Consider the following 112430-nt stretch of genomic DNA (forward strand, 5'->3'; position numbering starts at 1 on the left):
CTGCCCGGCGACGTGGCGAACAAGTCCACCGTCAAGCCGACCGGACACGGCGTCGTCGACTGTGTTCCGCCGACCGTGGTGCCCCCGGAGTCGCAGGTGGCCCAACTGGCGGACTCGCTGAACTCGGCGGAACGGGTGATGCTGTTCTGCGGTGCGGGCGCGCGCGGGGCGCACAAGGAGGTCATGGACCTCGCGGGTGCGCTCAACGCCCCGGTCGGTCACGCGCTGCGCGGCAAGGAGTGGATTCAGTACGAGAACCCGTACGACGTGGGCATGAGCGGCCTGCTCGGGTACGGCGCCTGTCACGAGGCGATGCACTCGGCGGACCGCGTGGTGCTGCTCGGCACGGACTTTCCGTACAACGACTTCCTGCCGCAACAGAACACGGTCCAGGTCGACATCGATCCGACGCACCTCGGACGCCGGTCGGTGCTGGATCTGGCGGTGCAGGGCGACGTCGGCGAGACGATTCGGGCGGTACTGCCGCGCGTGCGGCAGAAGTCCGATCGTTCTTACCTGGACCGGATGCTGCGGGAACACGCGGGCAAGCTCGAACAGGTCGTCGAGGCCTACACGAGCAACGTCGAAAAGCACGTGCCGATCCACCCGGAGTACGTGGCCGACGCCGTCGACGACCTCACCGCCGACGACGCGGTGTTCACGGTGGACACTGGGATGTGCAACGTGTGGGCCGCCCGGTACATCACGCCGAACGGGCGACGGCGCATCCTCGGCTCGTACGTGCACGGATCGATGGCCAATGCGTTGCCGCAAGCGATCGGAGCGCAGTTCGCCGAGCCCGACCGGCAGGTCGTCGCCCTGTGCGGGGACGGCGGGTTGTCGATGTTGCTGGGGGAGATCCTCACGGTCCGGGCGCGACGACTGCCGGTGAAGATGATCGTGTTCAACAACTCGTCGCTGGGGATGGTCAAGCTGGAAATGCTCGTCGACGGGATTCCGTCGTTCGGCACCGATCACGTCGGCGTGAACTTCGCTGCCATCGCGGATGCGGCCGGCATCGATTCCGTCCGGGTGGAACGCCCTGCCGACGTGCGCGAGAACGTGCGCGAGATGCTACGCCGCCCGGGTCCGGCGCTGATCGACGTCGTGACCGACCCGGACGCCCTGTCCATGCCGCCACGGATCACCGGCGAACAGGTGGCGGGATTCGCACTCGCGGTGAGCCGGACCGTGCTCTCCGGCGGGGTCGGCAAGATGGTGCAGCTGGCGCGGAGCAACCTGCGCAACATCCCCCGGTGACCCGCGAGCCGAACCCGTACAACCTGGTACTCAAGAGGACCCCAACGCCGCGCGGCGCGAACTGGGGCGAAAGTTCCGGATCACCAACCCAGTTCCACGATGCCGTCTCAGAGCCTGTCTTTGATCTTGGTTAGGGGGTGGGGGCCCGCGTTTGTGGGCGGGTCAGTCGTCGGCTCATCATAGTGATCATGGCCCAGTTGATGAAGGCCTCGGAGTGTTCGGGGAGGCGTTCGTAGTCGCGGGTGTTGCGGCGGGCTTGGCTGATCCAGGCGAAGGTTCGTTCGACGACCCATCGGCGGTGCAGGGGCACGAACCCGGTTTGTTCGGCGAGTTTTTTCACGATCTCGACGGTGATGCCCAGGGTTGTTTTCGCCCAGGTCAGCAGGGTTCCGGTGTAGCCGCCGTCGGCCCAGATGTGGCGCACCCTGTGGTGGGCGCGGTGCAGCAGCGACAGCAGAGGGCGCCCGGCGGGCCGGTCCTGCAAGTTGGCGGCGGTGACCATGACGACCAGCAGCAGTCCCATGGTGTCCACGGCGATGTGGCGTTTGCGGCCGTTGACCTTCTTGCCGGCGTCGTAGCCGCGGGTGGAGTCACCGACTGTTTCGGCGGCGCGCACCGATTGCGCGTCGATGGCGGCTGCGGTGGGCCGCGGGCGCCGGCCGGCCTGCTGGCGGACCTGTTCACGCAGCGCATCACGCATTATTTCCACCGTGCCGTTCTCGCGCCAGCGAGCGAAAAAGCCGTACACGGTCTTGCAGGGCGGAAAGTCCACGGGAAGCGCGCGCCATTTCACTCCGTTGTCGGTGACGTAGCGGATCGCGTCGACGATGTCGCGGCGGTGGTGCTTCTCCGGACGCCCCCCGGCCGGGCTGGCACACGCCGCCGTGGGCAGCAGTGGTTCGATCACTGCCCACTCGGCGTCCGTCATGTCCGACGGGTAGCGGCGAATGCGGGCCGATGCGCTGGACGAAGGCGTCGTGGGGTACAAACTGAGTCGGGCCTCTGCTGTTAGTGATCATGACTGGCATCACGATCACTAGCAGAGGCCCTTCACATGCCCACCACCGGGATCCAAGACAGCCTCTCAGAGTGCGCGCACGCGGTGCCTGCGTCGACTGATGCTGTGCCGTGGACCGTCCTGTGCGCGCGGTGTCGTGCGCCGCACTCCTCGTGCGTATCCGCCGCGCCACCACATCAGGATGGCGGTGCCGAACAGCGCGGCCCAGACCAGCATCGACAGTGCGAGCAGCCAGTACACCCCGGAAGACCCCCTCGGTCCACTGTGCCCGTTCCGCGTGTCCTCCCCGGCGCGGAACGAGTGGATCAGTGCGTGCCGCTCCAGCATGATTCCGTCCGACGTGCAGATCCAGATGTCGTCCGGGTGACACGGTGGTGACGCACCGTGTCAACAGGGGACACTGATGACCATGACAGTGAGCCCCACCGTGCGACGCAGGCGGCTGGCTGCCGAGCTGCGTCGCCTGCGCGCCTCGGCCGAGGTCACCCAACAGCAGGCCGCCGCGCACCTCGGCTGCACCCAGGCGAAGATCGGCCGGTTCGAGACCGCGAAGCGGTCGCCCTCGGTCGGTGACGTCGCCGCGTTGCTGGAGTTCTACGAAGTCCCGTGCGACCAGCACGAGCACCTGATCACCCTCGCGCGGGACGCGCGCAAGCGTGGCTGGTGGCATCCCTACAGCGATGTGCTCCCCGAGTGGTACGAGACGTACGTCGGCCTGGAGTCGGAAGCGTCCACAATTCACACGTACGAGTCCGAGGCCATTCCCGGCCTGATGCAGACCGAGGAGTACGCGTTCGCCCTGACGAAGGCGACTCTCATTCGCGCGGAGGAATCCGAGATCGCCCGGAGAGTCGAATTGCGAATGCAGCGCCAGCTTCGGGTGGCCGGATCGGATCCGGCGGAACTGTGGGCGGTCGTCGGCGAGGTGGCGTTGCGCCGTCGTGTCGGCGGCCCCGGTGTGCTGCGCAGACAACTCGATCACGTGCTCAAACTGGCCGAGTTGCCGCACGTGACCTTGCAGGTGATGCCCTTGGACGGCGGTGCCCATCCGGCCCAGGCGGGGCCGTTCGTCATCCTGCGCTACTCCGATCACGCGGATCCGGGCGTGGTCTATCTGGAGACGCACGTCGGTGGGTTGTACCTCGAAAGAGAGATCGAGCTGCTCAACTACAAGCGAATGATGGACCACTTGCGTGCTCATGCGCTAAACCCGGAGGGGTCGGCTCAGCTCATCCACCGACGAAGAGGAGAACTGTAAATGGAATGCATCACGGACTGGCGCACGAGCACCCGCACCCAGGGGCAGGGCCAGTGCGTCGAGGTCGGGTTCGGTCCGGACCGCATCGCGGTGCGGGACACCAAGAACCGGACGGGCGGACACCTGTGTGTGACCGCCGCGCGGTGGGAGTCGTTCGTTTCCGGCGTGAAGCTCGGAAACTTCGACTCCTGAACCCGCGAGGTGTGGCTCCGCCCGCACGGGGCGGGCCACACCTCCCGCGAACGCCCGTGGTGCGAGCGTCAGCCGTCCCGTTCGAGGAACGGGGTGAGCAGGTTCGGCACCGCTTCCTCCGCGACCGTGAGCCCGTCGGTCGCGGCGACGTCCCGCACCGCGTACGCCCCGCTGCCTGCGGCCGTCGTCGCCGAGATCGTCACGAGCCCGGCAGGACGCTGAAAGATCGTCTGTTCGACCCGCCACCCGATGATGCCGTCGCGTTCCAGCGCGACAGTCCGCCGCACGCCGACTCCCGAGCGGGCGAGAAGGTGCCGGGCAAGCAGTTCGTGGCCGAGGTTCCAGTAGGACTCCAGCCCGAACGCCCATGCGATCAGCAGTGCGGCGATCGCCAGCGCCCACGCCAACGGAATCAGCCAGCCGGTGACCGTCGCCGCGAGGACGAGCGCGGTGCCGACCAGGACACCCACGGCCGTGGCACGAAACAGCCTGCGGCGCAGCGCGGCAAAGGGATGGCGGACGAGTGTCCGCGACGGAACGGGAGGGTCGGTTCCCAGCGCGACTCCGGAGACGCGGCGCACCTCCTCGCGTGGTGCAGGAGGCATCAGGGCTGCCCGGTCGGGCTGTCTGTTCCCGGACTGCTGGTCGGAGAGGCCGGTGGCGACGGCGTTGAGTCGCGCGCCGCCGACCCATCGCAGCAGCATCGGTTCGACGAGTTCGACGCCCCGCAGTCGACGCTCCTCCAGTGACAGGGACCGGACGGTCAACAGCCCACGCCGGACCCGCAGCATGCTGTCCTGTTCGCGGGTGAGTGTGAACCCCCACCACATCTCCAGCGACAGCAGCACGGCGCCGAGGGCACCGACGAGCAGTGCGCCCAGCACACCGGCGGTGACGCTGATCCACACCGGCAGGGACACCACGTCGCCGAGCACCGCGTCGTCGAGTCCGAGATTCATGATCACGTCGGCGAACGAGCCGATCGCGGAGGCGATCGCACCCCAGACGACGGCGGCCAGAGAGACGGTCAGGGCGCCGTAGCCGAACCAGGCGGGCCGGATGGAGGACAGCGTCTCCGCGGCGGGTACCGAGGCTGTGTGCGACTCCGCTGCGGTGTCCGCTGTGGACGGAGTGCGCAGCAACTCGTGGCGCAGTGCCTCCGCGCGAGGGGTGGTGACGGCGTCGAGTTTGATCTCGCTGTCGCCCGCCTGTTGTCCGGTGCCGATCTTCACCACCGACAGACCGAAGACGCGGTGCACCGGATTGGCCGTGAGGTCGACGCTGCGGATGCGATCGCGCGGGATGGACTTGTGGCTGCGGGACAGCCGACCGGCGCGCAGTTCGAACCGGTGCCCGGTGATGCGATAGCGGGTGAAGTGCCAGCTCACCCACGAGGTGATGCAAACACCGAGAACGATCAGCAGCCAGCCTCCGGCGGTGACGAGCACCGCCATGCGTTCGGCGCCGCTGAGCGCCATGATCGCGAGCGGCGGAATCGCGAGCAGCGCCACCAGTGACGACACCGCGACGACACTCTTCGGATCCAGCCGCGTCCAGCCCTCGCCCTCCGGTAGCACCGTCTCGCCGGACGTGCCCGGCACGGTGGCTTCGGGCGGTGCGGCAGGCTCGCCTACCGAGCCGGGACGGGGATCGTTCACGTCGCATCACCCTTCGTCGCCTGCGTCACGGCGGTGAGCCGTTCGACGACGTCGGCGGCGAGGTCGCGGTCGAGGCCCTCGATCGTGATCGGACCGGCGGCGGACGCTGTCGTGACGGTGACGCTGGACAGTCGTAGCAACTGCTGCAGCGGACCACGGGAGCTGTCGACCGTCTGGATCCGCGACATCGGCGCCACCCGCCACTCCTGGTTCAACCAGCCGGACGAGGTGTAGACGGCGTCGTCGGTGGTTTCCCACCGGTGCACCCGGAACCGCCACTGCGGCATGACGACGACGTGGGCCACTCCGAGGACGGCGACGACGCCGAACGCGAGCAGCACCCATGTTCGAAGCGACGGCACGAAGTACGCGGCCACCCCGAGCGCGAGAAGCAACGGCGCGACGAGCAATGCGGCCCGCAGCGTCCACCACAGGATCGCCCGCCGATCGACTCGGTGCCGCGGAGGCCGTAAGCGCACCCGGGAGCCCGACGAGGGTATTGCTGAACTGGACACGGTCGCCTCTCTTCTCCGGGTGACTCGCCTCATTCTTCCAGCATGATCTCGCCGGGCAGGCCGGCGTGCTCGAAAACGGGACGTCGACGGTCACTCGGTCGAGCCGAACGGCGTCGGAAACACGCCACGGCCGGAGTCGGACCGGCGCCGTGGATGGTTCCGTGACCTGCGCGAACCGGATATTCACCACGCGTGCTCCGGGAAAACGGCAAAGCCTGGTTCTTTGGTCCGGTTCCGCCGGGGATTATCGTCCGAGGCCAGATTGCCGCAGCCGGTGGCAACTTGTGCACAGCTCGGGAACTCCCCCGGCCGGAATCAGGAAAGCTAGGAGAACAATCATGGCGCTTCGCGGCCTGACCCGCTTCATCGGCATTTCCGCCGTCGCCCTGTCGTCGTTCGCTGCGGTCGGGCTCGCCGAGGCGGCCCCCACGCAGTCGAACGACGACGTGAACCCCTACATCGTTGGTGGCGAAGAGGCCAACATCGAGGACCACCCGTTCACCGTCGCGCTGACCCAGAGCGGTCAGCAGTTCTGCGGTGGCACCATCGCCGCCCCGAACAAGATCGTGACGGCGGCGCACTGCGTCGAGGGCTCCGACCCGAGCAGCATCGAGGTCGTCAGCGGCCGGACCCTGATGAGCGGCTCCGACGGAACCGTCTCCCAGGTCACCGACATCTGGGTGCACCCGGAGTACACCGACGCGTCGGGCTCCGGCTACGACGCCGCGGTGCTCACCTTGGAGGCCGACGTCCAGGAGGCTCCGGCGGAGCTGGCCACCCCCGACGACCCGGCGTACCAGCCGGGCACCACCTCCACCGTGCTCGGCTGGGGCACCACCAGCTCGGGCGGTGAGCAGTCCGACCACCTGCTCAAGGTCGACGTCCCGGTCGTGGGCAACCCGGAATGCAACGAGGCGTACGGGGGCAGCATCAACGAGACGATGACCTGCGCGGGAGTCCCGGAGGGCGGCAAGGACGCCTGCCAGGGCGACTCCGGTGGTCCGCTCGTCGTCGACAACAAGCTGATCGGCATCGTCTCGTGGGGTCAGGGTTGCGCCGAGGCGGGCTACCCGGGCGTGTACGGCAACGTCGGGCACATGCACGAAGAGATCGCAGCCCAGGTCAACGCCTGATTAATGGGTGTGGGTTGAGCTGCGTGGGTGGTCGGGTAGCGGAACCTCAGCGCCCTCCTCGCTGCGGGATCGGTTTCTTGAGTAGCGACCTACGCGGCGAAACCGCTGTCCTCGCGAGGAGGGCGCTGAGAACCCGCCGGTGGTCCGGCTGCGTAGGCTGCAAGAACCCGCGGGTGGTCGGGCTGCGTACGTGGTGATCGCTCAGCGGCTGCGCCGCTGACACGACACGAGGACAGCTCGTTCTGCGAAAAGTCCCGCGTGGGTTGAGTTGATGGTTTCTTCGGGGCGGGGCGTCCGGGTGCGGGCGCCCCGCTTTCGTGTCTCCGGTGATCCGCGACACGAGGGGAACTCCGGACTCGCTGCGGTAGTTTGCGGGCATGTCCACTTCACACTCGACGACGCCCTCCGACGCTCTCGAGCAGCTGCTCACCGGCAACGCCCGTTTCGTCCGGGGCGAGCGTTCCTATCCGCATCAGGACACCGACCGCCGCGCTTCGCTGGCGTCCGGCCAGTCCCCGTTCGCGGTGGTGTTCGGCTGCTCGGACTCGCGGCTGGCCGCCGAGATGCTCTTCGATCAGGGACTCGGTGATCTGTTCGTGGTGCGCACCGCCGGACACGTCGCCGGCGCTGAGGTGACGGGCAGCATCGAGTACGGCGCGCAGGTGCTCGGGGCGCCGCTGGTGGTCGTGCTCGGCCACGACTCGTGCGGCGCGGTGACCGCGGCCAAGGGCGTCTGCGACGGCGGCGCGGCCCCGGGCGGTCACGTCCGCGACGTCGTGGAACGGGTGACGCCGAGCGTGTTGGCCGCGAAGTCCGCGGGTCTCGACACCGTCGACGACATCGTCGACGAGCACATCAAGCACACCGTCGACTTCCTGGTGGAGCGCTCCGGTGCGCTCGCCGAAGCCGTGGAGAACGGGACGTGCGCGGTGGTCGGGCTCTCGTACCGGCTCGCCGAGGGGTCGGTGCGGATGGTCGCGGCGCGCGGTCGGGTGCCGGCTCCGGCGGCCTGACTGTCGCGTTCCCCGGGTGCCGGGTGCGCAATCGGCGTAACGTCGGGCGCCCCGGCATCCGATGTTGCTGAGTGAACGACATACCCTGCGGAGGCCGAACGCGTGCGGCACAGTAGTGGGAAGTCCGACTTTCAGCGAGGAAGGCGCAGCGCAGTGACCGGAGCATCGAGCCGTTCCCATGGCGACGACTGCGCGTCGATGCTGGCGAGGTACGGAGAGCTCGCGGCGGAACTGGAGGACGAGACCGACCCGGCGAGATGCCGCGCACTCCGCCAGCGTCTGGCCGAGCTCGACACCGCCATCGACGCCGTGCTGCAACGCGCCACTCACCCGAGTCTGTGAACCGCCTGTTCACCAAACTCAGCCTCAGGCGAACAGTCCGGCGACGGCGAGCACGAGCCCGAGCGGCGCGGCGACGAGGACGCCGATCCTGAGCATGTTGTGCCGTTGAGAGCGGTGCGAGCGCAGTTCGTCCTCGGAACGGGTCGAGATGATGTAATGCCCGCCGTCGTCCGGTCGTCCCACGACGAGCGGGCCGAACTTGTCGTGCACCTCGCCGAGGATGTAGAGCTGCTTGCCCGGCCGGATGGCCCATTCCTCGTACTTGTAGCCGATGGTGTTGTTCGAGTCGAACATCGCGGGCAGCTGGATTCCGAACGCGCTCTGGCTCTGCTTCTGGTACGGCTCGAACCGGTCGACGACCTTGTCCGGCTGGTCCGGCTGCGTTCCGGTGGGGTCGACGCCGATGAGCGTGCCCTCCTGGTCGCGCAACGCGTAACCGTCGCCGGACGTGTGGCTCGCGACGGTCTCGCTGGATCGGTGGGTGCGCCTGCGGCCGTCACGGTATTCGGTGCGCTCGTACTGCCGGACGACCTTGTACTCGTACCAGACGCATTCGGTTTTGCTGAGTTCCGAGGTCAACGGCCCGTGCGGGTTGGGGTGCGCGGCGCCGACGACTTCGCACTGCTTGCGGAAGCCGCCCTGGTTGCCGATCTCGTCGGAGGCCGCGCGCAGCGTTTCGAGCTGGGGGACGGGCAGCGTCTCGGCCCCGATCATCGCGTGCAGTTCGCTGCGCGTGTGTCGCATGAAGTAGAACCCGGCTCCTGCTGCGAGGAGCAGCACGAGCCCGGCGATGCTGATGCCCAAGACGCCTCCAACTCAGGGCGGACCGATGCTCCGAGCCTATGCGACCGGGTTCACCCGGTGGGGCGAGATCGTCGGAAGAGACCGTGCGGGGTGCTCTGTGTGGTCGGTCCGTGGCGAACCTCAGCTCGCGGCTGACTGGGAACCGGCCATTGGCGCCTTCGCCCTGCTCGGAGGCGCCAACGGCTCGGGCGGACCGGATCAGCCCTGCGGTTGGAGCGCGCTCCGCAACCTTTCGACGTCGATCTTCTTCATGCCGAGCATCGCGTTCATGGCGCGTCGCGCGGCGGCGGGGTCGGGGTCGCTGAGTGCCTCGGTGAGTTGCTTCGGGATGATCTGCCAGCGCAGGCCGTACTTGTCCCGCAGCCAGCCGCACTCGATCTCCTGGCCTCCGTCGCCGACGAGTGTCGACCAGTACCGGTCGACCTCCGCTTGGTCCTCGCACTCGACGTACAGCGAAACCGACTCGTTGAAGTGGAAGTCCTGCGCTCCGCCGTTGAGCGCGATGAACTGCTGCCCGAACAGCTCGAAGGTCACGATCACGACGTCGTCCGCGTCCGGTTCGGGGCCGGGGAAACGGTTCGTCTCGACGATCCGCCCGTCCCCGAACGTCGCGATGTAGTACGCGGCGGCTTCCTCGGCCTGGTCGTCGAACCACAGATAGGTGGTGATCTTCTGCATGGCGAGCCTCCTCACGATGCGCCGTCGACGGCGCTACGAACAAGACTCGCCCCACCCGGAGAACTCATCGGGCCGGCGATCCCGGCCGTACGTACGACAGGGGTTCCGCTGCCGGTCACTGTCAATCCGGGTCCAGGCGCGATGGAGTACGGGGCACGTCCCGCAGGTCGCCGGGCGGCCACGCGCTCTGACCAGGCCCGTCGCGCTGCATCATCTGCTGGCGACAGCCGTTTGCTGGGTCCAGCACTCCAGTACCACCGGTACCACCGGATCGATTACGCGTGGTCGAAGTGCGCGCGGGCGCGTTCGACGGCGGGCAGCGTGCTGGTGGTCCAGCGCAGGAGCGCGTCGATGAGGTCTTGCAACGACTGTCCGAGCGGAGTGATGCGGTACTCAACGGCGACCGGCCGCGTGCTGGTCACGCAGCGTTCGACCATTCCGTTGCGCTCCAGGCGCCGCAGCGCCGCCGTGAGCGACTTCTGCGTCACGACCGGGATCGCGCGCCGCAGTTCGTTGAAGCGCAGCGGCTCCTCCTCGCACAGTGCGGCGAGGACGTGCAGGGACCACTTGTCGAGCACCTGGTCGAGCAGTTCGCGGTGTTGCTCGGTCAGGTGAAGGTAGTCCGGGAGTGCGGGGGTGGTTTCGGTCATGACACCTAGTCTCGTTGAAGTGCCTTCCGGGTACCAGGTAGATGTTGGATACCAACTTCGACAGGGAGGTTCGATGCTCACCGAAGCCGACCGAGTCCTGCTAGACCGTCCGCTGTTCGGCCTGCTCACCGTCACACCGGCCGCGGGGCGCATGCCGGCCCCGCGGCCAGTCTGGTTCGAAGCCACGACCCAGGGGGATTTGCAACTGTTCACCCTCACTACCAGCCCCCGAATGCGCCGTCTGCAGGCCCAACCGCAACCGCGCGCATCGTTCGTGGTGGTGAAGCCACCAGGCGAACCAGAGGGATGGCTCTCGGTCGAGGCTGACGTGACCGTTCACCACGACGGCGCGCAAGAACTCGCTTTTCGGCTCACGGAGCGCTACTGGGATTCGACTCAGACCGAGCAGCGCGCCTCCGCCAGGGCGATGTGGGAAGTCGAGGATCTACGTCGACTCGTCCTACACCCCTCCCGGGTCACCCGCGGACCAACCTGACGGACCATGCCGCATCGCTGTGTGACGATCATTCTGGAACGTGACGTAATAGGACACCGGCGTGAGAGCTATCCGCAGCGGAACCCTCACTGAGACGGCACCAACAGCCGTATACGGGACCCGGCGAGTGATTCGCCGAGCGCGACGTGGAAGTGGCACCGTCGGTCTCGGTTCCTGGACGGTCACTTCGTTCGCAGGTGGGGAGTTCGCGCACGTCGGTGTTGCCGTGGTGAGCGAAGCTCAGTTCTGGCGCTCGTTGTTCTGTCCGGGTGGCTTGTCGGTGAAGGTGGGCAGCGGCAGGTGGCGTCGTAGGACCCAGTTCGTCTGTACCTCGTGGTTGGCCAACGAGTGGCAGAGGCCGTTGTAGACCAGGTCCCACAGGGCCGGGTTGCCTTGTAGGTCGTAAATCGAGCACGCGACCACGCGGCCGTCGTTGTCGGCGAGTCGCACGATGAACCCTGCGGGAACGCTCAGGTATTTGACCTTGGCGAGCTTGTACGTGTTGACCCAGCCGCGTCGAGTTTGCAGCCATTCGGCTCCGGCGGCGAGGTAGTCCCGCCGCGTGCTGCGATACAGCAGTGCGAGACCGGCGAGAACGAAAAGATCGAGATACCAGTAGGTGACAAAGTCGAAACCGCCGGTGGCCAGCGCCGTCCCCAGAAAGATGACCACAGCCGAGATCCCGGTGGCGACCAGTGCGACGTGCGGGGAAGTGTAGTGGCACTCCAGCAGTGGTCCTTGCCCTGCGGGCGGCTCCGGATCCCTGCCGGGGCGGTGTGGGGTGTACTCGTACATTTCGGGTTTGGAGCCCGGCGCGTGCGGTGGGCGCGGCTCCCCAGTATGGCGGTCCGGTCTCGGGGGGAGAACGTCGGTGTACATGATCTTGGTCCCGATTAGAAGACGTCGCGGAAGAAATCGCCGACGGCGGTGTTCTCGACGACCCAGCCAACGCCGACCCGAGGCTGCGGTTCCGGCCCCGAGTACCGCCACCTTCCTGCGCAAGGTCGAGGTAGAAGCTCCACGACAAGCCATGATCACTCGTCATGTCGCCTGGCGCACGAGGTCGATCACGTCGAAGTCGGCGGGTAACTCGCGCACATCGGCGTCGCCTTCGTCGAGGAAGTCAGTTGCGATTCTCGTCGTCCTGGCCGGGCGGTTTGTCGGTGAACGTGGGCAACGGCAGGTGGCGTCGTAGGACCCAGTTCGTCTGTACTTCGTGGTTGGCCATCGAGTGGCAGAGGCCGTTGTAGACCAGGTCCCATAGTGCCGGGTTGCCTTGGAGTTCGTGGATAGAGCAGGAAACCGTGCGGCCATGGGCATCGGTGAGGCGTACGTGGAACCCGCCCGGAGTGCTCAGGTATTTCACCCTGGTGAGTTCGTAGGTGCGCACCCAGTTTCGGCGACTTTGCAACCACTCGGAACCGGCGGCGAGGTAGTCCCGACGGGAACTCCAGTACAGCCCCCCGACGACCCCGGCGAAGATGGCGTAGTTCCACCAATACTGGACCCATGCGAAGCCGGTGATCAGAGTGATGCCCACGACCAGGATCGCTGCGATGATCCCGGCCACGACGAGGTTGTCCTTGTTGGTGCCGTAGTGGCACTCCAGGATGGGGCCTTCACCGGATGGAGGTTCGGGGTCACTGCCGGGGCGGTGTGGGGTGTACTCGTACGTCTGCGGCTTGGAGCCCGGCGCGTGCGGTGGGCGCGGCTCCCCGGTGTGGGGGTCCGGTTTCGGGGGCAGCACATCGAGGTTCATCGGTTCGTGGCCCAACCTCTAGAAGACATCGCGGAAGAAGTCGCCGACACCGGTATTCTCGACGACCCAGCCAACTCCGGCCGACGCTACGGTCCCGACTGCCACCGCACCGAGCACGGCCCACCCTCCGGAGCCGATCAATGCGATGGCTCCTGCCGTGGCGGCAGCGCCTACGGCGTAGTTAGTCGCCGTGCTCAGAATGGTATTACTCGCGTCTGCGCCACCGGCGATGGCAGTTGTTGCGCTCGCTGCGCTGAGGGCCCCTCCCACGTAGGGGACCTTTTTCAAGACACGGTTTGCGTTCTTGGCCAGGACACCGTTGCTGCTGGCTAGCGCCTTGTCACCCGGATATCTCGTGAGCTTGTCAAAGACTTGCTTGCCCCGTCTCGTTTCGTTGAGGTGGCCCAGCTTCGACGAGTTGCTGGCGGCGCGAGTGGTGGCAACATTGCCGCGGGCGGTGTGGCGCAGTGCGTCCACACGGGCCTGCGCCCGCTTCGCCGGAGTATTGGCGGGGTTGTCGGCGATCTCTTTCAGGGCGCTCGCCGTCTGGGTATGGGCGTTGGCCTTGTCACGGAACATGACAGCAGCACCGTGCAAACTGCCCACCGCGCTGGCGACGGTGGCAGCGGCTGTCCACCCGCCGGTACTGGTCAGATATTCGAGAGGCGAGGTGAAGCCATCCGTGGCTGCCGTCAGCTGCTCGTGGGCTTCGTTCTCTTTGCGGCGCGCGTCGGCGACCGTCGTGGAAGCCTCTTCGTAGGCGCGTACCAACTCTTGGTGCTGCCCGACCGCCGCGGTGTGGGCGGCCATGTCCTCGGAGTGCTGACGAGATTCCGCCGCCGGAACCCTGCCCTGGGGTGCCTGAGGAGCGGCTCCTGGTCCCGGCCCGGGTGGCTGGATGTGGGTGGCCGTGACCGCCAATCCAGCACGTCCAGCGACTCCACGAGCCTGATTCATCCAGGAGTTGACCGTGTCAATCTGGTCGGCGAACTTTGTCAGAGCCTTACCGGCCTTCCGGGCGATCTGTTCCAGCTCGTCGGCGCTCTTGCCGTTGCTGGACAGCTCCGTCCGGAAGTTCTCGGCGGCCTGACCCCCCCCAGCATGCTTCCGACGTGGAGCGTGCCTTGCTGATGCTGGTGGAGGTGTTCCCGACGCCGTTCGCGAGATCGTCCAACCACTTGCTGGTGTCCCGGCAGGACGCGACGTCACCGAAGACCTGCGTGTCCAGTGGCTTCATTCTCGTTCAATCTCCCCATGTGCCCGAACCGACCGTTCGTTCTCGTCGCCGCGCTATTGCTGTGTCTTGCCCAGATCGGACGCTGCGCCCTGATCGGTGTTGGCGTAGGTCGTCCGGCTGTCGGAGACGTCATCGGCTGATTGACTCGTGCCCTGAGCCAACCCGGCCGCCGCTTGTGTCAGTCCCGCCAACACCTGCGCCACGTTGGCCGACGAGCGCCCGGCGTCCGGCGCTCCCGTCGCTGATGCGGCGGGGCCCTCCAGTGCGCTCGCACCATCCCGCAGCGTGCCTGCCACGTTCTCCATCGCGGCGCGATCCGCGTCGATGCCCGTCATGCGGTCTCCTCCTCCGAACCGTGTCGCATCTCGTGGGGCAGTTCGATGTCCCACAAGATGGTGTCCGCGCCGGATTGACGCTGTAGGTCGCTGATCCGTTCCCGTGGTGTCGAAATCCACGGCTGTTGCTCACCGCAGCCGCCCACCAGTAGCTCTAGCGACGAGTACGCCAACAACGCCAACCCGCCCGCCTCGGTCGGTCGCAGCTCCAGCTCGATCTCGCTGGCCCCGGGCTGCAACCGCTGCGACGGCACGTAGACGTCGCTGGGCGTTTCGTCGTTTTCGTACCCGATGAACTCGCTGCCCAACACAGCAGGAGCCACATAATTGGCGCCCGCGTTCGGGTCTTGTGACGACACCCCGTACACGCTCCCTCTCGCAGCATCACGCGATCTCTGATCGAAAAACATCCTATCGAACCAGGCGGAACAGAAACCCGTGTTTCTACTCATTCCAACTCTGGACGGCGGCGGAGCTGGTCGTGACCCAGGAGTGGCACGGGCACACGGTGCGGATACAAGATGATCACCGTTGTTGCCACGTCTTCGGCACGACGGGCTCTGCGCTCCGCTTTCGCCGCACGGGAGAAAGACGATCTTCGCTGGTGAGGCCGGCGAGACTCGAACTCGCACTGGCTAGGACCTAAACCTAGTGCCTCTGCCAATTGGGCTACGGCCCCTCGATGCCTCAGGGTAGCGGGTGCGTGACGGCTCACCGCGAGCGGCTGTGTGGCGACACGGCGCACGCCGGTGCGACGCGGCGGCGCGAGTGATCTACCGTGTGAGCAGCCAGGTGAACATGAGGAGGACGCGTGGCTCGTGATCCCGACGCCATCGAGCGCGACATCGAGAAGGCCCGAGACGCGCTCGCCGTCACGCTGGACGAGTTGAGCGTGAAGGCACATCCCAAACGGTTCGTCGACGCGGGCAAGGCCGGCGTCGAGGAGAAGCTCAACGACCCGAAGGTGCGCTATGCACTCATCGGGGTGGGTGCGCTGGTCACGCTCGTCGTGGTCCGCAAGATCTTCAGCTGAGGACGGACTGCTGCCGCTGCCGGGCTCACCGCAGCAGCGGCAGCAGTGCCTCGTCCAGCAGCCGCTGCACGAACGTCTCGTCCAGCGGCTCACCGGTCAGCATCAGCCGATAGATCAGCGTCGCCCCGGCCAGTTCGGCGACCATGTCGGTCGGCGCGTCGCCGTGGATCTCGCCGCGCGCGCTCGCCCGGTTCAGGATGCGCTGCAGCATGTCGCGCCGCGGCAGCAGGAACGACTGCCGGAACGCCGCCGCCAGCTCGGGCTCGTGCGGAAGTTCCCCGACGAGCGCCTGCGCCGCCTTGCCCGCCGGTCCCGTCAGGAACGCCGAGAAGCCCGACAGCAACGCGCGCAGGTCCGTTTCGAGTGAACCGGAGTCCGGTTCCGGGATGCTGCGCTGCACCATCTGGTTGCAAGTGTCAATGACGAGGTCGAGTTTCGACTCCCACCGCCGGTAGATCGTCGCCTTGCCCGCGCGGGCACGCGCCGCGACGGCGTCCATCGTGAACGCCCGGTAGCCGACTTCCGCCATCACCTCGAGCGCGGCGTTGCGCAGCGCCTCGTCCCGACTGGCGTCACGTGGGCGGCCTCGGCCCGACGACGAGCCGGACAGGACGGACTCGTCGGGGCCGCTGATCGCACCCTGCACAGCCGTCATCCTCTCGGCGTGGCGGGAGGGCAGTTCCGTCTCCACTGTGCTCGACGGGCGCGCGTCACTGGCCCGCGGGCGTGTGGGTGGCCGCGACCTCCGCCGCCTCACGCGTGGCCTCGTCGGACAGGCCGTGCCGTGCCTGCAGGTACGCGGTGCTGAAAGCGAAGCCGTCGCCGTCGAGCAGGTGGATCACCACCCGTCCCGCCCTGCTGGGTGCGATCTGCTCGATGAGCTGGTCGGCCTGGTCCCGGGCCGCGATGAGTCCGGGCGCGCGCGCCGTTTCGGTGTTCGAGCCCGAGGTCACCGTGACGGCCCAGTCGTCGCCGTCCGGGACGTAGTTGGCAGTGATGTGTTCGTTGGCCATCGGTCCTCCGCGTCGAGAATGCTCCTGATCGTGTGACGTCGCACATCCGCGCGACACCGCCGGGACGCCCCTCGGGCGCGCGGCGTGCGGGGCGCGGCACCTCACGCGTGACGAAACGACCCTACGACGTGTCCGATTCGAGGTCTCCGGGGTGGTCCACGTCCCAGCCTGCCGCGACGTCGTCGCAGGCCACAAGCGCGACATGCCGCGTTCGTAGGTAATCGCGCGCACCGGAGTCGCCGGTGGCGACCTCGCGGATCCCGGGCCAATGGTCCCGTCCCAGCAGTACCGGGTGCCCGCGCACTCCACCGTAGGACGCCGCGACGAGGGCGTCGGGAGCCGCATACGCCGCGACGCGGCGCACCGCCGCTTCGGTGACGCCCGGCATGTCGACCGGCAGCACCAGCGCCGCGTCGATCTCGTCGGTAGCCCACTCCAGGCCCGTCCGGAGCGAGGAGCCCATGCCGCCTGCCCACTCCGGGTTCTCGACGACGTTCCCAGCGTCGAGGTGCGCCCGGTCGCGGACCTCCGCAGCGGAGGCACCGAGCACGACCAGCACCCGGTCGCAGCCTGCCGCCAGGACCCGGCTCGCGCGGTCGACGAGGAGCTCGCCGTCGAGTTCGGCGAGTGCCTTCGGCATGCCGAACCGACGACCGGCTCCTGCGGCCAACACCACACCCAGCACGTGCACTCAGAACTCCTCGTCCGAACGGTTTGCTCTGTGGGTCGGGTCGCGGAACCTCAGCGCCCGCCTCGCTGCGGGATCGGTTTCTCGAGTGGCCCCCTAGGACGCGACGACAGTTCGTCCGGCAAGGACCGCTCAGTACTCCACCCGATCGTGGTGATCTCGCCATGCCTCGAACGGCGCATTCCGCTGGGGCGAGTCGAGTCTGCGCAGCGGTACCGGCCACTCCGAAGCAGGGTGGAGCAGCTCGTGGAAGGTCAGGTCGTCGAACCCGGCTTCGGCGGCGTCGTGCCGGTCCGCCGCGTACAGCACTCCGTCCACCCGCGCCCACAGCGACGCCGCGAGGCACATCGGGCACGGCTCGCACGAACTCACCAGGACGCAGCCCTGCAGACTGAACGTGTCCAAGGCTCGGCACGCGTCCCGGATCGCCAGCACCTCGGCGTGTGCGGTCGGGTCGAGACCCCGGGTCACGCTGTTGCCGCCGCTGCCGACGACCGCGCCGTCCCGGACGACGAGTGCCCCGAACGGTCCACCGCCCTCGGCGACGTTGGCCACGGCGAGATCAAGGGCCTGTTCGACGTGGGCCGCCGCGTTCATGAACTCGCTCACTGCTGCTCCTCGCCGTCGAGTCCGAGCAGGCGCGTCGGAGTGACCGGAATGTGGGTGAGTTCGCGGCCGGTCGCCGCCCGGACGGCGGCCACCACGGCCGGTGTCGCGGTGATCGTCGGCGGCTCACCGACGCCCCGCACACCGTAGGGCGCGTTCGGGTCGGCCTCCTCCAGCACCTCGATCCGCATCGGCGGCACGTCGAGCACGGTCGGGATGAGGTAGTCGGTGAACGAGCCGTTCACGATCCGGCCGTCGGAAACCGAGACCTCCTCCATCAGCGCGAGCCCGAGCCCCTGCGTGGCTCCGCCCTGGATCTGGCCGAGTACAGCGTCCGGGTGCATCGCACGCCCGACGTCCTGCACACAGTCGAGCGCGACGACTTTCACGAGGCCGAGTTCGGTGTCGACGTCCACGACGGCTCGATGCGCCGAGAACGCGTGCTGGACGTGCACGCGGTCGCTCGCCCCTTCGTCGTCCATCGGGAACGTGGGCCGATGGTGGAACTCGCGCTTCTCCTCGACCGCGGTGTCCAGAACCTCGGCGAGGTCGGCGAGCACCTCGCCGTCGAGTGAGACCGCGCCGTCGGTCAGCGTCAGAGCGTCTACGGCGACGGCGTGTTCGTCGGCGACTCGATGCAGCACGACTTCCCGAACGGCCACGCAAGCGGCGTGCACGGCGCCGCCGGTGACGTAGGTCTGCCGGGAGGCCGAGCTGGATCCGGCCGGGCCGACGCTGGTGTCGTTCGGATGCACGTTGACGCGGCGCACGCCGAGCTCGGTGCGCGCGATCTGCTGCTGCACGGTCACGATTCCCTGTCCGACCTCGGCAGCGGCGGTGTGCACGGTGGCGAGCGGCTCCCCGCCGACGAGTTCGAGGCGCACCCGCGCGGTGGAGAAGTCGTCGGCACCTTCGGAGTAACAGACGTTCTTGATCGTCACCCCGTATCCGACGCCGCGGGCGATCCCTTCGCCGTGGGTCGTGTTCGACACGCCACCGGGCAGGTCCCGCACGTCTGCGCCGGAAGGGAGACTCGGTGGCAGCGGCATGCCGCGCAGCCGATCGAGCAGCTTCGGGACGGCAACGGGGGAGTCCACGACCTGACCGGTCGGCAACCGGTCGCCTTCGGTGAGGACGTTGCGCAGCCGTAGCTCGACCGGGTCCATCCCGAGCGCCTCGGCGAGTCTGTCCATCTGGGACTCATAGGCGAAAGTCGGCTGCACGGCGCCCAAACCGCGCATCGCTCCGCAGGGTGGATTGTTCGTGTACACGCCCCACGCGTCGAGTTCCACGTTCGGGACCACGTACGGGCCGGTCCCCAGCGCGGTCCCGTTGCTCACCACGACCGGAGTCTTGGACGCGTACGCGCCGCCGTCGAAGTACAGCTGCGCCTTGATGTAGACGAGCTCACCGTCCCGGGTCGCACCGTGCTCGTAGCGCATGCGGGCGGGATGCCGGTGCACGTGACCGACGAACGACTCCTCCCTCCCGTGGACCATCTTCACGGGCCGCCCGGTGCGCAGCGCCAGCAAGCAACAGTGCACCTGGATCGACAGATCCTCGCGCCCGCCGAACGCGCCACCCACTCCGGACATCGTCAGCCGCACCTTGTCCTCGGCGAGCCCCAGCGCGCGAGCAGTCTGCTCCAGGTCCGAATGCAGGTCCTGCGTCGCGAGGTAGAGGTCCACGCCGCCGTCCTCGGCAGGCACCGCGAGTCCCGCCTCGGGCCCGAGGAAGGCCTGGTCCTGCATCCCGATCGTGTACGTGGCGGACACCACGACCTCGGCGCGAGGATCGGGGTCGCCGGAACGGATCCGCTGGTGGCGCACGACGTTGCCGTTCTCGTGCAAGGCGGGCAGCGACTTGTCGTGCGCAGCACGGATCGGGTCGAGCACCGGTTCCAGCGGTTCGTAGTCCACCACGACGCGTTCGGCGGCCAAGCGCGCGGCTTCGGGTGAGTCCGCGGACACGATCGCCACCGGTTCGCCGACGTAGCGCACCACGTCGACCGCGAGCACCGGCTGATCGCGCACCTTCACCCCGTAGGCGTTCTCGCCGGGCACGTCCTCGTGAGTGAGCACGGCGAACACCCCGGCCGTCGCGAGCGCCGGTCCGACGTCGACGCCGCGAATCCGCGCGTACGGGTGCGGGCTGCGTACCGTCGCACCCCACAGCATGTCCTCGGCGACCAGATCCGAGGCGAACGCGAACTCGCCGCTGGTCTTGAGCGTCGCGTCCGGGCGCGCCGGTGACTCGCCGACACCGCCCGTGACCCTGCTGGCGTGCTCCGTGCTCGTCATGACCGGGCCTCCTCAGCGGCCGAGCGCACGGCGTCGAGGATCTTCTCGTATCCGGTGCAACGGCACAGGTTCCCGGCCAAGGCTTCACGGATCTCCGGGTCTGCCGGGGCGGGATTGCGGCGCAGCAAGCCGTGGACGGCGACGACGAGACCCGGTGTGCAGAACCCGCATTGCACCGCGCCCTCATCCGCGAACGCACGGTGCACGGCGGGGTCGTCGACGCCTTCGACAGTTTGTACCTCGCGTCCCTGCACCTGGCCTGCCGCGACCAGACACGAGCACACGGCGGCGCCGTCCAGCAGCACCGTGCACGAGCCGCACTCGCCCTGTTCGCACGCGTTCTTCGACCCCAGAAGGCCCCAGCGTTCGCGCAGCAGCGTGAGCAGGCTCTCGCACTCCCACACGCCGTCGGCGTCGCGTTCGCGGCCGTTGACCGTCGCCGTCACCCTCATCGCGCCACTCCTTCCGCGCACGCCCAGGCGAGCGTTCGGCGTGCGAGGACCGCGAGTGCGTGGCGCCGGTAACGCGCCGAACCGCGGACGTCGTCGATCGGTGCGGTGGCCTCGGCGACCAGTTCACCGAACCGCCGCACCACCGAGTCGGCGAGCGGGGTCGGCGACTCCCACCAGCCGTCCAGTTCGGAGGCCAGGAACGCCTCTGCCTCCGGCGCGGTCAGCGGCGCCGGTCCCGCCGACCCGATCCCGGTGCCGACCCGCCCCGGCGACAGCGACAGGGCGAAAGAGCACACCGCGATCACCATCGCGTTCCGCGGGCCCACCTTCGAGAACTGTTGCGGTCCCGTCGCTTCCGGAACGTGGATCGCGGTGATCAGCTCGTCGACTGCCAGCACCGACTGTTTGGGCCCCGTGCAGAACTCCGCGGCGCGCACGCGACGAGCTCCGCGTACCGAGGACAGTTCGACCGACGCGTCCGAGGCCACCAGCGGCGGGAACGAGTCGCCGGCGGGGGAGGCGGAACCGAGGTTGCCTGCGATCGTGCCCCGGTTGCGGATCTGCGGTGAGCCCACTGTTCGCGATGCCGTCGCCAGTCCTGGCAACCGGTCCGCCAGTTCGGTGATCACCCGCGCGTAGCTCACGCCCGCGCCGAGACGCACGACTCCGGAATCCGCCGACCACTCGTCGCACTCCGCGATTCCGGTCAGGTCGAGCAACGCGGGCGGGCGGGCACGTCCGAAGTTCACCTCGACCATCACGTCGGTGCCGCCCGCGATCGGTACGGCCTCCGGGTGCTGCGCCTTTGCCTCCAATGCTTCACGCAACGTCGCAGGGCGCAGGAACTCCGTTCCCACCACGGGGGCCGGTGCAGTGGACTCCATCGCGTCCCTTCCGTTCCGTCGCCGGGCTCGTGTGGTCATTACACGCCGGTGCGTGCGCCTTGGCCACCCACGATCAGTCCACACTTCGAGGTTGCGCGGATCGAGGGTTGCGGTCCGGCACCCTGCGCCAACAGGTTGCGGTTCCGCCACGCAACCACCAACGCAGAGCAACCCGCGCACCCTTCTCAGGGCGACTACTCGGTGTCAGTGGTCACAGTCGGTTCCACTGTCCGGGGGATCTCCGGGAAGCGGTTCGAAATCCACTTCGTTGAACGGTACGGTGCTTGGTCGGCACTGAAGCAGGACACAGCCGCTGCGGGCCCCTAGCGGATCGCGCAGCCGCGGCGGAGAACGGAGGTATCGGGATTGACCGACCAGTCCGCCACCACCGGTGTGACGGACCGCCCCCACGGGACCGGGGTCGCGGGAACCACCGCGTCGACCACCGGCCCGATCGGCAGTACCGATACCCCGATCCTCGATCATCTCGACCGCCGTGCTCCTTCCAGCCCGTGCCTGGTCCTCGATCTCGCCGTCGTGCGCCGTCGGCACGAACAGCTCCGTTCGGCCCTCCCCGACGCGCGAATCTGCTACGCCGTCAAGGCGAACCCGATGCCCGAGGTCGTCGCTGAACTCGTCCGGCTCGGCGCCTCCTTCGACGTGGCGAGCACCGGGGAGATCGACCTCTGCCTGCGGCAGGGAGCCGCTGCCGAGAACCTCTCCTACGGCAACACGATCAAGAAGCGCGCGGACATCGCGTACGCGCACGAGTGCGGTGTGCGACTGTTCGCCACCGACTCCGAGCCCGACCTCGACGCCATCGCCGACTCCGCTCCGGGCGCTTCGGTGTTCTGTCGTGTGCACGTCGACAACACCGGCTCCCGGACACCCTTCGGACGGAAGTTCGGGTGCCGCCCCGACCACGCCGCGCGGCTGCTGACCCGCGCCCGCGAACTCGGACTCGACGCGTACGGCGTGTCCTTCCACATCGGATCGCAGCAACTCGAACCGGACGCCTGGGAGCACGGACTCGCTGCGGTGCGCGACGTCTTCGAACAGGTCGCCGGGCTCGACGTCCGGATGGTCAACATCGGCGGCGGACTGCCCGCCGCGCACACCGACGACGCGCCGGAACTGGCCGACTACGCGGCCCGCATCGAGTCGTCCCTCGACGACCACTTCGGCTCCGCCCGGCCGGAACTGCTCATCGAACCCGGCCGGTACCTCGTCGGTGACGCCGGGGTGGTGCGCAGCGAGGTCGTGCTGGCCACCGAGGACCGCGAGCCCGATCGCCGGTGGATCTACCTGGACGTCGGCCGGTATCGTGGACTGGCCGAGACCGAGGGCGAAGCCATCGGTTACCGGATCCGCACCAGCCGCGACGGCGACCCGGTGGGACCGGCGGTACTCGCCGGGCCGACGTGCGACGGCGACGACGTGCTCTACCAGCACACGCTCTACGACATGCCCATCACGCTGCGTGCAGGCGACCACGTCGACCTGCTCAGCGCGGGCGCCTACACCGCTAGCTATTCGTCGGTGTGTTTCAACGGATTCCCGCCCCTGGCCACGCACTGTTTCGACAGTGAGCGCCGGGAGCGACCCTGACCGCGCCCGGCGCGTCCGGGCGCGGTATCGAACCAGCAATCTGTGCAACGTTGGGAGGTCGAGAGATGTCGATCGACACCGGGACCCTGAACACGGTCGGACTGTTTACCGGACACCACGTCCTCGCCGAGCTCGAAGGCATCGCACCGGCCTTGCTCGACGACGAACAGTTCCTCCGGAACACCCTCGACAGCGCGTTGACGCGTTCACAGGCCACGGTCTGTGACGTCATCGCCAAACGCTTCGAACCGCAGGGCGTCACGGTGCTCGCTCTGCTCTCCGAGTCGCACGCCTCCATGCACACCTACCCGGAGGACGGCTCGATCTTCATCGACGTGTTCACGTGCGGTCACGTGGCGCAACCCGAACAGGCGGTCGAGCTCATCGCCGAGGCGCTGCGTCCCACGACGGTGAACACTCAGACGATCCGACGCGGTCGCGAGGCCGAGCCCGAGTTCGCGACCTGAGACCCCACCGCGCGGTGGCACCGGAGGAGGAACGGCGTTGAGTGACGCACAGCGATGGATCCACGAGCCGCTGGGGCCGGACATGCAGCGGTTGTGGCGTCTCGACGAAGTCATCTGGGAAGGCGACACCCCGTACCAGCACGTCGTGATCGGGCGTACCGGTCAGGGCGTGTCCCTGTTCTGCGACGACGACAGACAGAGCACGGAGCAGTCCCAGCTGGTCTACCACGAGGCGCTGATGGTGCCCGGTTTCCTGCTCGCGGAGAAGCTCGAGCGCGTGCTCGTCATCGGGTCCAGTGAGGGCGTCGCAAGCCGGATGGCGGTCGAAGCCGGGGCGAGTCAGGTCGACCACGTCGACATCGACGAGGCGTGCGTGAAAGCGTGTGCCGAGCACCTGCCGTACGGCTACGGTCTCGACGACCTTCCCGCCTTGGAGAAGGGTGAAGGGCCGATCCGGCTGCACTACGCCGACGGACTGTCCTTTTTGGAAGGTGCGCCACCGGAGGGCTACGACCTGGTCGTGGTCGACCCGCCGGACGAACGCGCCGACGACGCTGAGGGCGAACAGCACAACCAGCTCTATGGCACGGCTTTCGTGCAGAAGTGCCACGACGTGCTCGCGCCGGGCGGCGTCGTGGCCTTCCAGGCAGGCTGTCCGACGGTGTGGCGCAACGAGACGCTCATCCGCTCGTACAACCGCTTCAACGCGGTGTTCGAGACGGTGCTGTACTTCGGTTCGGACGAGCACGAGTGGGCGTACCTGTTCGGGCGCGGCGAGCCCGTCGACGACCCGACGAACGTGCTGCTGGACTCGTATCCGAACCTGTCCTACACGCCGCAGACGATCGACGACGCGACGCTCATCGGGTCGACGGTGCCGCCCTACTCACTCCGCCACCAGGACTGAAGTACGAAGAGAACTCCTATCAGACGGCCTTGTTCGGTGAGGTCGCCTTGCGGAACCTGGGCGGCTGGCAGGCGTGAGCCTTTTTAGTTGCTATAACCACTAAAAAGGCTCACGCCGTCGTAGTCGATGCGGTGGCACAGGGCCGGCATCTCGCCCGCCGCCAACGCCGGCATCACCTGGGGAAGGTCCTCGAACGCGCTGTGGCCCGTCACGATCGCGTCGAACGCCGGATCGGTGAGCAGCCGTAGCGCCAACCGCATCCGGTCGGCGATGCTCCGGTGCGTGCTGCGGGCCGGTGACACCGTGCCGACCTGGCTGCTGCGGATCGTCACCCTGCGGGAGTGGAACGCTTCGCCCAACGGCAGCGCAGGCCGACGATCGCCGAACCAGCTCATCTCGATCACGGTGCCGTCGGTGCGCACCAATTCCAGTGAACGCCGCAGGCCCTCGTCGGTGCCGCTGGCATGGACGACGAGGTCGCACTCGGGCAGCGCTCCCGCCGGTTCCGTGAACTCCACGTCCAACGCCTCGGCGACCCAGGCGCGGGACGGCACCGTGTCCACGAGCTGCAGCCGCGTTCCGGGAATCCCCGCCAGAAGCCGGGCTACACAACAGCCGACCATGCCCGCACCGACCACAGCGATGCGGTCGCCGACCAGGGGAGCTGCATCCCACGCCGCGTTCACCGCCGTCTCCACGGCACCGGCCAGCACCGCGCGCGCGGGCGGCACCGAGTCGGGCACAACGGTGACCGCCGTCGCCGGAACGACGAACCGAGTCTGATGTGGATGCAAACAGAACACCGTTCGTCCCACCAGGTTGGCGGGGCCGTGCTCGACCACACCCACCGCGAGGTAGCCGTACTTCACCGGAGCCGGGAAGTCGCCCTCCTGGAACGGTGCGCGCATCGCGTCCCGCTGGCTTTCCGGCACCTCGCCACGGAAGACCAAGGCTTCGGTACCGCGACTGACTCCTGAGTGGACCGTGCGGACGAGAACGTCGTCCGCTCCCGGCTCGTCGAGCTCGACCGTTCGGATCTCACCCTGACCGGGCTCGGTGAGCCAGAACGCGCGTGCGGTGCGCACCCTCGACGCCTCCCGAAGTCTGCGAACTCGTTGTCGACCAGCAGAATGGTAATGGTGCGCGCCGAGCCTGCGGAGGAACCGTATGACCCGTGAGCCGGTCACCGACCGCCGTAGCGGACGAGCGGATGGCCCCACGGCCGAGGTCGTAGGCGTGGTCTCGTCGGTCCTGCTACTCGCCGTCGTCGCCGGAACCGTGGGCTTGAGCCTGCTCGGCTGGGCAGCAGGTTCGGGGTGCGCCGTGCTGCTCGGTGTGCTGCTGCTGCGCGGCAGGCAGGGTGCCGCGCTGGGCCCGGCGGGACAGGTCACGCTCACCCGAGCGGTACTCGGGTGCGTGGTCACCGCGCTCGTCACCGACCGCACGGACGCGACCGTGCTGCTCGTCGTCGTGGCGTCGCTCGCACTCGTGCTCGACGCTGCCGACGGCTGGGTCGCGCGCCGCACGGCGACGACGAGCCGGTGGGGAGCGCGTTTCGACATGGAGGTCGATGCGTTCCTGCTGCTCGTCCTCAGCGCCCACCTGGTCTCGTCGCTGGGCTGGTGGGTACTGGCGATCGGGGCACTGCGGTACGTCTTCGTCGCCGCTGCGCGGCTGCTGCCCTGGTTGAACGCACCGCTGCCGCCGAGTGTGTGGCGGCGGCCGATCGCCGCGCTACAAGGGATCGTCCTGGTCGCGGCGATCGCGTTGCCCGGGCCCGTCGCTGGCGCTGCCGTTGCTGTCGCGCTGGCACTGCTGTGTTGGTCGTTCGGACGTGACGTCTACAGTCTCGCGCGGCAGGCCTGAGAGAGCTCCTTGCTGCGGGATCGAGTTCTTGAGTAGTCGTCCTACGCTGCGAAATCGCGGCCTCGCGAGGAGTGCGCTGAGAGTCCGCCGGTGGTCCGCTGCGTAGGCGGTGGAGAGAACTGCCGGCCCGCCGTCTGGCCACAGTCGTGAGTCCATCGGCGGTTCAAGCAGTGATTGACTCACGGGGTGTGGGTGCGGTCCCCTGGGGTCGTGACCGTGAACCAGACCGAACGCTCCCCTCGGGCACGTCTGCTCGACGCAGCCGAAGAGCTCCTGCTGCGTTCAGGGTGTGACGCCGTGTCCGTGCGCGCGATCAACGCCGAAGCGGGGATGAATCCCGCAGCCGTGCACTACCACTTCGGGTCCAAGGACGCCCTGATCGCGGCGCTGCTGGAAGCCCGCTTGACCCCGCTGTGGCAGGACGAACTGGCCGAGCTCGCGGCACGCCGTGACGCCGGTCGTCCCCCGGCGACCGCGGAACTCGTCGACGTCGTTCTCGGTCCGCTGCGACGACTCGTCGAGCACCCACGTGGTCGCTTGCACCTGCATCTGCTCGCGCGACTGGTGCTCGGCAGGCGTGACGTCGGCTGGACGTCCCGGTGGTTCCGGATCGAGCCGTGGGTCGACCTCCTGTGCTCGGCGCGGCCCGGGCTCACCGAGTCCCAGGCGCGGGAGCGACTGATGCTCGCCTTCGACCTGACGTTGCACGTCGTCGGCACCCCGGCTGCGGACACACCACGTGAGAATCCGACCGGACTCGAAGCGCTGCGGACGTTCGTCGCAGCAGGACTGGAGGCCGCGCCATGACCGCTCCCGACGTGTTCGGCGCTGCCCGGCTCGGTCCCGTCGCGATGCCCAATCGGATCATCAAAGCGGCGACGTTCGAGGGACGGACCCCCGAGGCGCTCGTGACCGACGAGCTCGTCGAGTTCCACCGGCGGCACGCTGCGGGCGGCGTCGGGATGACCACCGTCGCCTACTGCGCGGTCGCTCCCGAGGGCCGCACGGATCGACACCAGATCTGGATGCGACCGGAGGCGGTTCCCGGCCTGCGCCGCTTGACCGAGGCCGTGCACGCGGAGGGCGCGGCCGTCAGCGCCCAGATCGGCCACGCGGGACCAGTCGCCAACGGTGCGTCCAACCGCGCACCCGCGATCGCCCCGTCGGGGTTGTTCAGCCCACTGAGCATGCAGCGGGTCCTCGCCGCAACCGCCGACGACATCACGCGCGTCGTTCGAGCCCACGCCGAGGCGGCGCGGCTGGCGGCCGATTCCGGATTCGACGCCGTGGAGATCCACTTCGGACACAACTACCTGGCGAGTTCCTTTCTCAGCCCGCTGCTCAACCGGCGCCGCGACGGCTACGGCGGCTCACTGCAGAACCGCGCCCGGTTTCCCCGCGAGATCGCCAGGGCCGTGCGCGACGAAGTCGGCGACCGGATCGCGATCACCGCGAAACTGAACACGGACGACGGTGTCCCCGGTGGCTTCTGGCTCGACGAGAGCCTCACGGTCGCTTCCTGGCTCGAGAGCGACGGGAGTCTGGACGCGTTGACGCTCACCGCGGGGAGTTCTCTGCTCAACCCCATGTATCTGTTCACCGGCGACGTCCCGGTCCGCGAATTCGCGGGCGTGCAACCGAAACCGGTCGGCGCGGTGCTTCGCGTCGTGGGGCGGGGCTTTCTGCGTAGCTACCCGTACCGGGATGCATACCTGCTGGACCGGGCCCGTCAGTTCCGGGAACGCGTGAGGATGCCGTTGGTATTACTGGGTGGCATCACCTCGACCGAGACGATGGAACTCGCGATGGCGGAGGGTTTCTCGTTCGTGGCGATGGCGCGGGCGCTGCTGCGGGAGCCCGACCTGCCGCGACGGCTGCGCTCCTCCCGCTCCGCCCGGTCGCTGTGCATCCACTGCAACAAGTGCATGCCGACGATCTACCGACGGACCGAATGTGTACTCGCGAGGACGACATGACCCGCGACCGAGAAGGACAGGAGTCCACATGGGACTGATACTGGTCACGGGTTCTGCGTCCGGCATCGGCGCCGCGACGTGCCAATCGCTGCGCGCCGAGGGACACCAGCCGATCGGACTGGACCTGCGGGACGCCGACGTCGAGGCCGACCTGAGCATGCCGGAGGGACGGCAGCTCGCCGTGGACGGCGTACTACGACGCTGTTCCGGCACTCTCGACGGACTCGTGCTCTGCGCCGGTCTCGGCCCGCACGTGGACGTACCCGAGCGGATCGTGTCGGTCAACTACTTCGGCACGACGGCACTGCTCGACGGCCTGTTCCCGGCACTGTGCAACGGCGTGAGGCCTGCGGCGGTCGTCGTCTCCTCGCTCGCGTCCACGATGGTGTCCTGGGAGGACAATCCGTTCGCGACCGCGGTCGACGCCGACGACGAAGAGGCGGCGTCAACGGTGGTAGGCGAACTCGGCGACCTCAAGGGACATCTCGCCTACGCCGGCGCGAAGAACGCCCTCACCGTCGCAGTGCGCAGACGAGTCGCCGAGTGGGGAGCTGCCGGGGTCCGGCTCAACACGGTGGCACCCGGCTCGGTCGGCACACCGTTGCTGGAGGCGGGATTGCGGGACGAGCGCTACGGCGACGCGATCCGGGATCTCGTCGCTCCGATCCCTCGTTGGGCCGCGGCGAGCGAGGTGGCCGCGGGCATCACGTTCTTGCTCGGGCCGAACGCCGCCTACGTGCACGGCGCCCAGATTCCCATCGACGGCGGCGTCGACGCCCTCCTGCGCCCCACCCGCTTCTGAACCGGCGCGAACGGCACTCTCGCCCCGTCGGTTGAGGCGACAGTGCCGTTCACACCAACGGATTCACGACGACACCGCCCGAAGGTACGGGTGGAGTCCGGTGGTGTCGTCCGGTCCCTGCTCGGACGACCCCGGCCACGGCTCGAACCACTGTTCGAACGCCAGGCCACGTGAGCGCAGTGCCTCCTGCGCCTGCCGCATCGGTTCCGTCAGCGTGTCGTCGGACGGCGGGAAGACGACGTCGACCTCGAACAGATCCTCGTGCGGCACACCGGTTCGGGCTGCCGCGTCGAACGTCGTGAACACGCGCCCGCTCCGTTCCCAGTCCATCAACTCGGCGGCCTCGAGCAATACGCGAGCCTCGTTGACCACGAGCCGCAACGCCAGCGCCTCCGCCACCGTGCTCGGCGGATGCCAACCCCGGTTCGCAAGGCGTTGCGCCACCGACGCCGACGAGAGCAACAGGGCTCGCGTGAACAGGGCGTCGTACCGTTCTTCGTAGCACGGCGGCAGTTCTTCGAGTACGAGGAGACCGACGGCGTCCTTGACGGTCGCGTTGTTCACCGACAGCGCGAGTTCGTCGTAGAAGAGTTCGTCGGTGACCACCCGTACCGCGTGCACGACCGCTCCTGCCGCGACCAGTCGATCCTCGTGCGCCACCTCACCCGAAGGATCGGAGAAGACCTCGGACGAGAACGCGGCCAGTTGTGGAGCGAGCGCCACGAGGCGCTCCCGCCAGAGTGTCGTGTCGAGCGCGGGTTCCTCGGAGCCGTGCTCGGTGTCCCCGCCGAGTGCCTCCTCGATCGCGGCGTGCAGCGCGGCCTCTTCGACGTCGTCCGAGTCGCGACCGGAGAAGCTCTGGTTGAACTCGTCCTCGGTGATCCGCACCTCGGAGCGCGACACCGTCCAGCCGACGAGCAGTTCCGTCTCCCCGAGCAACTCGTCGAGGACCGTCGCCGCACCTTGCTCGGCCGAATTCAACGAGGGGGCGTCCAACGCGAGCACGACCGTGGTGCCCCGCTCGCGTGCGGTGATCCGGTAGTCGAGGACGTCGATGTCGTCACCGTCGTTCGCGACCCCTTCGACCTGCGACAGCTGACGATCGAGCAGCGCCACGACACCTTCCTGCTGCAACCCGTCCAGGTCCGTCGCCTCGACCGGCGGTTCGAGACCTGCCGTCACCACGTAGTCCACGGTTGGCCCTCTCTACGGATGCAGCGGATGATACGTCTCGCGGGCACGCCGTCCCAGCCTCGATGCACCCAGGACGGCCGGCCGGAGCACTGTGAGGGCGACGACGGTCGCCGGGTGTGTGGGGACCCACGCGGAGCGGTCGGTCAGTGGGCCTTGTCGTAGGCCTCGACGATCTCGGCCGGAATACGCCCGCGGTCCGAAACCTGGGTCCCCTGCTCGCGTGCCCACTCCCGGATCGCCTGATTGCGTTCGCGGTCTGCGGTGTTCTGCGCGGCCTGGGACTTGGCGTTCTTGCGACGGCCACCGGTTTGTTTCCGCCCGCCGGCCTTGCGGGCGTTCGCCACGTAGGACGCCAGTGCCTCGTGCAGTGCGTCGGCGTTCTCGTCCGAAAGGTCGATCGTGTAGTCGACTCCGTCCAAACCGAACTCGACGTGCTTGCTCGCCTCGGACCCGTCGATGTCATCCACCAGATGAACGGTGACCTTCTGCGCCACTGGTTAACCCCTCGCTGCGATTTGTACTCGTACGCGCACGTGCCACGCCGGTGACACGGCCCGGCGGACGATAAACGATTGTGCCGAGAATATGCCAACTCGTTCGGGCGAACGGTTCCGGGGCTGCCGTGGTTCTGCCACGTCCGCGTTTGTCCGCCCCGTTGCTTGCCGGTATCCGCGACGACTCGAACCCGCACGTCGTCGCGGGTGCGTCCCATCGTGACGTAGTCGGTCCGATGTCGGTTTCCCGCGCGGGGCAGCTTTGTTCTATCGTTGTCCACGAGGCGGCGAGCCGGAAGGGTAGAGTCGAAGTGGACCCGGGTCGGTGCGTCCGGCCTGCAAGTGTCGCGGTTCGAGGCGGGGCACGTTCCCGAGACAGGTGATCATGGCCGAGCGGATTCAGGTGGAACTCGTCGACGACATCGACGGTTCACCAGCGCAGCAGAGCATCACTTTCGCGCTGGACGGCGTGACGTACGAGATCGATCTCAACGATCGGCACGCACAGCAGCTGCGGGCCGTCTTCGGTCGATACATTCCGCGGGCCCGTACCGCGACGGCCGAGAACTCGGACGAAACCGAGAAGTCCGAACAGAAGAGTTCCCGGCAGCAACGCGAGGATCAGCGGAACCGTCGTGCGAACCGTCAACTCACCGAACAGATTCGCGGCGCCGCGCGCCGGACGCGCGAACGTCTGAATCACCGCGACGACGACGAACAGCCGACGTCGGCCGCTGCGGCCGAACCGCAGGGCGCACAGCCGGTCCCGGACCCGGATCGACTTCCGAGCGAGCCTGTCCAAGAACCGGCACCCGTGGAGCGCGTCGCAGCGGTGTCCCTCCCGCAGTTCTCCGCCGCGGACTGACGTCCGGCCGGAGCGCGCACACCTTTTCACCGAACTACGCCGACCGCGGCTCGCCGGAGTGCGCACCGCCGCCGCGGCGTCCTGGCACGCACTCCGGCGAGCCGGGAGGTCAGTCCTCGGCGCGGCGACGCCGTCCGCCGGTGCGGGGCGTCGCTTTCCGGGTTTCCGATCCGCTCTCGCTGTCGGACTCGCCTGCGAGCGAGGACGCGAACTCGGGTGGAGCGCTGGGCGCCCAGTTGTCGTCCTCCGGGTCGATCAGCGTGTGCTGCAGCTCCGTGTAGATGGGTGTGGAGTCCACTGTTACCCCCGTTCTCCTCGTCGGCTCGGCAGACTACCTGCCCGGGTGCCCGTACTCGGCCCCATGCTTTCGATGATCCCCCGAAGGAGAGGTCGTCGGTCGAGAGTTCGTGTGCCCGCAGCCAAGCGGGTGTCTCGACCCCCGATGATGCGGCGGATTCGGCGACAACGCCAAGATCGTCCGATGACCTGCGAAGATGCTAAACGCGGGGATGGGTGTTGGGTGGGTGTTGGGGTTGGTGTAACTTATTCATCGCCAGCACGGAACGGGCCGGGTTCGGACCGGGTGCTGGGGATCGTGAAGGTGGCACGGTTGTGGTGCTGCAGTAGCGGTCCGTGTTTCCTTGCCTCGCAGTGTGGCTGCCGATGTGTCGGTGGTTGTGGCGCGGGTGGGGTTTGATAATAGTTGTATGTGGTTCCCCGATGTGGTTCGTCGGGTGAGGTTCCGGCCCGATCGGGTCGGGTGGCCCCCCGGTGAGTCGCTGAGATCCGTGTGGGTTAGGGTGGAGCCAGAACGGAACGCGGAAGTGTTCCGGACGCGATAACGATGACGCTTGCTTGGTGGCCTTGTTGTGGGGTTGCTGGGTTGTGCGTGTGTTCTTTGAGATCTCAACAGTGTGCCGATGTTTTGTGGTTGGTGGTTTGGCTGCCTGGCCTGCGTTGTGTGGGTTGGGTGGTTTTGTTTTTGTGCCAACTGTTTTTGTTGGTCAGGTTTTGAATGATCCTTGTTGGAGAGTTTGATCCTGGCTCAGGACGAACGCTGGCGGCGTGCTTAACACATGCAAGTCGAACGCTGAAGCCCTTTCGGGGGTGGATGAGTGGCGAACGGGTGAGTAACACGTGGGTAATCTGCCCTGTACTTCGGGATAAGCCTTGGAAACGGGGTCTAATACCGGATAGGACCTGTCCTCGCATGGGGGTGGGTGGAAAGTTCCGGCGGTATGGGATGAGCCCGCGGCCTATCAGCTTGTTGGTGGGGTAGTGGCCTACCAAGGCGACGACGGGTAGCCGGCCTGAGAGGGTGACCGGTCACACTGGGACTGAGACACGGCCCAGACTCCTACGGGAGGCAGCAGTGGGGAATCTTGCGCAATGGGCGAAAGCCTGACGCAGCAACGCCGCGTGGGGGATGACGGCCTTCGGGTTGTAAACCTCTTTCGACATCGACGAAGGGGCCCTGTTGTGGGGTTTTGACGGTAGGTGTAGAAGAAGCACCGGCTAACTACGTGCCAGCAGCCGCGGTAATACGTAGGGTGCGAGCGTTGTCCGGATTTATTGGGCGTAAAGAGCTCGTAGGCGGTTTGTCGCGTCGGCCGTGAAAACCTGCCGCTTAACGGTGGGCGTGCGGTCGATACGGGCAGACTTGAGTTCGGTAGGGGAGACTGGAATTCCTGGTGTAGCGGTGAAATGCGCAGATATCAGGAGGAACACCGGTGGCGAAGGCGGGTCTCTGGGCCGATACTGACGCTGAGGAGCGAAAGCGTGGGGAGCGAACAGGATTAGATACCCTGGTAGTCCACGCCGTAAACGTTGGGCGCTAGGTGTGGGGACTGTTTCCACGGTTTCCGTGCCGTAGCTAACGCATTAAGCGCCCCGCCTGGGGAGTACGGCCGCAAGGCTAAAACTCAAAGGAATTGACGGGGGCCCGCACAAGCGGCGGAGCATGTGGATTAATTCGATGCAACGCGAAGAACCTTACCTGGGTTTGACATGCACCAGATTGCCGTGGAGACATGGTTTCCCTTGTGGTTGGTGTACAGGTGGTGCATGGCTGTCGTCAGCTCGTGTCGTGAGATGTTGGGTTAAGTCCCGCAACGAGCGCAACCCTTATCCCGTGTTGCCAGCACATGATGGTGGGGACTCGCGGGAGACTGCCGGGGTCAACTCGGAGGAAGGTGGGGATGACGTCAAGTCATCATGCCCCTTATGTCCAGGGCTTCACACATGCTACAATGGCCGGTACAATGGGTGGCGATACTGTGAGGTGGAGCGAATCCCATAAAGCTGGTCTCAGTTCGGATCGGGGTCTGCAACTCGACCTCGTGAAGTCGGAGTCGCTAGTAATCGCAGATCAGCAGTGCTGCGGTGAATACGTTCCCGGGCCTTGTACACACCGCCCGTCACGTCACGAAAGTCGGTAACACCCGAAGCTCATGGCCCAACCGGTTGTCCGGGGGGAGTGGTCGAAGGTGGGACCGGCGATTGGGACGAAGTCGTAACAAGGTAGCCGTACCGGAAGGTGCGGCTGGATCACCTCCTTTCTAAGGAGCAAACATCGTGTCCATGTCTGGTGTGGTTGCGTGCGTGTTGCGTGTGTGGCTGTGCTGGGTGTGGGGTGTGCCTGCTGTGCATGGGCGGATGTTCCGTGTGGTGGGTGTGCTCGAAGAGTTGTGGAAACGCTAATCACTGGTCGGCTGGTTCTGCTCGTGTTGTGGGTGGGGTTGGTCGTGATGTCGGTGCACTGTTGGGTTTTGAGGGAACACACGGGTGTGTGTTGTCTGGTTGTTGTTTGAGAACTGTATAGTGGATGCGAGCATCTTGTTTTTGTCTTGTGTTTCTGGTTTGTGTGTAAGTTGTATTGGGCACACGGTGGATGCCTAGGTACCAGGGGCCGATGAAGGACGTGGGAGGCTGCGATATGCCTCGGGGAGTTGTCAACCGAGCTGTGATCCGAGGATGTCCGAATGGGGAAACCCAGCCCGAGTGATGTCGGGTTACCTGCATCTGAATGTATAGGGTGTGGGGGGTATACGCGGGGAAGTGAAACATCTTAGTACCCGTAGGAAGAGAAAACAATTGTGATTCCGTGAGTAGTGGCGAGCGAAAGCGGAGGTTGGCTAAACCGTGCATGTGGGAGACCCGGCAGGGGTTGCGTGTGCGGGGTTGTGGGGCGTTGTTGGAGGGGTCTGCCGGCCCTTCAGCGTGGCTGCGTGGGTTAGTTGAACAGGTTGGGATGCCTGGCCGGAGTGGGTGAGAGTCCCGTAGGCGAAAATCTGCGTGGTGTGTGTGATGGCGTGCCCGAGTAGCAGTGTTTCCGTGGAGGGCGCTGTGAATCTGGCGGGACCACCCGTTAAGCCTGAATACTGCCTGGTGACCGATAGTGGAGAGTACCGTGAGGGAATGGTGAAAAGTACCCCGGGAGGGGAGTGAAAGAGTTCCTGAAACCGTGTGCCTGCAATCCGTCAGAGCTGTGGCTGCCCCTGTTGGGGTGGTGGTGATGGCGTGCCTTTTGAAGAATGAGCCTGCGAGTTGCTGCTGCGTGGCGAGGTTAACCCGGGTGGGGTAGCCGGAGCGAAAGCGAGTCTGAAGAGGGCGTTGGAGTCGCGTGGTGCAGACCCGAAGCGGAGTGATCTACCCATGGCCAGGGTGAAGCGCGGGTAAGACCGTGTGGAGGCCCGAACCCACCAGGGTTGAAAACCTGGGGGATGAGCTGTGGGTAGGGGTGAAAGGCCAATCAAACTTCGTGATAGCTGGTTCTCCCCGAAATGCATTTAGGTGCAGCGTTGCGTGGTGCCCGGGTGGGGTAGAGCACTGGTTGGTTGATGGGCCTTTACGGGTTACTGACGTCAGCCAAACTCCGAATACGCCTGTGGTGGAGCGTGGCAGTGAGACGGCGGGGGAAAAGCTTCGTCGTCGAGAGGGAAACAGCCCAGAACACCGGCTAAGGCCCCGAAGTGTGTGCTTAGTGGGAAAGGATGTGGGATCGCAGAGACAACCAGGAGGTTGGCTTAGAAGCAGCCATCCTTGAAAGAGTGCGTAATAGCTCACTGGTCAAGTGGTCCTGCGCCGACAATGTAGCGGGGCTGAAGTACACCGCCGAAGCCGTGTCGCTCACACTGTGTGTGGGTGGGTAGGGGAGCGTCCTGTATCCGGTGAAGCATCTCTGTGAGGGGGTGTGGAGGGTGTGGGAGTGAGAATGCAGGCATGAGTAGCGAGAGCAGAGTGAGAATCTCTGCCGCCGGATGACCAAGGGTTCCTGGGGCAGGTTCGTCCGCCCAGGGTGAGTCGGGGCCTAAGGCGAGGCCGACAGGCGTAGTCGATGGAGAACGGGTTGATATTCCCGTACCCGTGTGCACGCGCCCATGGCGAGTCCCGTGAGACTAACCACCCGCTGCTGACGGGGGTCTTCGGATCCTGGTTGGTGGTGCGTGGGACCTGAGTGGGTAGTAGTCAAGTGATGGGGTGACGCAGGAGGGTAGCCCTGCCGGTGAGTGGTAGTACCGGTGTAAGCCTGTAGCCCGTTGTCCAGGGAAATCCGGGCAGCGTGTGGGTGAGAGGTGAGGCGTAGCCGTGGTGGTGAAGTGGGTGATCCCGTGCTGTCGAGAAAAGCCTCTAGCGATGTGTGTGCACGGCCCGTACCCGAAACCGACACAGGTGGTCAGGTAGAGAATACCGAGGCGGTCGGGTGAACTGTGGTTAAGGAACTCGGCAAAATGCCCCCGTAACTTCGGGAGAAGGGGGGCCATGTCTGGTGATCCACCGTGCGTGGGGAGCTGGGTGTGGCCGCAGAGACCAGGGAGAAGCGACTGTTTACTAAAAACACAGGTCCGTGCGAAGTCGTAAGACGAGGTATACGGACTGACGCCTGCCCGGTGCTGGAACGTTAAGAGGACCCGTTAACCATCTTTGGGTGGTGAAGCGGAGAATTTAAGCGCCAGTAAACGGCGGTGGTAACTATAACCATCCTAAGGTAGCGAAATTCCTTGTCGGGTAAGTTCCGACCTGCACGAATGGCGTAACGACTTCTCCGCTGTCTCGACCACAGGCCCGGTGAAATTGCAATACGAGTAAAGATGCTCGTTTCGCGCGGCAGGACGGAAAGACCCCGGGACCTTTACTATAGCTTGGTATTGGTGTTTGGTTCGGCTTGTGTAGGATAGGTGGGAGACTGTGAAGCGTTCACGCTAGTGGGTGTGGAGTCGTTGTTGAAATACCACTCTGGTCGTTCCGGGCATCTCAACCTCGGGCCCTGATCGGGTTCAGGGACAGTGCCTGGTGGGTAGTTTAACTGGGGCGGTTGCCTCCTAAAGGGTAACGGAGGCGCCCAAAGGTTCCCTCAGCCTGGTTGGCAATCAGGTGTTGAGTGTAAGTGTATAAGGGAGCTTGACTGTGAGACTGACGGGTCGAGCAGGTGCGAAAGCAGGGACTAGTGATCCGGCACTGGCTGGTGGAAGCGGTGTCGCTCAACGGATAAAAGGTACCCCGGGGATAACAGGCTGATCTTCCCCAAGAGTCCATATCGACGGGATGGTTTGGCACCTCGATGTCGGCTCGTCGCATCCTGGGGCTGGAGTTGGTCCCAAGGGTTGGGCTGTTCGCCCATTAAAGCGGCACGCGAGCTGGGTTTAGAACGTCGTGAGACAGTTCGGTCCCTATCCGCCGCGCGCGTAGGAGACTTGCGGAAGGCTGTCCCTAGTACGAGAGGACCGGGACGGACGGACCTCTGGTGTGCCAGTTGTCCCGCCAGGGGCACGGCTGGTTGGCTACGTTCGGAAGGGATAACCGCTGAAAGCATCTAAGCGGGAAGCCCGTTCCCAGATGAGGTCTCCCACCCCGTTGTGGGTTAAGGCCCCCACCAGATCAGTGGGTTGATAGGCCCGACATGGACACCCAGTAATGGGCGGAGTGGACGGGTACTAATAGGCCGAGGACTTACCACAACCACACCACAAACACACGCGACAACCACGCGATCTTGCATCCACTATACGGTATCTGAAACAACAACCACCCCCACCACACACACGTGTGGGCCCGGGGGCTCGGCACAGTTGAATACGCACAACACATCAAGACTTCCACCCCCCCACCCGTGTGGGGTTGCCGGGGGTGGTGTTGAGTGTGTCGGTGGCGATAGCGGAGCGGGAAACGCCCGGACCCATCCCGAACCCGGAAGCTAAGCCCTCCAGCGCCGATGGTACTGCACCCGACAGGGTGTGGGAGAGTAGGACACCGCCGACATTCCACCCACACGGAGGGGCTGGCCACCACGGCCAGCCCCTCCGTTTTTTGTGCACAGGATGCCTTTCGACGTTCGCCGGAGGGCGCCACTGCTCGTCGATGACGGGAAGACTACAGTCCCGAAGATGAGCGCGAACGTGCACCAGCAGGCCGGCCGGAAGCCCCGCAGTTATGAGGTCACCGACGGGATCGAACGAACCGCGGCTCGGGGCATGCTCCGCGCGGTGGGCATGCAGGACGACGACTTCACGAAGCCGCAGATCGGCGTGGCGTCGTCGTGGAACGAGATCACCCCGTGCAATCTTTCCCTGCAACGCCTGGCGCAGGCGAGCAAGGAGGGCGTCCACGGGTCGGGTGGTTTCCCGATGGAGTTCGGCACGATCTCGGTCTCCGACGGCATTTCCATGGGGCACGTCGGCATGCACTACTCACTGGTGTCGCGCGAGATCATCGCGGACTCCGTGGAGACGGTGATGGAGGCCGAGCGGCTGGACGGCTCGGTGTTGCTCGCCGGGTGCGACAAGAGCTTGCCGGGCATGTTGATGGCGGCGGCGCGGCTCGACCTCGCCTCGGTGTTCGTCTACGCGGGCTCGATCCTGCCCGGTCGCGTCGACGACCGCGAGGTCACGATCATCGACGCGTTCGAGGCGGTCGGGGCGTGTGCCCGCGGCCTCATGAGCGAGGAGGAGGTCGGCCGCATCGAGCGGGCGATCTGCCCCGGTGAGGGGGCGTGCGGCGGGATGTACACCGCGAACACCATGGCGTGCGCGGCGGAGGCGTTGGGCATGTCGGTGCCGGGGTCGGCGAGCCCGCCGTCGGTGGACCGTCGTCGCGACTCCGGCGCCCGCCAGGCGGGTCGTGCGGTGGTGGAGATGATCGGCAAGGGCCTCACCGCACGCGACGTCATGACGCGTGAGGCGTTCGAGAACGCGATCGCGGTGACGATGGCGTTCGGTGGCTCGACGAACGCGGTGCTGCATCTGCTGGCGATCGCCCGTGAGGCCGAGGTCGAGTTGACGTTGGAGGACTTCAGCCGGGTCGGCGACCGCGTTCCGCATCTGGCGGACGTCAAGCCGTTCGGCAGGCACGTGATGCCGACGGTGGACCGGATCGGCGGGGTTCCGGTGGTGATGAAGGCGCTGCTCGACGCCGGCCTGGTGCACGGAGACTGCATGACGGTCACCGGCAAGACCGTCGCCGAAAATCTGGCCGAACTGGATCCGCCGGACCTCGACGGTGAGGTGGTGCGCACGCTGGCGAACCCGCTGCACCCGACCGGTGGTTTGACGATCCTGCGTGGCTCGCTCGCACCGGAGGGTGCGGTGGTGAAGAGCGCAGGGTTCGACACGGACGAGTTCGACGGAACGGCGCGCGTGTTCGACGGAGAGCAGGACGCGATGGCCGCGGTCGAGGACGGCTCGTTGCAGGCGGGAGACGTCGTGGTGATCCGCTACGAGGGTCCCCGTGGGGGTCCCGGGATGCGGGAGATGCTGGCGGTGACCGGTGCGATCAAGGGCGCGGGGCTCGGCAAGGACGTGCTGCTGCTGACCGACGGTCGCTTCTCGGGCGGCACGACCGGATTGTGCATCGGCCACGTCGCCCCGGAGGCCCCGGACGCCGGGCCGATCGCGTTCGTCCGGGACGGCGACCGGATTCGGCTGGACCTGCGGTCCCGAACCCTGGATCTCGTCGTGGACGACGCGGAACTGCAGCGCCGCAAGGAGAACTGGGAGCCGAACCCGGCGAGGTTCACGCGGGGCGTGCTCGGCAAGTACGCGAAGCTGGTCGGGTCGGCGGCCGAAGGTGCCGTGGTGGGCTGACCCCGGCCGCCGAGCTCCCGTCGGGATCAGGCGGGCACGTCCATCGTGAGCACCGGGTTCGTCGTCGGTTGCGGTGACCCGCCGGTGGGTTCGACGGTGACGCCCATGGCCTGGGTCTCGGCGGGCAGCTGCGCGATGAGCGGGTCGAGGCTTCCGGACGGGTCCTGCTGGAGCAGCCCGGCGGACTCGTACCCGTACTCGCCGATGAACCACAGCTGGTAGACGCTGCCCTCTGGCGGTGGGGTGACCTCGTTGCCCAGGAACATCGCCTTGCCGATGCCGTCGGACAGGACGGTGGTGGCACGCAGGCCGCCTTCGCTGGCGGTGAGAGTCTCTGCGTCCGGCGCTTCCATGATCTCGGTCATAGTCGCGCCACGCTCACGCACGTCCTGCATCTGCTGCTCGGCCACGGTGCGCTGCTGGTGGCTGTCGTAGGCGATGGCACCGAACACGCCGGCGAGGGCGACGCCGAGCACGGCTGCGGCGACGGCGAGGCGCGTGCCCCAGGCGGCGCGCGTCGGGATTCGGGTGACCGTGGCTTCCGGCCGCGGTTCTTCGCGTTCCGTGGGCGGGGCCTGCCGGGTGGTGGCGACCTCGGAGAGGACACGGGATTTGAGGGATTCGGGCGGAGTGGTGGCCGCGGTGGCGCCGAGGCGCGCGGCGGTCGCCTGTAGCTCGCTGATCTCTTCGGCGCATTCCGGGCAGTCGGACATGTGGCGCTCGAATTCGCGGCGTTCCTCGGGCGAGAGCGCGTCCACAGCGTAGGCGCCGGTCAACAGGGCCGGATCGGATGTCATGACGCAACCCCCATGCAGTCGCGGAGTCGGATGAGGCCGTCGCGGAGCCGGGTCTTGACGGTCGACGGCGGCGCCTCCAGCAGGCCGGCGGCTTCTCGGTAGGTGTAACCGCGGTAGTACGTGAGCATCACGGATTCCCGTTGGAGTTCGGTGAGGGTGCCGATGCAGCGTCGAACCTGCTGCTGTTCCCACTTGGAGGCGACGGATTCGGCGACTTCGTCGAAGGGGCGTCCTTCGGCGCGGGAGCCGACTCTGGCCTCGCGTTCGGTGGCGGCTTGAGCGGACCGGACGCGGTCGACGGCCCGTCGATGGCCGAGGGTGAGAACCCAGGTCAGGACGGTGCCGCGTTCGGGGCGGTACTGGGTGGCGGTGCGCCAGACTTCGACCAGGACTTCCTGCGTGACTTCCTCGGACTGGGCGGCGTCGCGGACGATGCGCTGGACGAGCCCGAACAATGAGCCTGCGATGTGGTCGTAGAGCTGTTCGAAGGCCCGTTCGTCACCTTTCGCGACCTCGGCAACGAGTTGTTGGGCGGTGGGCGCCTCGGATTCGGCACTGCCGAGCCAGGCGCCACCGCGCTGATCGGGTGTGCTGGGTTCGCCCATGGCGCCTCCTCGTCGTCGTCTCCGTCAGTGTGCGGCGTGTTCGCGGTTCTTGCGGAACCCGAACTGCCACACGTCGAGGTAGCGGGAGCGGAACCCCGCCTCGCTGTAGGCGAGGTAGAACTCCCACATCCGCCGGAACCGTTCGCTGAACTCGAGTGCGGCGACGTCGTCCCAGCGGTGCACGAACGTCTCGCGCCAGCGTTCGAGCGTGTCGGCGTAGCTGAGCCCGAACGCGTGCCGGTCGGTGATCTCGAGCGTGGTGTGGTCGCGGGCGGCGTGTTCGACCGATTCGACGGACGGGAGTTCGCCGCCGGGGAAGATGTACTCGTGGATCCACGTGTGGGATCGGCGGGTGGCCAGCATCCGGTCGTGCGGCATCGTGATGGCCTGCAGTCCGACGCGGCCGCCGGGGGCGGTGAGCCGGTCGAGGGTGGCGAAGTACGTCGGCCAGTACTCGGAGCCGACGGCTTCGATCATCTCGACGCTGACGACGGCGTCGTACTGGCCTTCGGCGTCGCGGTAGTCCTCGAGCCGGACGTCGACGCGGTCGCCGTGGCCTGCCGCGGCGATGCGTTCGCGGGCGAGCTGTTGTTGCTCGGAGGAGAGGGTGAGGCTGGTGACCTGCGCTCCGCGGTCGGCGGCGCGCAGTGCGAGCCCTCCCCATCCGGTGCCGATCTCCAGCACCCTGGTTCCGGTTCGGACCCCGGCGAGGTCGAGGATCTGGTCGATCTTGCGTTCCTGGGCGGTACGCAGGTCCTCGGCGCTGTCCCGGAAGAGCGCCGAGGAGTAGGTCATGGTCTCGTCCAGGAACGTGCCGAACACGTCGTTGGACAGGTCGTAGTGCCGGGAGATGTTCTGGCGGGCGTTCGGCGCGGTGTTCTGTGCGGTGCCGGGTTTGGGGGCGTCGACCCAGCGGCGGAACGCCTGCAGCGGGGTGGGCACGAGGGTGGCCATGCGTTCGGCGAACGGGGTCAGCAGGTCGGCGAGACGAGGGCTGTTCCAGTCACCGGCCATGTAGGACTCGCCGAAGCCGATCTTGGCGTCCGCGCCGAGCCGGTGGAAGAACGCGCTCGGGCGCAGGATGTCCATCAGGGGCGCGTCCGGGCCGCCCGCGCCGAGGGTGACGCCGCCGGGAAGCGTGATCCGGACGGGCAGGTGCCGCACGGCGTGACGGAACAGCCGTCGCGCGATGTAGGCGCGCAGCGGCGAGTTCGGGGCGGCACCGAGGGCGTCCCAGGGCGGGGTGGCCTGGGAATCGGCGGGGGCGAGGTGGGTCGGCGCGGCGGTCAACGGACCTCCTCCTGATGTGTGTGCGGGGTACGGGGAGTGATCGGGATCCGTCGCAGCACCATGCCGATGCCGTGCGCGCGGATGAGGGCGGAGACGCGGTGCGGGACGAGCGGGTGCCGCAGCGTCGCGCGGAGGAGCTCTCGTCGGGTCGCTGGGCGACGGTCTCCGGTGAGCACGGCGGTCAGCAAGGGGTGATCGTGTTCATCGTGCAGCGCGACGCGCACGTGCAGGCGGTCGCCGGGCTCGTCGAAACGCATCCGGTAGCGGCCGTGGTTCGGCAGGAACGGGGAGACGTAGAACCGCTTGTCGGTCTCGGCGAGGCCGTTCTCGTCGGGGTGCAGCAGGTAACAGTGCCGTTCCCGGTAGGTGTTGTGCACCTCGGCGACGACACAGGCGAGATCGCCGTCGGGGTGGTGGCACCAGTACACGGTGATCGGGTTGAACACGTGCCCGAGCACGCGGGCGTGGGCGAGCATGAGCACGCGTCCGCCGCGCAGGTCGACTCCCTGGGTGGCCAGCCACCGGTCGAGGTTCTGCCGGATGCCGCGGTGCGGTGAACCGAGGTGGTCGCGGGCGTCGAAGCGGGCCAGCGGCCGCAACCACCAGGGTTGGCGGGGTAGGTCGTCGAGGTCGACGAGCCACGTGTGCAGCCGATGCCGGAACTGCGTGCGGACGTCGTCGTCGAAGGCGTTGCCGTGCCGGGTGTGCCGCACGGTCACCTCGTAGAGCGCCGGCGCGACGTCCTTCGCGGAACGGGGGTGGGTGGTTTCCGCGGTGACCTTCACATCACCACCCCACTCCGAACGCCTCGGCGGCACGGACTCCCGACGCGCAGCCGTCCTCGTGGAATCCCCACCCGTGGTAGGCGCCGGCGAACTGGATGCGGTCGTCGCCGAGTTCGGGCAGCTTGCGTTGCGCGGCAACGGATTCCGGCGTGTAGAGGGGATGCCGGTACCGCATCCGCGCGAGCACCGTGTCCGGGTCGACGCGGTCGGTCGCGTTGAGCGTCACCACGTGATCCCGGGGCTCGTCGAGCCGCATCAGGCGGTTCATGTCGTAGCTGACGAGTACCCGGCCGGTGTCGGCGGCGCAGCTCGTCTTGAGGTGATTCCAGGAGGCGCGCGCCCCGCGCGCGGCAGGCAGCGGCGCGGTGTCGGTGTGCAGCCAGGTCTCGTTCTCCGAGTAGCGGAACGCGCCGAGCACTTTCTCCTCGGCGGGTGTCGGATCCTCCAGCAGCGCCAGCGCCTGATCGGCGTGGCAGGCGAGGACGACGCGGTCCGCCAGCCGCACGGTGTCGGACTCGTCGCGGATCTCGACCCCGTCGGCGGTGCGGCGCACGGAACGTACCGGAACGCCGCTGTGCACGGCGGTGAGCCCGTCCGCGACGCGGCGCACGTACTCGCGCGAGCCGCCCACGACCGTCCGCCATGTCGGAGAGCCGCTGACCGACAACATCCCGTGATGGCGCAGGAACTCGAAGAGGTAGCGCGCCGGGTACCGTTTGCTGCTGTCCCGGTCCGACGACCACACGGCCGAGACCAGCGGCAGCGCGAAGTGGTCGACGAAGTAGTCGCTGTACCGACCGGCTCGGAGGAACTCCTCGAGCGTCCCCTCCGCCCCGGTGGCTTCGTCGGTGTCCAGCAGTGCGTTGGCCTGACGATGGAAGCGCACGACCTGTCGCAGCATCGACAGGTAGCGCGGATTCGCGGCGTTGCGCTTCTGCGCGAACAGTCCGCCGAGACGCTTGGCCCCCGCGTACTCCAGCCCGCAGCCCTCGCAGCGGACACTCATCGACATTTCAGTGTCCTGTGTGGACACGCCTAGCTCGTCGAACAGTGTCAGCAGGTTCGGATAGGTCCGTTCGTTGTGGACGATGAACCCGCTGTCGACGGCGACGGTGCGGCCGTCGGTGGTGGCGACGTCGTGGGTGTGCGCGTGGCCGCCGAGCCGGTCCTCCGCCTCGAACAAGGTCACCTCGTCGCGCGCTTGCAACAGGTGCGCCACGGTGAGGCCGGAGACTCCGGCGCCGACGACGGCGACCCGTCCCGGTGCGTCGCTCATCGCTCGACTCCTGCCGGTTCGGGGTCGTCGGTGTCCGGCGCGGAGGTCGCACGGACGAACCGGCGCATGTGGCCCTCCCATTCGGCCCGTTTGCGCAGCATCGAATGGCCCACGCCCGGAATCACGACGTAGCGCACGTCGTGCCCCGCGGCGGTGGCCCGGCGCGCGTACGACTGGGAGGCGCGCTGCGAGGTCATCCGGTCCCGATCGCCGTGCACCATCAGGACAGGGCGGTCGGCGAGCTGCTCGAACGGCTCGCCGCTCTCGATCCACGGTGCGAGTGCGCACACCGCCGTCACCTGGGGGTCACCGGCGAGCCGGAGCGCCGCGCGGCCCCCCATCGAATGACCGACCAGCACCACGCGGGCGTGCGGGTGAACGCATCCGATCTCCGACATCGCCCAGCGAGCGTCCTGCACCGCGTCCATGGCGGGTCCGTTCCAGCCGCGGATGCGGTTGCGCAGCAGCCACACGGCGGTACCGGACTCCGACGCGGCCCGGTGCGCGATCCTGGCGAACGGAAGCATCCGCAGGTAGGCGAGCTGTCGAGGGCGGACCCGCTGGTGGCTGTGGGCCTTCCCTCCGTGCAACACGAGCACGACCGTGTGCGGAGTGTTCGTGGCGGCCGGGAACACCCGCAGATTCGGCGTTCCGGGTCGATCGGTGCGCATACCAGGTATTCGGAGCGTGCACTTGAATCGCTTGGTGATGTGAGCCGCCACACGAACCTCCGTTCTCGCCAATCTACCCACCACATGGTGTCGAATGACGAACACCGACACTGAGTGTCTCAGGGAGTGATCGTGAGCGTCTCGCAGGACCGAAGCAGTACCACCGGCCAGCCTGCCACGGCCCAGCGTGGCCGTTCCGGGGCAGCGGCACGACTCGAAGCACTGGTCGCGGAGTTGTTCGGGGTCGAGTTGCCGGTCGGGGTCACCGCCTGGGATGGCAGCACGGCCGGCCCCGAGGGTACTCCGCGCGTGGTGCTGCGCCGTCGGCGAGCGCTGCGTCACGTCGTGTGGACTCCCGGGGAACTCGGACTGGCCCGGGCGTACGTTTCCGTCGATCTCGACGTCGAAGGCGACCTCACGGAGGCACTGCGCCGGTGCTGGGCGCTCGCGCGCCGGCTGCGGGGCTCGCTGCGGTTCGGGCCCGGTCAATGGCGCCGGATCCTCGCCACCGCCGTCCGGCTCGGCGCGATCGGACCACGGCCCGCGCCACCCGAAGCGGAGGCGCGGCTGTCCGGCTCCTTGCACAGCCGCAGGCGGGACCGCTCGGCGATCTCGCACCACTACGACGCGGGCAACGACCTCTACGAGCTGCTGCTCGATCCGCGGATGGCGTACTCGTGCGCGTACTTCGGCTCCGAAGAGACCGGCCTCGACCGGGCGCAGGAGGACAAGCTCGACCTCATCTGCCGCAAGCTCGGTCTCGTCGAGGGGCAGCGGATGCTCGACGTCGGCTGCGGCTGGGGTTCGCTCATCCTCTTCGCCGCCGAGCGCTACCGGGTACGGGTCACCGGGGTCACTCTCTCGGGACAGCAGGCCGCGTTCATCCGTGAGCGGGTCGCACAGCGCGGGCTCGCCGACTTCGTCGAGGTGCGGCACCAGGACTACCGCGAAGTCGACGACGCGCCGTTCGACGTCGTCGCCTCCGTCGAGATGGGCGAACACGTCGGGGAGAAGAACTACGCGGAGTACGCCGCGAAGCTGTTCTCACTCCTGAAGCCGCAGGGGCGGCTCGTGCTCCAGCAGATGTCGCGCGGTGCGACGGCACCTGGCGGCGGAGCGTTCATCGAGCACTACGTCGCGCCCGACATGAGCATGGTCTCGATCGGCCGAACGCTGGACCACTTGGAGCGGGCGGGTTTCGAGGTGCGCGACGTGGAGATGATGCGCGAGCACTACGTGCACACGGTTCGGCCGTGGGCGCGCACGCTGGAAGAACGCTGGGACGAAGCCGTCGGGATCGTCGGTGCGGAGGAAGCGCGCGTGTGGCGCCTGTACTTGGCTGGCGGGGCACTCGCGTTCGAGGAGAACAGGATGGGTGTCAACCAAATCATGTCCGTGCGCCCCACCTCCGAAGGTGTCAGCGGGCTTCCGCTGACCTCACGGCGCGCGTTGCTCGACCACCGTCCGGAGCGGTGACGTGGGTGTCGTCGGCCTGGTCGTCGCAGCACTGGTGACCGCGTGGGCGGTCGTGACGGTCACCTTCCTCGTGGCCAGGGTGCGGCGACGCTACGACACCATCGACGCCGCTTGGGGCGCCGGGTTCGCCGTGATCGCCGCGGTCACCCTGCTGTTGTCCGGGCCGGTCTCGGCGCTGTCGCTGACCGCGGTCGTGCTGACCGTCGTGTGGGGCGGGCGGCTGGCGGGGCACGTCCTGCGACGCTCCCTGTCCGGCCCCGAGGACGCGCGCTACGCGGAGATGGCGGCGAAAGCCTCGGGTGATCCGGGACCGCGCATGTACTTCCGCGTGTACCTGACCCAGGCCGCCGTCATGTGGTTCGTCTCGTTGCCGGTCGTGTTCGCCGCCGGAGCCAGCGGATTCGAGCCCGCTGTCAGCGACGGGTGGGCGAATCCGTGGCTGTGGGCGGGCACGGCGCTGTGGGTGGTCGGGTTCGGTTTCGAAACGGTCGGCGACGAACAGCTTCGGCGGTTCAAGGCCGACCCGGCCAACGCGGGCAAGGTGCTCGACACCGGTCTCTGGCGCTACACACGCCACCCGAACTACTTCGGTGACGCCTGCGTGTGGTGGGGGCTGTACCTGCTGGCGTGCTCGACGGTGCTCGGGCCGGTGACCTTCCTGTCGCCGGTGCTCATGACGTGGCTGCTCGCGGCCGGGTCGGGCAAGCCGATCCTCGAACGGGGGCTGCGGCAACGGCGCCCCGACTACGCCGCCTACGTCGACCGCACCAGCGGCTTCCTTCCCTGGCCGCCGAAGCGAGCGTGACGAGGGGAGACGAATCCGCCCGCTGCGGGCGAATCCGTCTCCCGTGTGTCACCACTCCAACGAACCACCGGACTGGTACTCGGTGACACGAGTCTCGAAGAAGTTCTTCTCCTTCTTAAGATCCATCGCCTCGGACATCCACGGGAACGGGTTCTCCGTCGGCGCGAACACCGGGTCGAGGCCGAGCTGGGCGCACCGGCGGTTGGTGACGAAGTGCATGTACTGCTCGCACAGCTCGGCGTTCAACCCGAGGATGCCGCGCGGCATCGTGTCCCGCCCGTAGGCGACCTCCAGCTCGCACGCGTCGGCGAGCATCCGCCGAATCTCCGACTGGAAGCGGTCGGTCCACAGGTGCGGGTTCTCGATCTTGATCTGGTTGATGCAGTCGATGCCGAAGTTCAGGTGGATCGACTCGTCGCGCAGGATGTACTGGTACTGCTCGGCGATGCCGACCATCTTGTTGCGGCGCCCGAGCGAGAGGATCTGCGCGAAGCCGGTGTAGAACCACATGCCTTCGAACACCACGTAGAAAGCCACGAGATCCCGAAGGAACGCCTGGTCGGCTTCCGGAGTGCCGGTGCGGAAGTCCGGATCCTCCAGGCTCTGCGTGTAGTTCAGCGCCCACGCGTCCTTGTCCGCGATCGACGGGATCTCGCGGTACATGTTGAACAGTTCGCCCTCGTCGAGGCCGAGGCTCTCGCAGACGTACTGGAAAGTGTGCGTGTGCACGGCTTCCTCGAACGCCTGACGCAGCAGGTACTGACGGCATTCGGGGTTGGTGATGTGCCGGTAGACGGCGAGCACCACGTTGTTGGCGACGAGCGACTCGGCGGTCGCGAAGAAGCCGAGGTTGCGTTTGAGCATGGTGCGTTCGTCGGCGGTGAGCCCGTCGCGGGACTTCCACAGTGCGATGTCGGCCTGCATCGACACCTCGGTGGGCATCCAGTGGTTGTTGCAGCCGGCGAGATACTTGTCCCACGCCCAGCCGTACTTCAGCGGCAGGAGCTGGTTGACGTCGGCCCGGCTGTTGATCATGGCCTTCTCGGCGACGTCGATCCGTCCCGCGTTGCGGTCGATGTCACCGAGCCCGGTTCCGCTCGTCGCCGATTCCACAGAAGTCATTCGCTCTCTCTCCGAATCGCATGATGAGGCGAACGGCACTCTCGCCTCGTGTGGTGGGGTGAAAGTGCCGTTCGCGCGAACGCGTGTGTGAGGCGAACGGCACTTTCGCCTCGTGTGGTGGGGTGAAAGTGCCGTTCGCGCGGTTACTGGCAGGCTTCGCAGTCCGGCTCGTCGACCGAGCACGCCGCGGGCTCGGGTGAGGGCGACGGGGACGACGTGACAGCGGCCGCGGTGACGGCGTTCAGCTTGCCGTCCGTGCCTGGCAGCGTGCTCTTCTCGACGTGCGTCGCACTGGTCGAGCGTAGGTAGTACGTCGTCTTCAACCCTCGTCGCCACGCGAGCCGGTACAGCTCGTCGAGAATCCGCCCGCTGGGGCGCGAGACGTAGAGGTTCAGCGATTGCGCCTGGTCGAGCCACTTCTGCCGCCGTGCCGCCGCCTCGACGAGCCAGTGCGGCTCGACCTCGAACGCCGTGCGGTAGAGCTCCTTGAGGTCGTCGGGCACCCGTTCGACGGGGCCGAGGCTGCCGTCGTAGTACTTGAGGTCGGCGACCATCGCCTCGTCCCAGAGTCCGATGCGCTTCAGGTCGGCGACGAGGTGTGCGTTGGCGACGGTGAAATCGCCGGACATGTTCGACTTGACGTAGAGGTTGCGGTAGATCGGCTCGATCGACTGACCAACGCCGCAGATGTTGGAGATCGTCGCGGTCGGCGCGATCGCCATCACGTTCGAGTTGCGCATCCCGTCGGCGCGCACCGTGGTCCGCAACGCATCCCAGTCCAGTGTGGACGTCGCATTCCAGTCCTCGCCGCCGCGTGCCTCGCGGAGAAGGCCGAGCGAATCGAGCGGCAGGATTCCGCGGCTCCACAGCGAACCTTCGAAGGATTCGTAGCGTCCCCGCTGAACGGCGAGTGCGCTGGAGGCGGCGATGGCGTAGTAACTGAAGTGCTCGGTACTGCGGTCGGCGAACTCGACGGCTTCCGGCGAACCGGTCGGGATCCGCTGCGCGAACAGCGCGTCCTGCACCCCCATGATTCCCAGGCCAATCGGCCGGTGCCGCAGATTGGACCGCCGTGCCTCGGGAATCGTGTAGAAGTTGATGTCGATCACGTTGTCGAGCATCCGCACCGCTGTGGTGACGGTCCGCTCCAGGCGGTGGGTGTCGAGCCCGTCGGCGGTGACGTGCTGCGCGAGGTTCACCGACCCGAGGTTGCAGACGGCGACCTCGTCGGCGCTCGTGTTCAGCGTGATCTCGGTGCACAGGTTGGACGAGTGCACGACCCCCGCGTGCTGTTGTGGCGAGCGCAGGTTGCACGGGTCCTTGAACGTGATCCACGGGTGGCCGGTCTCGAACAGCATCGTGATCATGCGACGCCACAGGTCGACCGCTGCGACCGTGCGGTGCACCGCGAGCTCGCCGCGTTCGGCCGCCGCCTCATACTCGCGGTAGCGCTCGGCGAACGCCGCGCCGTAGAGGTCGTGCAGGTCCGGGGTCTCGTCGGGGGAGAACAGGGTCCAGGTGCCGTCTTGCTCCACCCGACGGAGGAACTCGTCCGGAACCCAGTTCGCAGTGTTCATGTCGTGGGTGCGGCGGCGCTCGTCACCGGTGTTCTTGCGCAGGTCGAGGAATTCCTCGATGTCGATGTGCCACGTCTCGAGGTAGGCACACACCGCGCCTTTACGCTTGCCGCCTTGATTCACCGCGACGGCGGTGTCGTTGGCGATCTTGAGGAACGGCACGACGCCTTGCGACTGACCGTTGGTGCCCTGGATGTGGGCGCCGATGCCGCGTACCGGGGTCCAGTCGTTGCCGAGTCCACCCGCGTACTTCGAGAGCAGCGCGTTGTTGCCGACGGAATGGAAAATCCCGTGCAGGTCGTCATCCACAGTGGTCAGAAAGCAGGACGACAGCTGCGGACGGGTGGTGCCCGCGTTGAACAAGGTGGGTGTGGAGCACATGAAGTCGAACGAGGTCAGCAACTCGTAGAACTCGATCGCACGCGCCTCGCGGTCGTCCTCGTGCAACGCGAGCCCCATCGCGACGCGCATCAGGAACGCCTGCGGTAGCTCGTAGCGCACTCCGTGGTCGTGCAGCAGATACCGGTCGTAGAGCGTTTGCAGGCCGAGGAAGTCGAATGCCAGGTCCCGGTCCGCTCGGAGTGCGTGGCCGAGCCGGTCGAGGTCGAACGACGCGAGTTCCGGGGTGAGCTGGCCGAGTGCGACACCGTGGCGAACGTAGGCGGTGAAGTACTCGGGGTAGCGCCCGCGCATCTCGTCCTGGTCGGCCTCACGGGAACCGTCCGCGAGGTGGCTGAGCGCCTCACGGCGCAGCGAGTCCAAGAGCAACCGCGCGGCGACCAGGGAGTAGTTCGGTTCGGACTCGACCAGGGTCCGGGCGGACAGCGTGAGCGCCTCGGCGAGTTCACGGCTGCTCATGCCGTCGTAGAGTCCGCGCCGGGCTTCCCGCAGTACCGCTTTCGGAGCGACGTCGTCCAGGTCGCCACACGCCTGTTCGACCACTGTGGACACTCGATGCCAGTCGAGCGGCGTTTCGGCGCCGTTGAGGTCAACCACGTGGACCTGTGGTTCTTCCGCTCCGGGTTTCGAGGTTTCCCGTGCGGCTGCGCGTTCTTCCCGGTACAGCACGTAGGCGCGGGCGACGCGGTGGTGCTCGCCCCGCATCAGGGCGAGCTCGACCTGGTCCTGGATCTGTTCGACGTGCACGAGCGGTTCGGTCCCGGCGTGGCGGAACAGCGCCGTGGTGACCTGCGCGGTGAGCTCGGCGACGAGGTCGTGGATCCGGGAGGATCCGGCCGAGCCGGAGCCCTCCACGGCCAGGAACGCCTGGGTGAGCGCGACGCCGATCTTCGTCGCGTCGAACGGGACCGGTGTCGAGTCCCGGCGCAGCACACGGGCGTGCTCGACAACAGTGGGCGGCGGTGTGGTGGCCAGCTCGGTCACGACGCTCTCTCCTCGCGAGTCGACGGTGATCCGGGCGAGGGTGGGCCGCGACGAGCCGCGCGTCTCTGCGCGAGCAGTTTCGCGGCGACCCTCCCTCGGGGTCCCGGACGGCGCGTCCGGTCGGGCGCGCGCCGATGGCAGGTCTTCGGACTCACGGGCGTCCTACTGATCGTGGCTTCCCGGGCCGGAGCCCAGTGCCGATCCCGTCCTGCGTGGGCAGGCCGGGCACGACTGTCGTTCCCGTTCACCGCTGCGGGGCAGTCCCGGATTCGCACCGGGTTCCCTGTTGTCCCGCCGAGCTACGCCCGGCGAACCATCGATGATCACCACACTACATCTAGGGCGTACCTGTGTCCGTGAGGGCCAGATATCGGGGTGGGTCGAGCCGCCTCAATGGCTGGTGAGCACTCCGGTCGCGGCCACGACCAGCGTGGCGACTCCGGTGTCGATCGTCGGATGCGGAACCGGCGCGAACAACGGTGAATGGTTCGACGGCAGGTCGCTGTCCAACGTCCCCGCTTCGGCCGAAGCGGCGAACCGGTCCGCGTCGGTGCCGCCGACGAACCAGTAGGCGGAGGGGATACCCGCCGCCGAAGCGAACACCCCGAAGTCCTCGCTCCCGGTCACCAACGGGGCTGCGAACACCCGCTGGGCACCGAAATGCTCGCGGAACCGTGCGGTCGCTGCCTCGGTCGTGGACTCGTCGTTGACGGTGGCGGGAAACGTGCCTTCCGCGGTGATTTCCGGTTTCCGGTCCGCCCCGGCAGCGGTGGCCTCGGCGTGCACGATCCTGTGCACGGCGTCGAGAACTCGCCGCCGCACCGTTTCGTCGAACGACCGCACGTCGATGCTGAGCTCGGCCTCGGCCGGAATGATGTTGCTCTTCGTCCCGGCATGCAGCGAACCGACGGTCAGTACGGCCGAGTCCGTGGCGGCGACTTCGCGGGAGACGATGGTCTGCAGGCGTAGCACGGTCGAGGATGCCATCACGACAGGGTCCACAGTGGTCTCCGGGCGCGAACCGTGGCCGCCGTGTCCGAACATTCGCACGCGCAGTGTGTCCGAAGCGGACATGATCAGGCCGCTGCGGGTGAACACCTCGCCTGCGGGCATCGGTCCGACGTGCTGACCGAAGGCGACGTCGGGTGTGCCGAAACGTTCGAAGAGCCCGTCGGCGATCATGCCGGCGGCTCCGTCGCCCAGCTCCTCGGCCGGTTGCAGAACGAACTGCACCGTGCCGCGCCACCGGCCCCGGGAAGCCGCGAGCGCGCGGGCGGCGCCGATCAGCCACGTCACGTGCATGTCGTGTCCACATGCGTGTGCGACCGGAACTTCGTTGCCGCCGGGATCGGTGCCGGTGGCCGTGCTCGCATACTCCAATCCGGTCTGCTCGTGCACGGGCAGCGCGTCCATGTCGGCTCGGAGCAGCACGGTCGGTCCCGCGCCGTTGCGCATCACCCCGACCACTCCTGTCCGGCCCACCCCGGTCGTGACCTCGCATCCCGCCGCGCGCAGGGCTTCCGCGCCGACACGAGCGGTGCGGTGCTCGGCGAAGGACAGCTCGGGGTTCCGGTGTAGATCGACGTAGATCGCTTCGAGTTCGGCGGCAGAGTCGGACACGGACAGCGCACGCGATTCCCCGAGATCGGTCATGGGCGCATTCTCCCGTAGCGGCTGGGCACCCGCAGATGCCGCCGCCGCCTCACGTCTCGCGGAAAGTCGGTTGCTGCGGGAGGGCGTACTGCGAAGAATCGCACCTATGGGGTTTGTGGAGGCGGCGGCGCTGGCCTACCGGCTCGGCGACGGCCGCGAGCTGTTCGAGGACGTGTCGTTCCGGGTGAGTGCGGGCGACGTCGCGGCCCTCGTCGGCGACAACGGTGCGGGAAAGACCACGCTGCTGCGGATGCTCTCCGGCGAGCTGCCCGCCGCCTCGGGCGCCGTGAACGTGCAGGGTGGGCTCGCGGTCATGCCGCAGTTCATCGGCTCCGTCCGCACCGAGACCAGCGTCCGCGACCTGCTGCTGACCGTCGCGCCGTCCGCGCTGCAGCGCGCCGCGAACGAACTCGACGCGGTGGAACTGCGGTTGATGGACACCGACGACGAAGCGACTCAATTCCGCTACGCCGAGGCACTGACCGCCTACGCCGAAACCGGTGGCTACGACGCGGAGGTCGTCTGGGACGCGGTCACGGTGGCCGCGCTCGGCATTTCCTTCGACCGCGCGAAGTTCCGCGACGTCCGCACGCTCTCCGGTGGTGAGCAGAAGCGGCTGGTGCTGGAAGCGCTGCTGCGGGGACGTGAGCAGGTGCTGTTGCTCGACGAACCGGACAACTATCTCGACGTGCCGGGTAAACGGTGGCTCGAGCAACGGCTTGCCGAGTGCGGCAAGGCCGTGCTGCTCGTCAGCCACGATCGGGAGCTGCTCGCGGCGGCCGCCACGCACATCGTCTCCCTCGAAGGGCACACGGCGTGGGTCCACGGTGGAGGGTTCGGCACGTGGCACGAGGCGCGGGCGGCCCGCACAGAACGCATGGCCGAGCTGCGGCGCCGCTGGGAGGACAAGCACGAGCAGCTCAAGGAACTCGTCCGGTCGTTGCAGCGCGCCGCGACGATCAGTGACGAGATGGCTTCCCGGTACCGAGCCGCGCAGACGCGGCTGCGGAAGTTCGAGGAGGCGGGGCAACCGCCGTTGCCGCCGAAGGAACAGGTGTTGCGACCGCGTTTGCTCGGTAGCCGCACCGGCAAGCGTGCGATCACGTGCGAGAGCGTGGAGTTGACGGGATTGATGCACCCGTTCGACCTGGAGGTGTTCTTCGGGGACCGGGTGTGTGCGCTGGGCTCCAACGGTTCCGGCAAGAGCCATTTTCTGCGACTGCTCGACGATCCCGAGTCGGTACGCCACACCGGTTCCTGCCGACTCGGCGCACGCGTGAAGCCGGGCCTGTTCGCCCAGACACACGAGCATCCGGAGTGGCTCGGGCGCTCACCCGTGCAGATCCTCGGGCGAGGAGAAGGCGATCGCGACGGCGTGGACCGCGGTTCCGCGATGGGCGCGCTGAGCCGCTACGGGCTGGCCGCGTCCGGTGACCAGCCGTTCGAGACGCTCTCCGGCGGGCAGCAGGCTCGGTTCCAGGTGCTGCTCTTGGAACTCGCCGGGGCGAGCCTACTGCTGCTCGACGAGCCGACCGACAACCTCGACCTCGTCTCGGCGGAAGCTTTGCAGCAGGCGTTGACGGAGTTCACCGGCACCGTCGTCGCGGTCACCCACGACCGGTGGTTCGCGCGGTCGTTCGACCGCTTCCTGGTGTTCCGCGCGGACGGTGCGGTCACGGAGGAGCCCGAACCGGTCTGGGACGAAGGCCGCGTCCAGCGGACGCGATAGCCCTCGACCCAGCGAGCGCCCCGTGGCAAATTCGCGCGAATTTGCCGCCTCGCCATCCACAGGGAGTGGAGTTATCCACAGGGCTCAGGTGGGGCCGCGTTGGGTGGATGGGGGACCTGTTCCGCGGACGTGTGCCGTGCAGCTACCCGGATGAGCACCTACGACGCCGCGATCCTCGCGTGGCACCACGGTCAGGGCCACGAGCAACCAGACCCACCGCGAGCACCACCCGGCCTTCGAGGGGTGGCAAATTCGCGCGAATTTGCCACCCCGCTGTCCACAGGGAGTGGAGTTATCCACAGGGACATGGCGTTCGGTGCGGGGTGAGGCTGGGGGTCAGTTGAGGGCCTTCGGTGTGGGTGTCTCGACGGCGATGCGGCCTTCGCGGCGCAACACGGACAGGGCCATGAGCAGCTGGGGCCAGTGCTCGACGTCGCCGAGGTCGAGCCCGGTGAGCGACTCGACGCGACGAAGTCGTTTGAGGACCGTGTTGCGGTGGCAGTACAGCAGTTTCGCCGCCCGCAGGGTCGAGCCGAGGGACGTGAGCCACACGGACGTGGTGCCGAGTAGTTCGTCGCGCTCGGCGGCCGGGAGTGCGAGCACCGGGCCCAGCGTCACCGACACCATCCGATCCGCCAGTTCCGGCGAGTTGAGCAGCAGCGCGTCGGGCAGGCAGTCGTCGAGGGCGACCGCCCCCGGCACATCGGCGGGCAGCGTCGCCATCGCCAGGCGTGCCATCCGGTGTCCGGCCGCGACGTCGCCGAGGTTCGTCAGCGACGGCGACACCCCGACTCGCCCGCCGGTGCGCCGACGCAGCATCGCCGCGACCTCGGCCGGGGTGGCGTGCTCGGCGGTGAGGATGCCGACCTGGCAGCCGGTGCGCAGCCGCCACGCGCCGCTCACGCCGTGGTCGGCGAGGAAGCCGTTCAGCCGGTTCGGCGAGAGCGGCTGCGCACTCGACGTTTCCGCGGTGACGACCACGAACGGCCGGTTGCCCTCGAGCCGCAACAGTTGCTCGGCCTCGACCCGGACGGTCTCGGCACGGCCGTCGATGAGCGCGTCGAGGACCGCCATCAGACGCAGGTCCGTGCTGCCCCGCAGTTCCTGCTCGTGGGTCTGGTAACTGCGCGCCATCTCGGCGGCGTACGACTCGGTGACGCGGAAGACCTCGGAGGCCGACCGAACGAGCTCACGGAGCTGCTCGGAGTCGGCGGCGCCGGTGCGTTCGGCGAGGTCGGACCACAGCACGTGTCCGCCGACCTGCCAAGCGTGCAGGACCCAGTCCAGCGGGCAGTGTTGACGCGCACGACGAACGCCCGTGCTGCGAGCGGCTTGCCGCAGGTCGGAAGCCGTGGGCCCGGCACCGTGCAGCGTGGTGAGGATGCTGCTGATGTTGTCCCGGCAGGATCGCCACAGGTCGTCCTTGGTGACCGGTCCGTCCCGATCGTAGGGCTCGCCCCACACCTGGTCCACGAGTTCGTCGGCGAGGCTCGGCAACCTGGTCAGCGAAGTGCGGGCCAGGGACGCGAGCATCCGGTGCTCGTCCCCCGCACGCTCGGTGTCGACGGCCAACGGCTTCGCTCCTTCGCGACGCCCCCAGGCGGATGCGCAGCCTATCCGCCGATGCCGACCTGCGTCGACCACTCGTCTCAGCTCGACTGCTCCGAACGGGTGTGTGATCGGGACAACATGCACATCAACCGGATCCGAGGTGTGGGCGTTTTGGCCTCGATCTTGTCGCTCGTGCTGCTGAGGATGGATGCCTCAGACCCCGACCGGCCGCTCGTCGAGAGGACACCAGGTGCAACAACGTCCCTCACCCCAGGAAGACACCGCCCACGCGCCTCGGCAGATGGGGCGGCGCCGGTTCATGGGCTACTTGCTCGCCGCGCCGACCGTCGCGGCCGCCGCGCAACTCGGGCTCGCCGAGGGCACTCCGGCGTCGGCGGCGGTACCGGAGCCTTCCGACATCTACGACCTCAACGACCTGCTCACGCAGGCCGCGTTGCCCACGTCGAACCTCATCACCGTGCAGGTCCATTCGGACGGAACCGCCTCGTTCGAGATGCCTCGGGTGGAAAGCGGGCAGGGTGTCACCACCATGGCCGCGATGATCATCGCCGAGGAACTCGACCTGCCGGTGGACAAGGTGCGCGTCACGCTCGCCGACGCCCGGCCCGAACTGCTGTTCAACCAGTTCACCGCCGGCTCCAACACCGCGATCTCGATCTTCACCCCGATTCGCGTGGCCGCGTCCATCGCCAAGGGACGGCTGCTGGAGGCGGCCTCTGCTCAGCTCGGCGACGCGGCAGGCACGTTGACCGGCAAGCTCGGCGTGGTCACGTCCGCGACCGGCACCCAGATCCCGTACGGCGAGCTGGCGGAGAAGGCCGCCAGTGACGTCACCAAGCAGGTCGAGGCGGCGCTGAAGCCGGAGTCCGAGTTCGGCGTCATCGGCAAGCCGCACAACCGCATCGACGCGCTCGAGGCTGTGACCGGTCGCAAGAAGTACGCGATGGATCTCGACGTCGAGGGCGCGAAACCGACCATGGTGTGCCGCCCGCCGACGATCAAGGGCACGCCCGACTCGGTGGCGAACCTCGAACAGGTGCGGAACATGCCCGGCGTGACCCACGTCGAGCCGATCGCCACCGGCGTTGCGGTCCGTGCCGAGACGTTCGGGCAGTGCATCGACGCAGTCAACGCGCTCGACGTCTCCTGGAACGGGGGCACCGTCGACGGGGAGTCCGACGAGACGATCCTGGAGAAGGTCCGCGCCGCCGAGATCCCGCTCGCGGTCCCCGACGTGGACCCGCTCGCCGAGACGATCGACAGCGGCTTCACGTTCCACTTCCGCAACAACGCCGCGTTGGAGCCGAACACCGCCGTCGCCGACGTGCGCCAGGACAGCGCCGAGATCTGGTCCTGCTTGCAATCGCCGATCCTGTGTCAGGAGGAGGTCGCCAAGCAGCTCGGGATGTCGGTGAGCGCCGTGACCGTGCACGTCCAACAAGGCGGCGGTGCGTTCGGGCGGCGCATGTTCAACGACGTCGTCCTCGAAGCCGCGGAGATCTCCCAGAAGATCGGCGAACCGGTGAAGCTCATGTGGCACCGGACCGACGAATGCCGCCAGGGCCGCACGCATCCGCCGTGCACCTCCCGGATCCGGGCGAGCATGCTCGGCGACAAGGTGCTCAGTTTCGAGCAGCGGCACACCAGCGTGGCCACCGACTACACGATGGGATTCGGCGAGGCGATCACGTCCCAATCGGCGAAGTTGCCGCCGCTGGGGATCGGGAACGAGGCAGGGTTCTCCATCCCGGTCTTCGAGCTGACCGTCAACGTGCCGTACACGTTCGGTGCGACGACGCAGCTGCTCAACGAGATCATGGAGTACGACACGTTCCCGACGGGCAGCAACCGCAACCTGTTCAACCCCGACGTGCGGACCGCGCAGGAACTCGTCGTCGACCAGATCGCGGCGAAGATGGGCAAGGACCCGTTCGAGTTCCGCACGGAATACATCGACGACGAGCGGTTGCTCGCGGTGCTGGAGAAGGTCGGCGAGGTCGGTGAGTGGGGCCGCGAGATGGCTCCGAACACCGCGCAGGGTGTGGCCGTGCACAAGGAGTACAAGGGAGCGATCGCCACGCTCGTCGAGATCGACTGCACGCCGGAGACGGTGAACCGCCAGATCCGCAACGCCGTCACCGGTCCTCGGGTGACGAAGGTCGTCACGGCCGTCGACACCGGGCTGACCGTCAACCCGCGCGGGCTCGAAGCCCAGATGCAGGGCGGTATCTCCGACGGCATCGCCCAGGCGCTGACGTCGAGCCTGCACCTGAAGGACGGGGTGTTCCTGGAAGGCAGTTGGGACGACTACTTCTACACGCGGCAGTGGAACACGCCGCAGGACATCCAGGTCATCGTCATGCCACCGACGACCGGGAAACCCGGTGGCGCGGGCGAGTTCGGTGTTCCGGCGTCCATGGCGGCGGTCGCCTGCGCGTACGCCCGCGCGACCGGGACCGTGCCGACGAGCTTCCCGATCAACCACGACGCGCTGAGTTTCGAGCCGAAACCGACCGTGCCGCCGCTGCCGCAGTCGCCGACCAACGGCCTCGACTTCGTCTACTGAGGAGCGTATCTCCATGCCTCAACACACTTTCCGTCTCAACGGAGAATCGGTCACTGTGGACATCGAGGACGACGTGCGGCTGCTGTGGGTGCTGCGCGAGGTGCTCGGGGTGAACGGACCGAAGTACGGCTGCGGCATCAACGTCTGCAAGGCGTGCACGAGCCACATCAACGGCAAGGCGTTCAACCCCTGCTCGGTGCCCGTCGGTGAGATCCAGGAGTCCGACGAGGTCACCACGATCGAGGGTCTGCCCGCGACGGTCGGCGCGGACCTGCATCCGATGCAGGAGGCATGGTTGGACTTCGACGTGGCCCAGTGCGGCTACTGCCAGCCTGGCCAGATCATGGCCGCCGTCGCCACCGTCCGGAAGGCCCAGGACGAGGGCCGCGAGATCACCGACGAGGACCTCGACACGATCCGCAACATCTGCCGCTGCGGCACGTACCCGCGCATCCGCCAGGCCATCAGGGACGGTGCGCAGAAGATGTGACAGCGCGTGAGCCTTTGTGGTGGTTATAGGCACCAAAAAGGCTCACGCTACGCACCCAGCCCCCTGCCCCTGCTGCACACCCAGACCCCCGCCCCCCGCTACACACCCAGCCCCCTGCCCCTGCTGCACACCCAGACCTCCGCCCCCGCTACGCACCCAGTCCATCTGCGCGTGCTGCACACCCAGACCTCCGCCCCCGCTACGCACCCAGCCCCCCTGCCCCTGCTGCACACCCAGACCCCCGCCCCCCGCTACGCACCCAGCCCACCTGCGCCTGATGCGCGGATCACACCGTCTCGCTGGGCGGTAACGACGCCTGGTCGCCGACGCTCGCGGTCGTGTCGCCTCGGAAGGTTGATGCACGATGGGCGAGCGGGGCGAGTGCGTGCCCGTGTGCCGAGCGGAGGGAGTGCCGTGGCGGGCGACCGACCGGCGCGATCGGCATGGCTGGTGTGGGGCGTCGCGGTCGCCGTGTACGTCGCCGCGGTCTTCCACCGGGGCAGTCTCGGAGTCGCCGGGCCGCAGGCTCTCGAACGTTTCGGCGTCGGCCCCGCCGCGCTGAGCGCCTTCACCGTCCTGCAGGTCGGTATCTACGCGAGCATGCAGATTCCCGCCGGGCTGCTCGTGGATCGCTTCGGCGCTCGCCGCATCCTGGTGATGTCCGTCCTGCTGCTCGGGCTGGGGCAGACGTTGTTCGCGGTGACCACCGCCTATCCGCTGGCTTTGGTGGCACGCGCCGTGCTCGGTCTCGGGGACGGCCTCACGTGGGTGACGATCCTGCGACTGGTGGCATTGCGGTTCACCACGAGGCAGTACGCGCTCGTCGCCACGGTCTCGGCCGCGCTCGGCGGGCTCGGCGGTGTGGCGGCGACGTTCCCGCTCGCCGCCGTGCTCGTCAGCATCGGGTGGACCGGTGCGTACGCACTCCTCGGCGGCCTTACCCTCGCGTACGCGGTGGTCGTCGGTCTCGCGGTGCACGAGCCCGGAACGCATCAGGATTCCCGGGTACGAAGCGGCGCCAGCATGTTCCACAACGTGGGCACGGCGTGGCGCGTGCCGGGTACGAGACTCGCGTTCTGGGCCCACTTCTCCACGATGTTCGTGAGCGTGGCGCTGGCGCTGCTGTGGGGTTTCCCGTACCTCGTCGAGGGGTTGGGCGTGGCGCCGGGGCTTGCGGGGGTCGTGCTCAGCACGCTGATCCTCGGACAGGTCGTCGGTGGGCCGATCGTCGGCACGGTGATCAGCCGGTTCCCGATCGCGCGGATGCCGATCGTGTTCGGCTACCTGGTGGCGGCCCTCGCGGCGTGGTCCGTGCTGCTCGGGTGGCCCGGCGTACCGCCGCTGGCGTACGCCGTCACGGCTTTCGCGATCTTCTCGCTCGGGGGTCCGATCTCCGCGATCGCCTTCGCGATCGCCCGCGACTACAACCCGATCCACCAGGTCGGGGTCGCCTCGGGCGTCGCGAACACCGGCGGGCACTCGGCGACCGCGCTCTCGGCGCTGGCGGTGGGTCTGCTGTTACAGCTGACCTCGACTCTGCCCGCCGCTGAGTCCTATCGGATCGCGATGCTCGTGTTCGTCGCCATGTTGCTCTTCGGCGGATTCCGCACGCTCGTGTGGTGGCGCCGGGTGCGTCGTGAGGTGTTCGCCGCGCAGGACCGGGGCGAGCAGGTGCCGGTGGTCCTGCGCAGGCGAACCGTTCGCGAGTCCGGGTAGGCGCTCAGTTCGCGGGAGCCATCTCACCCATTTCGCCGAATCCGGTCTGCTCCGGGTCTTGGATGTTGATGATCTGCGGCGTCGTCGCGAGATACTGCGGGATCCACGACATCGCTTTGCCGAAGTGGTCCGAGTTCACGTGCTGCTCGCCGGCCTCGGGGGAGGCGAACCCCTCCACCAGCACGTACTGGTTCGCGTCGTCGACGCTGCGGGACCAGTCGAAGAACAGGTTGCCCGGCTCGGAGCGGGTGGCCTGGGTAAACTCGTCGACCAGGCTGATCCACCGGTCGCTGTGCTCGGGCTTGATCGTGAACTTGACGACGATGAGGATCATGCGTGTTCCCTTCTGTGGCGGGCTCCGACACCCGCATTCTCGTGGCCGCCGCATCTCGTGTCTCGCCGAGGGGTTTCAGACAGGGGGCAGCGGCCGCGCAGCGCGGTACAGTGCCGGGACAAGATCGTGTGGACGAGGGGTGGTTGTGGTGGACAAGTCCGATCTGGACAAGCCGAGTCCGGCGCGGATGTACGACTACTACCTGGGCGGGGCGACGAACTTCGCCGTCGACCGGGAGGCCGCCGAACGCGCGTTGGAAGCGATGCCGTTCACCAGGGTCGGGGCGCGGACGAACCGGGCTTGGCTGGGCCGGGCCGTGCGGTATCTGGCCGGGCAGGGGATCCGGCAGTTCCTCGACCTGGGGTCGGGGTGTCCGACGGTCGGCAACGTGCACCAGGTCGCGCAGGAGGCCGCTGACGGGTGCCGAGTGCTCTACGTGGACAACGACGATGTCGCCGTCGCGCACGCCGAACGCATCCTCGACAGTGAACTCGGGGCGGATCGCGGCTCGGCCGCCGTGTGTTTCGACATGCGCGAGGTCGACGAAGTGTTGCGTGCGGCCTCGCTGTCTCTCGACCTCAGCCTGCCGGTCGCGGTGCTCGCGTCGGCGGTGCTGCATTTCGTCCCGGACGAGGACGACCCGGCGGGGATTCTCGCGAAGTATTGTGCGCCGCTGGTGCCGGGCAGTTTCCTGGCGATCTCGCACATGAGCCCCATCGGACGACCCACCGACGAGATGAGCGGCTTCACACAGGCCTACGAGAAGGCGAGCCTGCCGCTGAGCCTGCGGGATCACGACGAGGTGGCCGAGTTGCTCGTCGGCTACGACCTGGTCGAACCGGGACTCGTGCGAGTGCCCCTGTGGTGCCCGGACTCGCCTACCGAACCGGCGGACGCGGAGTTCCCCGGCTTCGCCGCACTGGCCCGCATCCACGGCTGAGTCGCCGCGATGGAGTCCGAGGCCCGCTCCGTTGTGAGACTGGCGTGAACGGACTCGGAAAAGGGCGCGATGATCGGTGAGAACGAACCGTCGCACCCGCTCGAGGCGGAGTACCGGGCGCGCGACGCGTTGCTGCGAGCATGCTGTGGACCAGCTTGTGCAGCTCCGCTGGGGTGGTCCGGTGCGATCCGGCGGCGGTCGAAGTGTTTACGCCTTGCGGTACACCAGCGCCCGCATCAGGGCATCCACCGGACCGCTGCGACCCGTACGGTCCATCCACGCTGCGAGGGCCAGTGTGAGCAGCCACGAACCGAGTCCCACCGCGAGCGCTCCGAGGCTGTCGACGTGCGCGCCGACTCCGAGCAGATCGGGGTGCAGCACGACGGCGACCGTCACGGAGTTGAGCAGGTAAAAGGTCAACGACCGTTGTCCGACCGCGGCGACCGCACGGGTGAGCGCACCGCGGTGTCGGTCCAGCCGTAAAGCGAGCAGCGCGAAGCCCGCCGCGTACCCCGCACCGCCCAAGACTCCGGTGAGTACTTGCAGGGACAGCAGGAGGCCGGTCGGCACGACCGCGAGCTGCACCGCCCCGATCCCGATCAGGGCCGCGGGAACCGCTCCCAGCACGGAGATCGCCACACCGCCCACGGCGATCCGGCCCAGCAGCCCGCGGTGCGCGGCCGGGTCGTCGAGCAGACCGTGGCGGCCCGCGAGGAAGCCGATGACCACCAGCAGGAGCAACGGGTAGGCCACCGCCAGAACCAACGGAAGAAACGGCAGGGCGGCCAGTCTCCCGAGCCAGTCCGTGAGCGTGGTGTAGCCCGCCGGTTCGGCGGCGACTCCTTCGCCGAACGCGGTCGCGGCAGCGGTACCGAGCATGGCGATGCTGCAGGTGAGCGCATACAGAATCGTCAGCAGCACGATCGTGCGCTTGAGCGTGCGGTCCGGCCGGAACAGCAACCATCCGATCACGAGCCCGGCCAGTCCGTACGAGGTGAGGATCTCTCCCTGATACACCAGGAAGGCGTGCACGGCGCCGAACAGCAGCAACAGCAGACTGCGACGGCGCAGCAGACGGCGCATCTCAGGCTCGTCGGTGCCCGCCCTGCGCTGCCGGGCGATCATCCACGACATGCCGTAGCCGAACAAGATCGCGAACATCGGAAAGGCACGGTTGTCCAGCAGGAGAACCGTCAGAAATCGGGCCACGGTGTCCGGTGGTGCCTGCTCCGGTGTCGGGGTGCCGAAGACGATGCCGGAATACACCCCGGAGTAGGCCATCGCGATGAGCAGCAGCATGACGCCGCGAGCCAGGTCGGGGGCGAGCTTGCGCTGCGCCGCAGGTGTGGCTCCGCGCGGCCGGTCCTGCGCCATGGCGTTCATGCTTCGTTCCTTCCTCCAGTTTACCGCGTGAGCCTTTTCGGTGGTCATGGCAACCAAAAAGACTCACGCCCGTGCTACGCCGGGCGGCATTGGTCGAAGGGTGTCCACAGGGGACGCAGCGCATCCGGGTGTGCGTCGGCGTCCAGGATCTCGCGGTGGCGTCAGGGTGCGAGACTTCGAATTCCTCAAGCTGTGCGCCAGGTGTAGAGGTCGCGTAGCAGGGCGATCTCGGCGCCGTGGTGGAGGACCTCGCGGTGAATGTGGAGCACGAGCGCCGCAGTCGACCAGTCCGCGAACGGTCCTTCCGCCGGGCCGCACGGCTCGACCAGCCCGTCTTGCCCGAGTCCGGCGACACCGGCCATCCAGCGGGCGTAACCGGCGTCGAGCTGGTCGAGTGCCTCGGCGGCCGTGGGCGCGTAGGTGTGGCTCTGGTGGTCCATCGCCGGGCCGTCGAAGTGCGCGGCGTTCCGCGCGCCGAACACGCCTGCGACCAGGTGCCCGAGGCGCCAGGCGATGGTCGTCACCGGTGCGGGTGACGGTTCGGGGATCGCGAAATCGATCGTGTGAGTGCCGGCCCCGACAGCGATCGGGGCGGTGCTCTCCCCACGCGGGCGGACGTTCCAGCAGCCGGGTACCGGCTCCCAGAAGTACTCCGCGTCGGTCAGTCCGGTCAGACGCGGACGGAATTGGTTGGCCCAGTGCCACTCGAGCTGGCTGCGCAACTCCTCGTTCCAATCGAGGCGTGCATTCGTCGTCGTGTCCATGACCGCAGACTGTAGACGCAGATGCGGACCGAGTAGGTCCGCGATTTCTGCCATGCTGGTCTTCGTGGTCGAGCACCTCGCGGTGCTCGACATCCCGTTCACCCCGTTGCACCCACCGCAGCTCGCCGAGCGCTGCGCCGAACTGGCCGACCGCCTCGGGCGTGCGGCGGCGCGGACGGAAGCGTGGCGGGTCCACGATGCGGAACGACCAGCCTCATCGGACACATCGTTGGTCGATCGAACGGATGTTGCCGCTGTCCCTGTGTGTGGGGGCGATGAGTTTTCGAGTCGCCGTCGGTCTATCCGAGAATCGACACGAGGAGGATCCATGACCAGTAATCCCACTGACTCGCAGGCCGCGCCGACGCTCGTCACCCTGCCCGAGGTGACGACAGCCGTTGTGCGCGGGTCACTGCCGGTGAGCGACTTGCCCGGCTTCTTCGACAGCGCGTTCGGCACGCTGGTGGAGACGGTCTCCGCGCAGCAGATCGGCATCGTAGGCGCGGCGTTCGCCCTGCACCACCGGCCGCCCACGGACACGGCGGATCTGGAGGTCGGATTCCCCACCGATCGCGCCGTCCGTCCCGAGGACGGCGTCGTGTCCAGTGGATTGCCCGCCGGCCGCGTTGCTCGGATGGTGCACGCGGGTGCCTACGACGGCCTCCCCGGCGCGTGGCACCGGCTCCAGACCTGGATCGAAGAGCAGGGTCTGACGCCGACCGCGCCCGTGTGGGAGGTCTATGTGACCGAACCGCGGCCGGACATGGATCCTCGCGACCTGCGAACCGAGCTGCACTGGCCGCTCGCGGACTGACCACCACACGGTTGCGCGGACCAGGTCGCGTCGTGGGCGCTGAGGTTGTGCCTCAGCGCCCACCTGCCAGATCCGGGCGAGTTCGTCAGCCGGTGATCGCGGCGAGGATTCCGGTCGCGGCCGCGACGACGAGGCCGGTCCACAGGACGATAGCGACCGCCTGCCAGAGAAGAACCCAGCCTTTGCCGACACCCGCGGCGACGAGCGTGGCGGCAGTGAGTTGGGTGGGGAGCGCGATGGGCGCGAGGAGGCTCGCTCCTGGCACTCCGAACCGGACGACCCAACCGCGGACTCGCTGCCGACGCTTCGCGGTCTTCGGGGGGTCGTCGTCCCTCTCGTCGGTGATCACCGGGGTGGTCGAGTCCGCCGCTTCGACGGACGGACGGTGTGCGGCGGCTCGGACGCGCGAGCTCAGCAGTATGACGAGCACCACGCTGGCGAGGTTGCCCGTGACACCCGCCAGCCCAGCGACGAGGGGGTTGAGACCTGCGATGACGCCGAAGGCCGCCGACCCCTCTCCCTCGATGTAGGGGACGGTGCCCGCTGCGGCCACGAGTATCGGCTGCAGGAGGTCGGGCACGCCCGCGACGAAATCGTGGAATCCCTCGTACGGAGTGGACATAGGAGGCTCGTTTCCTGGAGGAAGTCGTTGCTTGACGGTGGCGAGGGCGCCGTCTCGCCTGGCGGGTGTTCCCTCGGTTCCCACGGAGGTAGTGCGGTTCGAGTACTAGTACGCTGTGCCATAGCGCTCAACGAGAGGCTAGCACACTGTGCTAGCACAGTGTGCTATCAAACCTGATCAAGCACGACACCGATGGGGAGTAGCTATGGCCGCAACGCGTGAACGGATCATCCACGCCGCGAGCGAGGTCCTCACGGAGGAACCGAACGCGCTTCCCAGCGTGCGCACGGTCGCCTCTCGCGCCGGTGTCGGAGCGAGCACGTTGCGCTATTACTTCCCGACCCAGCGCGAGCTTCTCGACGCGGTGCTCCAGCAGACCTTCGCGCAACGATTTCCCGACGGCGGCATCCGCGACGTGGCGGTCCCCGCGGCGGTCCGTCTCCGCAATTGCCTCGAGGGACTGCTGGCCCCCGTCGGGCGCGGTGAGCAGGCGCGCGAGGTGATGCGCGGCATCATGCGCACCTTCCTCGATCCGGCGCACGGGCAGGACGCGGCAGCAGCGATGGCGCGGATCAACGAGGCCGCCGGAGCGCGTGTCGTGTCGTGGCTCGAGGTTCTCGAAGAGCAGGGTGAGCTGCCACACGGTGACAATCGCCGAAGGGCGAACGTCCTGCTCACGGTGATCGACGGACTCTCGCTCGGACGGTCACTGCACGGCGGAGAACTCACGCCGGAGCAGGAATCCGCAGTGCTCGACGACATAGTCGGGGCCGTGCTCGGTGGGCAGCCGCAGGCCCAGGCCGGGAGCAGCGCGAGTGCTCACGTGTGTCCAGACGGTGGGCGTAGCTAACTGGTCCACGTTGGCAAGCGGGCCGAAATGCGCAAGATCGGCGACGTGGTGATCCGCAGCCTACGCTGTCCTCGATGACCTGCTGGTACAGCCTGGACGTCCGGAAGGCTGACAGGTTGGGAATTCAGGTGTGTCGGGAATGCTTCGCGCAGCATCGTTCGCTCAACAACCGTAGACGCGCTCTGGAGGGATGGCAGCCATGTCCTACATCAGGCAGTTCGACCACGTCGGATTCACAGTCGCGGACCTCGACTCGGTGATGGCATTTTTCGTCGGACTGGGGCTCGAGGTCGAGGGACGCACATTCGTGGAGGGCGAATTCATCGACACGGTCATCGGCATCCCGGACTCGAAGTCGGAGATCGTCATGTTGCGCCCGCCCGGCGGAGGAACCGGGATCGAGCTCGCGAGCTTCGTCAGGCCCGACCACGAGCCCGGGTCGCCCACCGCGATGGCCACCGAGCTGGGGATGCGCAACGTGTGTTTCGAGGTCGGTGACCTTCAGTCGGCCGTCGACGGCCTGGTTGCGGACGGGTACGGGCTGGTCGGGGGTATCGGCCAGTACGAGAACACCTGGCGCATGGCCCACGTGCGCGGACCGGAGGGAATCGTCGTCTCGCTGACCGAGCGGATCGCCTGACCGCGGGTCAGGCCACCGCCGCGTCCAGGGCACCGTGGCTGTCGCACATCGGTGGAGGGCTGCGCGCGGTTCGCTCACACGATCGCCGATCAGTCGGGTTCGCGCCCTTTACTGACCAGGGTGTCTACAGGGGACGGACGGTGCTCGATGGAGCCACGGCCGACGCACTCGACACGTGGATACGGAGTTCGGGACGAGTGTGGAGGAGAGCGCCCCGAAGAAAGAAAACCCCAGGCCGTCGACCTGGGGTGATGTGCGCCAACAGGGACTCGAACCCCGAACCCACTGATTAAGAGTCAGTTGCTCTACCACTTGAGCTATTGGCGCTAACCTGTCCTCCAGGGATTCCGATGGCCGGTCCACATAGCCCTGTTCCAGTTTCGGGGTGTTTCCCGGGGTCTCCCTGGCGACGTGCGAAACGTTAGCACAGCGTCCGCGGCGGCCCTGTCGGCGGGGTCGCTTCCGAGGAACGAGCTGCTGGGGAAGACAGTTGCACCGGGCAACCTCAGCGGTGTGTCGCACGTCTACGGGAGAACAGGTGTCAACGGCTCACAGTTCGTGTACATCTGGATTTATGCACACTCGGTCGGGGCCTTACTGCGCTCCGTGCCGGAGCATGGCGGATCGACGGGAAACGGACTGTGGCGCGATGAAGGTGCTGCGTAACTCTTCCAGGCGGGGTCGGACTACTCGTTGGTCCGCGCTCTGGCTGGTGGCGGGTGTGATGCTGGTCGCCGGGTGTGGCGGCGGGCCCACAGGAGAGGGCGCGGGCCCTGAGGCGCCGCCGCCCCGGGTGGAGTTCAGTCAGCCGGACGGGGCGCAGGGTGTCCCCCCGACAGCGCCCGTCAACGCCACGGTCTCCAACGGCACGATCACCGAGGCCGTGATGGTCAACGACGACGGAAAGCAGGTCGACGGGGCGATCGCCGAGGACGGACTCAGCTGGACTGCCGGCGAACCTCTGGGCTACGGCAAGGAGTACACGCTGACCGTCACCGCCGACGGCGGGAACGGTCCGGTGACCCAGCAGCGTGCGTTCACGACGGTGCAGCCCGACGCGCAGACTTACGTGTCGATGAACCCGCTCGACGGTCAGACCGTCGGGGTCGGTCAGCCGTTGGCGTTCTACTTCAGCGCCGACGCGCCCGCTCCGGACAAGGCGAAGGCCGAGGAGGCCATCAAGATCCACACCGAGCCGGCGGTGGACGGCGAGTTCTACTGGTTCGACGACCGCGAGGTGCACTGGCGCCCCCGCGAGTTCTGGCAGCCCGGTACGGAGATCACGATCAACGCGCAGGTCTACGGCAAGGACCTCGGTAACGGCGTGTGGGGCCAGGAGGACCGCTCGGCGACGGTCACGATCGGCGACTCGGTGATCCTGCGTGCCGACGGCGCGAGCCACCAGATGAGTGTCGAGGTCAACGGGCAGGTGCAGCGCACCATCCCGGTGTCGCTGGGCAAGCCGGAGTTCCCGTCGAACAACGGGACACACGTCGTCACCGAGCATCACGCGACCAAGCTGATGGACTCGTCCACCTACGGTCTGCCCGTCGAGCAGGGCGGATACATGACCGAGGTGGACTGGGCCGTGCGGATCTCGAACGGCGGGGAGTTCCTGCACGCCGCGCCGTGGTCCGTGGCCGACCAGGGGCGCCGCAACGTCAGCCACGGGTGCATCAACATGAGCGACGCCGATGCCAAGTGGGTCTACGATTTGCTCAAGAAGGGCGACGTCGTCGAGATCACGAACTCGGGCGGTCCGGACCTGAGGTCGTGGGACGGGTTCGGTGACTGGCAGGTCCCGTGGGAGGAATGGGTGCAGGGCAACCGGTAAGCGGAGAGCGTGATGGTTCCGTCGTGGAACCTCACCTCGAGGCCGGCTGCGGGATGGTCGACATCGAGTAGCGCCCACGCCACGTCGACGCTGTCCTCGCCGGCCACACGGTAAGAACCCGCGGGTGGTTGGTCCGCGTAAGCAGCGGAAACACTGTCGGCGCACCCTCTCGACGCCTCACTCGCGCGCGGCCTCTGACCCGGACACTCGGCACGACGAAGGGCTCACCCCAACCAGGGTGAGCCCCTTTGCGCTCCGAGCGCTCGACCTGACGTATACCCCTAGGGGGTATACAGTCGAGTCATGGACACAGGACACGAGCACGAGGGCACGACGTCGCCATCCGACGCCGAGGCCCACTCGGGCAACGGCGGGACGGGTCACGACCACTCGGAGCATGGTGGGCACGGCGACCACGTGGCGCAGTTTCGGCGGCTGTTCTGGATCATGCTGGTGCTCGCCGTGCCGGTGGTGGCGTTCAACGACATGTTCGCCATGCTCGTCGGGTACGGCCTGCCCGACGCGGCGTGGGTGTCGTGGGTGTCTCCGGTGCTCGGCACCGTCATCTACCTGTGGGGTGGTCGTCCGTTCCTGAGCGGCGGGCTCGGCGAGATCCGGTCGCGTCAGCCGGGCATGATGCTGCTGATCGGGCTGGCCATCACCGTCGCCTTCGTGTCCTCGTGGGCGGCGAGCCTGGGGCTCGTGGACCGTCAGCTGAACTTCTGGTGGGAACTCGCGCTCCTGGTCGTCATCATGCTGCTCGGTCACTGGATCGAGATGCGCTCCCTGGCGCGCACCACCTCCGCGCTGGACTCGCTGGCGGCGCTGCTGCCCGACGAGGCCGAGCGGATCGAAGGCGACGAGGTCGTCACCGTCGCGCCCACCGAGCTGGCACTCGGCGACCTCGTGCTCGTCCGCCCCGGAGCCTCGGTGCCCGCCGACGGCCGGATCGTGGACGGGTCGGCGCACCTGGACGAGTCAATGGTCACCGGCGAGTCGCGTCCGGTCCGGCGCGAGATCGGCGAGCAGGTCGTCGCAGGCACGGTCGCAACCGACTCCGCCCTGCGGGTGGAGGTCACCGCGACCGGTGAGCAGACCGCGCTGGCCGGAATCCAGCGTCTCGTCACCGACGCGCAGAACTCGTCGTCCCGCGCCCAGCGACTCGCCGACACCGCCGCGGCGTGGCTGTTCTGGTTCGCGCTGAGCGCGGCGCTGATCACCGCCGTGGTCTGGAGCCTGCTGCAAGCACCCGACTCCGCGGTGGTGCGCACCATCACCGTGCTGGTGATCGCCTGCCCGCACGCTCTGGGGCTGGCGATCCCGCTCGTCGTCTCCATCGCCACCGAACGTGCGGCCCGGGGTGGTGTGCTCGTCAAGGACCGGCTCGCGCTGGAGAGCATGCGCACCGTGGAGACCGTGCTGTTCGACAAGACCGGCACCCTGACGAGGGGTGAACCCGGCGTCACCAAGGTGGAGCCGGTCGCCGGGCGCACGGCCGACGAGGTGCTGGCGTTGGCCGCCGCCGCCGAGGCCGACAGCGAACACCCGTTGGCCACGGCGATCGTCGCGGCGGCGCGGGACCTCTCCGTCTCGCGGGCCGACGACTTCACGTCCTCGCCGGCGGTAGGCGTCAGTGCCACCGTCGACGGCGTCCGGGTCCGCGTCGGTGGCCCGTACCTGCTCGAGGAACACGGCCTCGACGAACTGCCGGTCGCCCAGCCGTGGCGTGCCGAGGGCGCGATCATCCTGCACGTGCTCGCCGACGGTGAGGTCATCGGGGCGCTGCGGCTCGCCGACGAGGTCCGCCCCGAGTCCCACGAAGCGGTCGAGGCACTGCACACTCTCGGTATCCAGGTGGTGATGATCACCGGCGACGCCCGTGCCGTCGCCGACTCGGTCGCCGGCGAGCTCGGGATCGATCGTGTCTTCGCCGGGGTCCGGCCCGAGGACAAGTCCGCGAAGGTCGCCGACCTGCAAGCCGAGGGACACAAGGTCGCGATGGTCGGCGACGGCGTCAACGACGCCCCTGCGCTCGCCCGCGCCGATGTCGGCGTGGCGATCGGGGCGGGCACCGACGTGGCCGTCTCCTCGGCAGGGGTCATCCTCGCCGGTTCCGACCCCCGCTCGATCCTGTCGGTGATCGAGTTGTCCCGTGCGGGCTACGGCAAGATGAAGCAGAACCTGTGGTGGGCCGCCGGGTACAACCTCGTGTCGGTGCCGCTGGCCGCCGGCGTCCTGGCCGGTGTCGGGTTCGTGCTCCCGATGTCGGTCGGGGCGATCCTCATGTCGGCCTCGACCGTCGTCGTCGCCCTCAACGCCCAGCTGCTCCGGCGTCTCGACCTCACGCCCGAGGCGAGCACGCGGGCCGTCCTCGGCAGGGCATGACCAGAACCACAGCGGAAAGAGCAGGGCCCCGAACCGAAGTTCGGGGCCCTGCTCTTCTGGGGTGAGTGACGGGATTCGAACCCGCGACTTCCTGGACCACAACCAGGTGCTCTACCTACTGAGCTACACCCACCACGGTCCGAGTCGGCCTCGTTCGAGGTGACCCGGAGCGACGCTCATTATCCTAGCGTGCGGCGTCCAGCGCGTTGACACCGGTCCTGACGTGGGCGAACCGCCAGGTCACGAACTCTGGAGCGGAGTGCCGTCCGGCGCGAGGCCGTCCGCGGCGAGCAGTTCGGTCGCCACGGCGCGTGCCTGCTCACTCGTCGGGCCGGGGTCGGCCACGAACGCGGTGCGGCGGTAGTAGGCGAGCTCGCGGATCGACTCGCGAATGTCGGCCAGCGCGCGGTGCGCCAGCCCCTTCTCCGGCTGGCCGTAGTAGACCCGGGGGAACCAGCGGCGGCACAGCTCCTTGATCGACGACACGTCGACCATCCGGTAGTGCAGGTACCCGTCCAGCGTCGGCATGTCGCGGCTGATGAAGCCTCGGTCGGTGGCGATGGAGTTGCCCGCCAACGGAGCGGAGCGGCCCTCCGGGACGTGCTGCTTGACGTAGTCGAGGACCTGCTGCTCGGCCTCGGCCAGCGTCACCGTCGAGGTCCGCACCTCGTCGGTGAGGCCGGAGTTCTCGTGCATCGTGCGCACCACCTCCGGCATCCCCTCCAACGCCGCCTCGTCGGCGTGGATCACGATGTCCACACCGTCACCGAGCACGTTGAGGTCCGCGTCGGTCACCAACGCGGCGATCTCGACCAGAGCGTCCTTGCCCAGGTCGAGGCCGGTCATTTCGCAGTCGATCCACACCAGACGGTCGTTCACCCGCGCGAGCCTAACGCCGCCCCCGCCGGGGCCGCGCGGGGTGGGTGACGCTCCTCATCCGTCACGGTCCGCGGTGTCCGGCAGCTGCTCACGGAGCAGCCGGGTCACGACCTTGCCGGTCTCGTTGCGCGGCAACTCGTCGACGAACACGACCTCCCGCGGTACGGCGAACCGGGCCACCCTGCTGCGCAGCCGCTCCCGTGCCTGCGCCGTGTCGAGCCGCTGGCCGTCCCGGAGCACCACGAACGCGGCGAGGCGTTGCCCGAACTCCTCGTCCGGCACGCCGGTGGTCGCCGCGTCGCGCACCTCGGGAAACGCGAGCAAGGCGTCGGTCACCTGCTGGGGATGCACGTTCTCGCCACCGGAGACGATCGTGTCGTCGGCCCGTCCGGTCACCGACAACCGGCCCGCCCGGTCGAGGTGCCCGAGGTCGCCGGTGGCCATCAGCTCACCCACGACCGTGCCTCGGCCGCCACGGGTGTAGCCGGGAAAGAGCATCTCGTTGCCGACGAAGATCCGGCCGTTCGTGCCGGTCTTCACCGGCCGGTCCCGGTCGTCGAGGATCCGCAGCGAGGTGTGGTGCGGGGCTCGCCCCGCCGTGCCGGGCGCCTCCTTGAGGTCGTGCGGAGTCGCGATGCTCGCCCAGGACACCTCGGTGGTGCCGTAGACGTTGTAGAGCACCGGGCCCCACGCACGACGGACGCGGGTGGCCAAGTCCGGCGGCAGCGCCGAACCGCTGGATGCCACGACCCGGAGTGTTCCCAGGTCGTAGGGCACTCGCACCGACTCGGGCAGGTCGAGCATCCGTTGCAGCATCGCGGGGACGACGAACATCGAGGTGCAGCGGTGCCGCTGCGCGGCCGCGAGTGTCTGCTGCGGGTCGAACTTCCGGCGCAGCACGAGCGTGGCGCCGAGGACGCCCCCGAGCAAGAGAGCCGCCAGCCCCCAGGTGTGGAACAGCGGGGCGGGCACCAGGATGCGTTCCCCGGCGCGCAACGGAACCCGCGCGAGGACCACGGCGGCCGCGTGGAGATCGCGGTTGGCCGGGCGGCGGGCCCCTTTCGGCGGGCCGCTGGTGCCCGAGGTGAGGACGACGATCTGTGCGTCACGTTCGGGCGGGCGCAGCGGGGTGCGACTGGAGCTGCCGATGAGGTGTTCCAACGTGGTGCGCCGCGTCGTCCCTTCGGTTCGGGCGAGCACGATCCGAGTGCCGTCCGGGACGGCCGCGAGGTAGTCGCCGAACGCCTCGTCGGCCACGAGCAGATCCACGTCGTGGTCGGCGAGCACGCCGCGTACCTGGTCGGGAGTCAGGCCGGTGTTCACCAGCACCACGTCGGCGCCGATCTTCGAGCACGCCACGACCGTCTCGACGAACCCGTGGTGGTTGCGACAGAGCACGCCGACGCGCGTACGGGAGTCGACTCCGTGCCCGGCGAGCCCGTTCGCGAGCTGTGTCGTCCGCGCGTGGACCTCGGCGTAGCTGAGCGCGCCGCGCTCGTCGATCACGGCCGGACGGTCCGGATGCCGCACCGCGCCGATCGCGAACGCCGCAGGGGGAGAAACCCCCCACTGCGCGCGGATCCGGGCGATGCGCAGCAGTTTGTCCGGGCGGAGCAGGCGCAGCGCGCCGCGCCGGGCGAGCACGAGTGCGGTGAATGCCCCGGGCAGCACACGATCGGCGAGGTCGGTCAGGCGCTCGAGGACGGGCACGGCTCACCTCTCGACGGCATCGACGTCTCGATCCTGCACCGGTCCCGCCCGGTTCGGGAAGCCGTACGCGTCAGGAGTCACTTTCGGCCGACGTCACCGCGGCCTCGCGCAACGCGGCCCGTAACCGCCCGACCTCCATCGGGGACAGCACCGCCGTCTCGCCGGGTGGCACGACCACGACGATGCTGCCGTCGTCCACCGACACCGTGACCTCGCGGCGTTTGCCCGTGAGGTCACGACACTGCACCTGCCAAGCGTTCCCGGTCACGACGGTTCGTCCTCCCGACACATGCTCGCGACAGCCGACGAACTCGATCATGGCCGAGACCGGGGCGCGCGGTCATGCCGGGTCCGTTTTCGTGGCTTCGCGACCGCGACAACGGCGTGCCGAGGGGTCTGCTCTCCGCCTACCCAGACCGGCCACGGAGCCACCAAGGCAGATCAATCCGGCAACCATCTGCGGGGGATGACCTGTCGTCGTGTCGTGTCAGCCGCGGAGCCGTTGATCAACCACGTACGCAGGCGGACCATCGGCGGGTTCTCAGCGTCCTCTTCGAAAGGACAGCGGTTTCGTTGCGTAGGTGGCTACTCGAGAAAGCGATCCCGCAGCGAGGAGGGCGCTGAGGCTCCGCTACGGAACCACCGACCAACACCCTCTGACAGCAGTTCTCGGGACGAGGTGGGTCAGGCGGCGCGGACGCGCAGCCCGACGGGCTCGGTGGCCACGGTGAGCGCACCCTCGAAGTCGGCGATCGGCAGCTCGTCGCGGATGAACCGGTGCGGGGTGCCCGCGGTGCTGATGCCGATCTCGGTGGCCGCGAAGGTCTCCTCGACCCCGACGCCGTTGAGGTGCACGTCGAGCGATCCCTCGTGCAGCGTGACCTCGACCCGGCCGCCCTCGATCGTGACGGTTTCGCCGTTCCGCGTGACCTCGAGCTTGCCGTCGGTGGTTTCGGCGAGCACCGCGAGTCGGGTCAGGGCGACGTCGCGCTCGCCCGACGAGGCGGCGGTGACGCCGATGACGTCGCGCTCCGACTCGCCCGCCAGCGTCGCGGTCCGCTCGCCGGGAACGAACAACGGGGCGCGCAACTTCGCGGCGAGCCGGTGCGGCTGCCACGAGCCGTCGCCGACGAGGTTGACCACGGCCGCGACCTCGCAGCCTGCGAGCAGGCGCTCGCTACCGAGGGCGGGTGTGATCTCCACGGCCGACACCCCGCGTTCGACGAGCAGGTCGCGCAACGCCTTGCCGCGCACCCTGCTGGTGCGGTCGAAGCCACGGCTGATCGCCACCGAACCGGTCGACGCGGCCTGGGCGGCGGCGTCGGCGAGACCGGAGAGAGGAGCCCATACTCCTGCCGGATCCTGCTTGTGTGCGGATCGCGCGCGGGCGGAGACGGGGCCGTCGGTCGAGGTGTCCATGTCTCAACTGTAGTAGCTGAGCTACCTGTTTCTCCCCGGCTGAGCCCGTACGCGCGGTGTGAGATCCCTCGCTCTGTGTGGGGCTTGCGTCCGCCGGCCCGGACTCCTCCGGGTGGGCGGGGTGATCAGTCCTGGACAGTTCCGCCGGTCGGCCAGCACGCTGTTCGTCTCAGCGCCCGAGATCATTCGTCCGTGGGAGGAAAGCGATGGCGGCCACCACCGCACCCGAGTCCGTGTTCACCTGGGGAGCTCCACCTCTGAAGTTCGGGACGGGTGCCGTCGACGAACTCGCACACGACCTCGGGCAGTTCCAGGCGCGGCGGATTCTCGTGATCACCGACCCGGGTGTCGCCGCCACCGGAGTGCCCGCCGGGATCGTCGGAGAGCTGACCGCGCAGGGACTCGACGCCGAACTCTTCGACCAGGTCCACGTCGAACCGACCGACGAGAGTCTGGTCGCGGCCGCTGAGTCGGCAGGCACCGGATGGGACGCGTTCGTCGCGGTCGGCGGCGGCTCGGTGATCGACACCGCCAAGGCGGTCAACCTGCTCACCACCCAGCCGGGCACGCTCATGGACTACGTGAACCCCCCGATCGGCGAGGGGCGCAAGATCACCGAGCCGCTGCGACCGCTCGTCGCGGTGCCCACGACAGCGGGGACCGGTTCGGAAAGCACCCCGGTGTGTGTCATGGACGTCCTCGGTCTGAAGGTCAAGACCGGGATCAGTCACCCGTCGTTGCGCCCGGTGCTGGCGGTCGTCGATCCGACCGTGACCATGACGCTGTCGCCTGAGGTCACGGCCGCCTCCGGGATGGACGTGCTGTGTCACGCTCTGGAGTCGTACACCGCCCGCCCCTACGCCGCGTTCGCACGCAAGCAGCCGCAGGACCGGGTCGCCTACTGCGGGTCGAACCCGGTGTCGGACTCGTGGGCCGAGCAGGCGCTGTCGTTGTTGGCACGCAGTTTCCGACGAGCAGTGCTCGTCGGGGGTGAGCTGCGCGCCCGGGAGGACGTGATGCTCGCGGCGACCTTCGCAGGCATGGGGTTCGGCAACGCGGGGGTGCACGTGCCGCACGCGTGCGCGTACCCGATCGCCGGGCGGGTACGGGACTACCGGCCGGCGGGGTATCCGGACGAGGCGATGGTGCCGCACGGCCAGTCGGTGTCGCTGACCGCGCCCGCCGCGTTCCGGTTCACCTTTCCCACGGACGCCGACCGGCACCTGCGAGCCGCCGCGCTGCTCGACCCGAAGGCTCCCGTCCAGGAGGACCCGCGGGACCAGCTGCCGTTCGTGCTGACACGGCTCATGCAGGACATCGGCATCCCGAACGGGATCGCGGAGGTCGGCTTCGACGAAGCCGACGTGCCCGATCTCGTGGACGGTGCGATGCAGCAGCAGCGGCTTCTGGGCGTGGCGCCGCGCCCGGTCGGTTCCGAGGATCTCGCGAGGATCTTCCGCGACTCACTGCGGAACTGGTAATCGCAGTTCACGCGGCTCGTCCGCGCGGTACGTGGACTCGGGTTCCGAGGCTGCGATCAACGGCACTGTGCCGACCGTGTTACCGCAGCCGACGCAGACTCGCCACGGAACGCCCATTCAGATCACCCGCACGCCTTCAAGGGTGTGCGACGGCGTCCTCAGTTGCTACGTTGGCGGTGTGACGCGGGGTGCCCGGCCGTCCGGCCAGGGCTGAGAAAAAACCCGTCGAACCTGACCTAGGTCGCACTAGCGGAGGGACGTCACCACCGTGACTGATCGTGCACGCGGGTTCGCCCGCGAAGTGGCCGCACTGCGGGAGCAGGCGCCGCTCGTCCACTGCCTCACCAACATCGTCGCCGCCGGGTTCTCGGCCAACGCGCTGCTGGCGCTCGGCGCGTCACCGGCGATGGTGGAGAACGCCGAAGAGTCCGCCGAGTTCGCCGGTGTGGCCGGTGCGGTGCTGGCCAATCTCGGGACGCTGTCCGAGGAGCGGAACCGTGCACTGCGGGCGGCGGTGCGCGGCGCGGAGCACTCCGGGACGCCGTGGGTGCTGGACCCGGTCGCCGTCGGCGCTCTGCGACACCGCACCGAACTGGCGGCCGACCTGGTCCGGTCCCGCCCGGCCGTGGTGCGCGGCAACGCCGCCGAGGTGCTCGCGCTCGCCGGAAACGGCGGCTCCGGCAAGGGCGTCGAATCGCTCGCAGGCTCCGAGTCCGCAGTCGATACCGCACGGAAGTTCGCCGGCGAGAACGGCTGTGTCGTGGCCGTCAGCGGCGAGGTCGACTACGTCACCGACGGCACCGAAACGGTCGCGGTGCCCGGTGGGCACCCGCTGATGGCGAAGATCACCGGCATGGGCTGCGCGCTCGGGGCGAGCACCGCCGCGTTGCTCGCGGTGACCCCGGACGCTCCGTTGTCCGCCGCGGTCACGGCCTCACAGGTGTTCGCGGAAGCGGGCGAGCGTGCGGGCGCTGCCGCGCGCGGACCGGGCAGTTTCGTCGTCGAGTTCGTCGACGAGCTGCACGCGATCGGCGGCGACGCATGATCGATTGGAGTCTGTACCTCGTCACCGACACCGCACTGTGCGGGCACCGAGGGGTTGTCCGCACCGTGCGGGAGGCCGTCGACGGCGGGGTCACGGTCGTGCAGGTCCGTGACCCCGCCGCCACCGGGCGGGAGCTGTACGAACTGGTGGTGTCGGTGCACGAGGCGTTGCGGGGTACCGGTGTTCCGTTGCTGGTCAACGACCGGCTCGATGTCGCACTCGCCGCCGGGGCCGACGGTGTCCACCTCGGCCAGTCCGACCTGCCTGTCGAGGCGGCACGGGCGGTGCTCGGGCAACAGCGGGTGCTCGGCCATTCGGTGTCCACATCGGAGGAAGTCGAGGCGGTTCCGCCCGAGGTCGACTACCTGGGCGTCGGCCCGGTCGTGGCGACACCGACGAAATCCGATGCCGCGGACGCGCTCGGCCTCGACGGACTCCGCGACCTGACAGCGCGCACGATCCTGCCCTGCGTCGCCATCGGCGGCGTGCACGCGGACAACGCGGCCGAGATCGCCGCGACCGGTGTGGCCGGGCTGTGCGTGGTCTCCGAGATCTGCGCCGCCGACGACCCGCGCTCCGCCGCGGCCACCCTGCGAAAGGTGCACCAGTGATCCCCAACGTGCTGAGCATCGCCGGAACCGACCCCAGCGGGGGAGCGGGCGTGCAGGCCGACCTCAAGACGTTCTCCGCGAACGGTGCGTACGGCATGTCCGTGATGACCGCGCTGGTCGCGCAGACCACCACCGGCGTCGCCGAAGTGCACGAACTCCCGCCCGAGTTCGTCACGTCCCAGCTCGTGACCCTGCTCGACGACGTGCGCGTCGACGCGGTGAAGATCGGGATGCTGGCCAACGCGGACGTGATCCGCGCCGTGGTCGCCGTCCTCGACCGCTACCGTCCGCCGAACGTGGTGCTCGACCCGGTCATGGTCGCCAAGAGCGGCGACCGGTTGCTCGCCCCCGACGCCGTCGAGGTCCTGCGTGAGGAACTGCTCCGGCGTGTCGACTTCGTGACGCCCAACCTGCCGGAAGCCGCGGACCTGTTGGGGGAGCAGGAAGTCCGTGACGCCGACGCGATGGGCGCTCAGGCCGAACGGCTCGTCGGGCTCGGCGTCAAACGAGTCCTGCTCAAAGGCGGGCACCTCGAAGGAGAATCCAGTGTGGACCTTTTGAGCGCGGACGGTGGCGTGCAGCTGCTCGACGCCCCGCGCGTGACGACCACCAACGACCACGGGACCGGATGCACGCTCGCGGCCGCGATCGCCGCGCTGCGCCCGCAACGTCCCGACTGGTCGACGGCGGTGCGCGAGTCCAAGGACTACCTGACCGCCGCGTTGCGCGCCGCCGAACGGCTCGACGTCGGACGTGGCCACGGCCCCGTCCACCATTTCCACCAATGGTGGTGACCCCCGAACAGAGCACGAAAGGACACAGGATGAGCACGCTGCCGGCGCCGTCCCCGGGCGGATTCTGCGAGCAAGCATGGGATACGACGAAGGCGCTGCGTGAAGCGATCGTGCGTCACCCGTTCAACATGGCTCTCACCCAGGGCTCACTCGACCGCGAGCGCTTCGTGTTCTACATCGTGCAGGACGGGCGGTATCTCGTCGGTTTCGCGCAGGCACTGGCCGCCGCCTCGACGAAGGCGACCGACCCCGAGGACGCGGCGGTGCTCACCGGCAGCGCACACGGGGCGCTCGTCGAGGAACGCCGACTGCACGCCGGCTACGTCGAGGAGTTCGGGCTCGCCGAGTCCGAAGTGGAGGGAACCGTCACCTCTCCCTCGTGTCTGGCCTACACGTCCTTCCTGCGCGCGAGTGCGTTCACCGACGAGTACCCCGTCCTGCTCGCCTCCGTGTTGCCGTGCTTCTGGGTGTATCAGCACGTCGGCAGCACCATTCTCGACACTGCAGGCGACCTCACCGACCATCCGTACCGGAAGTGGATCGAGACCTACGCCGACGACGAGTTCGCCGACGCCGTGCTCGCCGCCCGCGACCTCACCGACAAGGCTGCCGCCGCGAGCACCCCCGAGACCCGCGAGCGCATGACAGCGGCGTTCGTGCGTTCCACCGAGTACGAGTGGATGTTCTGGAACAGTGCGTGGACACTCGAGCAGTGGCCGACCGTGCAGTGGGTCGGTCAGCGTCCGTAGATCTTGTCCGCCAGCGCGGACTTGAGCGAGCGCAGGTCGTCGAGGGTCGCGGGTGCGAAACCACCGGAGGTCGGCACGTCGGGCAGCGACAGGTCCTCGTTGAGCGTCCATCCGGAGCCCCGCTCGACGAGGGACCGGTGCTTGTTCGCGTAGTACCCGGAGCTCACCGAGACCGCGACGCCCGGTGCTCCTGCGGCGGCGGCCATCAGGTGCACGTGGAACCGCGAGGAGATCCAGCGTTGCCCGGCCGCCGCGGGCAACCCGCGGTCCATGATCTCGGAGAACGGGTAGAAGCGGGCGCCGGGCAGGTCGTGCTCGATGAGAGCGAAGACTTCCCGGTCCACGCGGGGGATGCCCTCAACGAAGCCGACCCGGTCCGGGCCCACACCCCAGGAACGCAGCGTGTCCAGCACGAACCCCGCCAGCGACGGGACCGTCACCTCGAGCATGTCCGACTGGACGCACACCATCACGTCGCGCAGGTCGTCGTCGCGGTACAGCGCGGGGCTCACGCCGAAGAACATGTCGTCGCCGGTGCAGTGCACGTGCGGCGAGCCGATCAGTTCGGCCGACGGCTCGTCGCGCACGTCCACGAGTTCGAACTGTGCCGCGAGGTTGCGGACCAGCGAGCGGGCTTCGTCGGCCACCGGCCACAGCCCCTGCCCGGTCATCACCGCGCGCCCGCCGGAGCGGCGGACCGCCGCGACCGCGGCCGCCATGAGGCCGATGTGGCGGGGCCAGATGCCGTTGACGAACCCGCCGCCGACGAGGTGGACGACGTCCGCGCGGGCGGCGACCTCGATCCCGGCGACCCACCGTGGCGCCAGGCCGGGGTCGGCGACGGCGTGCTGGACGAACGCGGCGACGTCCCACGGTCCGTCCGTCGGTGCTTCCCAGCACAGCCGCCAGAACGTGTCGGTGAACCGCACGTTCGGGTGCAGGTGGCCGAGCAGGACTTCGCTGGGGCCGGGGTTCGGGCAGTCGATCCAGACCTCGCTGTTCGGCGCGACGGTCGCGAGGTGCTCGAGCCAGGTGGCGGTGATGAGTTCGTCACCGTAGTTCGGGTGACCGGTGGTGGTGATCAGGTAGAGCCGCCGCTCGGGAGGGGTCCTGTTCGTCACTGGTCGCTCCTGCCGGTCGGCGCGCCGCTCGCGCGCATCGCGCCGAAACTAGCACCGCCGACCCCACCCCCTCATGCCACGCCCCGCCCGCCAAACGGAGCGAACGGCACTTTCGCCCCATCAGACGGAGCGAACGGCACTTTCGCCCCATCAGACGGGGTGAGCGGCACTTTCGCCTCATCGGGCGGGGTGAGCGGCACTTTCGCCTCATCGGGCGGGGTGAGCGGCACTTTCGCCTCATCGGGCGGGGTGAGCGGCACTTTCGCCTCATCGGGCGGGGTGAGCGGCACTTTCGCCTCATCGGGCGGGGCGAACGGCACTTTCGCCCCATCAGACGGAGCGAGAGTGCCGTTCGCTCGGTGCTCGTGCGGGTTCGCGGGCGGTCAGTGAGCGTTCTCGCTGAGCTCGTCGCGGAGCCTGGCGATGCGGGAACGCGTGTGCTCGAACTGCGCCGCGTGGTGCTCGCGGAAGCGGTCCGAGGACGTCGGTTGCCGCGGCACGTCGACGGACTCCGGACTCGCCTCCGATGCCGATGCTCCGGCGTCTGCGAGTGAGGAGTCGGTCGAGGCCGCCGTGGCGGTTGCCGGGGCCGTCGCAGAGTCCGGCGCCCCGGCAGGCGCCGCATCCGCTGAGGTTTCGCCGTCCGCGCCGCCCAGTTTGGCCACCGCTGTCGAGCCGCTGCGGACGGGCTTGCGCAGATGGTGCCGCCCCGACGCGGCGGCGGAGCGGGTCCGGTTCTGGTGGGCCCGGTGCAGCAGTGGCCAGAAGATCAGCGTGGCCACGGCGAAACCGCCCACGAAGGACAGGATGAGCAGGTCGTAGCCGACGGTCGAGGACTGCGCGAGCGTCATGGGGAGGACTCTCCGATCCGTTCCGTGCGTGCGAATCTTCCGGCCACCCGGCCGCGTCAGTTGCGGCGGGACCGGTCAGTGGTCTCGGCGAGACCACCGTCCGGTGTCGTGGTGTGTGAGCGGTCCAGCGGCACGGTGAAGGTCTGGAAGTCTTCCCGTTGCCCGGGCACGTCCACCTCCGGGTGCTCGCCGGATTCGAGGTCCTTGAGGTGGCTGATGTCGGTGTAGCCCTCGGACCGGACGATTCCGTCGCCGTTCGTGGCGGGCGATCCGTTCTGCGATTCCGGCACGTCCGACGAGGACTCGAGCTGTGCGTGCAGCGCGTGCGAGGAGCTGCCGATGACCTGCCGGGCTCCTTCGAGTGCTTCGATGACCTTGGTGCGGCGATTCTCGAGCTCGTCCCGTTGGCCGCTGATCTCCTCGAGCGCGTCGAGCCGCAGCTGCTCGGTCTCGGCATCCCACTGCGCGCACTGTTCGCGGCTGCCCGCGAGCATGGCGTCGCTCTGGGCTTGGGCCTGCTCCATGAGCCGCGTGTATTCGTCGCGGACCTTCTGCCGCAGCCGGGTCTCGCGTTCCCGCAGCTCTCGGACGTTACGTGCGTGTTCCTGGCGCATCTTGACGCTGCGCTGCTCCAACTCCCGCATGAGCCCGGCGCACTCGGCGCGGAGCTCGCCGGCGGTGTTCTCGGCTTGGGTGATCAGTGTCTCGGCTTCGGTCTCGGCGCTGCCGCGCACGATCTCGGCTTGATGCAGTGCTCGATCGCGGAGATCTTGGACTTCTTCCTCGGCGGTGTCGAGCATGTTCTGCACCCGCTGCGAGGCTGCGGGAAGGCCGGTGTCGGAGGACTCGATCCTCTTGAGGCGATCTTCGGCCCGGTCGAGACTGTGCCGGGTGTCGTCGCAGAGTCTGCGCAGATCGTTGTTGAGCTGGGCGGCTTCGTTGCGGTCGACGGTGACGAGTTCGAGCTGGTTCTCCAGCGTCTCGATGTGTTCGGTCACCTGGCCGCGGTTGAATCCGCGCATCTGGATGTCGAATCCAGGCCGGAGTGGGACGACGGCGTCGGCGGGGTCTTCCATTCTGGACACTCCTCTCCGGGCGGACGAGGTCAGCGCTCGTGTCCGGAGAGTAATCGGGTGGGCACGATCTCGCGCGGTGGAATGTTCACCGGTGCGAGCGGCCCCGATCGTCCACTGTGTCCGACCGTCCCCACGCATTCCCGATCGAGTCGCTGACCTGGTCTTTCGGCTCCGGCGCGGCAGTGTGCGGTAGGTGACATGGACACGTGGCCCGGAGTTGAGGTTAGGCTCAGCTCACATCATCGGGAGGTGGGAATGTCCTCGGCAGAGGTCTGTGGCGACGAGGTTCGGGTGGCACACCTGAGGTCGTCGGCGTTGCTGCGCCGGTGGCTCGCGGAAACGCACGCGACGGTGCGGCCGGGACCGTTGCGGCTGACGATCGGGCCGCTGACCGTGCGCACCGACGTGCTGCGACAGTCCCTCGTCGGGGCGCACGAGTTCGGCCCCATCGAAGTCGTCGACGACCACGATCGCCCGCTGGCGCGCGTGGAACCGGCGTTGCTAGCCGCCGCCTGCACGTCCGCAGCGCAGTCTCGCGTCCCGCGTGAGGCGCCGATCAACCAGGCGGGAGCGGGTTCGGCCACCGACCTGGTGCTTCGTGCGGTGCGGCGTGGCGAGATCGACGTGCTCCCCGCGGCAGGCGAGGCCGAGACGCTGCTCACCGAGTCCGTGGCCGAACCGCCGCAGCTGGTGCGCATGATCGGCAGCGCCGCCGAAGCCGCGCGCTGGTGGGACAGGTACCTGGAGAACGACGTCGTCCCGGTGCTCGACGACAGGACCGCCGCGAGCACCGCGCAGTTGTTGTCGCGCCAGGCGCTCGCGGCGGTCGGCGTGCTCGCTCGATACCGCGTCTGTGACGAGGCGGAGCTACTGACGTCGTTGTCGTCCCGCCTGCACGACTCGGCCGACGACCACGAACTCCTTCGCCACTGGCTCGCGGCTCCCACCGTCGCCGGCGTCGCGGTGCTCAACGGCGGTGCGCTGCACTATCGGGACCGCGCCGGTGCCGTCGCGTTACGGCCGGTGACGCACGAGGTGCCGAACCCGCTCGCGCGGGTCGGTCTCGACGCGATCCCCGGCGTGCCGCTGCCGGAGCTCGGTGACGGGTGGGCGCTGCGCCCGGTACGCGCCGAGTCGGAGTCCTCGCCGGACGTCTCGCTCGTGCACAAGTGGATGCACGCCGAGCACGTCGCCGCGACCTGGCGGCAGGACTGGTCGCTGCCGCGCTGGTTCGAGGAACTGTCCACCCAGCTCGCGGGTGATCACTCACTGCCGTGCATCGTCAGCCTCGACGGCCGCGAGTTCGCCTACGTCGAGCTGTACCGGGTCGCGCGCGACAAGATCGGCGAGTGCTATCCGTTCCATCCGCGTGACCTGGGTGTGCACGTCGCAGTCGGCGACCGGCAGGTCATCGGCCGGGGGCTGGGCACCGCGTTGCTCGACGCGCTGGCGGCGGCCCTGTTCGACGCCGATCCGGAGTGCCGTCGCGTGGTCGCCGAACCTGACATCCACAATGGAGCGTCGGTGGCGGCCTTCGGCAAAGCCGGGTACCGGAAGGTCGCCGAGGTCGGTCTGCCGGACAAGAACTCGGTCCTGCTCGCCCGGAGCCGCTGAGCGCCGCGCCCTCGACCACTACGGGAACAACCGGCAGACACGAAGGGTTGCACCGGACGATGGACACGAACCGCGACCTGGCGAACCCGTCCCGCACCGGCCTCGCGGCCGGAAACGGCCCCGACACCGACCCGGTCAGAGGCCGCGCACACGGCGAGTCCACCGTGCCGCTGTCGGTACTCGACCTCGCGACCGTCGGAGTCGAGACGAGCTCGTCCGAGGCGCTCGCGACCACGACCGAGCTGGCCAGGGCCACCGAGATGTGGGGCTTCCATCGGTTCTGGGTCGCCGAACACCACGGCATGCCCGGCATCGCCAGCTCCTCGCCGACCGTCCTGCTCGCCCACCTCGCGGCGCACACCAGCCGCATCCGGCTCGGTACCGGCGGAGTGATGCTGCCCAACCACGCACCGCTGGTGGTCGCCGAACAGTTCGGCACGCTCGCGGCGCTGAACCCGGGCCGCATCGACGTCGGCCTCGGCCGAGCGCCCGGGACCGACCCGAACACCGCCCGGGCGTTGCGCCGCACCACCGGCCCACTCTCCGCCGACGACTTTCCCGAACAACTCGGAGAGTTGATCGGGTTCCTGCGGGACGAGTTCCCGATCGACCACGCCTACGCCGACGTGCATGCCGTACCGAACGGTCCGGTGCCGCCGATCTGGCTGCTCGGTTCCAGTGGCTTCAGCGCCCAGGTGGCCGGTGCGCTGGGCTTGCCCTTCGCGTTCGCCCACCACTTCAGCTCCAAGAACACACTGCCCGCGCTGGAGCTCTACCGTGACTCGTTCCGGCCGTCCGAGATCCTCGACGAGCCGTACTCGATGATCGGTGTGCAGGTCATCGCCGCGGACACCGACGCCGAAGCGGTCGAACTCGCCCGCCCCATCGCGCTGTCGATGATGCGACTGCGCAGCGGCAATCCCGGCCGGTTGCCGACCGTCGCCGAAGCCCGCGACCGCGAGTACACCGACGGCGAACGCCGCTTCCTGGACTCCTGGTTCGACGACGCGGTGCACGGTTCGGGGGCCACGGTGCGCGCCGAACTCGACGCGCTGCGTGAGCGCACCGGAGTCGACGAACTCATGATCACCGCGAACCTCGCGGACCGGAAGGCGAAACTGCGCTCGTACGAGCTCGTGGCCGCGCAGTACGGACTCCTGGACTCCGCCACGTCGAACGCCTCGCGAGAGCGGAAGAACTGACTCCTCGCAACGTGGGGTGAGCCACTGCCGGGGCAGGTCTCGCGCGGGAGCGGTAACGGTGTGGCGTACGGTCTATCGGAACGGGCACGTCCTCCCGGCGACCGTCCTCGCAGCGGTCGCTCAGCGCGGCGCACAGGACTGCCCGGGCGTGCGAGCGCGAGGCGGGATTGAGGGATTTGTCGTGAAGTCAGGGTTGCTGACCTTCTACCGCGTCATGGCTTACGTGACCGCGGTGCTGCTGATCGTGCTCTGCCTGGCCATGGTGCTCAAGTACCTGTGGCCCGCGGGCAGCGCGACGCAGGTGTTCGGCGACACCTGGACCACCTACATCGGTATCGGCCACGGCTACCTCTACATCGTGTACCTGTTCGTCGCGTTGCTCCTGACCCGGCAGCTACGGGTGCCGCCGGTGCCGATGCTGCTCGTCCTGCTCGCAGGCACGGTGCCGCTCGGCGCGTTCTTCGCCGAGCGCAAGGTCACCCACTGGTACGAGCAGAGCCGCGCCGAGATGTCTCTCGACGGCGGTGCCGCCGACAGCCGGTCGGCGAGCTCATGACCACGACCGTGCCCGAGGCCCAGGCCGGTGCCCCCGTGCCGAGCCGCCGCCGCAGCGTCCTGCTGGCCTACTTGGCGCTGACCAAGCCCCGGGTCGTCGAGCTGCTGCTGGTGACGACCCTGCCGGCGATGTTCCTCGCCGAACGCGGTATCCCCTCGCCGTGGCTGGTGCTGGTCACCCTCGTCGGCGGCGCGATGTCGGCGGGCAGCGCGAACGCGCTCAACTGCGTCGCCGACTCCGACATCGACGCGGTCATGCACCGCACGAAGTCGCGACCGCTGGTCAGCTACGAGGTGCCGCGACGCCACGCGTTGATCTTCGGCATCGCGCTCGGGGTCGTCTCGTTCCTGGTGCTCTGGCTCGGGGCGAACCTGCTGGCGGCGACGCTGTCCGTGGCGGCGATCCTGTTCTACGTCTTCGTCTACACGCTCGTGCTCAAGCGCCGGACCTCGCAGAACATCGTCTGGGGCGGTGCGGCCGGCTGCATGCCTGTGGTGATCGGCTGGGCGGCTGTCGCGAACGCCGTCGAATGGCCCGCGCTGGTGATGTTCGGCGTGGTGTTCCTCTGGACGCCGCCGCACTTCTGGGCGCTGGCGATGAAGTACAAGGACGACTACGTGCGCGCCGGGGTGCCGATGCTTCCGGCGGTGGCCACCGCCAAGCAGGTCTCGATCAGGATCCTGCTCTACACGTGGGCGACCGTGGCCTGCACGATGCTGTTGGTCCCGGTGACGAGCTGGGTCTACGTCGTGTGCGCGATCGTGGCGGGTGCGGCGTTCCTCATCATGGCGCAGCGGCTGCACGCGGCCGTGCGGCGGGGAGTCGGCTACAACCCGATGACCCTGTTCCACCTGTCGAACTCGTACCTGACGGTGCTGTTCGTGGCCATCGCGGTCGACGCGGCCGTCGGCCTCCCCGTCCTCGGCTGACCCACCCCTGTGGACAACCCCGCCCCCTGTGGACAACCGGGTGGCAAATTCGCGCGAATTTGCCGTACCCCCGGGGGGTTAGCCGAGGATGGCGCCGAAGGCGAGTCCGAGCAGATAGGTCGCGAGGGCGGCGCCGAAGCCGATCGCGAACTGCCGTAGCGCACGCCACAACGGGGATGCTCCGGTGAGCACCCCGACGGCACCGCCGGTGAGCATCAGTCCCGCACCCGTGATCACGCCCGCGGCCACGACCGCGAGGGTCCCGCTCAGGCCGATCGCGAACGGCAGCACCGGCAGCAGCGCCCCTACGGCGAAGAAGGCGAAACTGGAGGCAGCGGCTTGCAACCCGCTGCCCACGACCTCCGTGCCGTCCTGCTCGGCCTGCCCGGGGACGCGCTCGATCCGGCGTTTGTGCAGCATCTCGTTCGCCACCCGTTCGGCTTCCTCGACCGGCATTCCCCGAGCCCGGTAGACGAGGGCGAGTTCGTTCTCGTCGACGTCGAGTTCGCCGACCGACGAGCGCGCCGACCGGTCCGGCTTCGAGGCCGCGAGCAGCTCGCGCTGCGAACTCACCGAGATGTACTCGCCTGCCGCCATCGACAAGGCCCCCGCCAAGAGCCCTGCCATCCCGGTCAGCAGCACCGCCTGTGCCGTCGCACCGCCACCGATGACGCCGAGCACGAGCGCGAGGTTGCTCACCATCCCGTCGTTGGCGCCGAACACGGCGGCTCGCAGGGTGCCGGACATCTGCGCTCGCCCCCGTGCGCCCAGCCCCCGCACGACCTCGCCGTGGATGCGTTCGTCGGCACTGATCACCGCAGGCACCTCGGCGTCGGCCTCCTGGTACGAGCGCGCCTCCGCCTGCTGCATCAGCGCGAGCACGAAAACCCACCCGAACCGACCTGCCAACCACGCCAGGAGCCGCAGGCGAAGGGCACCACGTCGAGGCTCGCCCTCGTCGTCGCCGAGCAGTTCCTCCCAGTACGCCGCGTGGCGCTTCTCGGCTTCGGCGAGGCCGAGTAGGACCTCTCGTTCCTCGCCGGTGCGCCGCGCCGCCAGCTCGAGGTAGATCCGGGCCTCTTCGCGTTCGTCGGCCAGCGCGCGGCGCCACCGCCGCACCTGCGCGGGTGACCTGGCGCCGTACTCCTCCGGCACGTGCCCTCCTTCGTCGCGGTCAGGGTGCGCCGCGACAGCGGGTCGTGGCGGATTGCGGTTCGGAGCACGCGGGTACGGCTCAGGGAGCAACCGTAACCTCGCTGAGGAGGAACTCGTGGCGAAGGTGTTGTGCGTTCTCTACGACGACCCGGTCGAGGGCTACCCGCCCCGGTACGTGCGGGACGACATCCCGCGCATCGAGCACTACCCGGACGGGCAGACCACGCCGACCCCGAACGACATCGACTTCACGCCGGGGGAGTTGCTCGGCAGCGTCTCCGGTGAGCTCGGCCTGCGCCGGTTCCTGGAGGACGCGGGTCACACGCTGGTCGTCACCTCCGACAAGGACGGCGCGGACTCGACGTTCGAGCGGGAGCTTCCCGACGCGGACGTCGTCATCTCCCAGCCGTTCTGGCCTGCCTACCTCGACGCCGACCGGCTCGCGAAGGCGGAGAAGCTCACGCTGGCGATCACCGCGGGCATCGGGTCCGATCACGTGGACCTCGACGCGGCGGCCGAGCGTGGCGTCACCGTCGCGGAGATCACTTACTGCAACAGCGTCAGTGTCGCCGAGCACTCGGTCATGCAGATCCTGGCGTTGGTCCGCAACTACATTCCGTCGCACCGGTGGGTGATCGACGAGAAGGGCTGGAACATCGCGGACTCGGTCAAGCAGGCCTACGACCTGGAAGGGATGAAGGTCGGCGTGTTGGCGACCGGCCGGATCGGCATGGCGACGCTGCGTCGGCTGCACCCGTTCGACGTCGAGTTGCACTACAACAGCAAGCACCGCCAGTCGGCCGAGGTCGAGCAGGAAATCGGACTCACCTGGCACGACGGCCCCGAGTCGTTGGCCACGGCGGTGGACGTGCTGTCGATCCACGCGCCGTTGCAGGCCCAGACCGAGGAGCTCTTCGACGGCGAGGTGCTCGGCAGGATGAAACGCGGTTCCTACATCGTCAATACGGCGCGCGGCAAGATCATGGAGCGGGACGCCGTGGTGCGGGCGCTGGAGCAGGGGCAGCTCGCGGGCTATGCGGGGGACGTCTGGTACCCGCAGCCGCCGGAGCGCGACCACCCGTGGCGGACGATGCCGAACCAGGGCATGACGCCGCACGTGTCCGGCTCGACGCTCTCGGCGCAGGCGAGGTACGCGGCGGGCACGCGGGAGATCCTGGAGAGCTGGTTCGATGGTCGGCCGATCCGGGACGAGTACCTGATCGTCAGCGAAGGCGATCTGGCCGGAGCCGGGGCCCGCGCCTACAGCGCAGGCTGAGGAGTGCGCGGGTGGGGTCCATGGTGAGCACCCCCGGGGGCTGGGGCCACGAGCGGATCGTGACCCCAGCCTCCGTTCAGGACGTGGATGCGGTGGCGGGAACGTCTTTGCCTTCGAGGCTGGACTTGTACGTCTCCGAGAGAAGGTAGGTGCAGCCGAACGAGATGACGCACATGGCCACCACGTACAACGCGATCGACATCGACGATCCCGTCCAGGCTAGCAGTGCCGTGCAGATCATCGGGGCGATACCGCCACCGAGGATCGACGCGAGCTGGTAGCTGATGGAGGCGCCGCTGAACCGGAGCCGGGTGCTGAACAGCTCGGAGAAGTACGCCGACTGCGGCCCGTACACGGCGGTGCGGCACGCCTGGACGATGACGCCGCCCAGGATGAACAGCGCCAAGTAGCCGCTGTCGACCATCATGAAGTACGGCACCGCGAACGCCGCGAGCACCGCCATGCCGGTGAGGAACATCGGTCGCCTGCCCACGTAGTCCGACAGGAGTCCGAACGCGAGCATCAGCGGGATGTCGATGAAGCTCAGGAACGAGTTCACGCCGAGAATCGTGGTCCGCTCGTAGCCGAGGCTGGTGGTGGCGTAGGCGACCATCCAGGTGCTGCCGATGTAGAACGTCGAGTGCGTACCGAGGAACGTGCCGGTGGCGAGTGCGATCGTCTTCGGGTGGGTGCGCAGCGCCTCCAGGACCGGCATCTTCGATGCGTTCGACTTGTCCTGCATGGCCTTCTCGAAGATCGGGCTCTCGCTGACCTTCAGCCGGATGACGAAGCCGACGACGATGAGCACGGCGCTGATGAGGAACGGCACGCGCCAGCCCCACGCGAGGAACGCGGCGTCGCTCATCCCGGCCGAAAGTGCGTAGAAGGTGAGGGTGCCGAGCAGCAGACCGGCGGGGACGCCGACCTGAGGCCAGCTGCCGTAGAACCCGCGCCGGTTGTTCGGCGCGTGCTCGACGGCCATGAGTACCGCGCCGCCCCATTCACCGCCGACACCGAGTCCCTGGGCGAACCGCAGCAGCGTGAGCATCAGCGGCGCCCAGATGCCGACCGTCTCGTAGGTCGGGAGGATGCCCATGAGCACGGTGGCCCCGCCCATGAGCATGAGCGAGTAGATGAGCATCGGCTTGCGGCCGACCTTGTCGCCGAAGTGCGAGAACAGCACGCCGCCGAACGGGCGCGCGATGAAGCCGACGGCGAAGGTGGCGAACGCGGCGAGGGTGCCGACGAGCGGGTCGAACTCCGGGAAGAAGAGCTGGTTGAACACCAGCGCTGCGGCGGTGCCGTAGATGAAGAAGTCGTACCACTCGATGGTCGTGCCGATGAGGCTGGCGAACGCGACGCGGCGCGGGTGGCCGGCGGTGCCCTCGGCGGTGGTGGTCATCTCGCGAACCCTTCGTGGGACGGGCTGTTCGGCACAGGACGGGGCGATCGTCGTGCTCGTGGGTGGAGCGCGACGGTGCGAATCGTGCCTGGCTCGGAAGGTGCTGGGCGCAGGTCGCCTGAGCACCGGGCTGCTGTGTCGTAGATAACTAACACTGTAAGTTTTGCGGCACGCTAGCCTGCCCGATCGCGCCACGGCAAGAGCCGGAGCGCTTTCGTTCCCGGAACCCTGTGAACACCAAGACGAAGCGAACGGCACTCTCGCCTCACGTGACGAGGCGAGAGTGCCGTTCGCGCCAGCGTGGTTGATGGGGCGAGCGGCGCGTTCGCCTCACGTGACGGGGCGAGAGTGCCGTTCGCACCAGTGTGGTTGATGGGGCGAGCGGCACGTTCGCCTCACGTGACGGGGCGAGAGTGCCGTTCGCACCAGTGTGGTTGATGGGGCGAGCGGCGCGTTCGCCTCACGTGACGGGGCGAGAGTGCCGTTCGCACCAGTGTGGTTGATGGGGCGAGCGGCACGTTCGCCTCACGTGACGGGGCGAGAGTGCCGTTCGCACCAGTGTGGTTGATGGGGCGAGCGGCGCGTTCGCCTCACGTGACGGGGCGAGAGTGCCGTTCGCACCAGTGTGGTTGATGGGGCGAGCGGCGCGTTCGCCTCACGTGACGGGGCGAGAGTGCCGTTCGCACCAGTGTGGTTGATGGGGCGAGCGGCGCGTTCGCCTCACGTGACGGGGCGAGAGTGCCGTTCGCACCAGTGTGGTTGATGGGGCGAGCGGCGCGTTCGCCTCACGTGACGGGGCGCGAGTGCCGTTCGCACCAGTGTGGTTGATGGGGCGAGCGGCGCGTTCGCCTCACGTGACGGGGCGAGAGTGCCGTTCGCACCAGTGTGGTTGCCCGAACCCGGTTCAGGTCACTCGACGGTGACGCTCTTGGCGAGGTTGCGGGGCTTGTCGATGTCCCGGCCCAGCGCGGCGGCGAGGTGGTACCCGAACAGCTGCAGCGGGATCGTGAACAGGATCGGATCGAGTTCCGGTTCGCTGTGCGGAACCCGGATCACCGTGTCCGCCAGTCCGTCCGGGATCTCGGCGTTGGTGACCGCGATGACGGGCCCACCTCGCGCCTTGATCTGTTCCATCGTGCCGATGTTCTTCGACAGCAGTTCGTCGTCGGGCACGAGCACGACCGACGGCATCGTCGGGTCGATGAGCGCGAGCGGCCCGTGCTTGAGCTCGGAGGCCTGATAGGCCTCGGCGTGCACGTAGGAGATCTCCTTGAGCTTCTGCGCCCCCTCGCGCGCGATCGGCCAGCCGCGCACCCGGCCGATGAAGAACATGCGCTGCGCGTCGGTGTACTTGCGGGCCGCGTCGGCGACGTCCTGCTGGGCGTCGAGGATCGAGGTGAGGTGGTCCGGCAGCGAGGCCAGTCCTTCCACGATCCGCTTGCCGTGCGCCACGGACAGGTCGCGGACACGCCCCAGCAGCAGTGCGAGCATCGCGAACGACACCGTCATGTTCGTGACGGCCTTGGTGGAGGCGACGGAGACCTCGGGACCGGCGTGCAGGAAGATCCCGCTGCCGCATTCGCGGGCGATGGCGCTGCCGACGACGTTGACGGCGCCGATGACCTGGCCGCCCTTGCGTTTGAGTTCCTGCACGGTGGCGAGGGTGTCGATGGTCTCGCCGGACTGGCTGATCGCCACGTACAGCGTGTTCGGATCCACGACCGGGTTGCGGTAGCGGAACTCGGAGGCCGGTTCGGCGTCGGCGGGGATGCGGGCGAACTCTTCCACGAGGTTCGCCCCCACCTGGCCCGCGTAGTACGCCGAGCCGCAGCCGAGGAACTTGACCCGCTGGATGGAGCGCAGCTGCCGGGGGTCGAGCCCGAGACCGCCGAGATGCGCGGTGGAGAAGCGCTCGTCGAGCCGCCCGCGCAGGGCGCTGCGCATCGCCTCGGGCTGTTCGTGCATCTCCTTCTGCATGAAGTCCGGGTAGCCGCCGAGCTGGTAGTCGTCGTCGGCGACGTCGACCACGGTGGCGGTCTTGTCGGTGCGCCGCGCCTGCAACGTGCTCGTCCGGTAGTCGTCGGCGCGGACCGTGGCGAGCTCGCCGTCGTCGAGGTGCACCACCCGCTGGGTGTGCCGGACGAGGGCAGCGAGGTCGGAGGCCACGTACATCTCGCCGTCACCGACACCGAGCACGATGGGGCTGCCGTTGCGGGCGACGACGAGCTGGTCGGGGTGGCGGACGTCGACGACGAGCAGGCCGTAGGTGCCCTCGACACGGTGCAGCACGCTGCGCACCGCGGCTTCCAGCGACTCGGCGCCGTTGTCGATCGCCTGCGAGATCAGGTGCGCGAGCGCTTCGCTGTCGGTTTCGGAGACGAGGTCGACGCCACCGTCGGTGAGTTCGGCGCGCAGCTGCTCGGCGTTCTCGACGATGCCGTTGTGCACGACCGCGACGTGTTTGCCGGAGTCGAGGTGCGGGTGCGCGTTGACGTCGGTCGGCTTGCCGTGCGTGGCCCAACGCGTGTGGGCGACGCCTGCGGTGGCGGGGGAGCCGTCACCGACGAGGTCACGCAGCTCGTGGACCCGGCCCGCGGTCTTGGTGACCTTCAGCTTGCCCCGTTCCGCCACGGCGAGGCCCGCCGAGTCGTACCCCCGGTATTCCAGCCGCAGCAGCCCTTCGACCAGGATCGGGTCGGCTCGGCGGTGCCCGATGTAGCCCACGATTCCGCACATTGGCGTGGTGTCTCCTCATCCGTAGACGATGCGTCGCAACTGCCGCTCGGACAGCGTGCCCGCCGCGACCGGCCTGCGCGCGAGTTCGGCGCCGAGCAGCTCCCAGATCTGGGAGTTGCGCCGGCCTCGTTGTCGCAGTTCGGTGTGCCTGCGCCGCACGTAGTCCTCGGTGGTTTCGGAGAAGAACTCGACGACGTCGGTCACGACGCGCGCGGCGGTCGGCTCGGGGAGTCCGGTCGACGCGGCGACGTGGCGCACCAGCTCGACCGGCACGCGGTGGCTCATGACGGCCGAGCTTGCCACCGTTCGAGTGATCCGTTCAAGTTGGCCTGCCCGAATTCGGGCAGAGATCAGCGCATCAGGGGGAACACCGACGCCGAAGCCCGACCTGTGGCGACCTCGATGAGCGTGACGGGGTCGGCGATCTCGGCGAGCAGTTGCGTCGTGAGCCGGACGGGGTTGTCGTCGAGCGGCCCAGGACGCGGCAGATCGAGCGCGGCGGCGATGTCGAAGTAGTGCACCACCGACTCCATCACCACGATGCGGCCGATTTCGCTCTGCGGAAGGACTGTGGCGCCAGCGTAGTCGAGCGGACGCGTGAGATCGGTCGTGCGGAGCACCTGGATGGCTTGGGGCCCCACGGTGGCGAACTGTTTCACCAGCTCCTCGGTCGAGCGTTCGTCCTGCGTAGCGGCTTCGGCGACGTGCTCGGCGCTCTGGTGAGCGAGTCCGCCGGGGCGGTTCCAGTCTCTGAGCAGCTCACCGGCGGTGGCGTGCGTGAGCGGTTTCGACGACGACGGCCACTGTGCCGACTGCACGATCATTGGCGGGAACATCGTCACGTGCGCGTAGGTGTCGCGGACCGTCCACGAGCCCAGCCGCGTGGGCTGTGACCACTGCTGGTCGGTCAGCGCGCGGCCGAGTTCCGCCCATGCCCGCCACGCGGACTCGATCGCGTCCACGATCACGCTTGCCTCCCAAGATCGAGTTCTCGCCGAGTATGGCGTCGTCCGCGGTCGGGGCGAGGGATTTCCCACTTCCGGTGTGATGGCGGTTACCCGCCAGTGTCCGGACTCCGTCTCGGCTCGGTGCCAGTCTCCTGATCACGTCGGCTGCGTCCGTCGACGCTCGTGATGAGGAGGAACCGAGATGCGACAGTCCCCGATGAGAACCGCGTTGACCGGTGCCGCTGCGGCGATGCTGCTGCTGGTGGGCGCTCCCGTCGCCGGTGCGGTCACGGACGAGACCGCCGAACCGCGCATCGTCACCTACGACGCGAGCCAGGCCGAGGAGTTCCAGTCCGCCATCGACGACGCCGCCGCCACGTGGAACGAGCAGGTCCAGAACGTGCAGCTCGAGAAGGCGACCGGTGGAGACGCGGACCTGACCGTGCTCGCCGACGACGGCTGGCCCCGAGCGATGACGGAAAGCCTGGGCGTCGGCACGGTGTGGATGGGCAGGCAGGCCGTGAACGAGGGCCACCACGTCCCGCGGATCGCGACCCACGAAATCGGCCACATCTTCGGGCTCCCCGACGACCGCACCGGCATCTGCGAGGAGTTGATGTCCGGTGCCAGCGCCGGGACCGAGTGCCAGAGCGATCTCCCGAACGACGTGGAGAAGTCCGAGGTCGAGCAGAACTTCGCCGAAGGCGCCGTGATCGAGCCGAGGCTCTACACCGAGGCCCCCGTCGCCGGATGACCGAAGCGGCGTGTGGCCACGAATTCGCGCGAGTTCGTGGCCACCGGCGCGCACTCAGGATTTAACGTTGCGTTCGGGATGATTCTTTGAATCGCCGCAGCCGGAGCATGTTTCCTGCTAGCGGGTTGAACGTAGCTCCGGCGCTCACCGAGTGCGCCAGTCCGTTGTACACCAGGGCCCACAGTTCGCGGTTCGCCTCGAGCGTTCCGATGTACACCCGAACCTTCCTCTGCTCGGCGTCTTCGAGCACCAGCGTCCAGCCGAGGACTACACCGTACAAATGAACACTCTTGAGCCGGTGGGTGTCGACCCATTTTCGTTTGACATGGAGCCAATCGTTTCCGGCCGTCAGCCGGACTCCCCATCCGCTTGCTGCCATGATGATTCCGGCGACAGCAACGATTCCGAGCATGATGGGGTCAGACATCCATTCGAAGCCGCCTCGTTGGAGGCTCGCTCCGACGATGATGATTCCGACCACGATCAGGGCGCCAAGCAGGACGGCTCGCTTGTCCTGGATATGGAGTTCCAGCGCAGGCCCCCTGTCCTCCGGTGCCGTGTCCGCCTTATCGAGGTTCACGGTGGGGTCCGGGCCCATTTTGCCGAGCACGATTGGTGCCGCTGGTGGCCTTGGCTCGCCTGTGTTCGGGTCAGGCTTGGCGGGTGCTTCAGTGGACAACTGAGCCCTTTCCAGTGTGATCCGCCGGCCGCGCGAGCACGGTGCCTGCTCAGCGGACCTCGTAGGGGACTGTGCGTTTGTGGGCGGTACGGCGGTGCGCGGCGACGATCGTCTCGTGCGCGTGTTCGCTGACCGGCTTGCCTTCGAGGAAGTCGTCGATCTCGTCGTAGCCGATGCCGAACGCTTCTTCGTCGGGCAGGCCGGGGTTCTGCGATTCGAGGTCGGCCGTCGGCACCTTGCCCACGAGGTCGTCGGCGGCCCCGAGTTCGGACGCCAGTGCGCGCACCCTGCGCTTGGTCAGCCCGGACAGCGGGGTCAGGTCGCAGGCGCCGTCCCCGAACTTGGTGAAGAAGCCCATCACGGCCTCGGCGGCATGGTCGGTGCCCACGACGAGCATGTTCCGCGCCCCGCCCGCGGTGTACTGGGCGATCATCCGCTGGCGGGCTTTGATGTTTCCCAGTACGAAGTCGAGCCGCCCCGGATCGTCGAACACGAGACCGCTCGCCTTCACGGATTCGAGCATCGCGTCGCTGGCCGGCTGCACGTCGACGGCGAGTGTGTCGTCCGGCTCGATGAAGGTCAGCGCCCGCTGGGCATCGTCCTCGTCGCGCTGTCGCCCGTAGGGCAGCCGCATCGCGAGGAACCGGGCGTCGCCGCCCTCGCCGCGGACTCGCTCGACGGCGAGCTGGCACAGCCGTCCGGCGGTGCTGGAGTCGACACCGCCACTGATGCCGAGCACGAGCCCGGAGGAGCCCGCCGCCCGCATCCGCTCCACGAGGAACCCGACGCGGCGCTCGATCTCGGTCGCCGCATCGAACGTGGCTGCGACACCGAGCTCCTCGATGATGAGTTCCTGGATGTAGCTGCGGCTCGTGTCGCTCATGTCGTCCTCCTGCGGTGCCGACGATGCCCCGCTCCAGCCTTGCACACCGTCTTGTCGGAGCACCGGCAGCAGGCGCTCGGCGGCGAACGCGTCCGGCACCGGCCCGAGCCCGCCGCCGTCACGGCGCGTGAGCAGCGGTAACGCCGGTTCCTGCCGGGCGATGTGAGGGTGTGGCCGCGCGGGGAGAACGGGGTCGATCCGCGGGGCGCCCCACGGGTGGGAGGGGTCACGATGAGCTGGCCGCAGGACTCCGAACCGACGCGCTACGAGCCGCCACGGCGCCGGGAGAGTAGTGCGAAACCGTGGATCGTCCTTGCGTGCGTGATGGCCGTGCTCGCTCTCGCCATGGGGGCGATTTCGGCGGTCGTGCTGATGGGACGCTCCCTGCCGAGCCTGACGGTCGCGGGCAGCAGCGTCCGCCCACCCGGTGGGCCTGCGCTGTCCGCGGACTGGGCGGCCCAGCCTCACCCGTCGTTGCCGTGCGGCGAGGGCACGCCGCCGGAGGTGGTGCGCACCGACCAGGGCGACCTGACCGGCGACGGATACCCGGAGGTGCTGGTCACGATGACCTGCCGTGCGGTGACCACCGCCCAGCCGGAGGTCGTCGAGGTCTACGACGGCGCGTCTCCGGACGGCGAACCCCGGTTGCTGTCGACGTTCTTCGAGTCCGACCGCATCTCGGTCGCCGACGTGTCCGTGAACGGCCGCGTCGTGTCGATCGACGGCGACGCGTGGAGCGACAGCGCGCCGAACTGCTGCCCGGATCAAACCTTCGTCCAGGAGTACAGCTGGACCGGTAGCGGGTTCTCGGCCGCTCCGCGCACGGTCACGCCCGTGACGTCGAGTGCCGCGCCCGCGCCGCAGACGCAGGTCGCCGAACCGACCTATCCGTCGCCGTCTTCTGGCTGCCCGTCGTCGGCTCCGTACCTGGTCAGCGGGATGCAGACGGCGCAGTCGCAGGTGCTGCTGTGCACCGACTCGTCCGGGCAGGTGTACTACAGCGGCACCGACCTCGGCTCGGGCAACGCGATCACGTTGCCCGCCTACGCCACCGGCCGCGGCTACGAGGCCTACAACGACGGCTACACCTATCTGGTCACCGGAAGTGCGCTGATCGTGAAGGACGGCGGTTCCGTCATGTCCGAACAGCCGGTCCTGTCGAGCTGGTGACGGCTCAGCGCGACTTCTTCGGCGTGACCCAGATGGTGATGGTCGCGGCAACGACGGTCTTGCCGCTGGTGTCGGTGACGTTCACCGGCACCTCGACGTCCTTGCCCTCGTCGCCGAACTCAGGGATCTCCGAGAGTTCGGCGCGGGCGAACATGCTCGTCTCGGCCTTCGCGGTGTAGGAGACCTGCATCCCCTTCGGCAGCCACCGGTGGCTGGTCGGCACTGTCGCCTCCGCCAGCATTCCCATCGCGATCTCGGCGAGGTTGCAGGCGGCGATGGCGTGATAGGTACCGATGTGGTTGTGCACGCCCCACCACTTCGGCGAGGTGACTTCGGCGCGGCCCGCTTCCATCGTCTGCACCGTGGGCAGCACGGTGCGGAAGTACGGGGCTTTGAGGGAGACGGCCGCGGAGAACAGGTATTTTCCGCCGGGAATGCCGGAGAGCTTCTGCCACATCGAGAGAGTCTGTGTCGCCATGCGGGCGATGTTACTATCGAGTAGCATGCGGTGAACGGGACCCTGTGTCACCGGTCCAGCACGTCGTCGAGGCGATCGCGGACACCGCGCGCTCGCGCGTCGCGGGTGAGCTGCGCAGTGGGCGAGCGAGTTCCACGTGCAGGAACGGAAGGTCGCGCTCCGCCGCGGCGACACCTTGCACGTTCGTCCGGCCGGTGAGCGGGCACGCGTCGACCCAGGACCGCAAGAGACGGAATCCCTCCGCGTCGAGTACGTCCGCCGTGTCGAACAACGCGGGCCCGGCCTCCCCCGGCCCGGGGGAGAGCACGACGTCCACGCCCGAGAGGCTCGCGAAGCCGTGGACCTGGACCTGAGGGAGTCCGCGCTCCATCAACCGCAGCGCGAAGGCGTGGAACAGGGAATCCGTCCGGTGGGCGACGTCGCCTGCCTCGTCGGCCGTGCGCCGGTGGGAACCGGCCATCAGCAACACCGCCCCGGGAGTTCTGCGGAACAACTCGGCACCGACGACCTCGGTGTCGAGGTCCGCGCTCGGATGGGGAACCGCGATCAGCGAGGACGGCGGGGTCTGCGGGTCGAGCACGACGGTGCCCCAGCGTCGGTCTCCGTGCGTCGCGCCATCGACCAGCACGACACGGCGGTCGGTCGCGGTGTCCACGCAGTCGGCGAGGCGGAATCCGTGCGGGGCCAGGCACGAGGCCGCGTCGTGGAGACCGGACGAATCCGCGAGCAGCGCATCGAGTCCCTGCACGGCGGCGCGTCGCTCCCCGCGCGTCGGCGTGCGGTACGGGTCGTCGAGCCGCATCCGGTCCGCGAGGGCGGCGAGGTGGTTCGACAGGTCGATCCGGGCCGACTCGCCGGTGACCTGTCGCGTCCCACGACGGATCAGCATTGTGCCGAGGATAACCGTGTCGCGCGGGTCGGGGGGCCGCTCGGGCCGAGTAAGAGGGTGCGCGGGCTGATCCGCGTGGGTGGTCGGGTGGCGGAACTTACCTCGCGGCGGGCCTGCGGCATATGCGGCGGGGAATCTGTCGGCCGTGCCTGACCACAGTCCTCCACCAGCACGGCGACTCATCGCGGGTCGTAGTCCAGGGCTTTCCGGCGGCCTCGCGCGTGCGTGCGACGTCCCTTGAGTTGCCAGCCGATCCCGCGCGCCATCTCACGCTGCGCTTCGCGCTCGGCGAGGGCCCGTCGCTTGTCCCACTTCTTCTTGCCGCGCGCGAGGGCGAGTTCCACTTTGACCCGGCCGTCGCGGAAATACATCGACAGCGGCACCAACGAGTACCCGCTCTCGCGCACTTTCACCTCGAGCTGGCGGATCTCCCTGCGGTGCAACAGGAGTTTCCGTTTCCGGCGTGGCGTGTGGTTGGTCCAGCTGCCGTGGTAGTACTCCGCGATGTGCAGGTTGCGCAGCCACACCTCGCCGTCGTCGACCGTGGCGAACGCTTCCATCAGCGACGCCCGGCCGAGCCGCAGGCTCTTGACCTCAGTGCCCGCGAGCACGACACCGGCCTCGTGGGTGTCGATGACCTCGTAGTGATGCCGTGCCCTGCGATTCGTTGCGATGACCGACTGGTTTCCCCGCGCCACCATGACCCCTCACTGTACGGTCCGTGCCCTTTTCGGGGGAGTGTCGCGTCGTGCGCCGCGATGTGTCGGTGCTGGGTTCTACTGTCGACCCACCAGCGCCGCAACAGGTGGGAGCGAATGATGAGCACAGTGGCCGCCGTGCAGCCCGACGGGACACCGACGTGGGTCGACCTCGGGATCCCCGATCTGGACAAGGCCTGTTCCTTCTACGGCGCGTTGTTCGGGTGGCAGTTCCAGGTGGGACCGGAGGAGACGGGCCACTACACGATGTGCTTGATGCATGATCGTCCAGTCGCGGCCATGTCGTCGTTCTTCGACCCCGACGCGGGCGGATTCTGGTGGAACGTCTACCTGGCCACGTCCGATTGCGACGCTACCGTCGCCCGCGGAACCGAGGTAGGCGGGACAGTGCTCATGGAGCCGATGGAGGTCATGGACCAGGGCCGGATCGCGATGCTCCGTGATCCCGCGGGGGCCCAGATCGGCTTGTGGCAGGGGCGCGCGCACATCGGAGCGGAGGTCGTCAACGAGCCCGGCGCGGTCGTGCGCAACGACCTCGTGACGGCCCAGCCGGACGTCGCCCGTGAGTTCTACGCGGCGTTGTTCGACTTCACGGCCGACCGCAACGAGGACATCCCGGGCGTCGACTTCACCTTCTTGCGGCGGCGGGACGGGCACGAGGTCGCGGGCATTCTCGGGAATCCGAACGCGACCGCGTCGCAGTGGGCGACGACGTTCGAGGTCGCCGATACCGATGCGGTGGTGGCGGCGGCGAAGGCTCATGCGGGATCGGCGAGTGCGCCGGAGGACATGGTCTACGGCCGGATCGCCAGCGTCGTGGACCCGTTCGGCACGGAGTTCTCGGTGATTCAGCGCGCGAGTGGGTAGCTGTCTCAGCGTGTGACGGTGAAGGTCCGGCTGGTCCCGCCGATCGGTGTGATCGCGCCGGTGAGTGTCTTCGCTTCGCCGCGGTAGAGCACGCGGTAGGTTCCCGGTTCGACGTCGCCGGGGACGTCCCAGGTGATCGTGATCGTCGACGCGGCGACCCCGTCCCTGGCCCAGTGGAGTTTCGTGGCCCAGTCGCCGTCGTCGTGGACGCGGCTCCACCTGCTGCCGCTGTCCCGCTGCACCTCCAAGTGTGTGCCGTTGCGGTGCAGGGCGTTGCCGGGGTGGGCGCCGGAGAAGACGATCACGACAGTCTCGCCCGCGCGGTACGACTCGTTCGGTTCGGTGAGGACGTCGCCGAACCCGTGACCGATCTGCGGCGCGTCGACGATGATCGGCGGCTGCAGGGCGAGTTGCTTGTCCGAGTGGTCCGGCGGGACGGGTCCCAACGGCAACTGTTCGCCGTCACGCATGGCGGTCGCGAGTGCGGCCGAGACCTGTTGCAGTGCGGGTAGTTCCCACCGGCCGTACAGGGTGCTGCCACCCTCGTACTGCTGCGAGTCGTACTCCTCGGGGGTGGTGACGTAGTGAATGTAGGCGTTGCTGTACCCGGCGACGAGCACATCGGTGACGTCGGCGCCGACGATGTCGGCCACGGTGCGGCGTAGCCGGTACCCGGCGCCGATGGTGACTTCCCCGGGAATTCCGATCAGGTAAAGCTGTCCGATCCGGACCAGTTGGACCGGCACCTTCTCCTGCACCCAGGGGTAGATGCGGTTCATCTCGCCGAGCGGAGCCACGCAGTCCTTGGGCGCCTGGGCATCGGCGAGTTCGGGGGAAACGGTGAACAACACGCCGTCGGAGACCGCGTTCCAGAACGGGTTCTCTCCCTCGTTGAAGCCGGGGAAAGCGGGGCCGTCCTCCATGCTCCCGGCGGCCATCGAGGCGCCGACCACGGGTTTGGACGTCGAGTGCTCCTGCCCGTCACCGGTGAACTCGGGCCGCACCCGCACGTCGGAGAGGTTCACGTACACCAGCCGTGAGTCGACACCTCCGACGAGGGGCGTGCCGCTCTGAGTCAGCTGGCGCGCGGCGGCGTCGAACTGGCGGTTGCCGTGGGCGCGGGTCTCGCCGAAGTCCTCCGGTGTGGTGCCGGGCGTGAGGTCGAGGTTCGGGGACATGTCGCCGGCGTTCGTCTGGGCGAAGGCGGCGACGAAATCGTCCGGATGTCCGGCGAGGTAATCGGCTCCGAGGACTTCCCGTTCCCACCGGTAGGCGGCGTAGCCCTTGTTGTCGGCGCTCACGAGCCGGTTGTCCCCGCACATGCTGGTGCCGTGCGTGGGGAACCAGTTGATCGCGCCGATCGGTTCGCCCTTCCGTTCGACGCGTAGCAGCGAGGTTTGCGGATCGATGGCGTCGGGGAAGAACTGCCGGATGTCGTCGGTGTTGAGGTCGAAGGCGTCGCGGGAACGGTTGACGCTGGCGCCGTGCAGTTCGCCGTGGGTGAGGACCAGTGTGGACGGTGCGAGGTCCGCGTGCGCGCGCTCGATGGACTCGACGATGCCGTCGGTGACCGCGGTGAACGTTTTCTCGTGAAAGCCGAGCGTCGTCGCGTTGTACAGGAAGTGGTGCGAGTACCCGCCCGGTCCACTGTGGGTGTGGGTGGCGGTGAGCAGCACGTTCTGTTCGGTGTAGAGATCGCCGTAGCGTTCCCGGAGCCTGCGCACCACTGCCTTGTGCACGCTGTCGAACATCAGCGGGCTGTCCGCGACGGTGAGCACGACTCGCTCGCTCGTGGCTTCGTCGACGACGATGAACGACCGAGCCCGCAGCCGCTGGTGCAGCCCGGCAGCCTGTTGGTCGACACGGCCGTAGCCCATCAGTCCGCATTCGGCGATCTCACCGGTGGCGTCGGAGATGCCGCGTCCGACGAGCATGGATTCGCCGGACTCTGCCGTCGCCTGTGTCGTCGTGTGCGCCGCGAGCGCGCCGACTCCGACCGCCCCGGCGGTGCCGCGTAGAACGGTGCGTCGACTTGCTGTCCACCCGGGGTGGTCCATGCGTTCTCCTCGACCCGACCTAGAAGTGAGCGGTATTCATGTTATTTACCGTGTCGTAGGTCATACTGCAAGAGGCGAACGGCGCAAGCGCGCGCATGGCCCTACGGTGTGCACGTGCCCGAACCCGCACGAGCCACGGGGAGCCGATGAGCGTGCCGCCCGAGAAGCGACGAACCGTCCCTGCTCGCCCGCAACTCGACGGTCAGTTCACGGCCTCGCTGCGCCGGTTCGCCAGTACCGAGTCGAACAGCGCCGGGCTGCTGCTCGCCGCGACCGTCCTCGCGCTGCTCTGGGCGAACTCCCCCTGGTCGGCCAGCTACTCCGCGTTCTGGGAGACGCCGCTGGCGATGCGGCTCGGTGACGCCGAACTGAATCTCGACCTGCGGCACTGGGTCAACGACGGGTTGATGGTGTTCTTCTTCTTCGTCGTCGGTCTCGAGGTCAAACGCGAGATCGCCTTGGGGGAGCTGAGTTCGTGGCGCCGATCCGCCGTGCCGCTGTGCGCCGCGATCACCGGGCTCCTGCTGCCTGCCGTGTTGTTCCTCGCGCTCAATCCCAGCGGCGAGCAAGCCGCCGCCTGGGGTGTGGTGATCTCCACGGACACCGCGTTCGTGCTCGGCGCGCTCGCGCTCACGGGGCGACGACAGGCCGCGCGGCTCCGGATCTTCCTGCTCGCCCTCGCCGTCGCCGACGACGTCGGGGCGCTGTCGATCATCGCGCTGTTCTACACCGAGCGGATCTCGCTCGTGGCGCTCGCGCTGGCAGTGGCCGGGTTGGTGTCGATGCTCGTCCTGCGCCGGTTCCAGGTGTGGCGCGGGCCCGCGTACTTCGTGCTCGGAGTCGGGATCTGGCTGGCCACCTACGAATCCGGTGTACACCCCACGATCGCCGGTGTCGTCATCGCTCTGTTCGTCACCGCGCACCCGCCGCGCCGGGAACACGTCGAGGACGCCGCCAAGCTCACCCGCGCCTACCGGCAGTCGCCCAACCCGGAGTTCGCGCGACAGGCGCGCCTCGGGATCGAACGTTCCGTCGCGCCGAACGATCGCCTGCAGCGCCTGTATCAGCCCTGGTCGAGTTTCGTCATCGTGCCGATCTTCGCGCTGGCCAACGCGGGGATCGCCATCGACGGCGAGATCGTCCGGGAAGCGTTGCAGTCGCGCCTGACCCTCGGTGTGGTCCTCGGCCTGGTCGTGGGCAAGTTCGTCGGCGTGAGCCTCGGCGCGCTCGCCGCCGTCCGCCTCCGGTTCGGCGCCCCGCCACCCGGTGTCGGGGCGACGGGCTTGGCCGGCGCTGCCGCGCTCTCCGGAATCGGATTCACAATCTCGCTATTCATCGTCGATCTGGCGCTGGACGACCCGGAGCTCGCGGACGAGGCCAGACTGGGTGTGCTCGCCGGTTCCTTGCTGGCCGCCGTGCTCGGGTGGTCGATCTTGCGTGCGAGCGCACTGCTCGCGCCGCGTTCGGGGGAGCGCAAGGGCCCGCCCCTGCTGAATCGGCCCGTTGACCCGGATCGCGACCACGTGCGGGGGCGTTCGGACGCGCCGCTGACCCTCGTCGAGTTCGCCGACTTCGAGTGTCCGTTCTGCGGGCGGGCGACCGGGATGATCGCAGAGCTTCGGGCGCACTACGGTGATCGTCTGCGCTACGTGTTCCGGCACATGCCGCTGACCGACGTCCACGAGCACGCCGAACTCGCCGCACACGCCGCCGAAGCCGCGGGTGCGCAGGGGCAGTTCTGGGAGATGTTCGACCTGCTGTTCGCGCGCGCCGACGCGCTGGGCTTCGACGACCTGGTACGGCATGCGCAGACGCTCGATCTGGACCTGGACCGATTCGTGGCGGACCTGCAGCACGAGGTCCACGCCGCGCGGGTGCACGACGACCTCGCCGATGCCCAGGCCAGCGGAGCGGGTGGAACCCCCACGTTCTACGTCAACGGACGACGCCACGACGGCCCGCACGATGCGGCGAGCCTCGTGGCCGCGCTCGACGCCGTGGCACCGGAGACTCGTTCGTGACTGGATCATCGGCTCGGAGGTTCTTAAGCTCGCGGCATGGCCAGGTACTACGACGTGCATCCCGACAACCCGCAGCGGCGCACGATCGGCAAGGTTGTCGACCTGCTGCGGCAGGACGGGTTGATCGCGTACCCGACGGACTCGTGCTTCGCTCTCGGCATCCAGCTCGGCAACCAGAAGGGCATGGACCGGATCCGCTCGATCCGCCGCCTCGACGACAAGCACCACTTCACGTTGATGTGCCAGGACTTCTCCCAGCTCGGCCAGTTCGTCCACATCAACAACGCCGTGTTCCGGGCGCTGAAGGCCGCGACCCCCGGCCCGTACACGTTCATCCTGCCCGCCGCGCGGGACGTTCCCCGCAGGCTGTTGCATCCGAAGAAGAAGACCGTCGGCATCCGGATCCCGCAGCATGTGTTCACGCAGGACCTGCTGGCCGCACTGGGGGAGCCGCTGCTGTCCTCCACGCTGCTGCTGCCCGATGAGGAAGACCCGCTCACCCAGGGATGGGAGATCAAGGATCGGCTCGACCACGTACTCGACGCCGTCATCGACTCCGGAGACTGCGGTGTGGAACCGACCACGGTGGTCGACTTCTCCAGCGGCGAGCCCGAGGTCGTCAGGCGCGGAGCAGGCGACCCCGACCGCTTCGAGTGAGAGAGCAGGATGCGTGAGCCTTTGTGGTTGCTATGACCACCAAAAAGGCTCACGCCCCCCGTGCGGTGACTGCGCGCGGCGGGCACCTGTTCCGGGGTCATCAAGCGATGACCTCGAAGGAGCAGCGGGCGCCGCTGGCCGCGGCAAGCTTGCCGTCACTGGTGATCAGTGGACCGTCGAGGCGTTCGGCCAGCGCGACATACGCGGCGTCGTAGGGGGTCACGTTGTCTTGGAGCTCCCAGACCCGCTGTAACAGCGGAGCCAGCGGCATGCGTCTCATCGGAAAATCCGCCAGATGCCGCAGTGCGGCAGGTATCACGGCGTGCAGCGCGGGACTGCGGCGGGCCATGCCTCGTAAGGCGGAAACGACCTCAGCATCCACATGGGCGGGAGCAAACAGGGCGTCGCCTGCGGTCAGGCGTGCCGCGACCACGTCGCGGCGTGAGTCGTCCGCAGCGTAGAAAGCGGTCAGTACGGAAGCGTCGATCACGCTGAGGCTCACGACGCTTCGCGGATCTCTCGTACCGCGGCGGTCGCGTCGTCGAGGGTGAGGCCGCTGCCGTGGGGTGGCCGGTAGGAGGCCACGTATTCGTCCAGGCGGGCAACCTGGGCGACTTCGGTGAGCCGGTCGACGACAAATGCCGAAAGTGACTGCCGGTTCGCCTGGGCGGCCTCAGTGAGCGTGGCGTATACGTCGTCCGGTACGTCCCGCAGATTCATCCGTTTCATGGTGCCAGTGTGGCACCACTAGGGGATTCCGGCAACTTCCCACCACGTACCCGCCCGAAGACCGAGTAAGCGGCCTCGCCACCGAGAAGTGTGGCGAGGCCAGGCCGTTTTCGCGGGTCAGTGCTGCGCGAGCCGCGAAACTCGCTGTGGCGCGTGAGCCTTTTTGGTGGTCAGGGCCACCACAAAGGCTCACGCCTGCGGGACGCGTTCAGGCGGTGGCGAGTGCTGTGGTCGCGACGGTGGCGACCACGACCGTCAGGCCCACGTCGGCGATGCGGCGCTTGCGTTTCGTTTCCCGCAGCCACGGCAGGTCGGCCCACCGCAACACTGCACCGAATACACCGACTGCCGCGCAGAGGACGACGGCGAACCACACCACCACCGGGACGGCCGACCACCACACGTGGACCCGTGCGAACGCGACGAGCGCGATGAGCATGGCGCTGTGGGACAGCAGCGAGGCTCGGTCGTTCGTGCCGTTGGCGCGCCATGTGCTCACGGTGAGGGAGACCGTGACGACTCCCACGAAGACACACAGCCCGACTTGGAACGCGACACTCATGGCGACAGTCCCTTCAGGAGTGCGAATCCGACCTCGTCGATGTCGGCTGCGGTGTTGGACAGCACGACGACTCCACGCCCGCGTTCGCGGTCGAGGGTCATGATGCTGGAGAACCCGCCTGTTGCGCCGTTGTGCCAGGTCACGCGGCTTCCGTCGCGCTCACTGACGTGCCAAGCGAGGCCGACGTCCGTGCTCGCGCCGTCGTTCCAGCGCGGGTGCACCGCGTCCATGCCGGGTGCGCTTCCTTCGAGCACGGTCAGGGCGAACCGTGCCATGTCGTCCACAGTGGAGCGAACACCGCCCGCGGGCGAGTGTCCCGACAGGGTCCACGGCTCCGCGGGATAACCACCTTCGGTGTATCCGGTGAGTGCATCGTCGGGGAGTCCGTCCGGTGTCAGCGGAACCGTGCTCCTCGGCATGCCGACCACGTCGAACAGCCGTTCTCGCAGCAAGTGCTCGTAGTCGGTGCCCGTCGCCCGAGCGAGTACTTGTCCGAGCAGAGCCGCACCGAAGTTCGAGTAGCGGTAGTCGCCGCGTCCGTCCAGGCGCGCCGCACCCGCGCGCTCGACGACCTCGTCGGCGGTCGCGGTGTAGGGGTCGCGGTGCAGCATCGACGCGGCGTAGCTGTTGGCCCAGGCGCCGATTCCCGGTGCCAGACGGGGAAGTCCGGAGCGGTGACTGGCGAGTTCCGCGAGCGTGACGTCGCCGACCGGCGTGTCCGACAACGTGGGCACCAGTGCGCCGACTCTCGTGTCCAGCGTGACCTCGCCGCGCTCGACGGCGTCGGCGAGCAAGTGCGAGGTGAGTACTTTCGTGATCGAGCCGATCTCGTAGGCGGTGTCGTCGTCGGCGCCGAAGTGTGCGGTGCGGACTCGGCCGTTCTCGATCATCGCGACGCTGACGCGGTCCTTCGTGCCCATGAGCAGCGGACGGGTCGTCTCGATGAGAGCCCGATCGCCGCTGGTGTCGTCGGCCAGCGCGGGTGGCTGCGGCGTTGCGAACGCGCCGAGCGTGAACACGGACAACGCCGCGGCGATCCCGGTGGCGAGTCGGCGACTCGATCGACCTCGCAAGCTCATGACGGTCCTCCGGTTGCGGTGAGGATGACGAGCAGCGGCACGACCCGGTCGGTCGGTACGACGTACTGCCCACGGGAGCGAGCGGTCAGCCAGCGAGCGCCGGTCAACTCGCGGACGTGGTGGTAGACCTGCCCGCTGGTGCCGACGTCGAGCTGCTGGGTGAGCTCGGCGACGGTGCGGGCGCCGCCCACGACGGCACGCAGGATCGACAGCCGGACCGGATGGCCGAGCGCGGCGAGTCCGGCCGCGTGTTCGGACCAGTCCTGGTCGAGGAGTTGGTCCGTCGTCGCGCCGTACTGCCAGTCGGCCGGGCCCGACTCGAGCTCGACGCTGCCGGTGAACAGAACACCCCCGCGCTCCGGCAGCCGTGCTTTCAGCTCGGTGAGCGCCCAGAACGTGTCACCGTCGACCGCTCCCGTCGGGGGTGTTCGCTGCGGTTCTTCCAGCGCCGCGACGCGCTCTTCGAGTGCCGCGACTCGCTCCTGCAGCTCCCCGTCCTTCGTCATGACGTAGATAATACGGAATTACGTAATAAAGGCAAGACGTTCGACCCGACTGGCGTGGACGTGCGTCGCGGGCGGTGCAAAGGTGGGGTGTGCCAGACGTCGCGAGGTTGTCCCGCGATCGGCTCCGTGCGCTCCCTCCTGAGGCCGGAGCGGTCGTCATGGGCCTCGGCGTCGTCGCGCTCGACAGCCGGCACCTCGGCTTGCCCGCCGTGTGGTGGTCGCTGCTCGTCACAGCGGCACTCGCGTGGCTGGTGCTGATGTCGGCTTTCGTGCAGCGCTTCGTCACCGACCGCTCGCGGCTGACCGCGGAAGCCGCCCGGCCGGCAGCGCTGACGGTCGCGGCCTCCACCGGCGTGCTCGGATTGGGCGCGTGTGCGGTGGGGGCCGGTGTGCTCGCGTCCGGGTTGCTCGTAGTGGCAGTGGCCTGTTGGCTCGTAGTGCTCCCCAGGGTGCTTGCGGTCGGGTGGCGCCCGGAGGCCGCACCGTTCGTCGGTGGATGGTTCCTGCTCTGTGTCGCTTCCCAGTCCGTTGCGGCGCTGGCTGCGCACCTTGCGGTGCTCACCCGCGCGGTGTGGCTGCTGCCGCTGAGCGCTGCGGCGATGCTGGTCGGGCTCGCGTTGTACTGGTTCGTGCTGAGCCGCTTCGACCTGCGGCAGATCCGAACCGGACAGGGTGATCACTGGGTCGCCGGTGGCGCGCTGGCCATCTCGGTCGTTTCCATCGCGAGCCTCACCGAGGCGCTACGCGATCTGCATGTCGCGGAGTTCTTCGCCGTGATCGGAACCGCAGCCGCACTCGTGCTCCTGACGGCGACCGTCTGTTGGTACCTGGTGTTGCTCGTCGCCGAGTGCGTGACACCCCGGCTGCGCTACGACCTGCGTCGCTGGGCCACGGTGTTCCCGCTCGGGATGACCTGCGCAGCCGGTTCCGCTACGGCCACCGTCTCCGGCGTCACGGCGTTGTCCGTGGGGGCACAGGTGCTGTTCTGGCCCGCATTGATCGTGCTGTGTCTGACCGGCTGGGGCGCCCTCCGCCGGGTGTGGACCTCACCGAGGTGACCGGCGGGGGCGGACTCGCGACCCCGCCGGTCGTGGTCAGGCGGCGATGCTGCTGTGCGGGTCGATGACGTACTTCTTGGCGGCGCCCTGGTCGAACTGCTGGTAGCCGGTGGGCGCGTCGTCGAGCGTGATCACCGTGGCGTTGACGGCCTTGGCGATCTGCGCCTTGTCGCTGAGGATGAGGTTCATCAGCTGCCGGTTGTACTGCTTGACCGGGCACTGTCCGGTGACGAAGTAGTGCGACTTCGCCCAGCCGAGGCCGAGCCGCACTCCGATCTGGCCGACCTGCGCGTTCTCGTCGACGCCGCCGGGGTCCCCGGTGACGTAGAGGCCTGGAATGCCCAGGCCGGCGCCTGCCCGCGCGACGTTCATGATGTCGTTGAGCACCGTCGCAGGCGCCTCGCTCGCGCCCTTGCCGTGGCCGCGTGCCTCGAACCCGACGGCGTCGACGGCGGCGTCGACCTCGGGCTCGCCGAGGATGCCTTCGATGAGGTCGGGCAGCGGCGTGCCCTGGCTGAGGTCGACGGTCTCGCACCCGAAGCTGCGCGCCTGCGTGAGGCGGTCGGCGACCATGTCGCCGACGATCACCACCGAGGCTCCGAGGCATTGCGCGGCGTGGGCGGCAGCGAGGCCGACCGGCCCGGCACCGGCGACGTACACAGTGGACCCGGTTGTGACGCCCGCCGTGTAGGCGCCGTGGTATCCCGTGGGAAAGATGTCCGAGAGCATTGTCAGGTCCAAGATCTTCTCGAGGGCCTGGTCCCGGTCGGGGAACTTCAGCAGGTTGAAGTCCGCGTAGGGCACCATCACGTACTCGGCCTGCCCCCCGATCCAGCCGCCCATGTCGACGTAACCATAGGCGGCTCCCGCGCGAGCCGGGTTGACGTTGAGGCAGATGCCGGTCTTGCCCTCGTCGCACATGCGGCAGCGTCCGCAGGCGATGTTGAACGGCACCGAGCACACGTCGCCTTCCTTGACGAACAGCACGTCGTCGCCTGCCTCGACGACCTCTCCGGTGATCTCGTGACCGAGCGTCTGTCCGACAGGCGCAGTCGTGCGCCCGCGCACCATGTGCTGGTCGCTGCCGCAGATGTTCGTGGAGACGAGTTTGAGAATCGCCGCGTGGGGAGCCTTGCGCTTGACGCCGAACCCGGTGGCGACCTCGTCCGGGATCTCCAACTTCGGATAGTCGATCGTCTCGACACTGACCGAACCCGGTCCCTGGTAGACGACCACGCGGTTGCCTGGCATGAGTTCTCCCTCCTCACCCGCGCCCGGATCGGGACGCGAGCCGGTGTAGCCGGTCATGGTCCCGGCGACGACGGGCGGGTCGTTCAACCCGCAACGACGCGCGCATTCATGGTCCCGCGCACTCGCGTCGATGGCGAGCCACGAATGGGTCATGCCAGTGGAGCGAACGGCACTCTCGCCCCACGAGACGAGGCGAAAGTGCCGTTCGCGCTTCGGAGGGGTGAGATCGACGGTGCTGCTACCGTCCGGCCATGGCTGAGCGGAACGGGCCGATCGTGCGGATGCCGCTGCGAGTGCGCTACCACGAGTGCGACCAGCAGGGGATCGTGTTCCACGCGCACTACCTCGCCTACGCGGACATGGCCTCGTTCGAGGTGTTCAAAGCACTGTTCGGCTCGCACGCGGTGTTGCTCGAGCGCGGAGTCGACGTCGTGGTCGCCGAGTCGACCGTCCGGTACCTGGCGCCGTGCCGGTTCGACGACGATCTCTCCGTCGAGCCGCACGTCGAACGCCTGGGCACGACCTCGCTGGCGCTGCGCTACGAGATTCGCCGGGACGGCACGCTCGCGGCGGAAGTCACCAACCGCTACGTCTGGGTCGATCCAGAGGCTCTGCGCCCCACGGCTCCACCCGGCGACGTTCGGGACGCCTTCCGCGAATTCACGTGACTCAGAGAGCGTTGTGGAACTGAGGTCGGTGGTCCGGTACCGCCGCCCCAGTTCGCGCCTCGCGGTGTTGGGGTCCTCTTTGAGTACCAGGCGTACGCGGCGAGAACCCTGCGTTGTGAGGCACGAACTCCGAACGCCCTGTCAGAGGCTGTCTTGGATCCCGGTGGTGGGCATGTGAAGGGCCTCTGCT

Annotated in this window: 107 protein-coding genes, 3 tRNA genes, 3 rRNA genes and 2 riboswitches (1 of these 115 cut by a window edge); of the genes, 49 read left to right on the forward strand and 64 right to left on the reverse strand. The window is 68.1% G+C overall.

From position 1 onward, the window contains the following. Window positions 1-1260, forward strand: the 3' portion of a protein-coding gene (locus tag GIY23_RS05395) for a pyruvate dehydrogenase (protein ID WP_154075647.1). It extends 471 nt beyond the left edge of the window; only the last 1260 of its 1731 coding nucleotides appear in the window; its start codon lies off the left edge, out of view; it ends in the stop codon at window positions 1258-1260. Between the two features lie 130 nt (window positions 1261-1390). Here GIY23_RS05395 and GIY23_RS05400 read toward each other — a convergent pair whose 3' ends face one another. After that, entirely contained in the window at window positions 1391-2188 is a 798-nt protein-coding gene (locus tag GIY23_RS05400; protein ID WP_154075648.1) for an IS5 family transposase, read from the reverse strand. A 156-nt stretch (window positions 2189-2344) separates the two neighbouring features. Next, window positions 2345-2605, reverse strand: a complete 261-nt coding sequence (locus GIY23_RS05405) for a hypothetical protein (RefSeq protein ID WP_154075649.1) — start codon at window positions 2603-2605, stop codon at window positions 2345-2347. Between the two features lie 82 nt (window positions 2606-2687). On the opposite strand from GIY23_RS05405, the gene GIY23_RS05410 reads away from it, so the two are divergent. Then, window positions 2688-3536, forward strand: coding sequence for a helix-turn-helix domain-containing protein (locus GIY23_RS05410; protein ID WP_154075650.1), 849 nt, complete (start codon window positions 2688-2690; stop codon window positions 3534-3536). Further along, a complete protein-coding gene (locus GIY23_RS05415; RefSeq protein WP_154075651.1) occupies window positions 3537-3728 on the forward strand; it encodes a DUF397 domain-containing protein in 192 nt (63 codons plus the stop codon). 68 nt (window positions 3729-3796) lie between these two features. Here GIY23_RS05415 and GIY23_RS05420 read toward each other — a convergent pair whose 3' ends face one another. Together GIY23_RS05420 and GIY23_RS05425 are read right to left on the reverse strand one after the other, a co-directional pair. After that, the gene (locus GIY23_RS05420; RefSeq protein ID WP_228717563.1) at window positions 3797-5386 is read right to left on the reverse strand and encodes a PH domain-containing protein; all 1590 of its coding nucleotides are present in this window, start codon (window positions 5384-5386) and stop codon (window positions 3797-3799) included. Next, the gene (locus tag GIY23_RS05425; protein WP_154075652.1) at window positions 5383-5934 is read right to left on the reverse strand and encodes a PH domain-containing protein; all 552 of its coding nucleotides are present in this window, start codon (window positions 5932-5934) and stop codon (window positions 5383-5385) included. The genes GIY23_RS05420 and GIY23_RS05425 overlap by 4 nt, the downstream gene beginning before the upstream one ends. A 305-nt stretch (window positions 5935-6239) precedes the next feature. Between GIY23_RS05425 and GIY23_RS05430 the strand changes: the two genes are divergently transcribed. The 3 genes from GIY23_RS05430 (at window position 6240) to GIY23_RS05440 (ending at window position 8389) form a co-directional block, all read left to right on the forward strand. Beyond that, window positions 6240-7034 (forward strand): S1 family peptidase, encoded by a 795-nt coding sequence (locus GIY23_RS05430; RefSeq protein WP_154075653.1) that lies wholly within the window; start codon window positions 6240-6242, stop codon window positions 7032-7034. A gap of 377 nt (window positions 7035-7411) precedes the next feature. Then, window positions 7412-8047, forward strand: a complete 636-nt coding sequence (locus GIY23_RS05435; protein ID WP_154075654.1) for a carbonic anhydrase — start codon at window positions 7412-7414, stop codon at window positions 8045-8047. 153 nt (window positions 8048-8200) lie between these two features. Further along, window positions 8201-8389, forward strand: a complete 189-nt coding sequence (locus GIY23_RS05440) for a hypothetical protein (RefSeq protein ID WP_154075655.1) — start codon at window positions 8201-8203, stop codon at window positions 8387-8389. Window positions 8390-8413: 24 nt separating this feature from the next. Here the strand turns inward: GIY23_RS05440 and GIY23_RS05445 are convergent, their stop codons facing one another. The 3 genes from GIY23_RS05445 to GIY23_RS05455 form a co-directional block, all read right to left on the reverse strand. Further along, on the reverse strand, window positions 8414-9193 hold the full coding sequence (locus GIY23_RS05445; RefSeq protein ID WP_407646832.1) for an E3 ubiquitin ligase family protein: 780 nt from the start codon (window positions 9191-9193) through the stop codon (window positions 8414-8416). 198 nt (window positions 9194-9391) lie between these two features. Next, entirely contained in the window at window positions 9392-9871 is a 480-nt protein-coding gene (locus tag GIY23_RS05450; RefSeq protein WP_154075656.1) for a VOC family protein, read from the reverse strand. A gap of 275 nt (window positions 9872-10146) precedes the next feature. After that, the gene (locus GIY23_RS05455) at window positions 10147-10521 is read right to left on the reverse strand and encodes a winged helix-turn-helix transcriptional regulator (protein WP_154075657.1); all 375 of its coding nucleotides are present in this window, start codon (window positions 10519-10521) and stop codon (window positions 10147-10149) included. Window positions 10522-10594: 73 nt separating this feature from the next. On the opposite strand from GIY23_RS05455, the gene GIY23_RS05460 reads away from it, so the two are divergent. After that, window positions 10595-11017, forward strand: a complete 423-nt coding sequence (locus GIY23_RS05460) for a pyridoxamine 5'-phosphate oxidase family protein (RefSeq protein ID WP_154075658.1) — start codon at window positions 10595-10597, stop codon at window positions 11015-11017. Between the two features lie 240 nt (window positions 11018-11257). Here the strand turns inward: GIY23_RS05460 and GIY23_RS05465 are convergent, their stop codons facing one another. The 6 genes from GIY23_RS05465 to GIY23_RS05490 form a co-directional block, all read right to left on the reverse strand. Further along, window positions 11258-11812 carry a hypothetical protein gene (locus GIY23_RS05465; protein ID WP_154075659.1) on the reverse strand — a complete coding sequence of 185 codons (555 nt, stop codon included), beginning with the start codon at window positions 11810-11812 and terminating at the stop codon, window positions 11258-11260. 328 nt (window positions 11813-12140) lie between these two features. Beyond that, on the reverse strand, window positions 12141-12776 hold the full coding sequence (locus GIY23_RS05470) for a hypothetical protein (protein WP_154075660.1): 636 nt from the start codon (window positions 12774-12776) through the stop codon (window positions 12141-12143). Between the two features lie 18 nt (window positions 12777-12794). Continuing rightward, window positions 12795-13586, reverse strand: a complete 792-nt coding sequence (locus tag GIY23_RS05475; protein ID WP_154075661.1) for a hypothetical protein — start codon at window positions 13584-13586, stop codon at window positions 12795-12797. A 480-nt stretch (window positions 13587-14066) separates the two neighbouring features. Further along, window positions 14067-14348: a hypothetical protein gene (locus GIY23_RS05480; RefSeq protein WP_154075662.1), complete on the reverse strand. Its 282-nt coding sequence runs from the start codon at window positions 14346-14348 to the stop codon at window positions 14067-14069. Continuing rightward, window positions 14345-14707, reverse strand: coding sequence for an SAV_915 family protein (locus GIY23_RS05485; RefSeq protein ID WP_154075663.1), 363 nt, complete (start codon window positions 14705-14707; stop codon window positions 14345-14347). Before GIY23_RS05485 ends, GIY23_RS05480 begins: the two co-directional genes overlap by 4 nt. Window positions 14708-14950: 243 nt before the next feature. Continuing rightward, window positions 14951-15027 (reverse strand) — tRNA-Leu (locus GIY23_RS05490). Window positions 15028-15159: 132 nt separating this feature from the next. Between GIY23_RS05490 and GIY23_RS05495 the strand changes: the two genes are divergently transcribed. Then, on the forward strand, window positions 15160-15381 hold the full coding sequence (locus GIY23_RS05495) for a DUF3618 domain-containing protein (protein ID WP_154075664.1): 222 nt from the start codon (window positions 15160-15162) through the stop codon (window positions 15379-15381). Window positions 15382-15406: 25 nt separating this feature from the next. On the opposite strand, the gene GIY23_RS05500 is transcribed toward GIY23_RS05495, so the two are convergent. The 7 genes from GIY23_RS05500 to GIY23_RS05530 all read right to left on the reverse strand — a co-directional run bounded on the left by GIY23_RS05500 (window position 15407) and on the right by GIY23_RS05530 (window position 21324). After that, window positions 15407-16036, reverse strand: a complete 630-nt coding sequence (locus GIY23_RS05500) for a TetR/AcrR family transcriptional regulator (RefSeq protein WP_154075665.1) — start codon at window positions 16034-16036, stop codon at window positions 15407-15409. Window positions 16037-16091: 55 nt separating this feature from the next. Further along, window positions 16092-16394, reverse strand: coding sequence for a hypothetical protein (locus tag GIY23_RS05505; RefSeq protein ID WP_154075666.1), 303 nt, complete (start codon window positions 16392-16394; stop codon window positions 16092-16094). A 121-nt stretch (window positions 16395-16515) separates the two neighbouring features. Further along, window positions 16516-17085 carry a nucleotidyltransferase family protein gene (locus tag GIY23_RS05510; protein WP_154075667.1) on the reverse strand — a complete coding sequence of 190 codons (570 nt, stop codon included), beginning with the start codon at window positions 17083-17085 and terminating at the stop codon, window positions 16516-16518. Between the two features lie 129 nt (window positions 17086-17214). Continuing rightward, window positions 17215-17679 (reverse strand): nucleoside deaminase, encoded by a 465-nt coding sequence (locus GIY23_RS05515; RefSeq protein WP_154078638.1) that lies wholly within the window; start codon window positions 17677-17679, stop codon window positions 17215-17217. An 8-nt stretch (window positions 17680-17687) separates the two neighbouring features. Continuing rightward, window positions 17688-19988: a xanthine dehydrogenase subunit D gene (gene pucD, locus GIY23_RS05520; RefSeq protein ID WP_154075668.1), complete on the reverse strand. Its 2301-nt coding sequence runs from the start codon at window positions 19986-19988 to the stop codon at window positions 17688-17690. Continuing rightward, window positions 19985-20440 (reverse strand): (2Fe-2S)-binding protein, encoded by a 456-nt coding sequence (locus GIY23_RS05525; RefSeq protein WP_154075669.1) that lies wholly within the window; start codon window positions 20438-20440, stop codon window positions 19985-19987. The genes pucD and GIY23_RS05525 overlap by 4 nt, the downstream gene beginning before the upstream one ends. Continuing rightward, window positions 20437-21324, reverse strand: a complete 888-nt coding sequence (locus GIY23_RS05530; RefSeq protein WP_154075670.1) for an FAD binding domain-containing protein — start codon at window positions 21322-21324, stop codon at window positions 20437-20439. Before GIY23_RS05530 ends, GIY23_RS05525 begins: the two co-directional genes overlap by 4 nt. A 366-nt stretch (window positions 21325-21690) precedes the next feature. Here GIY23_RS05530 and GIY23_RS05535 point away from each other — a divergent pair, with 366 nt between their 5' ends. The 3 genes from GIY23_RS05535 to GIY23_RS05545 all read left to right on the forward strand — a co-directional run bounded on the left by GIY23_RS05535 (window position 21691) and on the right by GIY23_RS05545 (window position 24306). Beyond that, window positions 21691-22932 carry a type III PLP-dependent enzyme gene (locus GIY23_RS05535; RefSeq protein WP_154075671.1) on the forward strand — a complete coding sequence of 414 codons (1242 nt, stop codon included), beginning with the start codon at window positions 21691-21693 and terminating at the stop codon, window positions 22930-22932. A 65-nt stretch (window positions 22933-22997) separates the two neighbouring features. Further along, entirely contained in the window at window positions 22998-23399 is a 402-nt protein-coding gene (gene speD / locus GIY23_RS05540) for an adenosylmethionine decarboxylase (RefSeq protein WP_154075672.1), read from the forward strand. Window positions 23400-23481: 82 nt separating this feature from the next. After that, the gene (locus GIY23_RS05545; RefSeq protein WP_154078639.1) at window positions 23482-24306 is read left to right on the forward strand and encodes a spermidine synthase; all 825 of its coding nucleotides are present in this window, start codon (window positions 23482-23484) and stop codon (window positions 24304-24306) included. Window positions 24307-24389: 83 nt separating this feature from the next. Here GIY23_RS05545 and GIY23_RS05550 read toward each other — a convergent pair whose 3' ends face one another. Further along, window positions 24390-25391 (reverse strand): zinc-dependent alcohol dehydrogenase, encoded by a 1002-nt coding sequence (locus tag GIY23_RS05550; RefSeq protein ID WP_154075673.1) that lies wholly within the window; start codon window positions 25389-25391, stop codon window positions 24390-24392. A gap of 82 nt (window positions 25392-25473) precedes the next feature. On the opposite strand from GIY23_RS05550, the gene GIY23_RS05555 reads away from it, so the two are divergent. From GIY23_RS05555 to GIY23_RS05570, 4 genes are all read left to right on the forward strand, one after another. After that, window positions 25474-26172 (forward strand): CDP-alcohol phosphatidyltransferase family protein, encoded by a 699-nt coding sequence (locus GIY23_RS05555; protein ID WP_154075674.1) that lies wholly within the window; start codon window positions 25474-25476, stop codon window positions 26170-26172. A gap of 210 nt (window positions 26173-26382) precedes the next feature. After that, window positions 26383-26979 carry a TetR/AcrR family transcriptional regulator gene (locus GIY23_RS05560; RefSeq protein ID WP_228717565.1) on the forward strand — a complete coding sequence of 199 codons (597 nt, stop codon included), beginning with the start codon at window positions 26383-26385 and terminating at the stop codon, window positions 26977-26979. Then, window positions 26976-28148, forward strand: coding sequence for an NADH:flavin oxidoreductase (locus GIY23_RS05565; protein ID WP_154075675.1), 1173 nt, complete (start codon window positions 26976-26978; stop codon window positions 28146-28148). Before GIY23_RS05560 ends, GIY23_RS05565 begins: the two co-directional genes overlap by 4 nt. Window positions 28149-28176: 28 nt before the next feature. Continuing rightward, the gene (locus tag GIY23_RS05570; RefSeq protein ID WP_154075676.1) at window positions 28177-28950 is read left to right on the forward strand and encodes an SDR family oxidoreductase; all 774 of its coding nucleotides are present in this window, start codon (window positions 28177-28179) and stop codon (window positions 28948-28950) included. Between the two features lie 63 nt (window positions 28951-29013). On the opposite strand, the gene GIY23_RS05575 is transcribed toward GIY23_RS05570, so the two are convergent. Together GIY23_RS05575 and GIY23_RS05580 are read right to left on the reverse strand one after the other, a co-directional pair. Then, window positions 29014-30144: a hypothetical protein gene (locus GIY23_RS05575; RefSeq protein WP_187352036.1), complete on the reverse strand. Its 1131-nt coding sequence runs from the start codon at window positions 30142-30144 to the stop codon at window positions 29014-29016. A 143-nt stretch (window positions 30145-30287) separates the two neighbouring features. After that, complete coding sequence (locus tag GIY23_RS05580; RefSeq protein WP_154075677.1) at window positions 30288-30638, reverse strand: histone-like nucleoid-structuring protein Lsr2; 351 nt, start codon at window positions 30636-30638, stop codon at window positions 30288-30290. Window positions 30639-31023: 385 nt separating this feature from the next. On the opposite strand from GIY23_RS05580, the gene GIY23_RS05585 reads away from it, so the two are divergent. Further along, window positions 31024-31503, forward strand: coding sequence for an Lsr2 dimerization domain-containing protein (locus tag GIY23_RS05585; protein WP_154075678.1), 480 nt, complete (start codon window positions 31024-31026; stop codon window positions 31501-31503). Between the two features lie 109 nt (window positions 31504-31612). On the opposite strand, the gene GIY23_RS05590 is transcribed toward GIY23_RS05585, so the two are convergent. After that, window positions 31613-31801, reverse strand: coding sequence for a hypothetical protein (locus tag GIY23_RS05590; protein WP_154075679.1), 189 nt, complete (start codon window positions 31799-31801; stop codon window positions 31613-31615). A 724-nt stretch (window positions 31802-32525) separates the two neighbouring features. Here GIY23_RS05590 and GIY23_RS05595 point away from each other — a divergent pair. The 4 genes from GIY23_RS05595 (at window position 32526) to ilvD (ending at window position 39581) form a co-directional block, all read left to right on the forward strand. Beyond that, window positions 32526-34061: ribosomal RNA gene (locus tag GIY23_RS05595) — 16S ribosomal RNA — on the forward strand. A gap of 305 nt (window positions 34062-34366) precedes the next feature. Further along, a 23S ribosomal RNA gene (locus GIY23_RS05600) occupies window positions 34367-37461 on the forward strand. 182 nt (window positions 37462-37643) lie between these two features. Next, a 5S ribosomal RNA gene (rrf, locus tag GIY23_RS05605) occupies window positions 37644-37761 on the forward strand. The 16S, 23S and 5S rRNA genes sit together here, the layout of an rRNA operon. A 125-nt stretch (window positions 37762-37886) precedes the next feature. Next, the gene (gene ilvD, locus GIY23_RS05610) at window positions 37887-39581 is read left to right on the forward strand and encodes a dihydroxy-acid dehydratase (protein ID WP_154075680.1); all 1695 of its coding nucleotides are present in this window, start codon (window positions 37887-37889) and stop codon (window positions 39579-39581) included. A gap of 26 nt (window positions 39582-39607) precedes the next feature. Here the strand turns inward: ilvD and GIY23_RS05615 are convergent, their stop codons facing one another. From GIY23_RS05615 to GIY23_RS05640, 6 genes are read right to left on the reverse strand one after another with little or no spacing between them, the layout of a single operon-like run. Beyond that, entirely contained in the window at window positions 39608-40378 is a 771-nt protein-coding gene (locus tag GIY23_RS05615; RefSeq protein WP_154075681.1) for an anti-sigma factor, read from the reverse strand. Further along, window positions 40375-40983, reverse strand: a complete 609-nt coding sequence (gene sigK, locus GIY23_RS05620; RefSeq protein WP_154075682.1) for an ECF RNA polymerase sigma factor SigK — start codon at window positions 40981-40983, stop codon at window positions 40375-40377. The genes GIY23_RS05615 and sigK overlap by 4 nt, the downstream gene beginning before the upstream one ends. Window positions 40984-41007: 24 nt before the next feature. Beyond that, window positions 41008-42273, reverse strand: coding sequence for an SAM-dependent methyltransferase (locus GIY23_RS05625; RefSeq protein ID WP_154075683.1), 1266 nt, complete (start codon window positions 42271-42273; stop codon window positions 41008-41010). Beyond that, window positions 42270-43058 carry a DUF1365 domain-containing protein gene (locus GIY23_RS05630; RefSeq protein ID WP_154075684.1) on the reverse strand — a complete coding sequence of 263 codons (789 nt, stop codon included), beginning with the start codon at window positions 43056-43058 and terminating at the stop codon, window positions 42270-42272. The genes GIY23_RS05625 and GIY23_RS05630 overlap by 4 nt, the downstream gene beginning before the upstream one ends. Before the next feature lies 1 nt (window position 43059). After that, window positions 43060-44334, reverse strand: a complete 1275-nt coding sequence (locus GIY23_RS05635) for an NAD(P)/FAD-dependent oxidoreductase (protein WP_154075685.1) — start codon at window positions 44332-44334, stop codon at window positions 43060-43062. Further along, the gene (locus GIY23_RS05640; RefSeq protein ID WP_154075686.1) at window positions 44331-45005 is read right to left on the reverse strand and encodes an alpha/beta hydrolase; all 675 of its coding nucleotides are present in this window, start codon (window positions 45003-45005) and stop codon (window positions 44331-44333) included. Before GIY23_RS05640 ends, GIY23_RS05635 begins: the two co-directional genes overlap by 4 nt. Window positions 45006-45254: 249 nt before the next feature. Between GIY23_RS05640 and GIY23_RS05645 the strand changes: the two genes are divergently transcribed. Next, window positions 45255-46481 carry a cyclopropane-fatty-acyl-phospholipid synthase family protein gene (locus GIY23_RS05645; RefSeq protein WP_323847502.1) on the forward strand — a complete coding sequence of 409 codons (1227 nt, stop codon included), beginning with the start codon at window positions 45255-45257 and terminating at the stop codon, window positions 46479-46481. A 1-nt stretch (window position 46482) separates the two neighbouring features. Beyond that, window positions 46483-47286, forward strand: coding sequence for a DUF1295 domain-containing protein (locus GIY23_RS05650; protein WP_154075688.1), 804 nt, complete (start codon window positions 46483-46485; stop codon window positions 47284-47286). Between the two features lie 48 nt (window positions 47287-47334). Here the strand turns inward: GIY23_RS05650 and GIY23_RS05655 are convergent, their stop codons facing one another. The 3 genes from GIY23_RS05655 to GIY23_RS05665 form a co-directional block, all read right to left on the reverse strand. Beyond that, entirely contained in the window at window positions 47335-48408 is a 1074-nt protein-coding gene (locus GIY23_RS05655; RefSeq protein WP_154075689.1) for a ribonucleotide-diphosphate reductase subunit beta, read from the reverse strand. 143 nt (window positions 48409-48551) lie between these two features. Further along, entirely contained in the window at window positions 48552-51359 is a 2808-nt protein-coding gene (locus GIY23_RS05660; RefSeq protein ID WP_407646863.1) for a ribonucleoside-diphosphate reductase subunit alpha, read from the reverse strand. A 128-nt stretch (window positions 51360-51487) separates the two neighbouring features. Next, window positions 51488-51701, reverse strand: a riboswitch (cobalamin riboswitch). A 57-nt stretch (window positions 51702-51758) separates the two neighbouring features. Next, window positions 51759-53021: an amidohydrolase gene (locus GIY23_RS05665; protein ID WP_154075691.1), complete on the reverse strand. Its 1263-nt coding sequence runs from the start codon at window positions 53019-53021 to the stop codon at window positions 51759-51761. A gap of 106 nt (window positions 53022-53127) precedes the next feature. On the opposite strand from GIY23_RS05665, the gene GIY23_RS05670 reads away from it, so the two are divergent. Next, window positions 53128-54750, forward strand: a complete 1623-nt coding sequence (locus tag GIY23_RS05670; RefSeq protein ID WP_154075692.1) for an ABC-F family ATP-binding cassette domain-containing protein — start codon at window positions 53128-53130, stop codon at window positions 54748-54750. 336 nt (window positions 54751-55086) lie between these two features. Here GIY23_RS05670 and GIY23_RS05675 read toward each other — a convergent pair whose 3' ends face one another. After that, a complete protein-coding gene (locus GIY23_RS05675) occupies window positions 55087-56322 on the reverse strand; it encodes a PucR family transcriptional regulator (protein WP_154075693.1) in 1236 nt (411 codons plus the stop codon). A 280-nt stretch (window positions 56323-56602) separates the two neighbouring features. On the opposite strand from GIY23_RS05675, the gene GIY23_RS05680 reads away from it, so the two are divergent. The 3 genes from GIY23_RS05680 to GIY23_RS05690 all read left to right on the forward strand — a co-directional run bounded on the left by GIY23_RS05680 (window position 56603) and on the right by GIY23_RS05690 (window position 61094). Further along, entirely contained in the window at window positions 56603-58888 is a 2286-nt protein-coding gene (locus GIY23_RS05680; protein WP_154078641.1) for a molybdopterin cofactor-binding domain-containing protein, read from the forward strand. A gap of 13 nt (window positions 58889-58901) precedes the next feature. Next, a complete protein-coding gene (locus tag GIY23_RS05685; protein ID WP_154075694.1) occupies window positions 58902-59378 on the forward strand; it encodes a (2Fe-2S)-binding protein in 477 nt (158 codons plus the stop codon). 414 nt (window positions 59379-59792) lie between these two features. Then, complete coding sequence (locus GIY23_RS05690) at window positions 59793-61094, forward strand: MFS transporter (RefSeq protein ID WP_154075695.1); 1302 nt, start codon at window positions 59793-59795, stop codon at window positions 61092-61094. Window positions 61095-61098: 4 nt separating this feature from the next. On the opposite strand, the gene GIY23_RS05695 is transcribed toward GIY23_RS05690, so the two are convergent. Beyond that, entirely contained in the window at window positions 61099-61428 is a 330-nt protein-coding gene (locus GIY23_RS05695; protein ID WP_154075696.1) for a putative quinol monooxygenase, read from the reverse strand. Between the two features lie 148 nt (window positions 61429-61576). On the opposite strand from GIY23_RS05695, the gene GIY23_RS05700 reads away from it, so the two are divergent. Next, window positions 61577-62368 (forward strand): SAM-dependent methyltransferase, encoded by a 792-nt coding sequence (locus GIY23_RS05700; RefSeq protein ID WP_228717566.1) that lies wholly within the window; start codon window positions 61577-61579, stop codon window positions 62366-62368. Window positions 62369-62575: 207 nt separating this feature from the next. Here the strand turns inward: GIY23_RS05700 and GIY23_RS05705 are convergent, their stop codons facing one another. Beyond that, the gene (locus GIY23_RS05705; protein ID WP_228717567.1) at window positions 62576-63751 is read right to left on the reverse strand and encodes a DUF418 domain-containing protein; all 1176 of its coding nucleotides are present in this window, start codon (window positions 63749-63751) and stop codon (window positions 62576-62578) included. A gap of 185 nt (window positions 63752-63936) precedes the next feature. After that, a complete protein-coding gene (locus GIY23_RS05710; RefSeq protein WP_154075698.1) occupies window positions 63937-64515 on the reverse strand; it encodes a DinB family protein in 579 nt (192 codons plus the stop codon). 328 nt (window positions 64516-64843) lie between these two features. Here GIY23_RS05710 and GIY23_RS05715 point away from each other — a divergent pair, with 328 nt between their 5' ends. Further along, entirely contained in the window at window positions 64844-65329 is a 486-nt protein-coding gene (locus GIY23_RS05715; RefSeq protein WP_154075699.1) for a GyrI-like domain-containing protein, read from the forward strand. Window positions 65330-65414: 85 nt separating this feature from the next. Here the strand turns inward: GIY23_RS05715 and GIY23_RS05720 are convergent, their stop codons facing one another. Further along, window positions 65415-65951: a small multidrug efflux protein gene (locus GIY23_RS05720; RefSeq protein WP_154075700.1), complete on the reverse strand. Its 537-nt coding sequence runs from the start codon at window positions 65949-65951 to the stop codon at window positions 65415-65417. A 205-nt stretch (window positions 65952-66156) separates the two neighbouring features. Here GIY23_RS05720 and GIY23_RS05725 point away from each other — a divergent pair, with 205 nt between their 5' ends. Both GIY23_RS05725 and GIY23_RS05730 read left to right on the forward strand, forming a co-directional pair. Then, window positions 66157-66801, forward strand: a complete 645-nt coding sequence (locus tag GIY23_RS05725; protein ID WP_154075701.1) for a TetR/AcrR family transcriptional regulator — start codon at window positions 66157-66159, stop codon at window positions 66799-66801. A gap of 199 nt (window positions 66802-67000) precedes the next feature. Beyond that, a complete protein-coding gene (locus GIY23_RS05730) occupies window positions 67001-67441 on the forward strand; it encodes a VOC family protein (protein ID WP_154075702.1) in 441 nt (146 codons plus the stop codon). 254 nt (window positions 67442-67695) lie between these two features. Here the strand turns inward: GIY23_RS05730 and GIY23_RS05735 are convergent. Next, window positions 67696-67768, reverse strand: a tRNA-Lys gene (locus GIY23_RS05735). A gap of 385 nt (window positions 67769-68153) precedes the next feature. On the opposite strand from GIY23_RS05735, the gene GIY23_RS05740 reads away from it, so the two are divergent. Together GIY23_RS05740 and GIY23_RS05745 are read left to right on the forward strand one after the other, a co-directional pair. Further along, complete coding sequence (locus tag GIY23_RS05740; RefSeq protein WP_228717568.1) at window positions 68154-69275, forward strand: L,D-transpeptidase; 1122 nt, start codon at window positions 68154-68156, stop codon at window positions 69273-69275. A gap of 303 nt (window positions 69276-69578) precedes the next feature. Then, entirely contained in the window at window positions 69579-71660 is a 2082-nt protein-coding gene (locus GIY23_RS05745) for a heavy metal translocating P-type ATPase (RefSeq protein WP_154075704.1), read from the forward strand. 57 nt (window positions 71661-71717) lie between these two features. On the opposite strand, the gene GIY23_RS05750 is transcribed toward GIY23_RS05745, so the two are convergent. From GIY23_RS05750 to GIY23_RS05770, 5 genes are all read right to left on the reverse strand, one after another. Then, a tRNA-His gene (locus GIY23_RS05750) sits at window positions 71718-71793 on the reverse strand. 107 nt (window positions 71794-71900) lie between these two features. Continuing rightward, a complete protein-coding gene (gene orn / locus GIY23_RS05755) occupies window positions 71901-72539 on the reverse strand; it encodes an oligoribonuclease (RefSeq protein ID WP_154075705.1) in 639 nt (212 codons plus the stop codon). Window positions 72540-72593: 54 nt separating this feature from the next. Continuing rightward, window positions 72594-74249, reverse strand: coding sequence for an AMP-binding protein (locus tag GIY23_RS05760; RefSeq protein ID WP_228717569.1), 1656 nt, complete (start codon window positions 74247-74249; stop codon window positions 72594-72596). A 70-nt stretch (window positions 74250-74319) separates the two neighbouring features. Beyond that, on the reverse strand, window positions 74320-74517 hold the full coding sequence (locus tag GIY23_RS05765; RefSeq protein WP_228717570.1) for a hypothetical protein: 198 nt from the start codon (window positions 74515-74517) through the stop codon (window positions 74320-74322). 416 nt (window positions 74518-74933) lie between these two features. Then, window positions 74934-75668 (reverse strand): hypothetical protein, encoded by a 735-nt coding sequence (locus GIY23_RS05770; protein WP_154075707.1) that lies wholly within the window; start codon window positions 75666-75668, stop codon window positions 74934-74936. 206 nt (window positions 75669-75874) lie between these two features. Here GIY23_RS05770 and GIY23_RS05775 point away from each other — a divergent pair, with 206 nt between their 5' ends. From GIY23_RS05775 to tenA, 5 genes are all read left to right on the forward strand, one after another. Continuing rightward, window positions 75875-77149, forward strand: a complete 1275-nt coding sequence (locus GIY23_RS05775; RefSeq protein WP_154075708.1) for a hydroxyacid-oxoacid transhydrogenase — start codon at window positions 75875-75877, stop codon at window positions 77147-77149. 174 nt (window positions 77150-77323) lie between these two features. Beyond that, window positions 77324-77424: riboswitch (TPP riboswitch) on the forward strand. Next, window positions 77418-78194 carry a hydroxyethylthiazole kinase gene (gene thiM / locus GIY23_RS05780; RefSeq protein ID WP_154075709.1) on the forward strand — a complete coding sequence of 259 codons (777 nt, stop codon included), beginning with the start codon at window positions 77418-77420 and terminating at the stop codon, window positions 78192-78194. It overlaps the preceding riboswitch by 7 nt. Continuing rightward, window positions 78191-78805 (forward strand): thiamine phosphate synthase, encoded by a 615-nt coding sequence (gene thiE, locus GIY23_RS05785; RefSeq protein WP_154075710.1) that lies wholly within the window; start codon window positions 78191-78193, stop codon window positions 78803-78805. The genes thiM and thiE overlap by 4 nt, the downstream gene beginning before the upstream one ends. Continuing rightward, the gene (gene thiD, locus GIY23_RS05790; RefSeq protein ID WP_154075711.1) at window positions 78802-79599 is read left to right on the forward strand and encodes a bifunctional hydroxymethylpyrimidine kinase/phosphomethylpyrimidine kinase; all 798 of its coding nucleotides are present in this window, start codon (window positions 78802-78804) and stop codon (window positions 79597-79599) included. The genes thiE and thiD overlap by 4 nt, the downstream gene beginning before the upstream one ends. Window positions 79600-79628: 29 nt before the next feature. Then, window positions 79629-80348, forward strand: a complete 720-nt coding sequence (gene tenA, locus GIY23_RS05795; RefSeq protein WP_154075712.1) for a thiaminase II — start codon at window positions 79629-79631, stop codon at window positions 80346-80348. Here the strand turns inward: tenA and GIY23_RS05800 are convergent. The 3 genes from GIY23_RS05800 to GIY23_RS05810 all read right to left on the reverse strand — a co-directional run bounded on the left by GIY23_RS05800 (window position 80336) and on the right by GIY23_RS05810 (window position 83396). Next, the gene (locus GIY23_RS05800; protein ID WP_154075713.1) at window positions 80336-81469 is read right to left on the reverse strand and encodes a polysaccharide pyruvyl transferase family protein; all 1134 of its coding nucleotides are present in this window, start codon (window positions 81467-81469) and stop codon (window positions 80336-80338) included. The genes tenA and GIY23_RS05800 overlap by 13 nt on opposite strands. 383 nt (window positions 81470-81852) lie before the next feature. Next, on the reverse strand, window positions 81853-82320 hold the full coding sequence (locus tag GIY23_RS05805; RefSeq protein WP_154075714.1) for a hypothetical protein: 468 nt from the start codon (window positions 82318-82320) through the stop codon (window positions 81853-81855). Window positions 82321-82376: 56 nt separating this feature from the next. Beyond that, window positions 82377-83396 carry a coiled-coil domain-containing protein gene (locus tag GIY23_RS05810; protein ID WP_154075715.1) on the reverse strand — a complete coding sequence of 340 codons (1020 nt, stop codon included), beginning with the start codon at window positions 83394-83396 and terminating at the stop codon, window positions 82377-82379. 255 nt (window positions 83397-83651) lie between these two features. On the opposite strand from GIY23_RS05810, the gene GIY23_RS05815 reads away from it, so the two are divergent. The 4 genes from GIY23_RS05815 to GIY23_RS05830 all read left to right on the forward strand — a co-directional run bounded on the left by GIY23_RS05815 (window position 83652) and on the right by GIY23_RS05830 (window position 87697). Next, window positions 83652-85010 carry a GNAT family N-acetyltransferase gene (locus tag GIY23_RS05815; RefSeq protein ID WP_154075716.1) on the forward strand — a complete coding sequence of 453 codons (1359 nt, stop codon included), beginning with the start codon at window positions 83652-83654 and terminating at the stop codon, window positions 85008-85010. Window positions 85011-85069: 59 nt separating this feature from the next. After that, window positions 85070-86212: an LLM class flavin-dependent oxidoreductase gene (locus GIY23_RS05820; protein WP_154075717.1), complete on the forward strand. Its 1143-nt coding sequence runs from the start codon at window positions 85070-85072 to the stop codon at window positions 86210-86212. Window positions 86213-86393: 181 nt separating this feature from the next. After that, window positions 86394-86768, forward strand: a complete 375-nt coding sequence (locus GIY23_RS05825) for a DUF3817 domain-containing protein (protein ID WP_187352039.1) — start codon at window positions 86394-86396, stop codon at window positions 86766-86768. Then, window positions 86765-87697 (forward strand): heme o synthase, encoded by a 933-nt coding sequence (locus GIY23_RS05830; RefSeq protein ID WP_154075718.1) that lies wholly within the window; start codon window positions 86765-86767, stop codon window positions 87695-87697. Before GIY23_RS05825 ends, GIY23_RS05830 begins: the two co-directional genes overlap by 4 nt. Before the next feature lie 78 nt (window positions 87698-87775). On the opposite strand, the gene GIY23_RS05835 is transcribed toward GIY23_RS05830, so the two are convergent. Further along, a complete protein-coding gene (locus GIY23_RS05835) occupies window positions 87776-88852 on the reverse strand; it encodes a VIT1/CCC1 transporter family protein (RefSeq protein WP_154075719.1) in 1077 nt (358 codons plus the stop codon). Window positions 88853-88967: 115 nt separating this feature from the next. Here GIY23_RS05835 and GIY23_RS05840 point away from each other — a divergent pair, with 115 nt between their 5' ends. Then, the gene (locus GIY23_RS05840; RefSeq protein ID WP_154075720.1) at window positions 88968-90128 is read left to right on the forward strand and encodes an NAD-dependent formate dehydrogenase; all 1161 of its coding nucleotides are present in this window, start codon (window positions 88968-88970) and stop codon (window positions 90126-90128) included. Window positions 90129-90204: 76 nt separating this feature from the next. Here GIY23_RS05840 and GIY23_RS05845 read toward each other — a convergent pair whose 3' ends face one another. The 4 genes from GIY23_RS05845 to GIY23_RS05860 all read right to left on the reverse strand — a co-directional run bounded on the left by GIY23_RS05845 (window position 90205) and on the right by GIY23_RS05860 (window position 95234). Next, window positions 90205-91530: an MFS transporter gene (locus GIY23_RS05845; protein ID WP_154075721.1), complete on the reverse strand. Its 1326-nt coding sequence runs from the start codon at window positions 91528-91530 to the stop codon at window positions 90205-90207. 909 nt (window positions 91531-92439) lie between these two features. Continuing rightward, entirely contained in the window at window positions 92440-94266 is a 1827-nt protein-coding gene (glmS, locus tag GIY23_RS05850) for a glutamine--fructose-6-phosphate transaminase (isomerizing) (protein ID WP_154075722.1), read from the reverse strand. Between the two features lie 15 nt (window positions 94267-94281). Continuing rightward, window positions 94282-94551, reverse strand: a complete 270-nt coding sequence (locus tag GIY23_RS05855; protein WP_154075723.1) for a hypothetical protein — start codon at window positions 94549-94551, stop codon at window positions 94282-94284. A gap of 65 nt (window positions 94552-94616) precedes the next feature. Further along, on the reverse strand, window positions 94617-95234 hold the full coding sequence (locus tag GIY23_RS05860) for a maleylpyruvate isomerase N-terminal domain-containing protein (RefSeq protein WP_187352040.1): 618 nt from the start codon (window positions 95232-95234) through the stop codon (window positions 94617-94619). 181 nt (window positions 95235-95415) lie between these two features. On the opposite strand from GIY23_RS05860, the gene GIY23_RS05865 reads away from it, so the two are divergent. Beyond that, window positions 95416-95967, forward strand: a complete 552-nt coding sequence (locus GIY23_RS05865) for a snapalysin family zinc-dependent metalloprotease (RefSeq protein WP_154075725.1) — start codon at window positions 95416-95418, stop codon at window positions 95965-95967. 61 nt (window positions 95968-96028) lie between these two features. Here GIY23_RS05865 and GIY23_RS05870 read toward each other — a convergent pair whose 3' ends face one another. After that, window positions 96029-96547: a hypothetical protein gene (locus GIY23_RS05870; protein WP_154075726.1), complete on the reverse strand. Its 519-nt coding sequence runs from the start codon at window positions 96545-96547 to the stop codon at window positions 96029-96031. Window positions 96548-96695: 148 nt separating this feature from the next. Continuing rightward, window positions 96696-97529: an ammonia-dependent NAD(+) synthetase gene (nadE, locus tag GIY23_RS05875; RefSeq protein ID WP_154075727.1), complete on the reverse strand. Its 834-nt coding sequence runs from the start codon at window positions 97527-97529 to the stop codon at window positions 96696-96698. Window positions 97530-97760: 231 nt separating this feature from the next. Here nadE and GIY23_RS05880 point away from each other — a divergent pair, with 231 nt between their 5' ends. After that, the gene (locus GIY23_RS05880) at window positions 97761-98699 is read left to right on the forward strand and encodes a hypothetical protein (protein ID WP_154075728.1); all 939 of its coding nucleotides are present in this window, start codon (window positions 97761-97763) and stop codon (window positions 98697-98699) included. Between the two features lie 4 nt (window positions 98700-98703). Here the strand turns inward: GIY23_RS05880 and GIY23_RS05885 are convergent, their stop codons facing one another. From GIY23_RS05885 to smpB, 3 genes are all read right to left on the reverse strand, one after another. Further along, window positions 98704-99177, reverse strand: a complete 474-nt coding sequence (locus GIY23_RS05885; protein ID WP_154075729.1) for a hotdog fold domain-containing protein — start codon at window positions 99175-99177, stop codon at window positions 98704-98706. A gap of 13 nt (window positions 99178-99190) precedes the next feature. Beyond that, entirely contained in the window at window positions 99191-100066 is an 876-nt protein-coding gene (locus GIY23_RS05890) for a hypothetical protein (protein WP_154075730.1), read from the reverse strand. Between the two features lie 179 nt (window positions 100067-100245). Continuing rightward, on the reverse strand, window positions 100246-100767 hold the full coding sequence (gene smpB / locus GIY23_RS05895) for an SsrA-binding protein SmpB (protein WP_154075731.1): 522 nt from the start codon (window positions 100765-100767) through the stop codon (window positions 100246-100248). A gap of 114 nt (window positions 100768-100881) precedes the next feature. Between smpB and GIY23_RS05900 the strand changes: the two genes are divergently transcribed. Then, window positions 100882-101652, forward strand: a complete 771-nt coding sequence (locus tag GIY23_RS05900) for a VOC family protein (RefSeq protein WP_323847478.1) — start codon at window positions 100882-100884, stop codon at window positions 101650-101652. 5 nt (window positions 101653-101657) lie between these two features. Here GIY23_RS05900 and GIY23_RS05905 read toward each other — a convergent pair whose 3' ends face one another. Next, window positions 101658-103709, reverse strand: coding sequence for a neutral/alkaline ceramidase (locus GIY23_RS05905; RefSeq protein ID WP_154075732.1), 2052 nt, complete (start codon window positions 103707-103709; stop codon window positions 101658-101660). A gap of 146 nt (window positions 103710-103855) precedes the next feature. On the opposite strand from GIY23_RS05905, the gene nhaA reads away from it, so the two are divergent. Beyond that, window positions 103856-105730 (forward strand): Na+/H+ antiporter NhaA, encoded by a 1875-nt coding sequence (gene nhaA / locus GIY23_RS05910; RefSeq protein WP_154075733.1) that lies wholly within the window; start codon window positions 103856-103858, stop codon window positions 105728-105730. Between the two features lie 36 nt (window positions 105731-105766). Further along, window positions 105767-106387, forward strand: coding sequence for an L-threonylcarbamoyladenylate synthase (locus tag GIY23_RS05915; protein ID WP_154075734.1), 621 nt, complete (start codon window positions 105767-105769; stop codon window positions 106385-106387). A gap of 100 nt (window positions 106388-106487) precedes the next feature. Here the strand turns inward: GIY23_RS05915 and GIY23_RS05920 are convergent, their stop codons facing one another. The 5 genes from GIY23_RS05920 to GIY23_RS05935 all read right to left on the reverse strand — a co-directional run bounded on the left by GIY23_RS05920 (window position 106488) and on the right by GIY23_RS05935 (window position 109263). Next, on the reverse strand, window positions 106488-106889 hold the full coding sequence (locus tag GIY23_RS05920) for a type II toxin-antitoxin system VapC family toxin (protein ID WP_187352041.1): 402 nt from the start codon (window positions 106887-106889) through the stop codon (window positions 106488-106490). Then, on the reverse strand, window positions 106886-107116 hold the full coding sequence (locus tag GIY23_RS22620) for a hypothetical protein (protein WP_187352042.1): 231 nt from the start codon (window positions 107114-107116) through the stop codon (window positions 106886-106888). Before GIY23_RS22620 ends, GIY23_RS05920 begins: the two co-directional genes overlap by 4 nt. A gap of 208 nt (window positions 107117-107324) precedes the next feature. Next, the gene (locus tag GIY23_RS05925; protein WP_154075736.1) at window positions 107325-107678 is read right to left on the reverse strand and encodes a hypothetical protein; all 354 of its coding nucleotides are present in this window, start codon (window positions 107676-107678) and stop codon (window positions 107325-107327) included. Beyond that, on the reverse strand, window positions 107675-108757 hold the full coding sequence (locus tag GIY23_RS05930) for a serine hydrolase domain-containing protein (RefSeq protein ID WP_154075737.1): 1083 nt from the start codon (window positions 108755-108757) through the stop codon (window positions 107675-107677). Before GIY23_RS05930 ends, GIY23_RS05925 begins: the two co-directional genes overlap by 4 nt. After that, window positions 108754-109263: an ArsR/SmtB family transcription factor gene (locus tag GIY23_RS05935; protein ID WP_154075738.1), complete on the reverse strand. Its 510-nt coding sequence runs from the start codon at window positions 109261-109263 to the stop codon at window positions 108754-108756. Before GIY23_RS05935 ends, GIY23_RS05930 begins: the two co-directional genes overlap by 4 nt. A gap of 89 nt (window positions 109264-109352) precedes the next feature. Between GIY23_RS05935 and GIY23_RS05940 the strand changes: the two genes are divergently transcribed. Next, on the forward strand, window positions 109353-110321 hold the full coding sequence (locus tag GIY23_RS05940) for an SLAC1 family transporter (protein WP_154075739.1): 969 nt from the start codon (window positions 109353-109355) through the stop codon (window positions 110319-110321). Window positions 110322-110357: 36 nt separating this feature from the next. Here the strand turns inward: GIY23_RS05940 and fdhA are convergent, their stop codons facing one another. After that, complete coding sequence (gene fdhA / locus GIY23_RS05945; RefSeq protein WP_228717571.1) at window positions 110358-111725, reverse strand: formaldehyde dehydrogenase, glutathione-independent; 1368 nt, start codon at window positions 111723-111725, stop codon at window positions 110358-110360. 98 nt (window positions 111726-111823) lie between these two features. Between fdhA and GIY23_RS05950 the strand changes: the two genes are divergently transcribed. Further along, the gene (locus GIY23_RS05950) at window positions 111824-112240 is read left to right on the forward strand and encodes an acyl-CoA thioesterase (protein WP_154075740.1); all 417 of its coding nucleotides are present in this window, start codon (window positions 111824-111826) and stop codon (window positions 112238-112240) included. Window positions 112241-112430 lie beyond the last annotated feature (190 nt).

Origin of the sequence: Allosaccharopolyspora coralli (assembly GCF_009664835.1) — a bacterium.
Lineage (GTDB): Bacteria > Actinomycetota > Actinomycetes > Mycobacteriales > Pseudonocardiaceae > Allosaccharopolyspora > Allosaccharopolyspora coralli.

Coding starts and splice junctions, on each gene's coding strand:
- GIY23_RS05400 (WP_154075648.1), bottom strand. CDS start 2,188: ATGACGGACGCCGAGTGGGCAGTGATCGAACCACTGCTGCCCACGGCG.
- GIY23_RS05405 (WP_154075649.1), bottom strand. CDS start 2,605: ATGCTGGAGCGGCACGCACTGATCCACTCGTTCCGCGCCGGGGAGGAC.
- GIY23_RS05410 (WP_154075650.1), top strand. CDS start 2,688: ATGACAGTGAGCCCCACCGTGCGACGCAGGCGGCTGGCTGCCGAGCTG.
- GIY23_RS05415 (WP_154075651.1), top strand. CDS start 3,537: ATGGAATGCATCACGGACTGGCGCACGAGCACCCGCACCCAGGGGCAG.
- GIY23_RS05425 (WP_154075652.1), bottom strand. CDS start 5,934: ATGAGGCGAGTCACCCGGAGAAGAGAGGCGACCGTGTCCAGTTCAGCA.
- GIY23_RS05430 (WP_154075653.1), top strand. CDS start 6,240: ATGGCGCTTCGCGGCCTGACCCGCTTCATCGGCATTTCCGCCGTCGCC.
- GIY23_RS05435 (WP_154075654.1), top strand. CDS start 7,412: ATGTCCACTTCACACTCGACGACGCCCTCCGACGCTCTCGAGCAGCTG.
- GIY23_RS05450 (WP_154075656.1), bottom strand. CDS start 9,871: ATGCAGAAGATCACCACCTATCTGTGGTTCGACGACCAGGCCGAGGAA.
- GIY23_RS05455 (WP_154075657.1), bottom strand. CDS start 10,521: ATGACCGAAACCACCCCCGCACTCCCGGACTACCTTCACCTGACCGAG.
- GIY23_RS05460 (WP_154075658.1), top strand. CDS start 10,595: ATGCTCACCGAAGCCGACCGAGTCCTGCTAGACCGTCCGCTGTTCGGC.
- GIY23_RS05465 (WP_154075659.1), bottom strand. CDS start 11,812: ATGTACGAGTACACCCCACACCGCCCCGGCAGGGATCCGGAGCCGCCC.
- GIY23_RS05470 (WP_154075660.1), bottom strand. CDS start 12,776: ATGAACCTCGATGTGCTGCCCCCGAAACCGGACCCCCACACCGGGGAG.
- GIY23_RS05475 (WP_154075661.1), bottom strand. CDS start 13,586: ATGGCCGCCCACACCGCGGCGGTCGGGCAGCACCAAGAGTTGGTACGC.
- GIY23_RS05480 (WP_154075662.1), bottom strand. CDS start 14,348: ATGACGGGCATCGACGCGGATCGCGCCGCGATGGAGAACGTGGCAGGC.
- GIY23_RS05500 (WP_154075665.1), bottom strand. CDS start 16,036: ATGACGGCTGTGCAGGGTGCGATCAGCGGCCCCGACGAGTCCGTCCTG.
- GIY23_RS05505 (WP_154075666.1), bottom strand. CDS start 16,394: ATGGCCAACGAACACATCACTGCCAACTACGTCCCGGACGGCGACGAC.
- GIY23_RS05515 (WP_154078638.1), bottom strand. CDS start 17,679: ATGAACGCGGCGGCCCACGTCGAACAGGCCCTTGATCTCGCCGTGGCC.
- pucD (WP_154075668.1), bottom strand. CDS start 19,988: ATGACGAGCACGGAGCACGCCAGCAGGGTCACGGGCGGTGTCGGCGAG.
- GIY23_RS05525 (WP_154075669.1), bottom strand. CDS start 20,440: ATGAGGGTGACGGCGACGGTCAACGGCCGCGAACGCGACGCCGACGGC.
- GIY23_RS05530 (WP_154075670.1), bottom strand. CDS start 21,324: ATGGAGTCCACTGCACCGGCCCCCGTGGTGGGAACGGAGTTCCTGCGC.
- speD (WP_154075672.1), top strand. CDS start 22,998: ATGTCGATCGACACCGGGACCCTGAACACGGTCGGACTGTTTACCGGA.
- GIY23_RS05545 (WP_154078639.1), top strand. CDS start 23,482: ATGCAGCGGTTGTGGCGTCTCGACGAAGTCATCTGGGAAGGCGACACC.
- GIY23_RS05555 (WP_154075674.1), top strand. CDS start 25,474: ATGACCCGTGAGCCGGTCACCGACCGCCGTAGCGGACGAGCGGATGGC.
- GIY23_RS05565 (WP_154075675.1), top strand. CDS start 26,976: ATGACCGCTCCCGACGTGTTCGGCGCTGCCCGGCTCGGTCCCGTCGCG.
- GIY23_RS05570 (WP_154075676.1), top strand. CDS start 28,177: ATGGGACTGATACTGGTCACGGGTTCTGCGTCCGGCATCGGCGCCGCG.
- GIY23_RS05585 (WP_154075678.1), top strand. CDS start 31,024: ATGGCCGAGCGGATTCAGGTGGAACTCGTCGACGACATCGACGGTTCA.
- ilvD (WP_154075680.1), top strand. CDS start 37,887: ATGAGCGCGAACGTGCACCAGCAGGCCGGCCGGAAGCCCCGCAGTTAT.
- GIY23_RS05615 (WP_154075681.1), bottom strand. CDS start 40,378: ATGACATCCGATCCGGCCCTGTTGACCGGCGCCTACGCTGTGGACGCG.
- sigK (WP_154075682.1), bottom strand. CDS start 40,983: ATGGGCGAACCCAGCACACCCGATCAGCGCGGTGGCGCCTGGCTCGGC.
- GIY23_RS05635 (WP_154075685.1), bottom strand. CDS start 44,334: ATGAGCGACGCACCGGGACGGGTCGCCGTCGTCGGCGCCGGAGTCTCC.
- GIY23_RS05640 (WP_154075686.1), bottom strand. CDS start 45,005: ATGCGCACCGATCGACCCGGAACGCCGAATCTGCGGGTGTTCCCGGCC.
- GIY23_RS05655 (WP_154075689.1), bottom strand. CDS start 48,408: ATGACTTCTGTGGAATCGGCGACGAGCGGAACCGGGCTCGGTGACATC.
- GIY23_RS05665 (WP_154075691.1), bottom strand. CDS start 53,021: ATGACCGATCTCGGGGAATCGCGTGCGCTGTCCGTGTCCGACTCTGCC.
- GIY23_RS05670 (WP_154075692.1), top strand. CDS start 53,128: ATGGGGTTTGTGGAGGCGGCGGCGCTGGCCTACCGGCTCGGCGACGGC.
- GIY23_RS05680 (WP_154078641.1), top strand. CDS start 56,603: ATGGGGCGGCGCCGGTTCATGGGCTACTTGCTCGCCGCGCCGACCGTC.
- GIY23_RS05685 (WP_154075694.1), top strand. CDS start 58,902: ATGCCTCAACACACTTTCCGTCTCAACGGAGAATCGGTCACTGTGGAC.
- GIY23_RS05695 (WP_154075696.1), bottom strand. CDS start 61,428: ATGATCCTCATCGTCGTCAAGTTCACGATCAAGCCCGAGCACAGCGAC.
- GIY23_RS05705 (WP_228717567.1), bottom strand. CDS start 63,751: ATGAACGCCATGGCGCAGGACCGGCCGCGCGGAGCCACACCTGCGGCG.
- GIY23_RS05710 (WP_154075698.1), bottom strand. CDS start 64,515: ATGGACACGACGACGAATGCACGCCTCGATTGGAACGAGGAGTTGCGC.
- GIY23_RS05715 (WP_154075699.1), top strand. CDS start 64,844: ATGACCAGTAATCCCACTGACTCGCAGGCCGCGCCGACGCTCGTCACC.
- GIY23_RS05720 (WP_154075700.1), bottom strand. CDS start 65,951: ATGTCCACTCCGTACGAGGGATTCCACGATTTCGTCGCGGGCGTGCCC.
- GIY23_RS05725 (WP_154075701.1), top strand. CDS start 66,157: ATGGCCGCAACGCGTGAACGGATCATCCACGCCGCGAGCGAGGTCCTC.
- GIY23_RS05730 (WP_154075702.1), top strand. CDS start 67,001: ATGTCCTACATCAGGCAGTTCGACCACGTCGGATTCACAGTCGCGGAC.
- GIY23_RS05745 (WP_154075704.1), top strand. CDS start 69,579: ATGGACACAGGACACGAGCACGAGGGCACGACGTCGCCATCCGACGCC.
- GIY23_RS05770 (WP_154075707.1), bottom strand. CDS start 75,668: ATGGACACCTCGACCGACGGCCCCGTCTCCGCCCGCGCGCGATCCGCA.
- GIY23_RS05775 (WP_154075708.1), top strand. CDS start 75,875: ATGGCGGCCACCACCGCACCCGAGTCCGTGTTCACCTGGGGAGCTCCA.
- thiE (WP_154075710.1), top strand. CDS start 78,191: ATGATCGATTGGAGTCTGTACCTCGTCACCGACACCGCACTGTGCGGG.
- tenA (WP_154075712.1), top strand. CDS start 79,629: ATGAGCACGCTGCCGGCGCCGTCCCCGGGCGGATTCTGCGAGCAAGCA.
- GIY23_RS05805 (WP_154075714.1), bottom strand. CDS start 82,320: ATGACGCTCGCGCAGTCCTCGACCGTCGGCTACGACCTGCTCATCCTG.
- GIY23_RS05810 (WP_154075715.1), bottom strand. CDS start 83,396: ATGGAAGACCCCGCCGACGCCGTCGTCCCACTCCGGCCTGGATTCGAC.
- GIY23_RS05815 (WP_154075716.1), top strand. CDS start 83,652: ATGTCCTCGGCAGAGGTCTGTGGCGACGAGGTTCGGGTGGCACACCTG.
- GIY23_RS05820 (WP_154075717.1), top strand. CDS start 85,070: ATGGACACGAACCGCGACCTGGCGAACCCGTCCCGCACCGGCCTCGCG.
- GIY23_RS05830 (WP_154075718.1), top strand. CDS start 86,765: ATGACCACGACCGTGCCCGAGGCCCAGGCCGGTGCCCCCGTGCCGAGC.
- GIY23_RS05845 (WP_154075721.1), bottom strand. CDS start 91,530: ATGACCACCACCGCCGAGGGCACCGCCGGCCACCCGCGCCGCGTCGCG.
- glmS (WP_154075722.1), bottom strand. CDS start 94,266: ATGTGCGGAATCGTGGGCTACATCGGGCACCGCCGAGCCGACCCGATC.
- GIY23_RS05855 (WP_154075723.1), bottom strand. CDS start 94,551: ATGAGCCACCGCGTGCCGGTCGAGCTGGTGCGCCACGTCGCCGCGTCG.
- GIY23_RS05865 (WP_154075725.1), top strand. CDS start 95,416: ATGCGACAGTCCCCGATGAGAACCGCGTTGACCGGTGCCGCTGCGGCG.
- nadE (WP_154075727.1), bottom strand. CDS start 97,529: ATGAGCGACACGAGCCGCAGCTACATCCAGGAACTCATCATCGAGGAG.
- GIY23_RS05880 (WP_154075728.1), top strand. CDS start 97,761: ATGAGCTGGCCGCAGGACTCCGAACCGACGCGCTACGAGCCGCCACGG.
- GIY23_RS05885 (WP_154075729.1), bottom strand. CDS start 99,177: ATGGCGACACAGACTCTCTCGATGTGGCAGAAGCTCTCCGGCATTCCC.
- GIY23_RS05890 (WP_154075730.1), bottom strand. CDS start 100,066: ATGCTGATCCGTCGTGGGACGCGACAGGTCACCGGCGAGTCGGCCCGG.
- smpB (WP_154075731.1), bottom strand. CDS start 100,767: ATGGTGGCGCGGGGAAACCAGTCGGTCATCGCAACGAATCGCAGGGCA.
- GIY23_RS05900 (WP_323847478.1), top strand. CDS start 100,882: ATGATGAGCACAGTGGCCGCCGTGCAGCCCGACGGGACACCGACGTGG.
- GIY23_RS05905 (WP_154075732.1), bottom strand. CDS start 103,709: ATGGACCACCCCGGGTGGACAGCAAGTCGACGCACCGTTCTACGCGGC.
- nhaA (WP_154075733.1), top strand. CDS start 103,856: ATGAGCGTGCCGCCCGAGAAGCGACGAACCGTCCCTGCTCGCCCGCAA.
- GIY23_RS05915 (WP_154075734.1), top strand. CDS start 105,767: ATGGCCAGGTACTACGACGTGCATCCCGACAACCCGCAGCGGCGCACG.
- GIY23_RS22620 (WP_187352042.1), bottom strand. CDS start 107,116: ATGAAACGGATGAATCTGCGGGACGTACCGGACGACGTATACGCCACG.
- GIY23_RS05925 (WP_154075736.1), bottom strand. CDS start 107,678: ATGAGTGTCGCGTTCCAAGTCGGGCTGTGTGTCTTCGTGGGAGTCGTC.
- GIY23_RS05930 (WP_154075737.1), bottom strand. CDS start 108,757: ATGAGCTTGCGAGGTCGATCGAGTCGCCGACTCGCCACCGGGATCGCC.
- GIY23_RS05935 (WP_154075738.1), bottom strand. CDS start 109,263: ATGACGAAGGACGGGGAGCTGCAGGAGCGAGTCGCGGCACTCGAAGAG.
- fdhA (WP_228717571.1), bottom strand. CDS start 111,725: ATGACCCATTCGTGGCTCGCCATCGACGCGAGTGCGCGGGACCATGAA.
- GIY23_RS05950 (WP_154075740.1), top strand. CDS start 111,824: ATGGCTGAGCGGAACGGGCCGATCGTGCGGATGCCGCTGCGAGTGCGC.